This is a genomic window from Salinarimonas rosea DSM 21201, assembly GCF_000429045.1.
In the GTDB taxonomy this organism is placed as follows: domain Bacteria; phylum Pseudomonadota; class Alphaproteobacteria; order Rhizobiales; family Beijerinckiaceae; genus Salinarimonas; species Salinarimonas rosea.
The window spans coordinates 1-88105 of the sequence record NZ_AUBC01000024.1 but is presented as its reverse complement, the minus strand read 5'-3'; the positions used below and the strand labels follow the sequence as shown (position 1 = coordinate 88105).

71 protein-coding genes are annotated in these 88105 nt (G+C 72.6%); 34 read left to right on the top strand and 37 right to left on the bottom strand.

The features are described 5' to 3' along the window. Together G407_RS0117160 and G407_RS0117155 are read right to left on the bottom strand one after the other, a co-directional pair. A partial coding sequence (locus G407_RS0117160; protein ID WP_029031810.1) for a 1-deoxy-D-xylulose-5-phosphate synthase N-terminal domain-containing protein occupies positions 1-314 on the bottom strand: 314 nt, incomplete at its 3' end. 128 nt (positions 315-442) lie between these two features. Further along, positions 443-697 carry an exodeoxyribonuclease VII small subunit gene (locus G407_RS0117155; protein ID WP_029031809.1) on the bottom strand — a complete coding sequence of 85 codons (255 nt, stop codon included), beginning with the start codon at positions 695-697 and terminating at the stop codon, positions 443-445. Positions 698-900: 203 nt separating this feature from the next. Here G407_RS0117155 and G407_RS28345 point away from each other — a divergent pair, with 203 nt between their 5' ends. From G407_RS28345 to G407_RS0117130, 5 genes are all read left to right on the top strand, one after another. Further along, positions 901-3321 (top strand): xanthine dehydrogenase family protein molybdopterin-binding subunit, encoded by a 2421-nt coding sequence (locus G407_RS28345; protein WP_052341501.1) that lies wholly within the window; start codon positions 901-903, stop codon positions 3319-3321. Positions 3322-3391: 70 nt separating this feature from the next. Further along, the gene (locus G407_RS0117145; RefSeq protein ID WP_029031808.1) at positions 3392-6310 is read left to right on the top strand and encodes an AsmA family protein; all 2919 of its coding nucleotides are present in this window, start codon (positions 3392-3394) and stop codon (positions 6308-6310) included. A 146-nt stretch (positions 6311-6456) separates the two neighbouring features. Continuing rightward, positions 6457-7479: a TAXI family TRAP transporter solute-binding subunit gene (locus tag G407_RS0117140; protein ID WP_029031807.1), complete on the top strand. Its 1023-nt coding sequence runs from the start codon at positions 6457-6459 to the stop codon at positions 7477-7479. Positions 7480-7641: 162 nt separating this feature from the next. Beyond that, the gene (locus tag G407_RS0117135) at positions 7642-9843 is read left to right on the top strand and encodes a TRAP transporter permease (RefSeq protein ID WP_084327594.1); all 2202 of its coding nucleotides are present in this window, start codon (positions 7642-7644) and stop codon (positions 9841-9843) included. An 82-nt stretch (positions 9844-9925) separates the two neighbouring features. Beyond that, the gene (locus G407_RS0117130; protein ID WP_029031805.1) at positions 9926-11401 is read left to right on the top strand and encodes a pyruvate kinase; all 1476 of its coding nucleotides are present in this window, start codon (positions 9926-9928) and stop codon (positions 11399-11401) included. 39 nt (positions 11402-11440) lie between these two features. On the opposite strand, the gene G407_RS0117125 is transcribed toward G407_RS0117130, so the two are convergent. After that, a complete protein-coding gene (locus tag G407_RS0117125) occupies positions 11441-11893 on the bottom strand; it encodes a hypothetical protein (protein ID WP_029031804.1) in 453 nt (150 codons plus the stop codon). 158 nt (positions 11894-12051) lie between these two features. Between G407_RS0117125 and gatB the strand changes: the two genes are divergently transcribed. The 7 genes from gatB (at position 12052) to G407_RS32170 (ending at position 20102) form a co-directional block, all read left to right on the top strand. Then, on the top strand, positions 12052-13524 hold the full coding sequence (gatB, locus tag G407_RS0117120) for an Asp-tRNA(Asn)/Glu-tRNA(Gln) amidotransferase subunit GatB (protein ID WP_029031803.1): 1473 nt from the start codon (positions 12052-12054) through the stop codon (positions 13522-13524). Next, complete coding sequence (locus G407_RS30640; RefSeq protein WP_052341500.1) at positions 13521-14489, top strand: GNAT family N-acetyltransferase; 969 nt, start codon at positions 13521-13523, stop codon at positions 14487-14489. Before gatB ends, G407_RS30640 begins: the two co-directional genes overlap by 4 nt. 156 nt (positions 14490-14645) lie before the next feature. Continuing rightward, a complete protein-coding gene (locus tag G407_RS28330; protein WP_052341499.1) occupies positions 14646-15557 on the top strand; it encodes an alpha/beta fold hydrolase in 912 nt (303 codons plus the stop codon). A 34-nt stretch (positions 15558-15591) separates the two neighbouring features. After that, a complete protein-coding gene (locus tag G407_RS0117100; RefSeq protein WP_052341498.1) occupies positions 15592-17169 on the top strand; it encodes a phytoene desaturase in 1578 nt (525 codons plus the stop codon). After that, the gene (locus G407_RS0117095; RefSeq protein WP_052341497.1) at positions 17156-18208 is read left to right on the top strand and encodes a phytoene/squalene synthase family protein; all 1053 of its coding nucleotides are present in this window, start codon (positions 17156-17158) and stop codon (positions 18206-18208) included. The genes G407_RS0117100 and G407_RS0117095 overlap by 14 nt, the downstream gene beginning before the upstream one ends. A gap of 143 nt (positions 18209-18351) precedes the next feature. Then, a complete protein-coding gene (gene glpK / locus G407_RS0117090) occupies positions 18352-19845 on the top strand; it encodes a glycerol kinase GlpK (RefSeq protein WP_029031800.1) in 1494 nt (497 codons plus the stop codon). A gap of 92 nt (positions 19846-19937) precedes the next feature. Further along, positions 19938-20102: a hypothetical protein gene (locus G407_RS32170; RefSeq protein WP_169728801.1), complete on the top strand. Its 165-nt coding sequence runs from the start codon at positions 19938-19940 to the stop codon at positions 20100-20102. Between the two features lie 107 nt (positions 20103-20209). On the opposite strand, the gene G407_RS0117080 is transcribed toward G407_RS32170, so the two are convergent. Next, on the bottom strand, positions 20210-21235 hold the full coding sequence (locus tag G407_RS0117080; RefSeq protein ID WP_029031799.1) for an SDR family oxidoreductase: 1026 nt from the start codon (positions 21233-21235) through the stop codon (positions 20210-20212). A gap of 225 nt (positions 21236-21460) precedes the next feature. Here G407_RS0117080 and G407_RS28325 point away from each other — a divergent pair, with 225 nt between their 5' ends. The 4 genes from G407_RS28325 (at position 21461) to G407_RS0117060 (ending at position 23976) form a co-directional block, all read left to right on the top strand. Further along, positions 21461-21979, top strand: a complete 519-nt coding sequence (locus tag G407_RS28325) for an NUDIX hydrolase (RefSeq protein ID WP_245259117.1) — start codon at positions 21461-21463, stop codon at positions 21977-21979. Between the two features lie 83 nt (positions 21980-22062). Continuing rightward, positions 22063-22221: a hypothetical protein gene (locus tag G407_RS31835; RefSeq protein ID WP_156917619.1), complete on the top strand. Its 159-nt coding sequence runs from the start codon at positions 22063-22065 to the stop codon at positions 22219-22221. Between the two features lie 137 nt (positions 22222-22358). Further along, positions 22359-23333: an MBL fold metallo-hydrolase gene (locus G407_RS0117065; RefSeq protein WP_029031798.1), complete on the top strand. Its 975-nt coding sequence runs from the start codon at positions 22359-22361 to the stop codon at positions 23331-23333. 52 nt (positions 23334-23385) lie between these two features. Then, positions 23386-23976, top strand: a complete 591-nt coding sequence (locus G407_RS0117060) for an exopolysaccharide biosynthesis protein (RefSeq protein ID WP_029031797.1) — start codon at positions 23386-23388, stop codon at positions 23974-23976. 12 nt (positions 23977-23988) lie between these two features. On the opposite strand, the gene G407_RS28320 is transcribed toward G407_RS0117060, so the two are convergent. Continuing rightward, positions 23989-24879 (bottom strand): hydrogen peroxide-inducible genes activator, encoded by an 891-nt coding sequence (locus G407_RS28320; protein ID WP_043540059.1) that lies wholly within the window; start codon positions 24877-24879, stop codon positions 23989-23991. A 196-nt stretch (positions 24880-25075) separates the two neighbouring features. On the opposite strand from G407_RS28320, the gene katG reads away from it, so the two are divergent. After that, positions 25076-27268 (top strand): catalase/peroxidase HPI, encoded by a 2193-nt coding sequence (gene katG / locus G407_RS0117050; RefSeq protein ID WP_029031796.1) that lies wholly within the window; start codon positions 25076-25078, stop codon positions 27266-27268. Positions 27269-27337: 69 nt separating this feature from the next. Here katG and G407_RS28315 read toward each other — a convergent pair whose 3' ends face one another. Further along, complete coding sequence (locus G407_RS28315; protein WP_210163128.1) at positions 27338-27931, bottom strand: hypothetical protein; 594 nt, start codon at positions 27929-27931, stop codon at positions 27338-27340. Between the two features lie 63 nt (positions 27932-27994). Here G407_RS28315 and G407_RS28310 point away from each other — a divergent pair, with 63 nt between their 5' ends. After that, entirely contained in the window at positions 27995-28588 is a 594-nt protein-coding gene (locus G407_RS28310) for a Crp/Fnr family transcriptional regulator (protein WP_169728800.1), read from the top strand. On the opposite strand, the gene G407_RS0117035 is transcribed toward G407_RS28310, so the two are convergent. The 17 genes from G407_RS0117035 to G407_RS31830 form a co-directional block, all read right to left on the bottom strand. Then, complete coding sequence (locus G407_RS0117035) at positions 28540-29103, bottom strand: peroxiredoxin-like family protein (protein WP_029031795.1); 564 nt, start codon at positions 29101-29103, stop codon at positions 28540-28542. The genes G407_RS28310 and G407_RS0117035 overlap by 49 nt on opposite strands. A 118-nt stretch (positions 29104-29221) precedes the next feature. Next, the gene (locus G407_RS0117030) at positions 29222-30070 is read right to left on the bottom strand and encodes a universal stress protein (protein WP_029031794.1); all 849 of its coding nucleotides are present in this window, start codon (positions 30068-30070) and stop codon (positions 29222-29224) included. Between the two features lie 12 nt (positions 30071-30082). After that, positions 30083-31573: a SulP family inorganic anion transporter gene (locus G407_RS0117025; RefSeq protein WP_029031793.1), complete on the bottom strand. Its 1491-nt coding sequence runs from the start codon at positions 31571-31573 to the stop codon at positions 30083-30085. A 359-nt stretch (positions 31574-31932) separates the two neighbouring features. Next, positions 31933-34257: an MHYT domain-containing protein gene (locus G407_RS0117020; RefSeq protein WP_029031792.1), complete on the bottom strand. Its 2325-nt coding sequence runs from the start codon at positions 34255-34257 to the stop codon at positions 31933-31935. Positions 34258-34519: 262 nt separating this feature from the next. Beyond that, positions 34520-35410 (bottom strand): alpha/beta hydrolase family protein, encoded by an 891-nt coding sequence (locus G407_RS0117015; RefSeq protein WP_029031791.1) that lies wholly within the window; start codon positions 35408-35410, stop codon positions 34520-34522. Beyond that, entirely contained in the window at positions 35410-36534 is a 1125-nt protein-coding gene (locus G407_RS28305; RefSeq protein ID WP_084327593.1) for an ABC transporter ATP-binding protein, read from the bottom strand. The genes G407_RS0117015 and G407_RS28305 overlap by 1 nt, the downstream gene beginning before the upstream one ends. Beyond that, complete coding sequence (locus G407_RS0117005; RefSeq protein WP_029031790.1) at positions 36531-37535, bottom strand: ABC transporter ATP-binding protein; 1005 nt, start codon at positions 37533-37535, stop codon at positions 36531-36533. The genes G407_RS28305 and G407_RS0117005 overlap by 4 nt, the downstream gene beginning before the upstream one ends. After that, entirely contained in the window at positions 37535-38422 is an 888-nt protein-coding gene (locus G407_RS0117000; protein WP_425337507.1) for an ABC transporter permease, read from the bottom strand. The genes G407_RS0117005 and G407_RS0117000 overlap by 1 nt, the downstream gene beginning before the upstream one ends. 38 nt (positions 38423-38460) lie before the next feature. Continuing rightward, on the bottom strand, positions 38461-39438 hold the full coding sequence (locus tag G407_RS0116995; protein ID WP_029031788.1) for an ABC transporter permease: 978 nt from the start codon (positions 39436-39438) through the stop codon (positions 38461-38463). 63 nt (positions 39439-39501) lie between these two features. Continuing rightward, positions 39502-41118, bottom strand: coding sequence for an ABC transporter substrate-binding protein (locus tag G407_RS0116990; protein ID WP_245259116.1), 1617 nt, complete (start codon positions 41116-41118; stop codon positions 39502-39504). Positions 41119-41159: 41 nt separating this feature from the next. Then, positions 41160-42053 (bottom strand): MurR/RpiR family transcriptional regulator, encoded by an 894-nt coding sequence (locus G407_RS0116985; RefSeq protein WP_029031786.1) that lies wholly within the window; start codon positions 42051-42053, stop codon positions 41160-41162. A gap of 219 nt (positions 42054-42272) precedes the next feature. Continuing rightward, positions 42273-44213 carry an ABC transporter ATP-binding protein gene (locus G407_RS28300; protein ID WP_210163127.1) on the bottom strand — a complete coding sequence of 647 codons (1941 nt, stop codon included), beginning with the start codon at positions 44211-44213 and terminating at the stop codon, positions 42273-42275. Continuing rightward, entirely contained in the window at positions 44210-45148 is a 939-nt protein-coding gene (locus tag G407_RS0116975) for a hypothetical protein (protein WP_029031785.1), read from the bottom strand. The genes G407_RS28300 and G407_RS0116975 overlap by 4 nt, the downstream gene beginning before the upstream one ends. Continuing rightward, the gene (locus G407_RS28295; protein WP_052341494.1) at positions 45145-47067 is read right to left on the bottom strand and encodes an asparagine synthase-related protein; all 1923 of its coding nucleotides are present in this window, start codon (positions 47065-47067) and stop codon (positions 45145-45147) included. Before G407_RS28295 ends, G407_RS0116975 begins: the two co-directional genes overlap by 4 nt. After that, positions 47064-47516 (bottom strand): lasso peptide biosynthesis B2 protein, encoded by a 453-nt coding sequence (locus G407_RS0116965; RefSeq protein ID WP_029031784.1) that lies wholly within the window; start codon positions 47514-47516, stop codon positions 47064-47066. Before G407_RS0116965 ends, G407_RS28295 begins: the two co-directional genes overlap by 4 nt. Then, positions 47494-47808, bottom strand: coding sequence for a PqqD family protein (locus G407_RS28290; RefSeq protein WP_052341493.1), 315 nt, complete (start codon positions 47806-47808; stop codon positions 47494-47496). The genes G407_RS0116965 and G407_RS28290 overlap by 23 nt, the downstream gene beginning before the upstream one ends. A gap of 106 nt (positions 47809-47914) precedes the next feature. After that, positions 47915-48082: a putative RiPP precursor gene (locus G407_RS31830; protein ID WP_245259115.1), complete on the bottom strand. Its 168-nt coding sequence runs from the start codon at positions 48080-48082 to the stop codon at positions 47915-47917. Positions 48083-48414: 332 nt separating this feature from the next. On the opposite strand from G407_RS31830, the gene G407_RS28285 reads away from it, so the two are divergent. The 3 genes from G407_RS28285 to G407_RS28280 all read left to right on the top strand — a co-directional run bounded on the left by G407_RS28285 (position 48415) and on the right by G407_RS28280 (position 51859). Further along, complete coding sequence (locus G407_RS28285) at positions 48415-49386, top strand: nucleotidyltransferase family protein (protein WP_169728799.1); 972 nt, start codon at positions 48415-48417, stop codon at positions 49384-49386. 144 nt (positions 49387-49530) lie between these two features. Further along, positions 49531-50871 carry a polysaccharide biosynthesis/export family protein gene (locus G407_RS0116945; RefSeq protein WP_029031783.1) on the top strand — a complete coding sequence of 447 codons (1341 nt, stop codon included), beginning with the start codon at positions 49531-49533 and terminating at the stop codon, positions 50869-50871. A 13-nt stretch (positions 50872-50884) separates the two neighbouring features. Then, the gene (locus tag G407_RS28280; protein ID WP_052341491.1) at positions 50885-51859 is read left to right on the top strand and encodes a glycosyltransferase; all 975 of its coding nucleotides are present in this window, start codon (positions 50885-50887) and stop codon (positions 51857-51859) included. Here G407_RS28280 and G407_RS31825 read toward each other — a convergent pair. From G407_RS31825 to G407_RS0116920, 4 genes are all read right to left on the bottom strand, one after another. Beyond that, positions 51853-53292 (bottom strand): undecaprenyl-phosphate glucose phosphotransferase, encoded by a 1440-nt coding sequence (locus tag G407_RS31825; protein ID WP_052341490.1) that lies wholly within the window; start codon positions 53290-53292, stop codon positions 51853-51855. The genes G407_RS28280 and G407_RS31825 overlap by 7 nt on opposite strands. Positions 53293-53635: 343 nt before the next feature. Then, positions 53636-55003, bottom strand: a complete 1368-nt coding sequence (locus tag G407_RS0116930; RefSeq protein ID WP_029031782.1) for an O-antigen ligase family protein — start codon at positions 55001-55003, stop codon at positions 53636-53638. Further along, the gene (locus G407_RS28270; protein WP_052341489.1) at positions 55000-56001 is read right to left on the bottom strand and encodes a glycosyltransferase family 2 protein; all 1002 of its coding nucleotides are present in this window, start codon (positions 55999-56001) and stop codon (positions 55000-55002) included. The genes G407_RS0116930 and G407_RS28270 overlap by 4 nt, the downstream gene beginning before the upstream one ends. After that, the gene (locus G407_RS0116920; RefSeq protein WP_029031781.1) at positions 55998-57209 is read right to left on the bottom strand and encodes a glycosyltransferase; all 1212 of its coding nucleotides are present in this window, start codon (positions 57207-57209) and stop codon (positions 55998-56000) included. Before G407_RS0116920 ends, G407_RS28270 begins: the two co-directional genes overlap by 4 nt. A 237-nt stretch (positions 57210-57446) precedes the next feature. On the opposite strand from G407_RS0116920, the gene G407_RS0116915 reads away from it, so the two are divergent. Genes G407_RS0116915 through G407_RS28260 form a run of 3 tightly spaced genes read left to right on the top strand, consistent with a single transcriptional unit; the run spans position 57447 to position 60435 of the window. Next, positions 57447-58253: a family 16 glycosylhydrolase gene (locus tag G407_RS0116915; protein ID WP_029031780.1), complete on the top strand. Its 807-nt coding sequence runs from the start codon at positions 57447-57449 to the stop codon at positions 58251-58253. Further along, entirely contained in the window at positions 58250-59275 is a 1026-nt protein-coding gene (locus G407_RS28265) for a glycosyltransferase family 2 protein (protein WP_052341487.1), read from the top strand. Before G407_RS0116915 ends, G407_RS28265 begins: the two co-directional genes overlap by 4 nt. Further along, positions 59272-60435 (top strand): glycosyltransferase family protein, encoded by a 1164-nt coding sequence (locus G407_RS28260; RefSeq protein ID WP_052341486.1) that lies wholly within the window; start codon positions 59272-59274, stop codon positions 60433-60435. Before G407_RS28265 ends, G407_RS28260 begins: the two co-directional genes overlap by 4 nt. Before the next feature lie 39 nt (positions 60436-60474). Here the strand turns inward: G407_RS28260 and G407_RS0116900 are convergent, their stop codons facing one another. Continuing rightward, positions 60475-62706, bottom strand: coding sequence for a GumC family protein (locus G407_RS0116900; RefSeq protein ID WP_029031779.1), 2232 nt, complete (start codon positions 62704-62706; stop codon positions 60475-60477). Between the two features lie 41 nt (positions 62707-62747). Beyond that, a complete protein-coding gene (galE, locus tag G407_RS0116895; RefSeq protein ID WP_029031778.1) occupies positions 62748-63761 on the bottom strand; it encodes a UDP-glucose 4-epimerase GalE in 1014 nt (337 codons plus the stop codon). Between the two features lie 326 nt (positions 63762-64087). Here galE and G407_RS0116890 point away from each other — a divergent pair, with 326 nt between their 5' ends. From G407_RS0116890 to G407_RS28235, 7 genes are all read left to right on the top strand, one after another. Then, positions 64088-65884: an ABC transporter ATP-binding protein gene (locus G407_RS0116890; protein ID WP_029031777.1), complete on the top strand. Its 1797-nt coding sequence runs from the start codon at positions 64088-64090 to the stop codon at positions 65882-65884. Positions 65885-65892: 8 nt separating this feature from the next. Beyond that, positions 65893-67116: a glycosyltransferase family 61 protein gene (locus tag G407_RS0116885; RefSeq protein ID WP_029031776.1), complete on the top strand. Its 1224-nt coding sequence runs from the start codon at positions 65893-65895 to the stop codon at positions 67114-67116. 4 nt (positions 67117-67120) lie between these two features. Further along, complete coding sequence (locus G407_RS30635; protein WP_052341485.1) at positions 67121-69070, top strand: glycosyltransferase family 2 protein; 1950 nt, start codon at positions 67121-67123, stop codon at positions 69068-69070. A gap of 60 nt (positions 69071-69130) precedes the next feature. Further along, positions 69131-70102 (top strand): class I SAM-dependent methyltransferase, encoded by a 972-nt coding sequence (locus G407_RS30630; RefSeq protein ID WP_052341484.1) that lies wholly within the window; start codon positions 69131-69133, stop codon positions 70100-70102. Continuing rightward, positions 70099-71559 carry a DUF2264 domain-containing protein gene (locus G407_RS28245; RefSeq protein ID WP_156917618.1) on the top strand — a complete coding sequence of 487 codons (1461 nt, stop codon included), beginning with the start codon at positions 70099-70101 and terminating at the stop codon, positions 71557-71559. Before G407_RS30630 ends, G407_RS28245 begins: the two co-directional genes overlap by 4 nt. Positions 71560-71675: 116 nt before the next feature. Further along, positions 71676-72896, top strand: coding sequence for a glycosyltransferase (locus tag G407_RS28240; RefSeq protein ID WP_052341482.1), 1221 nt, complete (start codon positions 71676-71678; stop codon positions 72894-72896). 20 nt (positions 72897-72916) lie between these two features. Continuing rightward, the gene (locus tag G407_RS28235; RefSeq protein WP_052341481.1) at positions 72917-74089 is read left to right on the top strand and encodes a glycosyltransferase family 2 protein; all 1173 of its coding nucleotides are present in this window, start codon (positions 72917-72919) and stop codon (positions 74087-74089) included. A gap of 57 nt (positions 74090-74146) precedes the next feature. Here G407_RS28235 and G407_RS0116855 read toward each other — a convergent pair whose 3' ends face one another. Then, a complete protein-coding gene (locus G407_RS0116855) occupies positions 74147-75451 on the bottom strand; it encodes a UDP-glucose dehydrogenase family protein (RefSeq protein WP_029031775.1) in 1305 nt (434 codons plus the stop codon). A gap of 241 nt (positions 75452-75692) precedes the next feature. Between G407_RS0116855 and G407_RS30625 the strand changes: the two genes are divergently transcribed. Continuing rightward, positions 75693-76616: an ATP-grasp domain-containing protein gene (locus tag G407_RS30625; protein ID WP_052341480.1), complete on the top strand. Its 924-nt coding sequence runs from the start codon at positions 75693-75695 to the stop codon at positions 76614-76616. A 72-nt stretch (positions 76617-76688) separates the two neighbouring features. Here G407_RS30625 and G407_RS28225 read toward each other — a convergent pair whose 3' ends face one another. The 7 genes from G407_RS28225 to G407_RS0116815 all read right to left on the bottom strand — a co-directional run bounded on the left by G407_RS28225 (position 76689) and on the right by G407_RS0116815 (position 85801). Continuing rightward, positions 76689-79424 carry a hybrid sensor histidine kinase/response regulator gene (locus G407_RS28225; RefSeq protein WP_052341479.1) on the bottom strand — a complete coding sequence of 912 codons (2736 nt, stop codon included), beginning with the start codon at positions 79422-79424 and terminating at the stop codon, positions 76689-76691. Then, positions 79421-80911, bottom strand: coding sequence for an ATPase domain-containing protein (locus G407_RS0116840; protein ID WP_029031774.1), 1491 nt, complete (start codon positions 80909-80911; stop codon positions 79421-79423). Before G407_RS0116840 ends, G407_RS28225 begins: the two co-directional genes overlap by 4 nt. 339 nt (positions 80912-81250) lie before the next feature. Continuing rightward, positions 81251-81979 carry an ABC transporter ATP-binding protein gene (locus G407_RS0116835; RefSeq protein ID WP_245259114.1) on the bottom strand — a complete coding sequence of 243 codons (729 nt, stop codon included), beginning with the start codon at positions 81977-81979 and terminating at the stop codon, positions 81251-81253. Continuing rightward, on the bottom strand, positions 81979-82695 hold the full coding sequence (locus G407_RS0116830) for an ABC transporter ATP-binding protein (RefSeq protein ID WP_029031772.1): 717 nt from the start codon (positions 82693-82695) through the stop codon (positions 81979-81981). The genes G407_RS0116835 and G407_RS0116830 overlap by 1 nt, the downstream gene beginning before the upstream one ends. Beyond that, positions 82673-83626 (bottom strand): branched-chain amino acid ABC transporter permease, encoded by a 954-nt coding sequence (locus G407_RS0116825; RefSeq protein WP_029031771.1) that lies wholly within the window; start codon positions 83624-83626, stop codon positions 82673-82675. The genes G407_RS0116830 and G407_RS0116825 overlap by 23 nt, the downstream gene beginning before the upstream one ends. Beyond that, positions 83623-84507 (bottom strand): branched-chain amino acid ABC transporter permease, encoded by an 885-nt coding sequence (locus tag G407_RS0116820; RefSeq protein WP_029031770.1) that lies wholly within the window; start codon positions 84505-84507, stop codon positions 83623-83625. Before G407_RS0116820 ends, G407_RS0116825 begins: the two co-directional genes overlap by 4 nt. A gap of 106 nt (positions 84508-84613) precedes the next feature. Beyond that, positions 84614-85801, bottom strand: coding sequence for an ABC transporter substrate-binding protein (locus tag G407_RS0116815; protein ID WP_029031769.1), 1188 nt, complete (start codon positions 85799-85801; stop codon positions 84614-84616). A 314-nt stretch (positions 85802-86115) separates the two neighbouring features. Here G407_RS0116815 and G407_RS0116810 point away from each other — a divergent pair, with 314 nt between their 5' ends. Together G407_RS0116810 and G407_RS0116805 are read left to right on the top strand one after the other, a co-directional pair. After that, a complete protein-coding gene (locus tag G407_RS0116810; RefSeq protein ID WP_029031768.1) occupies positions 86116-87495 on the top strand; it encodes an amidase in 1380 nt (459 codons plus the stop codon). Positions 87496-87813: 318 nt separating this feature from the next. Further along, a partial coding sequence (locus tag G407_RS0116805) for an IS5 family transposase (protein WP_029031767.1) occupies positions 87814-88105 on the top strand: 292 nt, incomplete at its 3' end.

The window sequence follows — 88105 nt, the reverse complement described above, 5'->3', positions numbered from 1 at the left end:
GTGAAGCCCGACAGACCGCCGCCCTGGCGCAGGGTGCGGATGCGGTCGCGCCGGCCGGTGAGGATCTTGTGCGGGTAGGCCTGGTGCCCGACGTCCCAGATCAGCCGGTCGCGGGGCGTCTCGAACACCGAATGCAGCGCGACCGTCAGCTCCACCACCCCGAGCCCGGCCCCGAGATGCCCGCCCGTCACCGACACGGCGTCGATCGTCTCCGCCCGAAGCTCGTCCGCCACCCGGCGGAGATCGGCGTCGGACAGCCCGCGCAGGTCGGCGGGATCGCGGATCGTATCGAGGAGGGGGGTGTCTGCGGGCATGGAACGCTCTGAACCTTCCGGAGAGATAGGCTGATATGGGTCGCGGGGGCGAGCCCGTCGAGGCGCCCGCGCGGATGCATACGGGCCGGGAGCCGCGGCGGTTCCACGCGGGAACCGAAATCGCGGCGTCAGGGCTCGACGTCGAGGGGGGCCGCGCCGCGCGGGGTCCCGTCCGAGCCGAGGCCGATCTTCTCGATGCGCGCCTCCGCGCTCTTCAGGAGCGTCTCGCAATGCTTCTTGAGGGCCTCGCCGCGCTCGTAGACGCGGATCGACTCCTCGAGCGGCACGGAGCCCTGCTCGAGCTTGCGCACGATCTCCTCGAGCTCCGCGAGCGCGGCTTCGAAGGGCATCTGCGCGATGTCGGTGGGGCTCTGGTCTGCCATGAAGCTGCTCGGTTCCGTCCTGTCGTCGCCGGAACGGGAGGCATAGCCCGTGGATGCGGGGGCTGGCAAGGTTGCGGACCGCCCGCGCCGTCAGCGCATGGCCCCGCCGCGCGACATGCCGCCCGGCGGTCTTCCCCGCGCCGCACGCACGCCCTAGCCTGCCGTCCGGTGCAAATGTGCGAAGACGAGGGTGAAGGGCGGGCATGGACGAGAGCAATCCTCTTGGCAATCCTCTTGGCAGTTCTCTTGGCAGTTCTCTCGGGACGACGAAGTTCGGCGTGGGGCAGCCGGTGCCGCGCACCGAGGACCCGATGCTCCTCCGGGGCGAGGGGCGCTACACGGACGACATCGCGATGGACGGGGCGCTCCACGCGGTCGTCGTGCGCTCCAGCATCGCCCACGGGGTGCTGCGCGGGATCGACGCCGCGGGCGCCCTCGAGCTGCCCGGCGTCGTCGCCGTCTACACGGCCGAGGATCTCGCCTGGACCGGCACGCTCCCGGCCGGCATCGCCGCGACGCTGAAGAACGCCGACGGCACGGCGATGATCGTGCCCCCGCGCGCCGCCCTCGCCTCGGACAAGGTGCGGTGCGTGGGCGACCCGATCGCCCTCGTCGTGGCCGAGACCGCCGCCGCCGCGCGCGACGGCGCCGAGGCCGTGATGCCCGACATCGAGGCGCTTCCCGCCGTCGCCGACCCGCGCGACGCGCTCGGCCCCGGCGCGCCGGCGATCTGGGACGAGGTGCCGGGCAACCGCGCCGTCGACTGGGCCTTCGGCGACGCCGACGCCTGCGAGGCCGCCTTCGGCCGCGCCGCGCACGTCACGCGCCTGACCGTGGCCTCGAACCGCGTCGTGCCGAGCCCGCTCGAGCCCCGCGCAGCGATCGCTTCCTACGATCCCGCCGAGGACCGCTTCACCCTGCGGCTCGGCAGCCAGGGCGTCTTCCCGATGCGCGGACTGCTGGCCAAGGCGATGGGGCTCGCGCCCGAGCGCATCCGCGTGCTGACGGGCCAGGTCGGCGGCTCGTTCGGGATGAAATCCGCCGTCTACCCCGAATACGTGGCGCTCCTCCACGCAGCCAAGGCGCTCGGGCGTCCGGTGCGCTGGGTCGACACCCGCTCCGAGAGCTTCCTGTCCGACCACCACGGCCGCGCGCTGACCCTAGACGGGGCGCTGGCGCTCGACGCCGAGGGTCGTTTCCTCGCGCTGCGGATCGAGGGCGTCGCCGACCTCGGCGCCTGGCTGAACCCGGTGGCGCCGCTGTTCTCGACGATCAACATTCCCAAGAACGCGGTCTCGGTCTACCGCACGCCGGTGGTGCACGCCCGCATCGCCTGCGCCTACACCAACACGACCCCCGTCGGGCCCTATCGCGGCGCCGGCCGGCCGGACGGCAACTACCTGATGGAGCGCCTCGTCGAGGCGGCCGCTGCCGAGATGGGGATCGACCCGGTGGAGCTGCGCCGAAGGAACCACGTCACGCCCGGCATGATCCCCTTCGAGACCGCCGCCGGCACCCGCTACGACAGCGGCGACTTTCCCGCGATCCTCGACGCGGCGCTCGCGGCCGCCGACGTCGCGGGCTTCCCCGCGCGCCGGTCCGAGAGCGAGGCGCGGGGGCTCCTCCGGGGCCTCGGCATCGGGCAATATTGCGAGGTGACGGCGATGGTCACCGCCGAGATGGGCGGCCTGCGCTTCGAGACGGACGGCACGGTGACGCTCCTCACCGGCACGCTCGACTACGGCCAGGGCCACGCCACCGCCTTCGCGCAGGTGCTGTCCCAGCGCCTCGGCCTGCCTTTCGAGGCGATCCGCCTCGAGCAGGGCGACAGCGACCGGCTCGTCGCCGGCGGCGGCACCGGCGGCTCGAAGTCGATCATGGCGTCCGGCGCCGCCATCGTCGGCGCGGCCGAGCGGGTGATCGAGGCCGGCCGGCCGCTCGCGGCGCACGCGCTGGAGACGTCCCCCGTCGATGTCGTCTTCGAGGACGGCCGCTTCGCCATCGCCGGCACCGACCGGACGATCGGCGTCCTGGAGCTCGCCGCGCGGCTGCGCGACGAGGGCTTCGTCGCGGCGCTGCCCGACGACGTGCCCCGCACGCTCGACGTCACCCATGTCCACGAGGGCTCGCCCTCGGCCTTCCCCAACGGCTGCCACGTGGCCGAGGTCGAGATCGACCCGGAGACCGGCGTCACCCGCGTCGTGCGCTACACCGCCGCCAACGATTTCGGCGTGGTGGTCAACCCCCTCCTGGTCGAGGGCCAGCTGCACGGCGGCGTGGTGCAGGGGATCGGCCAGGCCTTGATGGAGCGCGTCGTCTTCGACGCGGACGGCCAGCCGCTCGCCGGATCCTTCATGGACTACGGCCTGCCGCGGGCGGACGACGCGCCCTTCCTCGCGGTCGAGAACCTCGAGCTTCCCGCCACGACCAACCCGCTCGGCGTCAAGGGCTGCGGCGAGGCGGGCTGCGCGGGGGCGCTGCCCGCCGTGATGAACGCGGTCGTCGACGCGCTGCGCGCCCGCGGCGTCGGGCACATCGACATGCCGGCGACGCCGCAGGCCGTTTGGCGGGCGCTCAGGGCCGCCGGCGAGGACGCCGGAGAGGACGCGGCCCGCGCGACCTGACGCGCCACCGCACCGCGAATCGGCTACAGTCGCGCACGAAGCGGGAACGATCGGCGAGGCGAAGGGCGCGATGCTGCGGCGGGTGGTGATCGGTGCGGCGGCGCTCCTGGCGCTCGCCGCGGGCGCGCTGGCGCTGGTGCCGCTGCTCGTGCCGGCGGAGACGGTGCGCGCGCGCATCGCCGCCGAGATCGAGGCCCGCACCGGCTGGCGCGTCGCCTTCGACGGGCCGGTGTCGCTCGGCGTCTTCCCCGAGATCGCGCTCACCGCCGAGCGCCTGCGCATCGAGAGCGCCGCGGACGCGCACGACGCCCTCGCCGCCGACGTCGAGCGCGCCGCCTTCGGGCTGGCGCTCGCGCCGCTCCTGTCGGGCTCCGTGCGCCTCACCGAGATCGCGCTCGAGCGCCCCGTCGTGCGGATCGTGCGCGGCATCGGCCCGGCGCCGGCCGGCGATGCGCCCGCGGGCGACGCGAGCGCGCTCGCGGCCGTGTCGATCGACCGGCTGGCCGTGACCGACGGCCTCCTCGTCCTGCGCGGCGCGGCCGGCGAGACCCGGCTCGACGACCTCTCGTTCGTCCTCGCCATGCCGGACCCCGGCCGGGAGACCACCCTCGAGGCGACGGGGCGGCTCGACGGGCGCGCCTTCGCGCTGGACGCCGGCGTCGACTCTCCCGCGGCCTTGCTGGCGGGCGAGGACGCCGGCGTCGCGCTCGGGCTCGAGGCGCCCGGCCTGCTGCCGGCGCGCCTCGAGGCGCAGGCGCGCGCGGCCTTCGCGAGCCCTCGGCTCGTCCTGCGCGACCTCGCGCTCCGGAGCGGCGAGAGCCGGCTCTCGGGCGCGGCGGACGTCGTGCTCGCCGGCGCGGCGCCGGCGATCGACCTGCGCCTCGCGGGCGCACTTCTCGATCTCGACGCGCTCCTCTCCGGGGGCGGTGGCGGCGCGGGGCCGCAGGCCATCGATCTCTCCGCGCTTGGCGTCGTCGTCGGCGACGTCGAGCTCGCGCTCGAGCGCCTGCGGGTCGCCGGCCGCGAGATCGCGCCCGCACGCCTCCAGGTCCAGCTCGAGGACGACGCCGCGAGCCTGGTCGTCGACGAGGCGGGCTTCGCCGCCGGCGTCGTGTCCGGCGAGGCACGCATCGGCCGCGACGGGGCGCAGGCGCGCGTCTCCGGCAGCCTCGCCGCGCGCGATCTCGACGCCTCCGTCCTCGCGGCGACGCTCGCCCCGGGCCTCGGCGCGGCGGACGCGCCCGCGCTCTCCGGCCTCGTCGCCGCCGACCTGCGCTTCGCGCTCGCCGGCGAGACGCCGCAGGCGCTGCGCGCGAGCCTGAACGCCGCGGGACGCGTCGCGCTCGTGCAGGGCGAGGCGCGCATCCCCGCCCTCGCCGCCGTGGCGCCGGGGGCGGACGCGACGCGGCTGTCGCAGACGACGCTCGCCGTCGACCTCGCCGACCTGACCCGGCCGGTCCGGATCTCGGGCGACACGGTGTGGCGCGGCGAACGGATCGGGCTCGACGGCTCGCTCGACCTGCGCGCCCTCGTCGAGGGCCGCGCCGCGCCCCTCGACCTCGCGCTGTCGGCGCCTCGGTTCGAGGCCGGCTATCGCGGCACGCTCGGGGCGCAGCCGGCGAGCGCCGGCGAGGCGTCGCTGCGCACCGGCTCGCTACGCGACCTCCTCGCCTGGCTCGGCCGCCCACCCGCGACGCCGGGCGGGCTCGGCCCCTTCGCCGTCTCGGGGCGCCTCGCGGTCGAGCCCGGCTCGGTCGCGGTCGCCGATGCGCGGCTGTCGCTCGACGGCGCGAGCGGCACCGGCACGGCGCGGCTGCTCGTCGGCGGCGCCCGCCCACGGCTCGAGGCGCGGCTCGCGCTCGACCGGCTGGACCTCAACCCGTATTTCGGCCTCTCCGCCGCCCCGGCCGCCGCCGGCGGCGGCTGGAGCGAGACTCCGGTCGACCTCTCGGCGCTGCGCGCGCTCGACGCGACGCTCGACCTCTCGCTCGGCGCCCTCGTCTTCCGCGGCATCGAGACCGGGCGCGTCTCGCTCTCCGCGCGGCTGGAGAACGGATCGCTCGCCGCCGACCTCCAGGAGATCGCGCTCTACGGCGGGGGCGGCAACGGTCGCGTCGAGGTCGACGCGACCCCCGCGGCGCCGCGGCTCTCGGCGCGCTTCGGCTTCGCCGACCTCGACGTGCGCCCGTTCCTGACGGACGCCGCCGGCTTCGAGCGGCTGGAGGGGCGCGGCGGCGTGCGGCTCGACGTCTCCGGGCGGCTCGTCACCCAGCGCACGCTGATGGAGAGCCTCTCGGGCAGCGCCGGCTTCGCCTTCCGCGACGGCGCGATCCGCGGCGTCGACGTCACCGCGCTGGGGCGGCTCCTCGCGACCGGCATCGTCGACGGCTGGCGCCTGGCGGAGGGCGCGCGCACGGAGCTCTTCGCCTTCGAGGCGGGCTTCGCCATCGCGGACGGCACGGCGCGCACCGACGACCTGCGGCTCGTGGGGCCGCTCGTCGACATGACCGGCACCGGCGCGATCGACCTGCCGGCGCAGCGCCTCGCCTTCACGGTGGAACCACGCGTCGCGCTGGAGCAGCGGCAGGGCGAGGGCGTCCGGCTGGTCGGCTTCGGCGCGCCTGTCCGGATCGAGGGACCGTGGGCGCGCCCGCGGATCTATCCCGACATCGCCGGCGTGCTGCAGGACCCGGTGGGCGCCTACGAGCGCCTGCGGGAGCTGGGCACCGGCGTCTTCGGCATCGACGCGCCCTCCGCCGGCGAGGCGCTGGAGCGTGCCGTGGGCGCGGAGGCCGCACGCGGGCTGGAGCGCCTCCTCGGCGTGCCGGCGGCGCCGGCCCGACCGGCGCCGGCCGCCTCCCCCTCCCCCTCCCCCGTCCCCGTTCCGGTCCCTGCGCCCGCCGTCGAGCCACCCGCGCCGCCCCTGCCCCGCGATCCTGCGGCGGAGGCGGCGCGCGGGCTCATGGAGCTCCTCCTGAACAACCGGTGACCTTTGCTGTAGCCGGATAGCAATCGCGACCCGGAGCGAAACGGCCGAGATCCGTCGCGTCCCGGAGGCGGCACGGTTGACCCCGGGGCGCGGGGCCATTCTAAATACGGCGAAACGCGGCACCGCCGCGCGACAGGGAGGATTTGATGGCCGACACGACCAAGCGTTCGCTCCTCGCCGCCGCCATGGCCGGCACCATGCTCGCACTGGCGCCCCACGCGGCGTCCGCGCAGGAGAGCCAGGACTACCTGCTCGCCACCGCCTCGACCGGCGGGACCTACTATCCCGTCGGCGTCGCCATTGCGACCCTCGTCAAGGTGCGCCTCCAGAACGCCGAGGGCATCAACATGTCGGCGATCAACTCCGCCGGCTCGGGCGAGAACATCCGCCTGCTGCGCGACGGCGAGGCCGACTTCGCGATTCTCCAGGGCCTCTTCGGCGCCTACGCCCGCCAGGGCACCGGGCCGATCGAGGAATCCGGCCCGCAGGATAACCTGCGCTCGATCACCGGCCTGTGGCCGAACGTCGAGCACTTCGTGATCCTCAGCGAGCACGCCGACACGGGCACGATCTCCGACATGGGGAACGTCACCGGCAAGGCGGTGTCGATGGGCCTGCAGAACTCGGGCACGATCGGCTCGAACGAGGTCATCATGGCGAACCTCGGCATGCCGCTCGAGGAGTTCGAGCTCGCCTACATGGGCTACAACCCCTCGGCCGACGCTCTGCAGAACGGCCAGATCGTCGCCATGTCGACGCCGGCCGGCGTGCCGGTCTCCGCGGTGACCCGCGCCTTCGCGGCGATGGGCGACAACGCCACGCTGCTCGGCTTCACCGACGAGCAGATCGCGCAGGCCAACGGCTCCTTCGAGGACCTGTGGACCGCCTACCCGATCCCGGCGGGGACCTATCCCTCGCAGGACGAGGACGTCACCACGATCGCGCAGCCGAACTTCCTCGCGGTCGACGCCGACGTCCCCGAGGAGACGGTCTACCTGATCACCAAGGCGATCTTCGAGAACCTGCCGTTCCTGCAGGCGATCCATCCCGCCACCAACGCCATGAACCTCGAGTCGGCACTCCCCGGCCTGCCGCTGCCGCTGCATCCGGGCGCGCTGCGCTACTACGAGGAGGCCGGGCTCACGATCCCGGATCGTCTGCGTCCCTGATCCCCGCCAACGTCGGAGGGCGGCCCGCGTCGCCCTCCGCGCCTTTCCGGCGCACCCACCGCCATTCTCGGGTGCGACCGACGATGAAATACCAGTTGCGCCGGCCCGGCTCGTGCGGCAGTGCGCAGCGCCCGACGCTGCGACAGTGAGAGACGCCTCCCCATGACCGACGACGCGCCCGCGCCACGCCTCGATCCGGCCGCAGACGACCGGACGCGCGACAAGCCGGTGGTGGCGGCCGGGGTCGGTGAGGTCAAGGACGTCGAGGGCGAGGTCGAGGCGCATGTGCGCTCGTTCGAGGGCACGACGATCGGCCGGGTCGCCTGGGCCGTCGGTATCGCCCTCGCGCTCTACCACATCTGGACCAACACGATCGGGACCTTCAACCAGGTCTGGCTCACCGCGATCCACTTCGCCGGCTTCGCCTTCCTGTGCGCCCTGCGCTATCCCTTCCTTCGCACGAGAACCCCCGCCGCGAGCCGTGCGATGCTCGCCTTCGACGTCGTCTTCGGGCTCGTCGTCGCCGTCTCGACGCTCTGGCTGATCTCCAACCAGAACGCGATCTACGACCGCGGCGTGCGGCTCTCGACGCTCGACACCATCCTCGCCTTCATCGTCATCGGCGGCGCCATCGACCTGACGCGGCGCGCCACCGGCTTCATCATTCCCGTTCTGATCCTCGTGGCGCTGACCTACGTCGTCTGGTGGGGTCCGTCGGCGCCCGGCGTCTTCCGCTTCGCGGGCCTCTCGACCGAGACGCTGCTGTTCCGCTCGATCTTCTCCGACGAGGGCATGTTCGGCTCGATCGCCCTGATCTCGGCGACCTTCGTCTTCCTGTTCATCCTGTTCGGCGCCTTTCTCGTGCGCTCGGGCGCGGGCGAGTTCATCATCGATCTCGCCCGCGCGGTGGCCGGGCGCTTCGTCGGCGGGCCGGGCTTCGTCGCGGTGATGTCGTCGGGGCTGACGGGCACGATCTCCGGCTCGGCGGTGGCGAACACGGTCTCGACGGGCGTCATCACCATCCCGCTGATGAAGCGCGCGGGCTTCCCGCCGAAGTTCGCGGCCGGCGTCGAGGCCGCGGCCTCCACCGGCGGCGGGCTGATGCCGCCGATCATGGGCGCGGGCGCCTTCGTGATGGCGACCTACACGCAGATCTCCTACCTCGAGATTGCGGCGGTGAGCCTCGCGCCGGCGATCGTCTACTTCCTCTCGGTCGCCTTCTTCGTGCGGATCGAGGCGAAGAAGCACAACCTCGTCGCCAACGACCCGGACGCACCCTCGGCCTGGACCGTGCTGAAGAAGGGCGGGCCGAGCTTCCTGATCCCGGTCGCGGTGCTGATCGGCCTGCTGATCGCCGGCTACACGCCGGTCTACGCAGCCGGCTTCGCGATCCTCGCCTGCATCGCGGCGTCGTGGCTGACGCCCAACCGCATGGGACCGAAGGCGATCCTCGACGCGCTCGCGCTCGGCGCGCAGAACATGATCATGACCGCCGTGCTGCTCGTCGCGGTCGGCCTCGTGATCAACGTCATCGCCATGACGGGCGTCGGCAACACCTTCTCGCTGATGATCAACGAGTGGGCCGGAAACAGCCTGATCATCGCGCTCGCGCTGATCGCGCTCGCCTCGCTCGTGCTCGGCATGGGCCTGCCGGTGACGGCGTCCTACATCGTGCTCGCGACGCTCTCGGCGCCGGCGCTGCACGCGCTCATCCAGAACAACGCGCTCATCGACGTCCTGGTCGCGGGCGGCGTGCCGGAGGCCGCGCGCATGACGCTCATGCTCGCCGATCCCAGCGCGATGACCACGCTCGCCGCGCCGATGACCCGCGAGGCGGCCGCCGCCTTCATCGCGGCGATGCCGCCGGAGGTGCTCAGCCTCGTCTATCCCCAGGTGCTCGACCCGGTCACGGTGAAGCTCGCGCTCTTGTCGGCGCACATGATCATCTTCTGGCTCAGCCAGGATTCGAACGTCACGCCGCCGGTCTGCCTCACCGCCTTCGCGGCGGCGGCGATCGCCAAGACGCCGCCGATGGCGACGGGCCTCGTGTCGTGGAAGGTGGCCAAGGGCCTCTACCTGATGCCCATCCTGTTCGCCTACACGCAGTTCCTCGGCGGCCCGCCGCTCGAGGTGCTGCACATCTTCGTCATCGCGACGGTGGGTGTCTACGCGCTCGGCGCGGCGATCGAGGGCCACATGGAGGCGCCGCTGAACTGGCCGGTGCGCATCCTCCTCTTCGCGGCGGGCGTGGCGCTGATCTGGCCCAACAACACGATCGTCGAGACGCTCGGCGCTGTGGGCGTGATCGCGATCTTCGCGTGGAACGTGCGGGTGGATCGCCGGCGGCGCGTGAAGGCCGCCTGAGACGACACCGCGGCTGCCGCAGCGACATGATCCTGTCGTTGTCGTCCGCTACCCGGCTCGCGACCGTGTGACGGAGCGAGCGATGCGTGGAGACCCGGAGACCGTGGCCCTTCTGGCCGAGCTGCAGGCCCTGCGCGACGAGGTCTCCCGCGAGAGCCGGCTTCGCTGGGAGGCGTGGCGCGCGGACGTCGACCGCACGCGCTTCGCCGCCGGTGCGCTGAACCTCGCGCATTACCTCGCCCTGCGCCGGCGCGATCACCGCGCCCTGCAGCGCGGCCTGATGCTGCGCGGGCTCTCCTCGCTCGGGCGGCTCGAGGGCCGGGTGCTCGCGACGCTCGACGCCGCGATCGTGGCGCTCGCGGCACTGGCCGGCGAGCCGACGCGTCGGCGTGCGCCGTCGCGGCGACAGTTCTTCCGCGGCGAGACGCGCCTGCGCGCCGCGACCGATCGCCTGTTCGGCCCTTCGCGCCCGGAGCGCCAGGGCCGCATCCTGGTGACGCTCCCGAGCGAGGCCGCGGACGATCCCGCGCTCGTCGCGGGCCTGGCGCGGGCGGGCGCCGACGCGCTGCGCATCAACTGCGCGCACGACGGCCCGGACGCCTGGCGCGCCATGATCGCGCACGCCCGCGCGGCGGAGGCCGGGACCGGCCGACGGCTGCGCATCCTCATGGACATCGCCGGCCCGAAGATCCGCACAGGCACGGTGCTCGTGCCCGACGAGCGCGCACGCATCTGCATCGGCGACCGGCTGCTCCTGGCCAAGACGCTCGCTCCGGGCTTCACGCAGACCTTTCCCTTCCAGGCGACCTGCACGGCGCCGGAGGTGCTCGATGCGGTGGGCGCGGATGCGCGGGTGGCCGTGGACGACGGGCGCTTCTCCGGGCGCGTCGTCGCCCGCGCGCACGACGGGCTCGTCGTCGCGATCGATCAGGCGAAGCTCGGGGGCGCGCGGCTCAAGCCCGAGAAGGGCCTGAACTTCCCCGAGACGGCGCTCGCCCTCGATCCGCTCACCGACAAGGACCGCGCCGACCTCGACGTCGTCGCGGAGCTCGCCGACCTCGTCGGCTATTCCTTCGTGCAGACGGCCGAGGACATCCGCCGCCTCCAGGCGGAGCTCGCCGCGCGCACGCCGCGCTGGCGCGAGATCGGCCTCGTCGCCAAGGTCGAGACGCCGGTCGCCGTGCGCAACCTGCCGGAGATCATGGTCGCCGCGGCGGGACATCAGCCGTTCGCGGTGATGATCGCGCGCGGCGACCTCGCCGTGGAGATCGGCTTCGCGCGGCTCGCGGAGATGCAGGAGGAGCTGCTCTGGCTCGCCGAGGCGGCGCACGTGCCGGTGATCTGGGCGACGCAGGTGCTGGAGCGCCTGGTGAAATCCGGCCTGCCCTCGCGGGGCGAGATGACGGACGCGGCCATGGCGGCGCGCGCCGAGTGCGTGATGCTCAACAAGGGCCCGAACGTCGAGGCCGCCGTCGAGGCGCTCGACGGCCTCTTCCGGCGCATGGGCGAGCACCAGTCGAAGAAGACCCCGACGCTGCGTGCCCTGCGCACCTGGTGAGGCGCGGTGCGCTGCGGGAGCGCGCCGCGCGTCGCGTCGTCACTGCGCCTCGATCGGCTCCGTCGGCGACACCGGCGTGTCCGCCTGCGGGTCGATCGGCACCGGCGCCGGAGCCGGCTCCTCGATGGCGCCGGTCACCGGCACGTCGGTGGCGGTGTAGCCGTCCATCAGGAAGAAGGCGAGAATCGCGCCGATCACCACGACGGCGCCGATCGCCCAGGCCCAGGCCGAGCCCGAGCGCCGCGCGGGCCGCGCCATGCGGTCGTCCCGCGCCGTGGAGCCGGCATAGGTGCTGTCTGTGCGCGCCGCGACCGGATCGACCGGGCGGGGGTCGGGCCCCGCGCCGCGGGTGGTCTCGCCGGGGCGAATCTCGCCGGGGCGGGTGCCGAACGGGTCAGTCGGCGCCGTCGTGGGCAACGGATCGACCGCGCGATCCTCCCCGGCATGGGGCGTGCGCGGATCGGCGGGGTCGCGTCCATCGTTGATCGCCATCTTGGCCTCCTTTCGGCTCGAGCGGCGGTGTGAGGCCACAACGCCGCACCCCCGGCCGGGTTTCGCCGCGCCGGCAAGCGCGAGACCGGCATCCGACTTGAAGCGCGCGCGAGAGAGCGGTAACCGTCGGGATCGTGCACACGAGGACGGACGAGCCGATGAACGCCCCTGTCGACCCGAAGAAGCTCATCAAAGGCGCCACCGGCGACTGGGAGGTCGTCGTGGGCATGGAGATCCATGCCCAGGTGACCTCGCAGGCGAAGCTGTTCTCCGGCGCCTCGACGGGCTTCGGCGCGGCGCCGAACTCGCACGTCTCCCTGGTCGACGCGGCCATGCCCGGCATGCTGCCGGTGATCAACCTCGAATGCGTCCGGCAGGCGGTGCGCACCGGGCTCGGGCTGAAGGCGCAGATCAACCTGCGCTCCATTTTCGACCGCAAGAACTACTTCTACCCGGACCTGCCGCAGGGCTACCAGATCTCCCAGTACAAGCACCCGATCGTCGGCGAGGGCGAGGTCGTCGTCGACATGCTCGACGGCCCGTCCTTCACGGTGGGCATCGAGCGCCTGCACCTCGAGCAGGACGCGGGCAAGTCGATCCACGACCTGCACCCGACCATGTCCTACGTCGACCTCAACCGGTCCGGCGTGGCGCTCATGGAGATCGTCTCGAAGCCCGACATGCGCTCGTCCGAGGAGGCCAAGGCCTACGTGACGAAGCTGCGCACGATCCTGCGCTATCTCGGCACCTGCGACGGGGACATGGAGAAGGGCAGCCTGCGCGCGGACGTGAACGTCTCCGTGCGCCGCCCGGGCGAGCCGCTCGGCACACGCTGCGAGATCAAGAACGTCAACTCGATCCGCTTCATCGGCCAGGCGATCGAGTACGAGGCGCGCCGGCAGATCGGCATCCTCGAGGACGGCGGCAGGATCGACCAGGAGACGCGCCTGTTCGACCCGGGCAAGGGCGAGACGCGCTCGATGCGCTCCAAGGAGGAGGCGCACGACTATCGCTACTTCCCCGACCCGGACCTGCTGCCGCTCGAGCTCGAGCAGGGCTTCGTCGACGATCTCGCGACCCGGCTGCCGGAGCTGCCGGACGAGAAGAAGGCGCGCTTCGTCGCCGACTACGGCCTCTCCCCCTACGACGCGGGCGTGCTCGTCGCCGATCGCGAGCAGGCCGACTATTTCGAGGCGGTGGCGAAGGGGCGCGACGGCAAGGCGGCGGCGAACTGGGTGATCAACGAGCTGTTCGGGCGCCTCAACAAGGAGGGGCTGGACATCGCGGCCTCGCCCGTCTCCGCCGAGCAGCTCGGCGAGATCGTCGACCTCATCGCCGACGGCACGATCTCGGGCAAGATCGCCAAGGACGTGTTCGAGATCGCCTGGTCCGAGGGCGGCTCGCCGCGGCGGATCGTCGAGGAGCGCGGCATGAAGCAGGTCACCGACACCGGCGCCATCGAGGCGGCGGTGGACGCGGTGATCGCGGCGAACCCCGACAAGGTCGAGCAGGCCAAGGCCAAGCCGTCGCTCGCCGGCTGGTTCGTCGGCCAGGTGATGAAGACGACCGGCGGCAAGGCCAACCCCCAGGCGGTGAACGCCCTCGTGAAGCAGAAGCTCGGGGTGGAATGACGCCGCGCATCCGCCCCGTCCGCGCCGACGACCTCGCGGCGGTGCGCGCGGCGCTGGTCGCGAGCTGGCACGCGACCTACGACGCGATCCACGGCGCCGCCAAGGTGACGGAGATCACCGACCGCTGGCACGCGCTCCCGGCGCTCTCCCGGCAGGTCGACCGCCCGGGCACGGTGTTCCTCATGGCCGAGGGCGCGGACGGCGGGGTGCTGGGATCCGCGCTCGCGCATGTCGACGACGGCGAGGAGGCCTGCCTGCGCCGGCTCTACGTCGCGCCGGGCGCCGAAGGGCGCGGGCTCGGCAAGCGCCTGCTCGACGAGACGCTGGCGCGGCTCGCCGAGCGCGGCGCCTGGCTCGAGGTCGAGCCGCGCAACACACGCGCGATCCGCTTCTACGAGCGCGAGGGCTTCGTGCTCGACCGGCCGGCACAGGGCTGCGGCGGGCGCGACGATCTCGAGGCGGTGATCATGCGCCGCCCGGACCGCCCGATCGCGCGCGCGGTCGTCGACGCCGACGCGCAGGACCTCTTCGGCCTCCTGACGCTCGCCTTCGCCGAGTATCCCGGCTGCTACGTCGATCCGCACGGGGACTACCCGGAGCTCGTGTGCCCCGCGACCAAGCTCGCGCAGGCGAAGACCACGTTCTGGGTGATCGAGGACCGGACCGGGCGCGTGCGCGCCTGCTGCGGCGTCAAGGTGCCCGACGCGGACGGCACGGCCGAGCTCACCAAGCTCTACGTGCGCCCCGACCAGCGCCGCCGCGGCCTCGCCGCCCGGCTCGTCGCCCTGGTGGAGGAGACCGCCCGCGCCCGCGGCGCCCGCCGGCTCGTCCTCTACACGGACACGCGCTTCACCAAGGCCCACCGCCTCTACGAGCGCATGGGCTTTGCCCGCTTCGGCGCGGAGCGGGCGCTCCACGACATCTCCGGGTCGGTGGAATACGCCTACGCGAAGGGGCTGGGCTAGGCGGCTGCGCCCTCCGCTGCGACATTCCGGACGCGTCTCGGCCCGGCGGCGCGCGGAACCGCGGCACGGCCTCTCCGCGTTGGCTCGCATCGCGGCATCGCCAAACGGCGCGGGTGCGCTATGGTCCGGGATGCCGAACGCGAGGAGGCCAGAGCCGTGACCCCGATCGACCTCGAGCCGGCCGTGTCCGGTGATCGCCGCGAGACGCAGCGGCGCTCAGGCCGGCTGTCCTACTACGTCGCCGGCGAGGGGCCGCCGCTCCTCCTGATCCACTCGATCAACGCCGCCGCCTCCGCCTACGAGATGCGCCCGCTCCACGAGCGCCTCTCCGAGACGCGGCGCGTCTACACCGTCGACCTGCCGGGCTACGGTTTCTCGGACCGGTCGGCGCGGAGCTACGACATCCGGCTCTTCACCAACGCGGTCCTCGACATGGCGGACGTGATCCGCGAGGCGCACGGGCCCCACGCTTTCGACGCGGTCGCGCTCTCGCTGTCGTGCGAGTTCCTCGCCCGGGCCGCCCGCGAGGCGCCGGACGCCTTCGCGAGCCTCGCCTTCGTCACGCCCACCGGCTTCGCGAAGGGCTCGCACCGCAAGCGCGCCGCGCCCGAGACGCCGATGCGCGTGCCGGGCATGCGCACCTTCCTGAACGCGCCCTGGGGCCGGCCGCTCTACCGGGCGCTCACCTCCGAGCGCTCGATTCGCTACTTCCTCCAGCGCACCTTCGGCCGCAAGGACGTGCCCGAGGCGATGGTCGCCTACGACTGGCGCACGGCGCACCAGCCCGGCGCCGAGCACGCGCCCTTCGCCTTCCTGTCGGGGAGGCTCTTCGCCCGCGACGTGCGCAATCTCTACGAGGACCTCCACCTGCCGATCTACGTGCTCCACGGCACGAAGGGCGATTTCAAGGACTTCTCGGAGGCGAACTGGGCGATCGCCCGCCGAAACTGGCTGTTCTCGGCCTTCGACACCGGCGCGCTCGTGCATTTCGAGAAGCCCGACGAGTTCCTCGGCGCCTACGAGCGCTTCCTCGGCGAGGCCGCCGGCATAAGGGCTGCTGCGAGCTGACGAACTGTCCAGTTCCTGTTACGCTCGGCGCAGGATGAACATCTTGACACCCCCTCCCCGCGCGGCGTCCGCCGCGCCCGTCGACGCCGAAGACGGCGGGCGCCCGCACGCCGTCGTCGTCGGCGCGGGCCTGGGCGGCCTCGCCGCCGCCGTGCGGCTCGGTGCGCGCGGCTACCGCGTCACGATCGTCGAGAAGCTCGACCAGCCCGGCGGCCGGGCGCGCGTCTTCCGCGAGGACGGCTTCACCTTCGACGCCGGCCCCACGCTGATCACGGCGCCGCACCTGTTCGCGGAGCTGTGGGAGCTGTGCGGCAAGCGGATGGAGGACGACGTCGCGGTGCTGCCGCTCGACCCGTTCTACACGATCCGCTTCGACGACGGCGAGACCTTCCGCTACAGCGGCGACACGGATGCCATGCGGGCCGAGATCGCCCGCCTCGCTCCGGGCGACCTGCCGGGCTACGAGCGCTTCATGAGGGTCTCCGAGGAGATCTGCCGGGTCGGGTTCGAGGAGCTCGGCCACGTGCCCTTCGCCTCCATCGGCGACATGCTGAAGGTCGCGCCCGATCTCGTGCGGCTCGGGGCGCAGCGCTCCGTCTACGGGCTCGTGGCGCGCCACTTCGCCGACGAGCGGCTGCGCACCGTGTTCAGCTTCCACCCGCTCCTGATCGGCGGAAACCCGTTCTCGGCCAGCGCGATATACGCGCTGATCCATCATCTGGAGAAGCGCTGGGGCGTGCACTACGCGGTGGGCGGCATCAACCGGCTGGTGTCGGGGATCGTCGGGCTGATCGAGGGTCAGGGCGGGCGCGTGCGGCTGTCGGCGCCGGTCGAGCGCATCCTGCTCGATCGCCGGCGCGCCTGCGGCGTGCGGCTCGAGAGCGGGGAGACCATCGCCGCCGACATCGTCGTCTCGAACGCCGATGCGACCGCGACCTACGCGAGGCTCCTGCCGGACGCCCCCCGGACCCGCTGGGGTCCCGCCCGCCAGCGCCTGGCGCAATGGTCGATGGGGCTGTTCGTCTGGTACTTCGGCACGAAGCGGCGCTACGAGGACGTGGGGCACCACACGATCCTGCTCGGGCCGCGCTACCGCGCGCTCCTCGACGACATCTTCCGGAAGAAGCATCTCGCGGAGGACTTCTCGCTCTACCTCCACCGCCCGAGCGCCAGCGACCCGAGCGTCGCGCCCGAAGGCCACGACGCGTTCTACGTCCTCTCGCCGGTGCCGAACCTGCTCGGCACGACGGATTGGGAAGCGACGGCCGAGGCTTACAGGCGAAAGATCATGCGCCGCCTCGAGGAGACGGTGCTCCCGGGCCTCTCGGAGGAGATCGTCGTCTCGCGGCTCCTCACCCCGGCGGACTTCGCGCGGGACTACGCCTCGCTGCACGGGGCGGGCTTCGGGCTCGAGCCGGTGATGTGGCAGTCGGCCTGGTTCCGGCCGCACAACCGCTCGGAGGGCATCGAGAACCTCTACCTCGTGGGCGCCGGCACGCATCCCGGCGCGGGCATGCCCGGCGTGCTCTCCACCGCGCGCGTGCTCGACCGCGTCGTGCCCGATCCCGCGCAGCTCCAGACGCCGAGAGCGAGGTCCCATGCCGACGCCTGACCGCCGCGAGCCCCCCTCGTACGAGCACCCGTCTGCGCAGGGCGACATCGCCGCCTGCGCCAACCTCCTGCGCGGCGGCTCGCGCTCCTTCCATGCCGCCTCGCGGGTACTGCCGAAGCGTGTCGGCGAGCCGGCGGCGGCGCTCTACGCCTTCTGCCGCGTCGCCGACGACGCGGTCGACCACGGCCACGACCGGCACGCGGCCCTCGCGCTCCTGCGCGAGCGCCTCGACCGGGTCTATGCCGGCCACCCCGCCCCGCAGGCGATCGACCGCGCCTTCGCCGCGACGGTGACGCGCTACCGCATCCCCCGTGCTCTTCCCGAGGCGCTGCTCGAGGGCTTCGCCTGGGACGCGGAGGAGCGCGCGTACGAGACGCTGTCGGACGTCGCCGCCTATGCCGCGCGGGTCGCCGGCACGGTCGGCGCGATGATGACGCTGATCATGGGCCGCCGCGAGCCGGCGGTGCTGGCGCGCGCCTGCGACCTGGGCGTCGCCATGCAGTTCACCAACATCGCCCGGGACGTCGGCGAGGACGCCGCGAACGGGAGGCTCTACCTGCCGCGGCAATGGCTGCGCGAGGCGGGTGTGGACGTCGAGGCCTTCCTCGCCGATCCGCGGCCGTGCGCGGGCGTGCACGCCGCGACGCGACGCCTGCTCGTCGCGGCGGACGGCCTCTACGCCCGGGCGATCGCCGGGATCGCGGCGCTGCCGCGGGACTGCCGGCCAGGGATCCTGGCCGCGCGGACGCTCTACGCCGAGATCGGGCGCGTGGTGGAGCGCGGCGGGCCGACGAAGGCGCTCGAGCGCGCGGTGGTCCCGCGCACGCGCCAGCTCGCCCTCGTCGCCGGCGCGCTCGCCCGCGCCCCGTTCCTCGCCGCCCGCCCCGACGAGACGCCGCCGCTCCCGGAGGTCGCCTTCCTGGTCGAGGCCGCCGTCGGTGCCGGCCGGCACGAGCTGCCGCCCCACGGCATCGAGGAGCGCATCGCCTGGCTCGTCGACCTGTTCGAGCGGCTGGAGCGGCGCGACCCGGCGCGCTGAGCGTCGAGCAGACGCCCCGCACGAAGGGGCTGGAAACGCGCGGCGAGCCCGCGTAAGTTCGCGGCGAACGACAGCGAAAAAATACGAACGGGCGCATAAGAACGACGGCAACGTCGTCGCCCCGCGAACCCGGAGGACGCCTCGTGAGCCGCTACACCCTCGCCATCGACCAGGGCACCACCTCGACCCGCGCCATCCTGTTCGACGACCACATGCGTGTCGCCGGCATCGCCCAGCGCGAGTTCGCGCAGCACTACCCGGCCTCCGGCTGGGTCGAGCACGAGCCGGACGATCTCTGGGAGACGAGCGTCGCCACCGTGCGCGAGGCGATGACCGGCAAGGGCGTCGGCCCCGGCGATATCGCCGCCATCGGCATCACCAACCAGCGCGAGACGGCGCTGGTCTGGGACCGCCGCACCGGCGAGCCGATCCACCGCGCCATCGTCTGGCAGGACCGGCGTACCGCCGCGTTCTGCTCGCGGCTGAAGGCGGAGGGGCGCGAGCCGCTGATCACGGCGAAGACCGGGCTCCTCGTCGACCCCTACTTCTCCGCCTCCAAGGTCGGCTGGATGCTCGACCAGGTGAAGGGCGCGCGCGCCCGCGCCGAGCGCGGGGAGCTCGCCTTCGGCACGGTGGACACGTATCTCCTGTGGCGCCTCACCGGTGGCCTGCACGTCACCGACGCGACCAACGCCGCGCGCACGCTGCTCTACGACATTCACGAGAACCGCTGGGACGACGAGCTGTGCGCCATCTTCGGCGTGCCCCGCGCGATGCTCCCGGAGGTGCGCGATTCGGCCGGCGACTTCGGCGAGACGCTGCCGGACCTGTTCGGCGCACCCATTCGCATCCGTGGCGTCGCCGGCGACCAGCAGGGTGCCACCATCGGCCAAGCCTGCTTCACCCCGGGCATGGTGAAGTCGACCTACGGCACCGGCTGCTTCGCCGTGCTCAACACCGGCGACACGCCGATCGCGTCGAGGTCGAAGCTGCTCACCACCATCGCCTACCGGCTCGACGGCAAGACCACCTACGCCCTCGAAGGCTCGATCTTCGTCGCGGGCGCCGCGGTGCAGTGGCTGCGCGACGGGCTCGGCATCATCGACGAGGCCGCGCAGAGCGGCCCGATGGCGGAAGGCGCCGACCCGACGCAGGACGTCTACCTCGTCCCCGCCTTCGTCGGGCTCGGCGCACCGCACTGGAACCCGGACGTGCGCGGCGCTCTCTTCGGGCTGACCCGCAACACCGGCCCGCGCGAGATCGCCCGCGCCGCGCTCGAGAGCGTCTGCTACCAGACCGCCGACCTGCTCGAGGCGATGCAGGCGGACTGGGCCGAGCACGCGCCCGCCGGCGGCGAGACCGTGCTGCGCGTCGACGGCGGCATGGTCGCCTCCGACTGGACGATGCAGCGCCTGGCCGACCTCCTCGCCGCCCCGGTTGACCGCCCGGAGGTGAAGGAGACGACCGCGCTCGGCTCGGCCTACCTCGCCGGCATGGATGTCGGCTTCTACCCGCCGCCCGAGCAGTTCGCGGACCGCTGGCGGCTCGAGCGCCGCTTCGAGCCCTCGATGTCGCCGGACGAGCGGGAGAAGAAGCTCTCCGGCTGGAAGGACGCCGTGCGCAAGCTCCTCGCCTGACGGGGGCAAGCGGGCGCGTTGACGCGCGCGCCCGCTTGCCCTAACCGCCGGGAGGTCGCGCGAGGCGGATCGCGCAGGCGCGGAGGAGCTCGATGACGAAAGCCCAGATCGCAGCGGTCCTCGAGACGATCGTCAAGCAGCAGCTCGACGATTGCGAGCGCGCGATCAAGGCCGGCCAGCGCACGATCGCGCTCAACGAGCTCGCCGACGCCGTCACCCAGCTCAAGCAGCTCGCCAAGATCGTCAAGAAGTCCTGACCGGCGGCGCCATGCGGGCACCGTGCTCGGGGGGACCGCCGGAGGCCGCGACCGCCGTCGCCGAGATCGTCCGGCCGACGGGGCGGATGCCGGCGCCACCCGACCTCTCACCTGCGCGCGACGCGGCCGATCGCGAGGCCGATCCCCGCCGCGAGCGCGGCCGTCGCGACGGCCGCGCCGATCCGCGCCTGCGGACCGGGCAGGCGGATCGCCGACGCCTTGGCCTCGCGCCCGAAGGGACCGCGCGTGCGGTGGAGATCGCGATCCGCCGGGCGCCAGAGGTTGCCCTCGGGCGAGACGGCCCGCCGGGTGCGACCCTCCCGCATCTGGCCCTCGACGGCGTTGGCGGCGAGGTAGCGATCGGCGAGCCCGGGCGCGAGGGCATTGCCGATGATCGCCGCCGCCGTGACGCCACCGAGCCACCAGGCGCGCTCGGGCGAGCGGATCGCGTGCACGATCGCGTCCGCCGCGGCCTCCGGCTCGTAGACCGGCCCCGACGGCCGCGGCGCCCGCGGCATGCGCGAGCGCGCCCATTCGAACTGAGGCGTGTTCACGCCCGGCAGGTGAACCTCCGTCACGGCGATGCCGACGCCGTCGTGGCGCAGCTCCGCGCGCAGCGAATCGGAGAAGCCGACGATGGCGTGCTTGGCGGCGCAATAGGCGCTCTGCAGCGGGATGCCGCGGTAGGCGAGCGCGGAGCCGACCTGCACGACGATACCGCGCCCGCGCGGGCGCATCGAGCGGAGCGCCGCGAGCGTGCCGTGGACGGCGCCGAGGTAGGTCACCTCCGTCACCCGGCGGTACTCGTCGGCCGTCATCTCGTGCACCGGCGAGAAGACCGTCACCATCGCGTCGTTGATCCAGACGTCGATCGGCCCGAAGGCCCGCTCCAGCGCGTCCGCCGCGCGGAAGACGCCGTCGGCGTCGGCGACGTCGCAGGGCAGCGCCAACGCCTCGCCGCCGCGGGCGCGGACCTCGCGGGCGACGTCGTCCAGCGCCTCGGCGCTTCGGGCGAGGAGCCCGATCCGCGCGCCCTCGTGCGCGAGCCGCAGCGCGGTGGCCCGCCCGATGCCGGCCGACGCGCCGGTCAGCATCACGACCCGTCCGCGCATGTCCTCGAGCCCGCCGCGCATGATGATCTCCCGTGTCCGCTCGCGGCAGCGCCCCGCGCGCCGCCTCGGTCCGGACAATGAGCGCGCCGCCACGGTCGTTCCGCGTCCCGCGCCTTCGAATCGCCGCCACTCCGTGGGAGGCAGCGTCGTGCACGAACGGGACACCCGTCGTTTCATCTTTTTAAATGACGGTGTGACACGCTGTGTTACAGTTCTGATTCTCGCAACGAGGTCCGAAGCGTTGCGATGCACGAAGCCCGTGCCTACGTGAGTGCGATGAAGAAGAACGACAAGACGTCCACCGCGCCGCGCAAGCAATGTGGCGCCCTGCCCTTCCGCCGCGACGATTCCGGGCGCATCGAGGTCTTGCTCGTCACATCGCGGGAGACGCGGCGCTGGGTGATTCCCAAGGGTTGGCCGATCCGCAAGCTACGGCCCAACGAAACCGCGGCGCGCGAGGCCTACGAGGAAGCCGGTCTCGCCGGCGATGTCTGGTCCGAACCTTACGGCGTCTTCACCTACGACAAGCGCCTCAAGTCGCGCAGCTTCGTGCCCTGCACGGTCGACGTCTTCCTGATGCGTGTCGACAAGGAGCAGAAGCGCTGGCCGGAGCGCGACGAGCGCGAGCGGCGCTGGTTCGACGCGCAGACCGCCGCCGAGCTGGTCGACGAGCCGGAGCTCTCCGACCTCATCGCCGCGCTGCCCGAGCGGCTCGATCTCTCGAAGGCGGAGCGCCCCCGCAAGGCCGCCGGCGGACGCCGCTGACGGCCCGCGCCCGATCCGCGCACCCGCGGAAACAGCCGGCGCGCCACCGGTTCCCACCCCGAACTCAAAACGGGAGAACCGACATGAGAACAACGGCCGCACGGCTCCTCGCCGCTCTCGCCCTCGCCACCTCGCTCGGCCTCGCCGGCGGCGCGCAGGCGATCACGAACACCCAGGACACGAACTACGATCGCGTCCAGCAGGACCAGGAGTTCTACTCCGTGTTCCGCTCCGGCGCCTGAACCGCGATCGGCGGGCGCCCGCGCCTCGGCGGGGCCCCGCGTTCACGAGCGCGTGATCGGGCGGGACGTGCGCGTGCCGGGACCCATAATGACGCCGGGCGTCGCTCGAACGCCGGCCATCTGGGAGTGCCCACGCCATGTCCGATCTCACCCGACGCGCGATGCTGGCCGCGCCGGCCTTCGCCGGCGCCGCCGTGGCCCTGACGACCGCGCGCGGAGCACGTGCACAGGGGACGGACGCCCCCGATGCGTCGATCCCCGTCTTCCGCTACCGCGTCGGCGACATCGAGGTCTTCCCCGTCTACGACGGCCTGCGGTCCTTCCCGCTCCAGGACGGCTTCGTCACGAACGCGTCGCTCGCCGATGTCCAGGCCGCCTTCGAGGCCGACATGCGGGCGGCGGACGCGATCGAGAACCCGTTCACCGCGACGCTCCTGCGCGTCGGCGGGCGCAACCTCCTCGTCGACACCGGCAACGGCCCGCAGGAAGGCGAGAGCCCGGTGGGGCGGCTCGTCGCCGGCCTGGCGGCGATCGGCGTCGCGCCGTCCGATATCGACGCGGTGGTGATCTCCCACTTCCACGGCGACCACATTTCCGGCCTGCGCGGCGCGGACGGCACGCCGATCTTTCCCAATGCCGAGACGCTGGTTCCGGAAGGCGAGGCGGCATACTGGCTCGACGAGGGGGAGATGTCCCGCGCGCCGGAGGGCCGCCGCGGCGGCTTCGAGCGGGCGCAGGCCATTTTCGCCGGCGAGGATCTCGGCATGCGCACCTACGCCGGCGGGGACGAGCTCGCCCCCGGCGTGGTCGCGGTCGACGCGCACGGCCACTCGCCCGGCCACATGGCCTTCCGCGTCCAGTCGGGCGGCCAGGGCCTGCTGCTGATCTCGGACGCCGCCCACCTGCCCTTCCTCTTCGTCGCGAACCCGGACTGGTCCGTGCGCTTCGACATGGACCCGCAGATGGCCCGCGAGACCCGTCGCCGCCTCCTCGACGAAGCCGCCGCCGACCGGCTGATGATCGCCGGCTACCATTGGGGCTTCCCGAACGTCGGCCACGTCCGGCAGGCGGGCACCGGCTTCGAGCTCGTGCGCCTCCCCTGGCCGGGCTGAGCCGGAACTCGGCCGTTGTGCCCGCGTTCGCTTTCCTTTGGCGGGGTTTCGGATGCCGAGGGAACGCACGCGGGCGCTCAGCGACGTGCTCGACCAGCTCGAGCGGACGGCTCACGACGACAGCATCACGATCGAGGAGGTGGTGGCGCACCTGGGCACGAAGTCCTTCGCGGCGCTGATGCTGGTCTTCTCGCTGATCTCGACCTCGCCTGCGAGCGCGATCCCGGGCATCACCGCGACCGTCGCGGTGATCGTCTTCATCCTCGCCGCCCAGATGATGCTCGGGCGAGATTGCGTCTGGCTGCCGGATTTCGTCACCCGGCGGCGGATGTCGACGCGCAAGCTCTGCAAGGGCGTCGCCTGGATGCGCCCGCCGGTGCGGTTCGTCGAGCGCTTCCTGGGCGCGCGTCTGACCTTCCTGCTCCACCGCCCCTGGCTCTACCTGCCGCTCACGCTGATCCTGGCGCTGACCCTGTTCATGCCCTTCATGGAGGTGGTCCCCACATCCGGGTCGATCGCGTCCGCCGTGATCGCGCTCTTCGCCGCGGGGCTCCTCGTGCGCGACGGCGCCCTCGTGGTCGTCTCGCTGGTGGCCCTCCTCGCCGTGCCGATCGCGGTGTGGCAGTTCGGCTTCGCCGGCTGAGCGCGCCCCCCGTCAACCCCGCGGCAGCCCTTCGATGGCCTCGGCGATGCGCCGCAGCTGGGGCGCGAGGGGGCTCGTGCGGCGCCAGACCATGCCGATCGTGCGCGTCGGCTTCGGGTCGTCGAAGGCGGTGACGCTGACGGGTGCCGAGCGCGTCTCGACCGGCACCGCCATCTCCGGGATGAGCGTGACGCCGATCCCCGCGCCGACCATCTGCACGAGCGTCGAGAGCGAGCTTCCATCCATCAGCTCGCGCGGGCGCGGTGCCTCGCGCCCGCAGAAGGAGAGCGCCTGCTCGCGGAAGCAATGGCCCTCCTCGAGCAGCAGGAGCCGCATGCGCGCGAGCGTGTCCGGCTCCGGGACCGGCTTGCCGGCGTCCTCGAGCGGGCGCACCAGGACGAAGCTCTCCGAGAACAGCGCCGTTTCCTCCAGGCTCGGCTCGGACACCGGCAGCGCCACGAGCGCGGCGTCCAGCCGCCGCTCGGAGAGCTCGCGGATCAGCGTCGGCGTGATCGATTCGCGGATGCGCACGTCGATGTCCTGGTAGAGCGCCGCGAGCCGCGAGACGATCCGCGGCAGCAGGTAGGGCGCCACGGTGGGGATGACGCCGAGCCGCAGCGGGCCGGCGAGGCCGTCGCGCTCGGTGCGTGCCAGCGCCTCGACCTCGTCGACGGCGCGCAGGATCTCCCGCACCCGCTCGCCGACGAGCTCGCCGAGGCCCGTCGGCGCGACCTTGCGCCCGCTGCGCTCGAGCAGCGAGGCGCCGAGCGTCTGCTCGAGCTCCTTGATCTGCATGGAGAGCGCCGGCTGCGAGATCGCGCAGGCCTCGGCGGCACGGCCGAAATGGCCGTGGCGGAGCACCGCATCGAAGTAGGCGAGCTGCCGCAGGGTGAGTGATGGCATCAGCCGGCCTTATCGTCGCGATCAGAAAATCCGACTTTACCTGATCGAGCGATTGGAACTATGTCAAGCCAGAGTGTTCCGCACGCAGACGTCGCACCTCGCGCCACCGGATTCCCCCGGCTGGATCGGCACGAGGGAGGGCCGTGCGATGCGTGCCGGCACGAACACAGGGTTGGACGACGGACCGGAGGACGAGATGGACGAGATCGGCAGCCTGACGAAGGGCGGATGCCCCGTCGCGCACGGCGTGCGCAAGGTCGGCAACCGCGACTGGTGGCCCAACCAGCTGAACCTGAAGATCCTGCATCAGCACACGGCCCTCTCCAACCCGATGGGGTCGGGCTTCGACTATGCCGCCGAGTTCGGCAAGCTCGACCTGCAGGCGGTGAAGAACGACATCTACGCCCTGATGAAGACCTCGCAGGACTGGTGGCCGGCGGATTACGGCCATTACGGACCGCTCTTCATCCGCATGGCCTGGCACTCGGCGGGCACCTACCGCACGGCGGACGGCCGCGGCGGCGGCGCGTCGGGCACCCAGCGCTTCGCCCCGCTCAACTCCTGGCCGGACAACACCAACCTCGACAAGGCCCGCTTCCTGCTGTGGCCGGTCAAGCGCAAGTACGGCCGCCGCCTGTCGTGGGCGGACCTGATGATCCTCGCGGGCAATTGCGCGCTCGAGGACATGGGCCTGAAGACGTTCGGCTTCGGCGGTGGACGCGTCGACGTGTGGGAGCCCGAGGAGGACATCTACTGGGGCTCGGAGTCCGAGTGGCTCGGGGACATGCGCTACACGGGCGAGCGTGAGCTCGAGCGCCCGCTCGCCGCGGTGCAGATGGGCCTCATCTACGTCAACCCGGAGGGCCCCAACGGCAACCCGGACCCGGTGGCGTCCGGCCGCGACATCCGCGAGACCTTCGGGCGCATGGCGATGAACGACGAGGAGACCGTCGCCCTCGTCGCCGGCGGCCACACCTTCGGCAAGTCTCACGGCGCGGCGCCCGCGACGCACCTCGCCCGCGAGCCTGAGGCCGCGGACGTCGAGCTGATGGGGCTCGGCTGGAAGAACTCCTACGAGAGCGGCCGCGGCGTCCACACCATCACGAGCGGCATCGAGGGTCCCTGGACCCCGAACCCGATCAAGTGGGACATGGGCTATTTCGACGTCCTGTTCGGCTACGAGTGGGAGCTCGTGAAGAGCCCCGCCGGCGCCTGGCAGTGGGCGGCGAAGGACCTCGCCGAGAAGGACCACGCCCCGCAGGTCGACGGCTCGGGCGCGCGCGTGCCGCTGATGATGACCACGGCCGACATGGCCATGCGCATGGACCCGATCTACGAGAAGATCTCCCGGCACTTCCACCAGAACCCGGAGGCGTTCGCCGACGCCTTCGCCCGCGCCTGGTTCAAGCTGACCCACCGCGACATGGGCCCGCGCGAGCTCTACCTCGGCCCGGAGGTCCCCGCCGAGGTGCTGGTCTGGCAGGACCCGCTGCCGGCGCGCGACTACGCCCTCGTCGGTGAGGACGACGTCGCCGCGCTCAAGCGGACGATCCTGGCGTCGGGGCTCTCGACGGCGGATCTGGTCTTCGTGGCCTGGGCCTCGGCCTTCTCCTACCGCGGCTCGGACAAGCGCGGCGGCGCCAACGGCGCGCGCATCCGCCTCGCCCCGCAGAAGGACTGGGAGGCCAACGAGCCGGCTCGCCTGCAGACGGTGCTCTCCGTGCTCGAGCGCATCAAGGCGGAGTTCGACGCCTCGCGCACCGACGGCAAGAAGGTCTCGCTCGCCGACCTGATCGTGCTCGCCGGCACGGCCGCCGTCGAGAAGGCGGCGCGCGACGCCGGCCACCTCGTCGAGGTGCCCTTCGCCCCCGGCCGCGTGGACGCGACGCAGGAGCAGACCGACGTCGACTCCTTCGCCGTGATGGAGCCCGAGGCCGACGGCTTCCGCAACTTCACCAAGGGCGCCTACACGCTCTCGCCGGAGGAGATGCTCGTCGACCGCGCGCAGCTTCTCGGCCTGAGCGCGCCGGAGATGACCGTCCTCGTCGGCGGCCTGCGCGTGCTCGGCGCCAACCACGGCGGCGCGGCGCACGGCGTCCTCACGGAGCGTCCCGGCACGCTGACGAACGACTTCTTCGTCAACCTGCTCGACCTCGGCACCGAGTGGGCGCCGGCGAACGAGGCGAAGACGCTCTACCAGGGCCGCGACCGCACCACCGGCGCGCCGAAGTGGACCGGTACCCGCGTCGACCTCGTCTTCGGCTCGAACTCGCAGCTGCGCGCGCTGTGCGAGGTCTATGCCTGCGACGACGCGACCGACGTGTTCGTGCACGACTTCGTCGAGGCGTGGACGAAGGTGATGAACGCCGATCGCGTCGATCTGGCGTGAGGCACGAGACGGCGGACGGGTGCGCTGCGGCGCACCCGTCCGCCCCTGTCGACGTCTCCGCGACGTCGCTCAATCGCAGCCGTTGTGCCGACGCCACATCGCGGCGTCATGCCCCTCCGGAACCGCGGCGCAGGGGTCGCTCCCATAGCCCCGCGCGGCCGCGTAGGCGGCGATCTGGTCCGCCGTGAGCAGCGGCGGCGTCGAGAGGTGCCGCGACAGGTGGACGAAGCGCAGGTCCGCGCGCGCGGCCTCGGCATCCGCGACGAGCCCGCGCAGGGTCCCCACGTCGAGACCGCCCGCGCGGAACGCGGCCTCGATCGCCGCCTCGGCCGCGATCAGGCGCTCGCCCGCCGCGCGCGCCTCGCTGCGCATCTGCGCATGAATCGCCTCGATCGCCGCGACCTGCTCCGCCGTGAGGCCGATCGCGTCCTTCAGCTCGAGCAGATGGGCGGGGCCCGGGACGCCGTTGAGCTCCGCTGCGAGCGCGAGGCCCCAGCCGCCCCCGCGGCGCAGCTCGTCGAGGTCCTCCTGCGACAGGCTCTTGATCGCCCGGCGCTCCGCCCCGGCATAGGGCGAGGGGCTCGCGTGCTGCGCCATCGCCGAGGCGGACAGCGTGAGGAGGATGGCGGCGGCGAGGCCGGGCAGGACGGCATGGCGGATCATGAGGTGCTCCCTGTCGATGCCACCCCGTAGCGCGCTGCGCGCGGGCGCCATATGATCGCGATCATGCCAGATCCGATCGCGCGCCTCTTCGCGACCGCACCCGTCCGCACCCTCGAGCCGGGCGCCAGCCTGTTTCGCGCCGACGATCCCGTCACGCACGTGTTCCAGGTGCGGAGCGGCGAGGTGATGCTCGTCCGCCATGCCGGATCGGGGACCCGCATGATCCTGCACCGCGTGTCCGCCGGCGGGATCGTCGCCGAGGCGTCCGCCTGGTCGGCACGCTATCACTGCGACGCGGTCGCGGGCGGGGGCGCGCGCGTCGCGACGCTCCCGAGGCCGGCGTTCCGCGCGGCGCTCGCGCACGACCCTGGGCTCGCGGAGCACTGGGCCGGCGAGCTCGCCCGCGCGGTACAGGCGGCGCGGTTGCGCGCGGAGATCCGCTCGCTGCGCACCGTGGCGGAGCGCCTGGACGCCTGGCTGGCCGACGGACGCACCTTGCCGCCGCGCGGCGCCTGGCAGGATCTCGCCGCCGAGATCGGCGTGACGCGCGAGGCGCTCTACCGCGCGCTGGCGGGGCGCAGAAGCGAGCGGCGCTCGGCGTCCCCGGCTCAGCGCGACGGGTCGGACAGCGACTCCACCTCGCCGCGCGCCGGGTAGTCCTTGGCGAGGACGAAGTCGATCGCCCCGATCACGTCGGACAGGTGCGGGCGGGCGAAGGGCATCGTCTGCACAGCACCGAAATAGAGCGTCCCGTCGGCCCGCACGAGGTAGAGCGCGGGCTCGCTGAAGAGCGCCGGCTCCTCGATTCCCGCAGACGTCGTGCCCCGCCCGGTCGAGACGTAGAGGCCCCAGCGCCGGGCCGTCTCGAGATCGAGGCCGTAGGCGACCCGGAGCGCGGACAGGCCCCATTCGGGCTTGGTCCGCTCCCCGCGCTCCTCGTCGTCCGACGAGACGGCGACCACGCCGACCCCGCGCTCGGCGAAGGCGCCGAGCTGACGTTCCAGCTCGCGCAGCTGCACCTTGCAGATCGGGCAGTGCAGCCCGCGATAGAACACGAGCAGCGTGAAGTGCCGGGGCGCCTCCTCGGCGATGTCGAAGCGCCCGCCGCCGGCGAGCGGCAGCTGCAAGGGGGGAACCGGTCTACGCGGGGTCAAGGGACGGATGTCGGGCATGGGATCGCCTCTCGCTCGGGACGAGCCGGTTATGGCGCGCGCCCGGCGACGGCGCACCCCATCGCGCGATCACATGGCCGTGCGGCGGGCGTGAACGTCGCACGGCCCGCGGGTTCCCTCACCGGAACAGCAGCACCGGCACGAGGTTCGTGCGCATCATCTCCGTCGTGGTCGAGCCGATGAAGAGGTTGCGCAGGCGGGTGTGGCCGTAGGCGCCCATGACGAGGAGGTCGATCCCCAGGCGCTCCACGTGCGCCGCGATCACCTCGTGCGGCGTGCCCGCCTCGAGATGCGTCTCGACCGCGGCCCCGCCCGCCCCGATCTGAGCGGCCGCCGCGTCGAGCCGCCGGCGCGCCTCGGCGTCCACTGCGCCGGCCGTCACGATGTGGATCGCGAGCCCGGCGAAGAGCGGCGAGCGGGAAACGTGGTCCACGGCCTTCAGGGCGCTCGGCCCGCCGTCGAAGGCGACGAGCACGCGGTCGATCTGCCGGAAGCCGCGCGAGGCGACGAGGACGGGCTTGTGTGCCGCGCGCACCAGGCGCTCGAGGTTCGAGCCCAGATGCAGGCGCGCGAAATCCGCCGCCTCTCCGCGCTTGCCCACGACGATCATGTCCGCGCCCGCCTCGCGGGCGGCGACCTCGTCGAGGAGGTCGCCGTGGCGAAGCGTCGTCTCGACCGCGCCGACGCCGGCGTCGCGCACACGCGCGCGCGCCTCGTCCATGACGATGCGCGCCTTGTCGAGCAGCAGCCGCGCGCGCTGGGCGTCCACCTCCGCGAGCTGCTCCAGCACGTGGACGCGCGCGTCCGCCGGCAGGCTGCCGCTGAGGTCCGTGCTCGACACGTCGCGGCGGCCGAGGACCTGGAGGAGCTCGACCGAGGCCCCGAGCCGCGCGGCCGCCCAGGCGGCGTGATCCGCGACGGAATGGGAGTAGATCGAGCCGTCGATGCAGGCGACGAGATGAGGCATGGTCCCTTCCCCTCAGTGCTCCAGGAGCTTGTCGAGCGCCCCCGGCTTGTCGTGGATCGCGAGCCTGTCGACGATCGTCTCGCTCGCCTCGTTGAGGCCCACGATCTCGACCGCGGCTCCCTCGCGACGGAACTTGAGTACCACCGTATCGAGCGCCGATACGCTGGAAATATCCCAGATGTGCGCCCGCGAGACGTCGATCACGACCCGGTCGAGCGCCTCCTTGAAGTCGAAGGAGGCCGCGAACGCGTCGGCGGAGGCGAAGAAGAGCTGGCCCTCCACGACGTAGGTCCGTGCGGTGCGGGCGTCGTCGAGCGAGGAGGTCACGCGGAAGAGCTGCGCGATCTTCCAGGCGAAGAAGATGCCCGACAGGAGGACGCCGAGCAGCACGCCGATCGCGAGGTTGTGGGTGAGCACGACGCCGGCGACGGTGGCGAGCATCACCACGCTCGACGAGCGGGGATGCGTGCGCAGGTTGGCGAGCGAGGACCACGAGAAGGTCCCGACCGAGACCATGATCATGATGGCGACGAGGGCCGGCATCGGGATGTCGGCGACGAGGCCGCCGAGCGCGACGATCATGATCAGCAGGAACACGCCCGCCGAGAACGACGACAGCCGCCCGCGCCCGCCGGATTTCACGTTGATCACCGACTGCCCGATCATGGCGCAGCCCGCCATGCCGCCGATGAAGCCGGTGGCGGTGTTGGCGATGCCCTGAGCGACGCATTCCTGGCGCTTGTCGCTGGGCGTATCCGTCAGCTCGTCGACGATCTGCGCCGTCATCAGCGATTCGAGCAGGCCCACCGCCGCCACCGCAGCGGAGTACGGCAGGACGATCATCAGCGTCTCGAAGGTGAACGGGATGTCCGGGATCAGGAATACCGGAAGCGCGGAGGGCAGCTCGCCCATGTCGCCGACGGTGCGCACGTCGAGGCCGAGCGCCCAGACGGCGAGCGTCACGACCACGATGCACACGAGCGGCGCGGGCACGACGGTCGTGATCCGAGGCAGGCCGTAGAGCACGACGAGGCCCGCCGCGACGAGCGCGTAGGTGATCCAGGTCACGCCGATCAGCTCGGGCAGCTGCGCCATGAAGATGAGGATCGCCAGCGCGTTGACGAAGCCCGTCATCACCGACCGCGAGACGAAGCGCATCAGCTGCGCGATCCCCGCCCAGCCCGCGACGATCTGGATGAGCCCCGCGAGCACGGTCGCCGCGAGGAGGTACTCGAGCCCGTGGTCGCGCACGAGCCCGACCATGAGGACTGCGGTGGCCGCCGTCGCCGCCGAGATCATCCCCGGCCGCCCGCCGACGATCGCCGTGATGACGGCGATCGAGAACGAGGCGTAGAGGCCGACCTTCGGGTCGACGCCGGCGATGATGGAGAAGGCGATCGCCTCGGGGATCAGGGCCAGCGCCACGACGAGCCCGGCGAGGAGATCGGCGCGGACGTTGCCGAGCCAGTCGGCGCGCAGGCGCCCGGGGGAGAAGGTCTTCATCGGAAAATCGCTTTCGTCGCCGCGCGGACGGGCGGGGCACGGCTGATCGAGGGATTGACGCGGGGGTGGGCGAAGAGGCGTGGCCGCGAACGCCGGCGCCGCGAGGCGGAGCCTCGAGCGGTGCGGGTGGCGTCGAAAGGATGCGGCGTCCTACATCGGCCTCGGGGTACTGCGTCGGAGGGGGATGCTGCTGTGCAGCGACCCGTTCCGGTTACGCCGGCGGGCGACCGGATGCAAGGGCGGCGCCGCGATTTCCGCAGCCGGGGCGTCGGGCGTGCCGTCTCCAGGCGGCGTCGCGGCGCCGCTCGCCGTCGGCGCAGCCTTCGAGATGCGTGGCCTGCCCGCACCGGCCGAGCCGGTCAACTCGTCCGCGACGACGACTTGGACCGGAGCGGGACGACGGTCCCCGACGCCTCCGGCTCGAGCATCGCGGCGCGGAGCGCCGCGGCGATATCGGCTTGGCCGAACGGCTTGCGCAGCTGGACGATCGCCGGCTCGATGCCCTCCGCCAGCTCGGCGTAGCCCGTCGCGAGGACCACCGGGAGGCCGGGGTGCGCCTCCGCGATCCGCCGGAGCAGCTCCAGCCCGGTCATTACCGGCATGGCGTGATCGGTCACGACGACATCGATGCCGTGCCCGACCTCGAGGATGCCCAGCGCCTCGGCGCCCGAGGACGCCGCGACGGCACGGTGGCCCAGGTCGTCGAGCATGGCGACGGCGCTCTCGCGGACGAGAGGGTCGTCGTCGACGACGAGAATCTGGAGCGGCCGGCCCTCGGAGCCGGTCTCGGGCACGGCGGGCACACGCTCGTGGCAAGCACGGTCGACAGGCGAGACGGCAACGGGGAGCCAGACCTCGGCCGTCGTGCCCTCGCCAGGGCGGCTGCGCAGCACGAGCCGCCCTCTGGACTGCGCGGCGAGCCCCTGAACCATGGGCAGGCCGAGCCCGGTCCCCTTCCCCACACCCTTCGTCGTGAAGAACGGCTCGAGCGCGCGCGCCAGGGTCGCGTCGTCCATGCCGATCCCAGTATCGCCGACGGAGAGGCACACCATCCCGGCCTCCGCCCCCTCGCGGGTGTCGTTCGTGAACGCCCCGGTGACGGTGATCGTGCCGCCGTCCGGCATGGCGTCGCGCGCGTTGACGCACAGGTTCAGCAGGGCGAGCTCCAGCTGATGCGCGTCGACGAGCGCCGGCGGGAGCCCCAGCGGAAAGCGGGTCTCGATGCGCACCCCCGGCCCGATCGAGCGCTGCAGCAGCTCCGACATGCCCTGCACCAGGCTCGGGATGTCCACCGCCGACGGGCGCAGCTCCTGGCGTCGCGCGAAGGCCAGCATGCGGCGCGTCAGCGTGGCGCCGCGCTGCGCGCCGGCGATGGCGTTGTCGATGAGACGGGTCGTCCGCGGGTCTGTCGGGGCACGCTTGCGAAGGAGCTCGAGGCTGCTGAGGATCGCCATCAGCAGGTTGTTGAAGTCGTGCGCCACGCCGCCGGTCAGCTGGCCGAGCGCCTCCATCTTCTGCGCCTGGGCGAGCGCCTCCCGCGCTTCGTCGAGGGCGTCCTGAGCCCGTCGTCTCTCCGTGACGTCGCGGGTCACCTTGGCGAAGCCGATGATCTCGCCGGCATCGTCGCGTATCGGCTCGATCACGACGCTCGCGAGGAAGCGCGAGCCGTCCTTGCGCACCCGATCACCCTCGGCCTCGAACCGGCCGTCGCGCTCCGCGATGCGAAGAGCCTGCTCCGGGACGCCTCGCGCCCGATCCTCTTGCGTGTAGAAGCACGAGAAGTGCTGGCCGACGATCTCGTGCGCCTCGTAGCCCTTGATGCGTCGCGCCCCCGAGTTCCAGTTGGCGACATGGCCGCTGCGGTCGAGCATGAAGATCGCGTAGTCCGTCACGCTCTGGACCATGAGGCGGAAGCGCTCCTCGCTCTCGCGCAGGGCATCCGCCTCGCGAGCCGCGAGTCCCGCCAGATGCCGGTCGAGCGCGGCCGCGACGAGGGCGATCGCCAGGATGACGACCGTCGTCCCCGTCACCCACAGCGCGAGGGGCATCTGGCCGATATCGTTCCCGAGCCCGGCGGGCGGCGGGGAACCCGGCTGCACGAACACCGCGCCGTGCATCCCGATGTAGTGCATCCCGGCGATCGCGAGGCCCATGGCCATGGCGGCGCCGATGCGCCCCGGCGGCCCGGAATGCCGGAAGGCGAGCCGCAACGCCACGAAGGCGGCTCCGATCGCGACCACGACGGCCACCGCGACCCAGACGGGTTCGTGCTGCAACTCCGCCGGGAGGCGCATGGCAGCCATGCCGGCATAGTGCATGCCGACGATCCCGAGCCCCATCACGAGGCCGCTCGCCGCCAGGACGCCCCGCCGCGATCCCCACCGGTCGACGACGAAGAACCCGAGAGCGGTGACGCCGATGGGCAGCACGAGCGAGGCCAGCGTCAGCGGGACGTCGTATCCGATCGTGATGCCGGGCAAGCGAAAGGCCAGCATCGCGACGAAGTGCATCGACCAGATCCCGCCGCCCAGCGCCAGGGCGGCCGTCCCGAGCCAGGCCCACCGGGACCGGCCGCTCGCGACAATCATCCGGGTGGCGAGGTCGAGCGCGGTGTAGGACGCGAAGATCGCGATCAGGATCGAGAGCGCAACGGGGATCCCGTCATGGCTGCCGTCGTAGGTCATCGCTTCGGTGCACCGGCTGCTGGACGAACACGCGACAAATCCGCGTCCGTGCATGTAGTTTCCGCGAGGCGGCGGTGCAAATCGAATCGAGGGCCGGAGGCGGTCACTGGCCGGGGAGAGCAGGTCCTCCGCTGAGGGACGCGCTCCGGACCGGCAGGCGTGGGTCGGCCGGGCCGTGACGGGCTCCCGGCGGCGCCCGTCGTGAACGCCGACCTCGGCGAGGCGGAAGAGCCCGATCCCCCTCCCCTCGCCGCCCGGCCGCTCAGGCCGCCCGCTGCCCGGCGAGCGCCGCGAGCTCGGCCTCCCCGGGGATCGCGCCGGCGTACCAGAGGCGCGCCGCCACCGCGGACATCGCCCGACCGTCGTGGCCGATATGCGCGACCTCCACGAGGCGCCATGCGAGGGGCACGCCGAGCCGCTCCGCCTCGCGCCGCGCGACGGCGATGTAGTTGCCGGCGCGGGCGAATCGGTGCGGGCCCTGCGCGAGCGCCTCCGGATTCGACGGCAGATGCGGGTCGTCCGTGGCGATGTCGCCGGCGCCGGCGAGGATCACGATGGGCAGCGCGAAGAGGCGCCGCAGGTCGCCCTCGTCGAGCCCGATGCCGCCGAGCCCCTCGGGAAAGGGCTTGTCGAGGAGCGGCAGCGTGTACCAGCCCGCGTTCGAGGCGATCATCTCGCTGAACGGCACCCCCGGCTCCAGCGCGGCGAGGCGATGCACGAACTGCCCGCCGGCGGAATGGCCGAACAGCCGCGCCGTCGCCGCCCGCGTCACGCCCGCCTCGCGCAGCGCCTCGAAGATGCGCGCGAGGCTGTCGTAGGCCCATTCGCTCCGCGGCCGCACCGCGCCCTCGGCGTCGAGCACGCGGCCGTTGTTGTAGCTCTCGGGCTCCGGATAGTGCTCGTTCGAGAAGGTGGGCGCCACGACGAGCAGGCCGTGGCGGTCTGCCGCCTCGATCCAGAAGTCGCGATAATCGTCGCCGTTGCGCAGCATGCCGTGCTGAACGAAGACCGGCTCGCGCGCGGGATCGTAGCCCGCGGCGCGGTAGCAGTTCAGCGTGATCGGCCCCTCGCGATGGCCCGCTTCGTCGACGAAGGGGACGGCGTGACGGCCGGGGCGCGCGAGGGCGTCCGCGAGAGCGGCGAGATCGGTCATCAGGAAGGTACTCCGACTGTGGTCGCGATCGCCGCCGGCGAGGCGCCGGGGGCGGTGTGCAGGTGACAGGCTGCGCGCCGGCCCACCGCGACGGGGGCGAGCGCGGGGCGCGTCTCCCGGCAGACCGGCATGGCGTGGGGGCAGCGCGGGTGGAACGCGCAGCCCGGCGGCGGCGCGAGCGGCGAGGGTATCTCCCCCGCGATCGGCGTGAAGCGCCGCTTGCGACGGCGCACGTCCGGGATCTCGGCGACGAGCGCCGCCGTGTAGGGGTGCTGCGGATCCGAGAACAGCGCCTGCGCCGGCCCCTCCTCGACGATCCGGCCGAGATACATGATCGCCACGCGGTCGCAGATGTGGCGCACGAGGCCGAGATCGTGGCTGATGAACAGGTAGGTGAGCCCGCGCTTCTCGCGCAGGTCCATGAACAGGTTCACGACCTGCGCCTGGACCGAGACGTCGAGGGCCGCGACGGGCTCGTCGCAGACGAGGAAGCGAGGATCGACGGCGAGCGCCCGGGCGATGCCGATGCGCTGGCGCTGCCCGCCGGAGAACTCGTGCGGATAGCGGCTCGCATAGGAGGCGTCGAGCCCGACCTCGGCGAGCGCCGCCTCGACCCGGTCGGCGATCTCGCCGCGCGGCGCGAGGCCATGCACGGCGAGCGCCTCGCCCACCGTCTGGCGCACCGTGCGGCGCGGGTTGAGCGATGCGTAGGGATCCTGGAAGACGAGCTGCACCTCGAGCGTATAGGCGAGGCGCTCGGCCCGCGTCAGCTCTCGCACCGGCTTGCCGCGATAGAGCACGTCTCCGTCGGTGGGCGGGTGCAGCCCCGCGAGCGCCCGGCCGAGCGTCGACTTCCCGCATCCGCTCTCGCCGACGAGCCCGACGACCTCGCCCGGCGCCACGGCGAGGTCGACGTCCTCCACCGCGTGGACCGTGCGCCGGTCGATCGGCCTGCCGGCGAGCGCGAGGAGGCGCATGGCGATGTCGGGCTTGCGCGAGAAGCGCTTCACGAGGCCCCTCGCCTCCAGGATCGGCGCTTCCAAGATCGGCGCCTCGCGGTTCGGCGCTTCCAAGATCGGCGCGTCAAGGTTCGGCGCCTCGCGATGCGTCGTGTCGAGCGTCATGCGGCGTCTCGCTCGGGCATGGGGTTGTGGCAGCGCCAGCCTCGGCCGGGCACGGGGCCGGCGAGCGGCGGGTCGATCTCGGCGCAGACGGGCAGCACGTTGCCGCAGCGGGTGCGGAAGGGGCATCCCGTCGGACGGGCGGAGAGCGGCGGCGCGGTCCCGTCGATCTGGTGCAGCCGCGACCCGGGCGCGTTCACCGACGGCACGGACCCGAGCAGGCCGGCGGTGTAGGGATGACGCGGCGCGTCGAGCACGTCGTCCGCGGTGCCGGTCTCGACGATGCGCCCGGAATACATCACGCAGATGCGATCCGCGAGCTCGGCGACGACGCCGAGATCGTGGGTGATCCACAGGAGCGCCGTGCCGCTCGCCTCGCACAGCTTCTGCATCTCGTGGAGGATCTGGCCCTGGATCGTGACGTCGAGCGCCGTCGTCGGCTCGTCGGCGATGATCAGGTCGGGCTGGTTCAGCATGGCGGTGGCGATGGCGACCCGCTGGCGCATGCCACCCGAGAACTCGTGCGGGTACTGCCGCAGGCGCTGCGCCGCGGACGCGATGCCAACCTGGCCCAGAGCCTCGATGGCGCGGGTCCGCGCGGCGCGCTCGCCCACGCCGTGGTGCTCCGTCACGGCCTCGATCATCTGCTCGCCGATGGTCAGGACCGGGTTGAGCGTCATCAGCGGGTCCTGGAAGATCATCGCGATCCTGTCGCCGCGGATCGCGCGCATTGCGCTCTCGGGCAGCGAGAGGAGGTCGCGGCCCTCGAACAGGACCTCGCCCGCCACGATCTCGCCCGGCGGATCGACGAGGCGCATCAGCGAGAAGCCGGTCACGGACTTGCCCGAGCCGGATTCGCCGACGAGGCCGACGACCTCTCCCGGCGCGATCGACAGGTCGACGCCGTCCACGGCGGCATACGCCCCCGCGAGCGAATGGAACACGGTGCGCAGCCCTCGGACCTCGAGCAGCGGCCGGGCAGCGTTGGGGGACGGAGCGTTCATCAGCGGCGCCTCGGGTCGATGCTCTCGCGCAGGCGATCGCCGACGAGGTTGATCGAGAAGACGAGCACCACGAGCGCGAGGCCCGGGAAGAAGCTGATCCAGTACTCGCCGCTGAGCAGGTACTCGAACCCGCTCGCGATCAGGAGGCCCAGCGAGGGCTCGGTGATCGGCACGCCGACGCCCAGGAAGGACAAGGTCGATTCGAGCATGATGGCGGAGGCGACCTGCACGGTGGCGACGACGAGGATCGGCGCGAGCGCGTTGGGCAGCAGGTGGACGAGCATGATGCGCCAGCCAGGAATGGCGAAGTTGCGCGCCGCCTCGACATATTCCTTGCGCGCCTCGACCAGCACGGTGCCGCGCATGATCCGCGCGTATTGCGCCCATTGCACGATGACGATGGCGAGGATCACCTTGTCGACGCCCCGCCCCGTGGCCGAGAGCAGGATGAGCGCGACGAGGATCGTGGGAAAGCCGAGGATGAAGTCCACGAGGCGCATGATCGCGGTCTCGACGGCGCCGCCGACATAGGCCGCGAGAAGCCCCATCAGCGTGCCGATCGTCGCGGCCGCCGCCGTCGCCGACAGGCCGACGACGAGGCTGATGCGCAGGCCGTAGAGGATGGCGCTGAGCATGTCGCGCCCCTGCGAGTCGGTGCCGAGCCAGTAGACGGGGCCGTCCATGCTCTGCGTGCCGGGCGCCAGCCTGTTGTCGAAGATGCTGAGCGCGGCGAGGTCGTAGGGGTCGTGCGGCGCCAGGAACGGCGCGAACAGGGCGGCGGCGATCAGGATCACGAGCGCGATCGCCGCGCCGCGGGCCGTCGGCCGGCTGCGCAGGCGCGCCAGGATGCGGGCCCGGTTCGGCGTCTCGAGGATCGCGGGCGCCAGGCCGACGGGCTCGGAGCGCACGGGTTCTGGGCTCTGGCTCACGACGCCCCCTTCTCGAGCTCGACCCGCGGATCGAGCATCGCATAGGCGAGATCGACGAGGAGGTTGACCGTGACGAAGATGAAGGTGGCGATCATGACGTAGGCGACCACGACCGGCCGATCGAGCTGGTAGACGCTGTCGATCAGGAGCTTGCCCATGCCGGGCCAGGCGAACACGGTCTCGGTGATGGTGGAATAGGCGATCAGGCTGCCGAACTCGACGCCGATCACGGTGACGACGGGGACGAGGATGTTGCGCAGGATGTGCCGGCGCACGATGCGCCCGCGCCGCACGCCCTTGGCGCGGGCGTACTTGACGTAGTCCTGCAGCCGCGCCTCCGCCGTGCCCGAGGCGGCGAGCCGGAGCACGAGCGCGAGGTTCGGGAGAGCGAGGTTGATCGCCGGCAGGATCAGGTGGGACCAGCCGTCCGCGGTGAGAAAGCTCACCTCCACGCCGAGCAGGCTCACCGTGTCCCCGCGCCCCGCCGCCGGCGCCCAGTTCAGGAACACCGCGAAGACGAAGATCAGCATCATCCCCTGCCAGAAGGCCGGGAGCGAGTAGCCGAAGATCGAGCCCGTCATGATCGTGCGCGCGGTGCGCGTCTCGGGAGCGAGCCCGGCGATCATGCCGAGCGGCAGCCCGATCGAGACGGCGATCACGAGGGAGAGGACGACGAGCTCCAGGGTCGCGGGCAGCCGCTGGAGGATCAGCTCCACCGCGGGGACGCCGTGGACGAAGGAGGTGCCGAGGTCGCCCTGGGCGAGGTTGCCCAGGAACACGAGGTATTGCCGCCAGATCGGCAGGTCGAGACCGAGCCGACGGATCATCACCTCGCGCTCGGCCGCGCTCGTGTCCGGGCTGACGAGCAGCTCGACGGGATCGCCGATCGCGTAGACGGCGAAGAAGACGACCAGCGAGACCGCGAGGAGCACGAAGACGCTCTGGATCACGCGGCGGAGGATGAACAGCGTCACGGGCTCGTGTCCTCGGACGGATGGGGGAGCCGGGCCCGCTCGCGTGCGGGCCCGGCCGGACGATCACTCGTCGGAGGTGATGGCGGTCGCCAGCGTGTACTGGTCGGCGCGGCCCTGGTAGTCGAGGTCGGAGCGGAAGGCCCAGATCGTGCTCTCGTAGTGGAGCGGGATGTAGGGCATCTGCTCGAGCACCCGGGCGCCGGCCTGCTGCAGCAGCGCCTCGCGCTCCGCGTCGTCCATGGTGGCGATCGCCTCGCGCAGCACGACGTCGAACTCCGGATCGGACCAGCCGCCGTAATTGCTGCCGCCGAGCCCGGCCACGTCGTCGGTGGTCGGCACCCACTGACGCAGGAACGAGCTCGCCTCGCCGGTATCGGAGCCCCAGCCGCCCATGGAGAGGCTGAACTCGCGACCCGAGCGGCGCGAGAAGAAGATCGAGCGCGTCATCGCGTCGAGCTCGGTGTCGATGCCGATGCGGGTGAGGAACTGCGCCACCGCCTGCGCCACCTGAGCGTCGTTGATGTAGCGATCGTTGGTGGCGTGGAACGTCACGCTGAAGCCGTCGGGATAGCCCGCCTCGGCGAGGAGCTCGCGGGCGCGGTCGGGATCGTATTCCAGCGCGGGCGCATCAGCGATCGTGCCGAACATGCCCGCCGGCAGGAACTGGTTCGCCGGCGCCGCCGCGTCGTCCATGATGCGCTCGACGATCGCCTCGCGGTCGATCGCCATCGACATGGCGCGACGCACGCGCACGTCCTGGAACGGGTTCGAGCCGTCGGGCGCCTCGACGAAGGGGCTATCGTCGCGCATGTCGAGCTGCAGGTAGATCACCCGCGAGGACGGCGTGATCACGTACTCGTAGTCGTCCGAGCTCTCGATCCGCGAGAGGTCGCGCGCCGCAGGGTTCTCGATGACGTCGTAGTCGCCCGAGAGCAGACCGGCGAGCCGCGGGCCCGCGTTCGGGACCGGCTTGAAGCTCACGCGCTCCCATTCCGGCGCCTCGCCGAAATAGCGCTCGTTGCGCACGAGGTCGATGCCACTGCCCTTGACGTAGCTCTCGATCGCGTACGGTCCGGTGCCGATGGCGACGGTGCCATCGTTGAAGTCGTTCACCGTCGGCCAGGCGCCGGTGACACCGCAATCGCTCTGCGGGTCGAAGCTGATCTCGCCGTGCTCGGCGATCTCGTCGGAGATGATCGCGATCTGGGCGAGGCGGATCGGCAGCAGCGGATCGGGCTCGTTCGTCTCGAAGACGAGCGTATGATCGTCCGGCGCCTCGATCGAGGCCATGTTCTTGATGGCCTCGTCGAACGAGCCGGAGACCGCCGTCTCGTTGTTGAGCACGCGGCAATAGGAGAAGATCACGTCCTCGGCCGTGAACGGCGTGCCATCGCTGAAGACGACGTCGTCGCGCAGCTCGAAGCGCCAGGTGGTCGGCCCCTCGTTCGTCCAGGCCGTGGCGAGGTTCGGCTGGACCTTCTGCTGGGCGTCCGTCGTCAGCAGCGCGTCGAAGACGTGCATCGTCAGCGCGTTGTTCGACGACAGGTCGTGATAGTGCGGATCGACCGCCGTCGGTTCCGACGACAGGGCGATGGTGAGCTCCTCGGCCGAGGCGGTCCCGGCGAGGAGCGTGAACGCGAGCGCGCCGAAAAGGCCGCTGCGGCGCATGAATGGGGTCATCGAGTTTCTTCCCTCCGTTTTCGTCGTTGCCCGTTTTCGGGTCACCACTCGTCCTCCGGACGCGAGCCGTCGGACTCGCCGTCCTCGAAGAGGAACGGGTAGATCTGCTCCGTCAGCTTCGCCGCGTCGGCGGCGGTCTGGGTGCGCAGCATCAGCACCGCCGCGAGCGCCTCGATCGCCGCGACGATCCCGACGCTCGAGGCGAACAGCACGGGATGGCTCGCCCCGCCGAAGAGCACCGCCCGGCAGAACGGGACGATGGGCGAGCTCGGCGCATCGGTGATCCCGACCACCGGCACGCCCCGCTCGTGCAGCGAGCGCGTCAGGCGCACGGTCGTCGCGGAATAGCGCGGGAGCGTGATGACCAGCGCCGCGTCCTGCGGCTCCAGCCGCATCATGCGGGGGACCATGCGCGCCGGCCCGCCGAAGCCGGTCAGCACGACCTGAGCCGGCGCGAACTGCGCGAGGTGCTCGGCGGCGAACTGCGCCAGGGCCGACGAGATGCCGAGCCCGACGATGGCGACCGTCCGCGCACGCGCCAGCACGTCGGCGGCGACCGCGCAGGCCTCGGCGTTGAGGAGATCGCGCGCGAAGGCGAGGTTCGCCTCGGCCGAGGCGTACCCGTCCGCGAAGACGCCCGCCGGATCGGCGCCCGCGCCCTTGCGCTCACGCAGCTTCTCGACCGGCGCGATGGTGCGCCGGAACGCGTCCAGCGAGCGGGTGCGGAACTCGGCGTAGCCGTTGAGCCCCAGCGTCTTCACGAACCGGTTCACGGTGGCGATCGAGACCCCCGACGCCTCGGCCAGCTCCTCGATTCCCATGGTCGCCGCCAGCATCGGGTTGGCGAGGATCCAATCCGCGAGCCGCCCCTGCGACGCGGTGAACGCCGCGCGCTGGTTCAGGATCAGGGACAGGATGGGGGAGAGGGTCGACATCGGGGCCACGGTCCAATCTGAAAAACATTGTTTCCAGTATCGACCATCTTGCAAGATAATTTTTCACCAAGCCTCTTCCGACCGAATGGGCGACTGGCCACGCTGGCCTGCTCGCTCCTTTCGGGCTGCATCGCTCCGGTCCGCCGTTCCCCCAGGTCCTTGCGGCACGCGAGACGGCTGCCCGAGACCGGCAGCGCTCGCCGCACGCCCGACACGAGCCTAGCCGCGCCCGGCCGCGACCTGCGGGCCCCGATGGTGCCCAGGCGCTTCGCGCCGGGCGATCTCGTGGGCGAGCATCTGGGAGAGGTAGCTGCCCGGGTCGTGCATCAGGGCATCGGTCTCCCCGTCCTCGACCACCCGCCCGCCGTCCAGCGCGTAGACCCGGTGCGCGAAGCTCACCATCGAGGGGCGATGCGCGATGGTGAGGATCGTCGTCTCGCCGGCGAGCCGCACGAGGGCGTCGGCGATCCGCGCCTGGCTCTCCCAGTCGAGCGCGCTCGTGGCCTCGTCGAGGACGAGGAGCGCCGGGCGGCGCAGGAGGGCGCGGGCGAGCGCGATCCGCTGGCGCTCGCCGCCGGACAGGAGCCCGCCGCGCTCACCGACCGGCGTGCCGAGCCCCTGCGGCAGGCGGTCGACCGGCAGTGCCGCCTTCGCGAGGACGTCGGCGAGGCGCGCGTCGTCGGCGTCCGGAGCCGCGACCAGGAGATTGTCCCGCACCGTCCCGCCGGAGAGGAACGTCTCCTGCGGCAGGTAGGCGACGTGATCGCGCCAGGCGCGGGCCTGGTCCGGCGCGAGCGGCTCGCCGTCCAGGCGCATCGCTCCCTCTCGGGGCCGCACGAGCCCGGTGACGATATCGGCGAGCGTGCTCTTGCCGGAGCCGGAGGCGCCGATCACCGCCGTGATCTCGCCGACGCGAAGACGCACCGTGCAGTCCGTCAGTCCGGCCCGCGGGGCATCGTCGTCGCCGCCCGGTGCCGGGTGGTGGTACGTCACCCGGTCGAGGAGGATCTCGTGCCGGGGCCGGCGCACGGGCCGGGCCGGCACCGCCTCGATCTCGCGCGCGGCCCCGAGCACCGCGACGTGGCCGACGAGACGCCTGTAGGCGGTCTCGTTCTTGAGAAACTCGCCGGACTGGGCCTGCAGCGCCATGAAGCGCGGTGCGATCCGCATCAGCACGAGCAGCATGACGGCGAGCTCGGCGATGCCGAGCGCGACGACACGCAGCCCGACGTAGGCGAAGGCCACGCCCGCCACCGCCAGGCCGACGCGGAACAGGCCGTTGCCGGTCGCCTGCCTCCACGCGTAGACCCGCGCCTCGTCGCGGGCGCGGGCGAGGTTGTCCTCGAACAGCGCGACGTGGCGCGCCTCCTCGTTCATGCTGCGGGCGGTCTTCAGCCCGTGCAGGAACTCCGTGACGATGCCGAACTGGTCCGTGCGCCTGCGCATCAGCCGCTCGCCGAACTGCGCCGAGGCGCTTCGGAACGGGTGCAGGGCGACGAAGCCGAGGACGCCGAAGGCGAGCGCGAACAGCGTCATCGGAACCGAGATGGCGAACGTCAGCCCCACCAGGACGACGAGGCCGATCGCGCTCTGGAGCATGCCGAGGACGGCGAAGATGCTCAGGTTCAGCCGCTCGATCTCTCCGGTGAGCGCGTATTCCACATCCGCCCGGCGCATGCCCGAGAGCGCATCCCAGCGCGCGCCGGCGACGGCGCGAAACAGGTCCGTGCGGATCCCGTTCGAGAACGCCTGGAGCAGATCCGAGAAGTAGGCGGCCTTGCGCCGGTTGAACCAGACCTGCAGCGCGACCAGCACCACGAGGGCCGCGAGCATCGCCTCGAGCCCCACCGCGACCGCCGGCAGGTCGATGCCGTCGGGCGCCAGCTCGGAGAGGTAGACCCCGCCCTGCGCCCGCGAGCTCTCGACGAGATGCAGGATCGGCAGGAGCAGGAGGATGGAGGCGCCCTCGCTCAGCGTGCCGAGGACGAGGAAGACCAGCGCGACCCAGATCTTCGCGCCGCAGGAGCGGCGCAGCGCAGAGAGCAGGCCGCCCAGCGCGCCGAGATGCGAGCCGAGCCCCGACGCCCTGTCGACGACCGCGCCCTCCGGCGCCTCCGCCGCGCGACCGGCTCCGGAGGCTCGGGCGTGGGGGGCGCTCACGCGGCCTCTCGGGCGCGGCGGGCGACGTCGCGCTCGATCGCGCCCACGCCCTCGGCGATGCGATCGAGACCCTCGGGCACGACGAGCCGCGCGACGAGCCCGGCATCGGCCATCGTCGCCGCGCCGCGCACGTGCGCGCCGGCGCGCAGCGGGGCGAAGGCCTGTGCCCCGTACCGCGCCGCGTAGGCGAAGCGCAGGACGGCGCGCAGCGCATCGAGGCCCGCGACAGGCGCGATCCGCGCGCCCTCCCCGCGCTCCACGAGATAGAGCCGGCGCACCGGCAGCGGCTCGACAGTGTAGCGCCGGACGAGAACCCGATGCTTGCGGATCTGCGGATGCACGGCGGGCCGGACCTCGGCGATCGGGTCGCCGAGGCGCGCGAGCGCGGCGTCGTCGAGCTTCAGCTGGGGAAAACCGGGCAGCGCCCGCGTGGTGGCGCCGACGTCGAGCACGACCAGGTCGTCCGCCACGAGGGCGTGGCCGGCGGACAGGAGAGCGCTCGCGGTCGTCGACTTGCCGGCGCCCTTGTCGCCCATGACGACGACGACCTCGCCGTCCACCGCGATCGCGCTCGCGTGCATGACGAAACGGCCCCCCAGGTGCAGCGCGGCGGCGAGGACGGGGCCGAGCAGCGGGAAGGCGAGGAGCTCGTCGCCGACGCCCTCCAGCGGCGCGGCGACGATCCGGCCGTCGCGAACGCGGAAGCTCCCGACCTCCGGCCAGGCGAGGGACGCCTCCCCCTCCCGGAAGGACACGCCCGGCTCGACGGCGAGGCTGCCCGGCCCGGCGCGGACGATCGTCAGGTCGGGCGGCGCGCCCGGCGACGCCGTGCCGGGCCGCAGCTCCGGCAGCACGACGTCGGAGCGGATGCGCAGGCCGTAGGCGTCGTAGGCGTGCGGCGCGCGCCCGGGGGGCGCGACGGCGGGGCTCGTCATCGCAGGGTCTCCATGGCAGGCCGAGCCGGGGCGGGCCGACCCGAGGCAGGCCGGGCTGGGACGGCGGCGGGCGTCTCGAGCCACAGGGCGAGCTGGATCACCCGCCACAGCGCGAAGGCGGTGCCCGAGTCCGCCCGGCCGCGCTCGAGCGCGTGCACGTGCTCGCGCAGGACGTCCATCGCGACGTGGGCCGCGATGTCGCCGGGCCGCTCGAGCAGCGCCGCGAGGAAGGCGCGGGTCTGCGGACGGCGCAGGGCCGCCAGGGCCATCGGGAGGAAGTCCGCCTTGGTGCGGCGCAGCCGCACCGAGTCGGGGAGGATGCCCCGCATCGCGTCGCGCAGGAGCGCGCGGGTGCGTCCGCCGGCGAGCTTCGCCGCCGCCGGACGGCTGGTGCAGAACGCGATCACGCGTCGGTCGAAGAACGGATAGCGCGGCTCGATCCCCGCCCGCGCCGCGGCCTCGTCGAGCACCTCGAAGGCCTCGGGGATGCGGGGCGCCGTGAGGGAGCCCACGTGCAGCCGGGTCGCCTCGTCGTGGCCGGCGACGGGGCGGGCCACGCCCTCGCGGATCCGCTCGACGATGTTCGTGCGCCGCGCCGCCTCGGGCGAGAGCAGCCGACGCCAGGCAAAGGCGTCGTGTCGGGCCCGCCCGCCGCGCAGGCGGCGCGCCAGCGCCCGCACGAAGGGGGCCGGGGCGGAACGGGCGATGCGGGCGAGGAACAGGTCGGTGCGGGGGTCGCCATAGAGCGGCGCCGCCTCCCCGCAGGCGCGCCAGAGCGCGCGCCAGCGCCCCGCGCGGGCGAGCTCGTCGAGGCGGGCGAAGCCGTCGGAGATCACCTCGTCCCCGCCGTGCCCGTTGACGAGCGCGCCGAGGCCCGCCTCGGCGGCCGCCCCGTAGAGCGCACGCGTGAAGACGAGCCCGGGAGCCGGCGCCGGGGCGCGCCGCGTTGAGACGATCTCTCGCCCCGCCTCCACCGCATCCGGCGCCGACAGGTGGAGAGCGTGCGGCTCGAACCGGTGGGCGGCGAGCACCGCCTCGATATGGGCGCCCTCGTCGAGCTCCGGATGATCCGCGAAGCGCATCGAGAAGACCGGCAGAGGCTGCGGACGCAATGTCGCGCCGATGCAGGCGAGCGCGCTCGAATCGAGCCCGCCGCTCAGCATGACGCCCGTCGGCGTCCCGCGCAGGCGCACCGCGACCGCCTCCTCCAGGAGCGCGCGCAGCCGCTCCCCGTCGTCGCGGGCATCCGCAGGCTCCTCCTGCGTCGGGACGAGCGACCAGTATCGCCGCGTCGCCGCCGCGCCGTCCGGTCCCACGCGCAGGAGGTGGCCGGGCTCGAGCCGCGAGAGCCCGCGATGCGCCGTGCGCGCCGCGTCCGCGGACCAGCCCGTGAGATACTGCGCCACGAAGACGTCGTCGATCTCGGGCTCGGCGTCGAGCCCCGCGAGGATCGCGGCGCCCTCGCTGGCGACGAGCACGGCGTCCGCGTCGACGTGGTAGAAGAACGGCTTCACGCCGAAGCGGTCGCGCGCGCCGATCAGCTCGCGGCGGGCGGGGTCCCAGACGACGATGGCGAAGTCTCCCTCGAGATGCTCGGCGAAGGCGCAGCCCCAGCGCTCGTAGGCGGCGAGCGCGAGGACGGCGTCGGGCGAGCCCGGCGGGCGGCCGAGGTCGCGCGCGAGCCCGGCGGCGTCGTCGAGGCGCATGTCGGCGCACAGGATCGGCCCGTCCGGCCGCAGGCGCACCGCACCGGGACGGCCCGTGGGCGTCCCGCGCCAGCGCGCGCCGAGGCAGGCATCGCCGCTCTCGAAGGCGTGCGCATTCGCGCCGCGATGCGCCATCGCGCCGAGCATCGCCTCGACGGACCCGGCGCCGGCTCCCGGATTGCGCGCCCGCAGCGCGACGGCGATCGCGCTCATGCCGAGCGCTCCCGCGCCTGCGGCGCGCGCTCGACGCCGCCGTCCGTCCGAAAGGCGACAAGGCCGCGATGGTTCTGGAAGTCGGCGCTCCGGCCGCCGAGCAGAATCGTGTCGTTGCACAGGAGCCAGGCATGCGGGCTCGGCCGCGACCCGTCCCCGGGCGAGAGCGAGACGAGGACCGTCGAGGCCGCGCCGCGTCGCGCGAGCAGCGCCTGCCCCGACAGCGCCCGCGTCAGGCAGGTCGCGCCCGGAACGAAGCGCGAGGCCACGTCGACCGACCAGGCGATCTCGCGCATGTCGCCGAGCCCCGCCGACCCGGCGACCCGGCGCGCGGCGATCCGCCGCCTGACGGCGCCGGCGCCGCGCGCCCACAGGGCGACGCGCACGGCCGCGACGGTCAGCAGCGCGCGGGCGACGAGGGAGAGCTCACGCGGTGAGGGGCGCCGCATCGTCACCTCCCGCGGACAGGCGCACGAGGCGACGCTCCGCCATGCGTTCGAGCAGGCCGGAAAGGTCGGAGCGGCAGCGCGCCTCGTCGACGTCGTAGGTCGACGTCACACGCGCGACGAGATCGCCGAGCGTGCGCGTCTCGCCGGGTTCCGAGAGGGCGCGCCAGACGACCGTGCCCACGGCGTCGAGGCGGAAATAGGTGTTGCTCTCGAGATCGAGCACGACGAGGCCATCGCCGAAGTCGCATTCGACACAGCTCGGCGAGGCCGTCACGGCGAGTTCGCGGTCCATTGGGCCGACTTCCTCCGGCGCGGTGATCTGCGGCGCGGCCGGCGAGCGCCGCGCTGGCTTGGGTCGAGCGGTGGATCGGCGCTCCGCGGAGCGCCGATCCGTCCCCTCACGAGAAGGTGAGATCGGGGATCGGCGTCCCCGCGGAGAAGTCGGCGTCGGTGACCGTGCCCGACGTGGTACCGTGGGTCAGATCCTCGAGCGTGCCGAGAACCTCGAGCTCCGGAGCCACGTACGCGAGCTTCTCGTCGTGCTGGTTCATGGTGTTGTCGTTCATGCCCTATCCTTTCTGTTGGACGAAGGGTGATGCGGTCGGGCGCAAGCCACCCCCTGCGACGCGCCGCAGAGCGAGCGCGCACACGCTGTCGGGAACTGGACTGCCTGCTAATTGTTCCTAACCCCGTCGGTTGATCTGTGGGCGGCGCTCGGGCCGTGTTCAGCTAACGTTGCGGGAGCGCGAGCGGCATGGCGGCACGAGCAGAGCTGGTGGGAAAAGCAAATACCGATTGCCGCGCAGAGGCTGCAGTCTTGGTCGGGCTTCTGTCTCGGCGCGCAACGCCGCCCGAGAGGGAGCTCGACGGCCTCGGCCAGGACGGTCTCGCCCGGCTCGTGGACGTCGCACGTCTCAACAAGGTGCTGCACGCGCTCGATGGCGTGCGCGCGACGCTGCGCACCCGCGCGCCGTCCGTCGCCCTGAGCCTCGACCGGTTTCGCCTGCGCACGATGGCCATGAATCGCGTCTGCCTCGCCACCGGCGCGCGGCTGAGCCTGGCGCTGCGACGCGACGGAATCGCGCACGTGCACATGAAGGGGCCGCTCCAGCAGGCGGCGCTCTACGGCTCGCCCTTCGTCAAGCCGAGCGGCGACGTCGACGTCCTCGTCGCGGAGGAAGACCGCGCCCGCGCCGCGCGGGCCGTCGAGCAGCTCGGCTATCGCAGCGAGCAGCCCCACCTCGCCGCCTGGTGGATCCGGCATCTCGGCGAGCAGCATTTCACCGCCGGCGGCGGCGCGCCGAAGATCGACCTGCACCACCGCCTCGGCCAGCCCGGAACGCCGCCGGTGCGCGTTCCCGGATCCTGGATCGCCGACGCCGTTCCCGGCCGGGCGGACGGGACGGAGGTCCCCGTCCTGCATCCCCTCGACCGCTGCCTCCTCGCCGCGACGAGCGTCGCCAAGGCGCTGATCGCACGCGAGCCCTGCCTCGACCACGTCGTCGACCTCGCTCGCGCGCTCGAGGCGCTTTCGCCCGCGCAGCGCGCGGCGCTCGAAGGCCGTGCGCTGCGTCACGGGCTCGGCGAGACGCTCGCCGCCGCCACCGCCGTCGCGGACCGTGTGCTTCGGGCCGGCGTCGCCGGACGCGAGGATCCGCTCTCGTTCGTCGCGGACGACGTCCTGCTCGCTATGGTCGTCACCCCGTGGCTCGCGATGGTGGATCGGCCCAAGCGCCGGCAGCTGATGTGGGCGCTGTGCGGGCGCGCGCCGATCCGGTTCGTCCGCGAGGCCGGCCGGGTCCTCGCCGCCGACGTGGCCAGGCTGCGCGAAGCCGCCGGGCGCTCCCACGAGGTACGCCCCGAAACCTGACGTCGAACCAGGGAAACCTGGGCCGGCCGGCGCGTTGTCGCGCGTGCCTCGCGGGCTCGCCCGCAGACCGCTACGTCGATCGCCATCTCCCGTCAGCGTTCGAGCCGCACCGCACTCGCGCTCGAGACATCGAAGGTTTCCCGCATGACGCGCTTCTCGCGCCTTCGCCCGCTCGTCGCCCTGCCGACCCTCGTCCTCGCCACGCTCGTCGCAGGCGTCGCCGGCGCGGCGCCCGCCGGCATGCCGGCGATCGGCCCGGGCGATACGCTGAGCGTGCGGGTGCTCGAATGGCGACCGGCCTCGGGCGACGCCTATGCCTGGGAGGCGCTCGAGGGCGAGTACGTCGTCGGGCCGGACGGCATGGTCTCGCTGCCCCTCGTCGGGGACGTCGAGGCGCAGGCCCGGGCGCGCGACGAGATCGCCGACGCCATCGCCGTGCGCCTCCAGGAGCGCGCCGGCCTCATCGAGGCGCCGAGCGCCGTCGTCGACGTCGCCGAGTGGCGGCCGATCTACGTGGCGGGCGCGGTCGACGCGCCGGGCGCCTATCCCTACCGGCCGCCGCTCACGGTGCTGCAGGCGGTGAGCCTCGCGGGCGGCATGCGCCGCACGGCCGACGCGCTCGACCGGTTCGAGCGCGACGCGATCTCGGGGCGCGGGCAGCTGCGCATCATCGCGCTCGAGCTCGACCAGATGGCCGCCCGCCGCGCGCGGCTCGACGCCGAGCTCGAGGGCGCTCCGGAGATCACCTTCCCCGAGCGCCTGGCCGAGCGCCGCGACGAGCCGGCGATCGCGCGCCTGCTGCGGGAGGAGGAGCTGATCTTCGTCTCGCGCCGCGAGGCGCTCGAGCAGGAGGTTGCGGCGAACGAGCGGCTGCAGACGCTCCTGGCCGACCAGATCGAGCAGCTCGAGGGCCAGATCGGGCTCAAGGACACGCAGCTCGAGTCGCTGCGCGACGAGACGGAACGGGTCCGCAGCCTCGTCGAGCGGGGCCTCGCGACGGCGACGCGCCTGTCGGACCTCGAGCGCCGGCTCGCCGGCTACGAGTCCGAGCGCGGCGGCATCACCCGTTCGATCATCCAGGCGCAGGTCGACCTGAACCAGGCCGAGCGCAACATCATCGCCCTGCGTGCCACGCAACGCCGCGAGATCGCGCGAGAGCTGCGCCAGGCGCAAGGGAGCATGGAGGAGCTGCGCGAGCGCTTCGCCACGGCGAGCGCGCTGCTGCGCGAGGCGGAGGTGATCGCACCCGCCAAGAGCCTGGAACGCGAGCGTCGCGCCGCATTCGAGCCCTCCTTCAGCATCGTGCGCGTCGTCGACGGCGCGCCGACGGAGATGCCGGCGGAGGAGACGACGCCGGTCCTGCCGGGAGACACCGTGCGCGCGACCGTCCCGCTGCCGGATATCGGGCCGGCGCTCGGCGACGCCTATTCCGAAGCCGTGCCCGTGCCCGCGCCCGCGGCGAGCCTCGCCTCCAGCGGGCGCTGAGGGAGCCCGCGCGATGCCGGCCGTCGACGTCACCTACCTGATCCCCGCCTTCCGCGCGCAAGCGACCATCGAGGCGGCGCTCCGCTCCGCCGTGGCGCAGGAGGGGGTGCGCGTCGAGGCGATCGTCGTCGACGACGCCTCCGACGACGACACCGCCGCTGTGGTGGCGCGCCTCGCCGCGCGAGAGCCCCGCATCCGGCTCGTCCGCCTGCCCGAGAACCGCGGCCCCTCCGCCGCCCGCAACGCGGCCATCGCCGAGGCGAGCGGGCGCTTCCTCGGCGTGCTCGATGCCGACGACACCCTCGCTCCGGGGCGCACCCGCGCCCTCCTCGACCTCGCCACCATGACCGGGGCGGAGATCGCCGCGGACGATCTCGTGCGGCTCGACGCCTCCGGCGCCGCGGCCGGTCGCGCGCTGCCCGCCGGCGCGACGCCCTACGCCTTCATGCTGGATCCGGCTTCGTACTGCGCCGACAACGTCCCGATGGCCGGGCGCTTCGGCACCGGCTACCTGAAGCCGATCATCGCCTCCGCCTTCGTCGCCGAGCGGCAGCTGGCCTACGATCCCTCGGTGCGGCTCGGGGAGGACTTCCTGTTCTGCCTCGAAGCCATGCTGGCCGGCGCGCGCTACGTCGTCTCCTCGACGCCGGGCTACCTCTACGCCGCGCGGCCGGGCTCGCTCTCGCACCGGATCGCGGCGACGCGGCTCGCCGAGCTCGAGGCCGGGCTCGACCGCGTCGCGTCACGTCGGATGGCCGCCGCGGCCGAGCCGGCGACGGCGCAGGCGATCGCGCGCTATCGCGCCGGCCTGGGCCGGGCGCACGGTTTCCTGGAGGCGGTGGAGACGGCCAAGGAGGGCCGGCACGGCGTTGCGGCGGCGCGGCTCGGCCGCGATCCGGCGCTCTGGCCGCTCGCCCTGCGCTACGGCGGCGAGGCCGCGGCGAACCGGCTGCCCGGCCGCCGGCGCGCCCGGGGCGCCGCTCAGTAGGCGTTGCGGTCGTGCAGCACGAGGAGCGCTGTGCGAACGATGATGCGCACGTCCAGCCACAGCGACCAATTGTCGATGTACCACAGATCGTGGGTTACACGGGCCTGCATGTGCCCGACCTCCGGCGTCGCCCCGCGATGGCCGTTCACCTGGGCCCAGCCGGTCAGGCCGGGCTTGACATGGTGGCGGTCGGCATAGGCCTCGATCAGGCCGGTGTAGTACTCGTCGTGGGCGATCGCGTGCGGTCGCGGCCCGACGAGGGACATCTCGCCGCGCAGTACATTGATGAGCTGCGGCAGCTCGTCGATGCTCGAGGCCCGCAGGAAGCTCCCGACCGCGGTCAGGCGGTCGTCGCCGCGGCAGGCCTGGCGCACGACCGCGCCGTTCTCCGCGCAGCGCATCGAGCGGAACTTGAGGATCTCGAAGGGTCGCCCGGAATAGCCGCGCCGCGTCTGCCGGAAGAACACCGGCCCCGGCGAATCGAGCTTCACCACGACGGCGACCGCCACGAGGAGCGGAGCCAGCAGGAGCAGCATCGTGGCGGAGACCGCGATGTCGAGAGTGCGCTTCGCCACCCGGTCGAGCGGATCGAGGGGCGCGCGCTGGATCTCGAAGCCGCAGGCGAAGCCCGCGTCGACGCTGGGGCCGCGCAGCACCTCGGAGGCGTGGTCGTCCGGGAACAGGTAGACGGGAACCGGCACCTTGCGCAGCTCGGAGCGGAGGCTGCGGAAGCGCTGCGCGTCGCTCCAGGGCGTGAACAGGTAGACGGCGTCGAGATCACGGGCGGTGAGCGCCGCGCGGCAGGCCTCGACGAGCCGGTGGTCGGGTCCCGAGCGATAGGCGAGTGCCGTGACCGTCTCGACGCCGTTGCGGCGCAGGTTGCGCCGGAACCGCTGCGCGGCGCGCTCGTCGCCGTCGTGGATCACGACGACGCGGCGCGTCGCCAGTCGCATCGAGCGGACCTGGCGCTGGTACGTGCCGAGGGCCGCATGCCGAAGCGGCAGCATCGCCACCACGCCGATCACGAACGCGAGCGTGACCGTCCCGCGCGAGGCGTTGCTCGCCGCCTCCGTGAGGAAGGCGATCCAGCCGATCACGAAGAAGGCCGCCAGCCAGGCCCACAGGAAGCTCGCCGCGCTCTCGGCGCTGCGCTGGAGCGTCGCCGCCCCGTAGCCGCGCGAGACCGCGATCACCGCCACCGTGAGCAGGCCGAACTGGGATCCCAGCAGGATGGCGTCGCCCGGATGCGGCTGCCCCGCGCGGGCGGCGGCGTGGAAGATCACGTCGGCGCTCGTGAACGCCAGCACCGCGAGGCAAAGGTCGAGCGAGGCGAACAGCAAGCCGGCCAGGTAATGCGGCACGAAGGCGGGCGGCTCGTGACGGTCTGCGGAGGCGGCGAGCGCGACGGTTCGCCGGGTGTCCGGTATCGGCATCGGTGTCCTCGTGGGCTGGGCAGACCTCGGGCGAGCGGCCCAGGTTCGGTTGACGGCAGTCTCCGACCGTGGCGCGGAGGATCGCATCGCGGCTCTCCGCGTCAGCGCATCCGGCCGACCGAACGCGAGATGCGAGCACGTGTTCCGTCGCGAATCCCACGAATTTGCTGCATTGCAACGCGCTTGATCGAAACGATTTAAAAACGTTAACATGTCTATGCACATGGGTTGGACGCGAACGGGGAGAGACGGCGTGTTCGTTATCTTGATCGCAGCGGCGATCACCGGTGCGGCGACCTTCGTGGCGGCTCTGGTCGGCTGGTCGACGACGGCAGCGCTCGTGTCAGCCCCGCTCGCGGCGAGCCTCGCGGCGCTGGCCGCGGGCGGCATCCTCGCCTGGCGGCGGCGGCGCGAGCGGCGCCCCGACGGCGCGGCGTCGCGCGGCATCTCGGAGCCGTGACCCGCGCGCGGGCGCCGCGGCGCGCTGCACCAGCGCGGCCAGCACGAGTGCGTACAGGAAGAGGCCGAGCCCGTATTCCTGGGTGAAGTCGACCTCGAGAACGGAGCGGAGCGCGAGGTAGCTGAAGGCGGCCACGATCCCGGCATCGGCGGCGCGCAGCCGGTTCCGGGCGATGCCGGCGACGAACAGCCCCAGGATCCGGGCGAGGAGCAGCGCGTGCGCGGCGACGCCGAGAACGCCGGTTCCCGCGAGAACCTGGAAGAAGGCGTTGTGGTAGTTCCAGGCGGCGTCCGGAGGCAGCCGGAAGAGCTCCAGCACCTCCGTCGCCGGCGGGTAGTAGGGCACGAAGAAGCCGCGATAGCCCGTGCCGAGCAGCGGCGACGCCTGGAAATTCTCCCAGGCGAGCTCCCACAGGATGGTGCGGCCGGTGAGCGTCGGATCGCGCCCCACCGCGGCCATCTGGCGGGCGACGAGGTCGAACTCCGCGACGAGCCAGACGCCCGCGGCCGCGGCCAGCGCGACGCAGAGGACCAGCGTCGGCGCGAGCACGCTGCGGTCGAGGACGCGGGTGGCGACGAAGGCGCCGGCGACGGCGAGCGTCGCCGTGGTGCCCACGATCGCCCCCAGCGAGCGCCCGAGCAGGAGGAAGGCGAAGCCGATCACCACGCAGGCGAAGCCGAAGCTCCTGCCGAGCTTCCCGCCGGCGGCGCATTGGCCCGCCCCCAGGATCACCAGCGTGCCGACCACGAAGGAATAGTAGTTCTTGCTCGAGAAGATGCCGACGAAGGCGATCTCCCCCGTGTGCCCGACGTAGTGATAGGTCGGGAACGCGAGGCTGAGCCCGAGACCCAGCGCGATCGCGAGGCTCGCCAGGCGCATCGCGACGAGCGGCGCGATCGACAGCGCGAGGGCGATCAGGACGATGGCGCTCACCGTGTACTGGCCGCCGTACCAGAGCGTCTGCTGAGGGTGCAGGGAGCCGACCGCCGAGACGAGCGCCACGACGCAGGGCAGCAGGAACAAGCCGACATCGGTGGCGTGCGCCCGCAGGCGATCCAGGGCGAGCAGCACCAGGCCCGCGCCGGCCGCGAGAAAGGCGAGCACCGCGATGCGCCCGACGAACGGGAGCAGCACGACCGACGTCAGCACGACCGTGGCGAGCAGGACGCGCGCCTGCGGCAGCGACACGGCGAGCGTCGTGCCGTCGCGGCGCGGAGGGGCGGTCATGGCGGCCTGCTGCCCGATCGTCACGGCAGGTCTCCCGGCAGATCTCGCGGCAGATCCCGCCCCTGGTCGCGCCCCGGGCGGCCCGGCAGGCCGCGCTCGCGCAGGTGGGCGAGGCAGCGGCCGGCGACGTGGCGGAGCGTGTCCGGATCGGCGGCCGCGGCGCGCAGGGCGGCGCCGATCGCGCCGGCCTTGTAGTCCTCGACGAAGCGTGCCCACGCGGCGCGGCGGCGCACGCTGGCCAGATGCAGAGCGAGCGCCCGGCGGGTGCCGGCGTCGGCGTCGGCGGGAAGCCCGGCGAGAGCGGCGGTGTCCGCGTCGCGCAGCGCCTCCAGGTCGGCGGCGCGGTGGCGCGCGGTGAGCGAGCGCCCGTGCACCGCATAGCGGTAGAGTGGCCGGCCGAGCGTGCGCCAGCGGGCGCCGGCGAGGAGGCAGGCGAGCGCGAAGGCGTAGTCCTCGGCGAAGCGCATCCGCTCGGGATAGACGAGCCCGTGCCGGCGCAGGAAGTCGCGGCGAACGAGAGGCTTGAGAAACCCCGAGCCGCGGCGCGGCGCACGCGGATCGGGCAGGTCCGCCAGCGCGAAGGCCGCGGCATCGAGGACCGGCGGCAGGCCGGAGGGGCCGAACATCGGCCCGAGGCTCGCGCCGCTGTCGCCGTCGACGAGGAGGAGGTCGTCACAGGCCATCTCCGCCCCGTCGTGCTCGGCCAGCCCGACGAGGGCCTCGAGCCGGGTCGGCGCGAAGGCGTCGTCCGCATCGAGGATCGCGACGTAGCGGCCGCGCGCGGCGGCGATGCCGGCGTTGCGAGCACCGGCGGGCCCGCTGTTCTCGCCCATGGTCACCAGCCGCAGCCGCGGGTCGCCTCCGGCGGCCGCGCGAGCCGCCTCGGCGGTGGCGTCGCGCGAGGCGTCGTCGACGACGACGACCTCGATCTCGCGCAGGCTCTGCGCGAGGGCCGACGCCACCGCGGAGCCGATCGTTCCGGCGGCGTCGTGGGCGGCGAGGATGACGCTGGCGGCGATCATGCCGCGCGCTCGCCGCGTCGGGAGACCCCGGCCGGCGCGCCGGCGCGCACCTCGGCCGGCGTCGCGGCCCGCATCTCGGCCTCCGTGCGCGACCCCTGCCAGGAGACGAAGCGCCGCCCCGCCATCGCCCGCATCACGCCCCACCCGGAGGCGGCGAGGAAGGCGACGAGCACCAGCACGCGGCGCGCCCGCTGGCTCGCGACGGCCGCGAGAGCGGTGACGAGAAGGCCGCCGGCGGCGATCGCCAGCAGGCCCTGCAGGCCGACGGCACGCCAGAGGATCACGCCGAGGAGGAGACCGATGAGGGCGAGCTGGAAGGGCAGCAGCCAGCGCAGGAACTTGTGGAAGACGTAGAACGCCTTCACCCGGCCCGGCAGCTCGTGCAGACGCTCGCGGAAGTGCAGGTGGGTGCAGAAGGAGTTGCAGGCGACCCGGACCTTGCGCCCGAGCTCGGAGCGCAGGCTCGTGCGCCCGATCTCGTAGGCCGCCCGCTCGGGATGGAGCGCGATGCGCCGCCCGGCGAGCAGAACGTCGAAGGCCATCGCCTGATCGTCCGCCATGCCGGGCACCAGCGTGCCCAGGCAGGAGGGGCGCACGGCGCAGGCGCTGCCGTCGAGATGCACCATGGAGGCGAGGCGCGTCTCCAGGGCGCAGACCTCGAGGTCGGAGCGGGCATAGCCCCCGAGCGCGCCCGCGAGCTCGGCGTCGTCCTGCCGGTTCTCGACGACGAGCTGGACCGCGCCGAGCCCCTCGTCCGCGAAGCGCTGCAACGCGCGGCGCACCGCGTCGGGCTCGAGGAAGACGTTGACGTCGCTCATCACGGCGACGTCTGCGCCGGCCCGCGCGAGCAGGCGCTCCAGTCCCGCGATCTTGCCGACGCGACGAGGCGAGGCCTCGATCTCCACGCCGACGTTCCGCGCCGCGTCGACCGACAGCACCTCGCCGCCGTCGATGAACAGCAGCGCCCGGCTGCCGGGGACCGCCGCCTTGCAGGCCGCGAGATTGGCGATCTTGTCCACGATCAGCGCCTCGTCGGCGCGTGTGCAGGTGAGGAAGGCGACGCGGGGCGCCGGTGCCGAGCCCGGCGAGGCCGCCTCGGCGAGAGGAGCCTCGGGCACGCCGCGCACGATCCGGCGCAGCGCCAGCCGATAGAGCGACACGGTCGTGGCCGCGACGAGGACGAGCAGAAGGACGGCGAGTTCGAGCATGGGGGCTCCCGAGGGCGGGCGACGGAGGGTGGCGGCGGGAGGGCGACGGTCGGCGCGCGACGGTCGACGGTGCGACGGTCGGCGCGGATAGCAGGCCGACGATCCGCACCGCGAACGCGACGGCCCGCCGTTGGTTTCGTGGACGACGCGAGGATCGAAACGCGGCCTGTCGCGTTCGAGGGCAGTCCCGGGCGAGCGCGCGGGGCGCCCCCCTGAAGCGTCAAGGAGACCGTCTCGATGAGGAAACCGCTTTCGCGCGCCATGCCGCTCGCCGCGCCGCTCCTGCTGGCCTTCGCCTTGCCCGTGCCGGCACAGGCGCAGGATGCGCGCACCGGCACGTCGTTCGTCGAGACCTTCGAGGACGAGCAGCTCGATCGCGACCGCTGGTACGTGTCCCAAGGCTGGGTGAACACGCCCGATTACGATTGCACCTGGAGCGTCGACGCGTTGAGCAAGCCCGGGGATAGCCTCGTGTTCACCGTCGAGCGGGCGCCGACGGCCGAGCGCGACTTCATCTGCGCCGAGGTCCAGTCGACGGACGTCTTCTCCTACGGGACCTACGAGGTGCGGATGCGCGCCGCGCGCGGACAGGGCGTCATGAGCGCCTTCTTCACCTACACCGGACCCTATTTCGGCGACCCCCACGACGAGGTCGACATCGAGCTGCCCGGCGCACGGCCCCGCAGCGTCGAGGTCAACGCCTACGTGGACGGCTCGCACGGCGACATCGGGCAGGCCGTCGAGCTCGGGTTCGACGCCTCGCAGGGCTTCCACGACTACGCTTTCGAGTGGACGCCCGAGGTGATCCGCTTCTACGTCGACGGGGAGCAGGTGGGAGAGATCACCGATCCGGACCGCATCCCGGACACGCCGGGGAAGATCTACCTCGCCGTCTACAGCGGCCGCGGGCAGTACGAGCCTTGGCTCGGGCGTTTCGTCGAGACGAGCGAGACGCCGACGATGACCGTCGAGCGGGTCGCCTACACCGCCCCGGGAGAGCCGTGCCAGTTCCCCGAGTCGATCGTGTGCGGGCGCGAGCCATGAGCTCGCCCGCTCCCGTCGTCGTGTCCGACGCCCCGCGGAGCGTTGCGGTCTGCATCTGCACCTACGAGCGGCCGCTCGGCCTCGCGCGCTGCCTCGCCTCGCTCGAGCGGCTCGAGACCCCCGGCATCGCGGACGACGCGATCCGCATCGTCGTCGTCGACAACGCAGCGGGCGGCTCTGCCGAGGGGCTCGTCGCCGCGCATGCCACGCGCAGCCGCTACAGGGTCACCTACGTTCACGAGCGGGCGAAGGGCCTCACCCGCGCCCGCAACGCCGCGCTCGCGGCCGTACGGGCGGGCGGCGAGGACGCGCTCGCCTTCATCGACGACGACGAGGCGGCGGTCCCCGGCTGGCTCGCGGCGCTGCGCGACGCCATGGTGCGCACCGGCGCGCCGGCGGCGGTCGGGCCCGTCTATCCGGTCTTCGAGGAACGGCCGCCGGAATGGGCGGTGCGCGGCGGCTTTTTCGCCCTGGTGGACCCGCCTGGCGCCCGCTTCGCGGAGGAGGGCCGCAGCGGGAACGTGATGATGTCCTGCGCGGAGCTCGCCCGGGCCGGGGTCGCCTTCGACACGGCCTTCAACGAGCTCGGCGGCGAGGACACCGCCTTCTTCCGCGCCCTTCGCGCGCGGGGCTGGCGCCTCGCCGTGGCGCACGAGGCGATCATCCACGAGTGGGTGCCTCCGCGGCGCGTGGCCGTCGCCTGGCTGGCACAGCGCTGGTACCGCACCGGCGCCGTCGAGGCGCGCACGCAGCGGCGCGCCTACAATACCGGATCGGGCCGCGCGACGGCGCTCGCCCGCGGCCTCGTGCGGCTCGGCGCGGGCGGGGTCCTGGCCGCCGGCTCCGCGCTCGCCTTCGGCTGGCGCGACGCCAGCCGGCCGCTGCGGCGGCTCTCCACCCTCGCCAGGGGCGGCGGGCTGGTCGCCAGCGCCTTCGGCTACGAGCGCCGCGAATATGCGAGGCCGCAGGTCGAGGCGCGACAGGAGACACGACCCGAGACGCGCCCGGAGCTGCGCCCATGAGCGGCGCGGCCCCGATCGTCGCCGTCTTCGGCCACGACGCCTACGACAGCACGGTGCGCAAGCGCATCTCCGGGTTCCAGGACGCCGGCCGGCGCGTCCTCGGCTTCACCTTCGCCCGCCCGCGCCCGGAGGACGCGCGTCCCCCCGAGATCTCCTGGGAGAACGTCCCCCTCGGCACGACGCGCGACCGCAACTACGCGCGGCGCCTGCCGATCCTGGCCTCCGCCCTGCCACGGGTGCTCCGGCATGCCGACGCCCTGCGGGAGGCGCGGGTGATCTACGCGCGCAACATCGACATGATGGCGCTCGCGCTCGCCGCGAAGCGGCTGAGCCGCTCGAGGGCGACGCTGGTCTACGAGGTGCTCGACGTGCAGCGCGTATTCCTGCGCGAGGACGGCCTCGGCCGCGCCTTCCGCGCCGCCGAGCGGCGGGCGCTGCGCCGGACCGATTGCCTCGTGGTCAGCGCGCCCGCCTTCGTCTCGCGCTATTTCGAGCCGGTGCAGGCCTATGCGGGCCCCTGGCGCCTGCTCGAGAACAAGATCCCGGCCGGCCGGATCGCCGCGGCGCCGGATCGGTTCGCACGGCGGCTGCGGCATCCGCCTCTCGACGGGCCGGTCGTCATCGGCTGGTTCGGCGTGCTGCGCTGCGCGCGCAGCCTCGATCTGCTCGAGGAGATCGCCGCACGGCTCGGCCCGCGCGTGCGGATCGTGCTGCGCGGCAAGCTCGCGCCCGAGGACATTCCCCGCGAGCGCCTCGAGGCGGCGCAGGCGCGCTGCCCCAACCTCGCCTTCGAGGGGCCGTACGCGAGCCCCGACGACCTCGCCGACCTGTATGGCGGCGTGCACTACACCTGGGCGCTCGACTACACCGACGCCGGCGCGAACTCGGATTGGCTGCTGCCGAACCGTCTCTACGAGGGCGGCTACTTCGGGGCGCCGACCCTGGCGCGGACGGGGACGGAGGTCGGGCGACGGGTCGCGGCCGACGATCTCGGCCTCGCCCTCCCCGAGCCCCCCGTCGAGGCCGTCCGCACCCTGGTGGAGAGCTTCGACCCGCAGGCCTACGTGGCGCAGCGCGAGCGTCTCCTCGCGCGCGATCCCGCGGTCTTCGTCGACGCCGACGACACGCGCCTGCTCCTCGACGCCGTCGAGCGCCGCTGAGGACGCCGCGCCGCGGGCCGGCGCGGCGTCCCGCACCGCTCACGCGGCGGTGCGGCCCCGGCGGAGCGGATAGCCCTCGTCGGTCGGGCGATGCCCGTGCGCCCGCATGGCTCGCAGCCGCGCCTTGTTGATAACGCCGCCGGCGATGGTCGCGCCGTGCGCCCGCAGGCTCTCCGCCATCTCCTTCAAGGCCGGGCGGTCGGTGCGCCCCCATTGCGTCACCACCACCATGGAATCGACGAACGGGGCGATGGCGTTGGCGTCCGGCACGGTTTCGAGCGCGGGCAGGTCGAGGATCGTCACCTCGTTGCGCTCGCGCGCCTCGTCGAGGAAGGCCTTCATGCGCTTGGACGCGAACAGGTCGGCGCCGCTCTGGGTCGCGGTCGGATCGTTCTCCCCGGGGTCGCGCAGGCGCTCGATCAGGTCCTCGCTGCCCAGCGCGGAGAGGCGCCGCACCGGATCGTCGCCGGGCTCGGCATGGCCGAGGTTGGTCGTGTGCAGGTTCGCGTCGACGAGAAGCGTCGTCGTGCCGCCAAGGGCGAACAGGCGGCCGAGGTTGCCGGCGACCGTCGAGGCCCCCTCCCCCGGAGAGATCGAGGCGACGCCGATGACGGCGCCCTTCCCTTCCGTCAAACCCTGCGCGAGCTGCGCCTTCACCCGGCGCAGGCCATTGGCGAACGGCGTCCCCGGCGCGGCGGCCGCGTAGCCGAGCCCATCGCTCGAGTCGCTCCGGAAGGCCTTGTCGCGTGCGACGAGGGGAACGACGCCGAGCGCCGGGATTCCCGCCTCGACCAGATGCCGCGGGAGCCGGACCGCCCGGTCGAAGCTCTCGAGCAGCATCGCGAGCGCGAGGCCCAGGCCGCCGCCCAGGATCGCCGAGACAACCAGGATGAGCGCCTTGCGCGGGCCGGTCGGCGCCAGCGGCACCAGGGCCGGGGAAATCATGCGGGCGGTGAGGAAGGGCGCGCTCTGCTGCTGGATCACGTCGGTGTAGCGGCGCAGGTAGCTCTCGAAGGCGGCCTGGAGCACCTCGGCCTCGCTCTCCAGCTGCTGGACGCGCACGCCCGCTTCCGCGGTCTCGTTGGAGCGCGCGATCAGGCGCGCCATCTCGTCCTGGAGATCCTCCTCGCGGGCCCGCGCCACCTCGGCCTCGGTCCGCAGCCGCCCCGCGAGCCGTTCCAGCTCGGCACGGATCGCGTCCTCGGTGCGGGCGGCCTCGCGCCGCACCGCCTCGAGGGCCGGGCTCCCCTCCGCCAGACGGGAGGCGCGCTCGGCCTCGCGCTCGGCGAGCTCCAACCAGCGCGCACGCAGCTCGGAGATCACGGAGCTCTCGCCCGCATCGATGGACTCGACGGCGTAGTCCTCTTCCGCCAGCGCACGCTCGATGCGGGCGACGCGCGCCTGCGCCTCCGCCGTCTCGCTGGCGGCCGTGACGAGGCGCTCGTTCACCGCCGAGAGCGCCTGCTGGTTGATCAGGCCGCGCCCGCCGCCGGTCTCGACGATCTCGTTCTCGGCGCGGAAGGCCTGGACCTGGCGCGCCGTCTCGCTGAAGCGACCCTGCAGCTCGGAGATGCGGGCCCGCAACCAGGATGCGGCGTTCTCGGCCGCGTCGAAGCGCGCCTCGAGCCGGTTGCGGACGTAGGCCTCCGCGACGGCGTTGGCGATCTCGGCCGCCATCTCGGGATGATTGCCTTCGTAGCGCACCTCGACGGCCTGGGACGAGCCGAGGCGGTAGACGCTGAGGTTGGCGCGCAGCGTCACCGCCGCGCGCTCGCGGGGGGATAGCGGCGGATCCGCATCAGCCGCCTGCCCGCCCGTGCGACCGGCGACCGGGGCCTCCGCCTGGAAAGCGGCGTCGAGACGCTCGCGCAGGCTCGTGCGCAGCCACCCGACGGCACCGGTGAGGACATCGGGCCGGTTCGGGATGAAGCGCGGCTCTTCCACCAGGTCGAGGGCGTCGACCACGCTGAGCGCCACTTCCTGCGAGCGGATGATCTGCATCTGCGTCTCGATCGCGGTCCGGCTCTCGGCGCTCTCCACCAGCCCCGTCCCGAGCCGGCCGGCGTCGGTCTGCGGATCGTCGATGATGAGCCCCGCCACGGCCGCGAACTTCGGCTGCGCCGTGAAGGCGTAGGCGCCGCCGAGCGCGATGCAGGCGAGCATGACGAGAGCGATGAGCCAGAAGCGCCGCCGCAGGAATGCGGCGACCGCGGGCAGGTCGATGCGTAGGCGGGGCTCTTCGTCCGGACGGCCTTCTTCGAGGAACGGCATGGGACTCCCTGGAAATCCTGATCGGGTTCGATGCGGTCGTGTCAGCGGGCGCGGGCGACGGTGCGAGGGACCCCCTCGGCGGCCGCCAGACGGGCCTCCCAGGCGAGCGCCTGCCCGACGATGGTGTCGAGGTCGTCGAAGCGCGGCGTCCAGTCGAGCGTCTCGCGCAGGCGCGTCGGGTCCGCGACGAGCGTTGCCGGATCGCCCGGCCGCCGCGGCGCGCTCGTCACCGGGAAGTCGACCGCGCCCACGCGCTTGACGGTCTCGACAACCTCACGGACTGAAGCGCCGCGGCCGTAGCCGCAGTTCAGGACGAGGCTCGCGCCTCCGGCCCGCAGATGCGTCAGCGCGGCAACGTGCGCCTCGGCGAGATCGCTGACGTGGATGTAGTCGCGCACGCAGGTACCGTCCGGCGTGGCGTAGTCCTCGCCGTAGATCGCAAGTCCCGGCCGCCGGCCGAGCGCGGCCTCGCAGGCGACCTTCACGAGATGCGTCGCATCCCGCGAGCACTGGCCGGCGCGGCCGTGCGGATCGGCGCCGGCCACGTTGAAATAGCGCAGGACGACGGTCGCGAGGCCGTGGGCCCGCCCGGCGTCGGCGATCATCCATTCGCTCATGAGCTTCGAGCGGCCGTAGGGATTGATCGGCGCGAGCGGCGCGTCCTCGGAGAGCGCCCGCTCGGCGGGCTCGCCGTAGACGGCGGCGGTGGACGAGAACACGAGCCGACGCACGCCGCCCTCCACCGCCGCGGCGAGGAGCGCACGGGTCTTGACCGTGTTCGCCTCGTAGAAGAGCAGCGGATCCGCGACGGACGCGGCGACCTCGATCCTGGCGGCGAAGTGGAGCGCCTCCTCGATGCCGTGCGCGGCGACGAGCCGGGAGACCAGCGCTCGGTCCGCGACGTCGCCGACAACGAGCTCGGCCTGCGGCGGCACGTTCTCGCGCACGCCGGTCGAGAGGTCGTCGAGCACGACCACGCGCTCGCCACGCTCGACGAGCGCGAGCGCCGCGTGCGCGCCGATATAGCCGGCGCCGCCGGTGACGAGGACGGGCATCGTCGCGGGTTCTCCTCGGAGGGCGGGCCTAGGTGGACCCGCGTCCCGCCCTCAACGTGCTCTGGCGAGCGACGTTCCGCGGGCCGCGCGTCCCGGGGCGATCCGGCCCGCGGCGCTCGGCCGGCCTCGACGCGCGCCTGCTGCGCTGCGTCGGGACAGAGCCGAAGCCCGCATCGGGCCCGCTCGATCCGCGTGCGCTGCAAGGAACCAAACACCCGCCCCGTCGGTTCGCCGCGCGATCCTCTGAACATGCGCCCATCCCGCGGAGCGCCGACCCGATCGCGACGCTCGGGTGGACCGCATTCCCATCAACTCATCGGCGGACAATGATACGGCAATACAAGAAGCTGCTCTGGCTCCTCGACGCCCGCGAGAAGCGGCGCGGCGCGGCTCTCCTCGTCCTGATGCTGGTCGCCGCGGCGGCGGAGGTGATCGGCGTCGCCGCCGTGCCGGCCTTCGTCGGCCTCGTCGTCGATCCGGAGCGCATGCAACGCATCCCTGTCGTCGCCGATGCGGCCGCCATGCTCGGCATCGAGACCACGACCGACCTCGTGATCTGGGGCGGGCTGGCGCTCGCCGCCGTGTTCGCGCTGAAGACCGCCCTGCTCATCGGCAACTTCTATCTCCAGATGCGCTATGTCGCCGGCCGCCAGGTCTCGCTCGCCCGGCGGCTGACGGACGCCTACCTGGGCGCGCCCTACACCTTCCATCTCCACCGCAATTCGTCGGAGATCGTGCGCAACGTCAACCGCGAGGTCTCCGTGGTCTCGGGCCAGATCATCGCGGCGACGCTCGAATTGTGCACGCGTGTCGTCATCCTGATCGCGGTGCTCGGCTTCCTCTTCGTCGTCGAGCCGTGGATCACGCTCTACTGGATCTTGTTCTTCGGCGTGATCGGGGGAGCCGGCGTCGCCTTCGGCAGCGAGCGGCTGCGGCGCTACGGCGAGCGCGAGCAGACCGAGGGACGGCGCGTGCTCAAGGCGATCACCCAGTCCTTCGGCGGCATCAAGGAAGTCCGGGTGCTGGGCCGCGAAGGGTACTTCTCCCGGCAGGTCGCCAGTGCGGTCACCACCATCGCGCAGGTCCTGCGCTACCGCCAGCTCGCCATGAAGGTCATCGGTCCCGTGATCGAGCTCGGCGCCATCGTCGGCCTGCTCGCGCTCGTCGCCTGGCTGGTTCTCGCCGGCACGCCGACTGACGAGGTCCTCGTGACGCTGTCGCTCTTCGTGGTCGGGCTCGTGCGCCTGCGCGAGGCGCTCACCGCCGCCATGAGCCACCTGGCGGGGCTGCGCTACAACCTCGTTTCCGTCGACCCGATCTACCGAGACCTGCGCGAGCTCGAGCACGATCGGTACGCGACGGTCGGCAAGGCCGGAGCGAAGCCGACGCCGCTGCGCGACGCGATCGAGCTGCGCGGCGTGTCCTACCGCTACCAGGACACCGACAGCTGGGCTCTCAAGGACGTCGACGTCTCCATCCCGCGCGGCAGCGCGGTCGGCTTCGTCGGGTCCACCGGCGCCGGCAAGTCGACGCTGGTCGACACGCTCCTCGCCCTCGTCGAGCCCGAGGAGGGGGGCGTCTACGTGGACGGCGTCGACATCCGCGAGAGCGGCGTGCGCGCATGGCAGCGCGCCGTCGGCTACGTGCCGCAATCGATCTACCTGCTCGACGACACGATCCGCGCCAACATCGCCTTCGGCATACCCGAGGACGAGGTCGACGAGGTGGCGGTGCAGCGCGCGGTCCGCATCGCGCAGCTCGAGCGCTTCGTGGAACGCCAGCCGCAGGGCCTGGAGACGCGGGTCGGCGAGCGCGGCGTGCGGCTGTCGGGTGGCGAGCGCCAGCGCATCGGGATCGCCCGCGCGCTCTACCAGGACCCCCAGGTGCTGGTCTTCGACGAGGCGACGTCCGCGCTCGACAACAGCACGGAGCGGGCGATCATCGGATCGGTGGAGGCCCTGCGGGGCGAGCGCACCGTCATCATGATCGCCCACCGCCTGAGCACGCTGCGCAATTGCGACACCCTGTACTTCCTCAAGGCCGGGCGCATCGAGGCGAGCGGCGGCTACGACGAGCTGCAGGACCGCCATTCCGACTTCCGCGTCATGGCCGCGACCGGCTGAGAGGGCACATGCGAACCGATACTGCGACCGCCACCCGCGCCACGGCTCCGGACCGTCTCCCCTGGCTGCGCGGCCCCTTGCGCGCCCGCGTCGCGCGCGTTCCCGAACGTGCGGTCCGCGCGGGCCTCGTCCCGCCCTCCTGGTTCGGCTGGCGCTGGGTGCGCGAGGAGCCGCTCGATTCCGTCGTGGCGCGCGGGGACGCGCTCTCCCACGAACGGATCCACCAGCCCGCCGTCGCGGACAACCCGCTGCCGCGCAACGTTGCGCGCCGCGAGGATCTTCCCGACGAGGCCGGCTGGTGGGGCTACTCCATGCGCGACGTGCCGACCCGCGCGAGCGGGCGCACGCTGCTCGCGACCCTGCCGGAGCGCCGCATCGTCGCTTTCACCGAGCCGAGCAAGCGCAACTACTACCCCGTCGTCCTCGACCGGCGCGGACGCTCGGCCTTCCTGCGCGAGATGCCCTTCCGGCCGGGCCATCGCGAGGCGCTGGCGCGCGGCGCGCCGGTGCAGCGCCGCGAGAGGGTCACCTGGATCGCGGAGCGCGTCTACCACAATCACTCGCATTGGCTCACCGCCCACGTGCCCAAGCTGTGCCTGCTCGAGGAGCGCGGCCTCCTGGGGGACCTCGCGCTGCCGGCGCGGTCGAACCCGGCGATCGACGCGACGCTGCGCATGTTCGGCCTCGACCCCGCGGCCGTCTGCTCGATCGATCCGGACCTCCCGCTGGAGGTCGGCGAGCTCACCCTCGTCGACACCGACCGGTTCCGTCCCGAGCTGCTGCGGCTCGTGCGCGACCGGCTCGGTCCCGTTCCCGAGCGTGCGCCGTGGAGGCGCGTGCTGATCTCGCGGGCCAAGGCGAGGGGGCGTCGGCTCGAGAACGAGGCCGCGCTCGAGCCGCTCCTCGCGAAGGCCGGGTTCGAGTCGGTCGTGATGGAGGAGCTGAGCTTCGTCGAGCAGGCCCGGCTGATGTCGGAGACCGCGGTGCTGCTCGCTCCGCACGGGGCGGGACTGACGAACATGATCTTCTGCCGCCCGGGAACGCAGCTCGTCGAGATCGCCGATCTGTCCTTCCCCAACCCGAATTTCTATGCCCTCGCGAGCGCGATGGGCCTCGGCTACTGGCTGGTCGAGGGTCGCTTCTGCGGCGATCCGGCGCTCGCGCCGCTCGATCGCGACCTCGCCGTCGAGCCCGCCCGGGTCGAGGCGGTGCTGCGGGCGCTCGGGGGCTGAGCCGATGCGGATCTCGATCGTCGTCCCCGTCCTCGATGGCGAGGCCTTCCTCGCCCAGACCCTGCGCAGCGTCGCGGGGCAGACGTTGCGTCCCGCCGAGGTGATCGTCGTCGACAACGGCTCGACGGATCGCAGCGTCCCGATCGCGGAAAGCTTCGCGCCGCTCGCGCGGGTGATCCGGGTGCCCGCCGAAGGCGCCTCCGCGGCACGCGTCGCCGGCGCGGCGGAAGCGGTCGGCGAGGCGATCATGTTCCTCGACGCGGACGACCTGCTCGGGCCGACCGTGCTCGAGGAGCTCGCCGCCGTGCTGCGCGAGGAGCCGGGCGCCATCGCCGCCTGCGCCTGGATGCGCTACGAGCTCACCGGCGGCGCCTGGCACGCCGCGCCGCAATCCTGCGCGCCCCGACGGCGCTCGGACGACGATCTCTCCGCCTGGCTGCGGGGCTGGTACCATCCGCCCTGCGCCCTCCTGTGGTCGCGGGAGGCCTACGAGAAGAGCGGCGGCTGGGACCCGCAGGTGAAGGTCAATACCGACGGGGACGTGGCGATGCGCGCCTTCGTCGCCGGCGTCCCGCTGATCCGCACCGCAGGCGGGGTCTCCTACTATCGCCGTCTTCCCGGCGAGGCGGTCTCGCTCAGCGGCCGGCGCGCGACGCGCAAGGGGCTCACGTCGCGGCTCTTCGTGGTGGATCGGATCGCGCAGCTGCTCGCCGACGGGGGGCGCCTCGCGCCCTACCGGCACGCCCTGGCCGACGCCTACGACGGGCTCGCGCGCGACGCCGGCACGGCACAGCCCGATCTCGCCGAGCGGGCGCTCACCTCGGCGCGCGAGCACGGCGGCGGGGACGGAACGCGCGCGCTCCGACGGCGCCTGCGCGAACGCGTTCCGGTGATCCCGGACGCGCGCCTGCCGGTGAGGCCGTCCGTCGCCGCGCGCACGCCGGCGCCCGATCGCGCGCTCGCGGAACCGGACGAGCCGCTCGTCAGCGTCGTCGTCCCCACCTTCGAACGCGGGGCCCTCCTCGCCCGCGCTCTGCGCGGCGTCGTGGCCCAAACCTACGCGAACCTCGAGGCGATCGTCGTCGACGACGCGTCGCAGCGGGAGGACATCGCCGCCGTGGTCGCCCGGTTCGGCGATCCGCGGCTGCGCTACGTGCGCCAGCCGGAGAACGGCGGCGTCGCCGCGGCCCGCAACCGCGGCATGGACGAGGCCCGCGGCTCGCTGATCGCCTTCCTCGATTCCGACGACGAATGGCTCCCCGAGAAGCTCGCGCGCCAGGTCGCGCTGATGCACCACCGGCCCGACGGCGTCGGCTTGTGCTACACGGGCGTGCTCGAGCACGGCGCGGACGGGGACCGCATCGAGAAGCCGGCGACCCTGCGCGGGGACCTCTGGCCCGAGTTCCTGCGGCGCAACCCGATCACCAGCGCCAGCGGGGTGATGATCCGCCGGTCCGTCGTCGACGCGGTCGGCGGCTTCGACACGACGCTCCCGGCGATCGAGGACTACGAGTACTGGGCGCGCATCGCCCGCTTCTACGAGGTCGACTGCGTGCCCGACCTGCTGACGGTCTACCACGACGAGGGCGGCGAAGCCGGAGACGGCACGCTGCCCGCCGAATCGGGACGCCGCTCCCGACGCTTCGACGCCAACATGGCCGCCCGTGCCGCCTTCGCCGCGCGGTTCGCCCACGACGCCAAGCGCGCGGGTGTCCGCCACCTCTTCCTGCTCGAAAGCGCGCGCCGCGAGATACGCTCGGAGTTCGGCTCCGCCCGCCGTGCCGCGGGCGCTCTCGCCCGCGCGATCAAGAACCGCCCGATGGAGCCGCGCCTGTGGGCGTGGCTCGCCTATTGCGCGCTCCCGCGGCGCCAGCGCCGGGTGCTGGGCCCGCGGCTCGCCGCCCTGCGGGGCCGCATGCCGGAGCGGATCTGGGCCGGCGGCGGGCGGCTCTAGACGCCTGGCGGAACCGCGCCCCCGGCACGTGAGTTGCTCGCGCTCCAGGGGAGCTGAACCATGACCGCTGTCACCACCATCCGGGAGACCCGGGCTCGGAGCGGGGCCCACGACTCGCTCGTGCCGATCGAGCGAAGCCTGCGCGCCGCCGTGGCGCTGCCGCTCGGGGTCGCGGTGCGCCGTCGGCGCGCCCTTTGGGAAGGCCGCAGCACGCGCCGACGGCTGCGCGGGGCGGTGAGGAACGACGCGCGCCCGCTCGGCCGCGACGATCTGCACGAGCTCCTGCGCCGGTACGAGCGACCGCGCTTGTTCTCCTACTCCGCCGAGGACTTCGTCGCGCGCGGCGAGGAGCGCGCCGCCTTCCTCGACGCGCTGCCGGCGCCGTCCGGCGGCTGGGGCGCGCGGCGCAGCCTCGAGATCGGCTGCATGGACGGCATGGTATCCGCCGGGCTCGCCCGCCGTGGCTGGGACGCGATCGCCATCGACCCCGCATCCGACGCCTTCGACCAGCGGGCGAGAGACGCCGGCGCCTCTCTGCGGTGCATGCACGCCGAGGCGCTGGATCTGCCCGACGACAGCATCGACCTCGCGTTCTCCTACGACGCCTTCGAGCACGTCGCCGACCCGGCCGTCGCATTCCGCGAGGTCCTGCGGGTCGTGCGCCCGGGCGGGCTCGTCTACCTGAACTTCGGGCCGCTCTACAATTCGCGCCTGGGCCTGCACGCCTACCGCCAGATCCCGATTCCGTTCTGCCAGTTTCTCTTCGATCGCGAGACGCTCGACGCCTACTGCCGCGAGAACGAGCTGCGGCCGATCAAGTACGAGCAGCTCAACGGCTGGTCTCTCGCGCGCTTTCGTGCCCTGTGGCGCGAGGAGCGCGCGCACATGCGGCCGCTTCGCTATGTCGAGACCTTCTCCAGCGAGGGAATGGACCTCGTCGAACGCTATCCGGAGCTGTTCCGCCGAGACGGCCTCGACTACGAGGAGCTCGCCTGCGAGAATATCGAGGCCCTCTTCGAGGTCCGGTCGTGACGGTTGTCGACGGGCGGATGCGCGGGCTCGCCGGCGTCGCCCGCGGCGCCGCGCGCCTCGCCCGCGGGGTCGGGCGGCGCGGGAAGATGGGCTGGCGCGCGCGGCGCTTCCCGCGCCGCGGCGAGCGCCTGCTCGCCGGCATCGCGCGCGACCCCGCGCCGCGCGAGGCCTTCGACGATCTCGTCCGCTATTTCGCGCTCGGCTTCCAGCGCCACCGCACCAGCGGCGGCGCGGGCGCCGACTATCCCGGCTTCCCGAACGCCTACGAGCCGCGCAACGATCGCCTGGAGGGCTTCGCCCGCATCGCGCCTTTGCTCGCGGCCTGGTGCGCCTCGGGCCGCCCGCACGTCATTCCCCTCCTCGGCGGAGAGACCCTCGACGCCCGCGAGACCGTGGCGCGCGGGATCGTCACCGGGACCGACCCGACGCACCCGGAATACTGGGGCGCCTTTTCCCGAGACAAGGACCAGCGGATGGTCGAGGCGGCCGACGTTGCGCTCGCGCTGTGGCTCCTGCGCGCGGAGGTCTGGGACACGCTCGACCGGGCGCGGCAGGACACGATCTTGGATTGGTTCTCCGGCTTCGCGCGCTATGCGACGCCCGAGAGCAACTGGCACCTCTTCGCCGTGCTGGTGGACCGCGTGTTCGCCGCCCTCGGCCGGCCGGGCCTGGTGCCGGACGCGCGCGAGCGCTTCGCCCGGATCGAGGGCTTCCATCTGGGCGACGGCTGGTTCGAGGACGGTCCCGGCGGCGCCGTCGACTACTACAGCGCCTGGGGCTTCCACTACGCGCTCTCCTGGATCGACCGCATCGACCCGGGCTTCGCCCCCCACTTCATCCGCCCCTGCCAGCGCGCCTTCCTCGAGAGCTACAGGTACCTCGTCGGGCCCCACGGCATCCCGGTGATGGGGCGCTCGATCCCGTACCGCATCGCCGCGGCGGCGCCGCTCGTCTTCGGCCAGAGCACCGACCCCGATCTCGTCGGCCCGGGGGAAGCACGCCGGGCGCTCGCGACGACGTGGCGCTACTTCGCGGCGCGCGGAGCCCTGCGCCACGGCGTCCCGACGCAGGGCTACTTCGCACGCGACCTGCGTCTCCTCGAGCGCTATTCCGGGCCCGCGAGCCCGCTCTGGTCGCTGCGCTCGCTGATCGCGGCGTATGCGCTGCCGGAGACGGACGCCTTCTGGACGGAGCCGGAGGCGCCGCTTCCGGCCGAGCGAGGGGCCTTCGACATCATGGCCGCCGCGGGCCGCTGGAGGATACGGGGCGAGCCGGACGAGAGGCGCGTCACGATCGAGATCCTGGACAATCCGCCGGGCGCCGCGCCGCCGCTCGAGCCCTTCGGCCCTGTCGACCAGATCCGCTCGCTCGCCTTCGGGCATCCCGCCAGGCCCTGGAACGCCGCGGCCAAATACGGTGGGCGCCGCTACCCGTCGCACCCGCCATTCTTCGCGTAGGTCCGCTTCCGCCCCGCCCCACCTCCCCTCGCCCGAGGCGCAGGCATCGCTGAACCCGGCCGCGCCCACGGCGTTCGCTGTCGAGCCCCGTCCCGCATCAGGAACCCCGAGACCGCATGCTCGATCGCACCGCCATCCGCTCGCCCGCGCCCCGCGGATCATCGGCCCGTGCGCTGAAGATCGCCTTCCGCGTCGGCCGCTTCCCGACCCTGAGCGAAACCTTCGTCGCGCGCCAGGTGGCGGGGATGGTGGCGCGCGGCCACGACGTCTCGGTTCTCGCCGACGAGCGGGCCGGCGATCCCGCGACCTCCCCGATCGCCTTCGACCCGGACCTGCGGATCGCGACGACGCGCCCGCGCCGGCCCGCCCTGGCCCGCCTGCAGGGACGCCTGCCCTGGCGCGTGCGGCGCGGCCTCGAGGCGGCGATCGAGCGGCGAGCCTGCGCCGCCCAGGACGTCGTCGTGTGCAACTTCGGCTGGTTCGGCGCCGCGCTCGCCCAGGCGACCCGCCGGCGCCGTCGACAGGCGAAGCTCGTCACGATCTTCCATGGCGACGACGTCTCGCGCGCGCTCACCTCGCCGCGCATCTACGACGACCTGTTCGCCCGTGGCGATCTCTTCCTCGCCGTCAGCGAGATGTGGCGCGCGCGCCTGACCGCGCTCGGCGCGCCCCCGCAGCGGACCTTCGTGCACCGCATGGGCGTCGACCTCGCGAGCCTGCGCTACGCGCCCCGTCCGGCGAGCCGCCCGGTGCGCCGGATCGTGACCGTGGGCCGGCTCGTCGAGAAGAAGGGCACCGAGTTCCTGCTGCGCGCCCTCGCCCGCGCGCGGCGCGAGGAGCCCGATCTCGAGCTGACGATCGTCGGCACCGGCCCGCTCGAGGCGGACCTGAAGGCGCTCGCCTCGACGCTCGGGCTCGACGACGCCGTGCGCTTCCGCGGCGCGCTCCCGCACGATGCGGTGCGCGCCGAGCTCGCCGAGGCCGACGTGTTCGCGCTGCCGAGCGTCACCGCGCGGGACGGCGACATGGAAGGCATACCGGTCTCGCTGATGGAGGCCATGGCGGCGGGCCTGCCCGTCGTCTCCACGCGGCACAGCGGCATTCCCGAGCTGATCGGGGACGGCGAGGAGGGCCTCCTCGCGCCCGAGCGGGATCCCGACACGCTGGCAGACCATCTCGTCCGCCTCGTGCGCGACGCGGACGCCCGCGCCGGCTTCACCGAGAAGGCGCGCCGGCGCATCGAGGCGCAATTCGACAACGAGGCCCTCAACGACCGCCTGGAAGCCATGCTGCTCGCGCTCGCGGACGGCAGGCGGCCCGCCGGAGCGGAGCGATGAGCGGCGGGAGCATGGGAAGCATGGACAGGACGACCGTCGTCATCCCCACCTACGAGCGTGCGGCCTACCTCCGCGCCGCCATCGACTCGGTGCTCGCGCAGACGCGGCCCGTCGACGAGATCCTCGTCGTCGACGACGCCTCGACCGACGGGACGGACGCGGTCGTCGCGACCTACGGTGACCGTGTCACCTACCTGCGCAAGGACGCCAACACGGGCAAGTCGGCCTCGCTCAACCTCGCCATCGCACGTGCGGCGCATCCGCTGATCTGGATCGTCGACGACGACGACCTGGCGCGGCCCGACGCCCACGAGCGGCTCGCCGGGCTGCTCGCCGCCGATCCCGACGCCGGTTTCGCCTACGGGCGCCACGAACGCTTCGTCGAGGAGCCCGGCACCGGTGCCCGCCGCATGCTCGGCACGGGCTATTGGCGCGCCGCGGCGCCCGACGATTTCCTCGTCGCGACGCTCGAGGACTTCTTCGCCCACCAGCCCGGCATGCTGGTGCGCAAGAGCCTCTACGAGACGGTCGGGCCGTTCGACACGCGTCTCACCCGCAGCCAGGACTACGAGATGGCGATCCGCCTCGCGCGTGCGGCGCGCCCCGCCGTGACCGAGGCGGTGGTCTTCGACCAGCGCGTCCACGACGGCGCCCGCGGCTCGCAGACGGACAGGTTCGAGGCCGGATCGGCGCAGCGGCGCTGGCTCGAGGCCGATCAGCGGATCTTCCGGGAGGTCTACCGCTCCTTCCCGTTGAGCGCCTATCTCCCCGGCGCGCCGGCCGACCTCGACGCCGCGCAGACGCGCCGGGCGCTGATCCAGCGCGGCGTGATCATGGCGCGCAAGCGCCTCTGGCGCGAGGCGACCCGCGACTTCCGCGCGGCGCTGCGGCTGGGCCGCAGCCCGCTCTCGTCCGAGGAGCGTGCGATCCTGGCGCGCGCCTTCGGCTCGAAATACGGCGTGGCGGACGTGCTCGAGGACGCCGGCGCCCGCCGCTCGCTCGCGGCGCTCGCGCGCTCGCGAGGCGGCGCTGGGCTGGGCGCCGGTCTCGCGCGCGGGCTGCGCTGGCGGGTCCGCGAGGCGGCGACGGGCGGCCGGCTGCGCGAGGCGGCGCTGACGCTCTCGCTGATGCTCGCGCTCGCGTCCGGTGCGGCGGTCGCGTTCGGCCCGGCCCTCCTGCGCCGCGCGCGTTGAGGCGCCGGGCCCAGGAGGGCCACGCGCAGGAGGAGGACCGCACGCGATGGCGGCCGGTCAGTGCCGGCCGACGCTGGCGTAGGAAATGCCCATCGCGCGCATCTCCTCGGGACGGTAGACGTTGCGCAGGTCGACGACGACCGGCGCCGCCATGATGCGCGCCAGACGCGCGAAGTCGAGCGCGCGATAGGCGTTCCATTCGGTGACGATCACCGCCGCGTCGGCGCCCTCGGCGCAGGCATAGGCGTCCGGCGCATAGGTGACGCCGTCGAGCACCTTCCTCGCCTGCTCGACGCCCTCCGGATCGGTCGCGACCACCGTGGCCCCGCCGTCCTGCAGCGCCTGGACCACGGCGATGGAGGGCGCGTCGCGCATGTCGTCGGTGTTGGGCTTGAAGGTCAGCCCCAGCACCGCGATCCGCTTGCCGCGCACGGAGCCGCCGCAGGCGGCGATCACCTTGCGGCCCATGGCGCGCTTGCGCTGGTCGTTGACCGCCGCCACCGTCTCGACGATGCGCACCGGGCATTCCGCGTCCTGCGCGGTCTTGATCAGGGCGAGCGTGTCCTTGGGGAAGCACGAGCCGCCGTAGCCCGGGCCGGCGTGGAGGAACTTCGGACCGATGCGGTTGTCGAGCCCGATGCCGCGGGCGACGTCCTGCACGTCGGCGCCGACCTTCTCGCACAGGTCCGCGATCTCGTTGATGAAGCTGATCTTGGTGGCGAGGAAGGCGTTGGCCGCGTACTTGGTCAGCTCGGCCGTGCGCCGCGAGGTGACGATCACGGGCGCCTGGTTGAGGTACAGCGGCCGGTAGAGTGCGCGCATCACGTCCGCGGCGCGCTCGTCCTCGGCGCCGACCACGATCCGGTCCGGTCGCTTGAAGTCGTCGATCGCCGCGCCTTCGCGCAGGAACTCCGGGTTGGAGACGACGGCGAACTCGGCGTCCGGCCGCTCCTCGCGGATGATCCGCTCGACCTCGTCGCCGGTCCCGACCGGCACCGTCGACTTCGTCACCACAACGGTGTAGCCGCGCATGGCGTGCGCGATCTCGCGGGCGGCGGCGGTGACGAAGGACAGGTCCGCGTGCCCGTCGCCGCGCCGCGACGGCGTGCCGACCGCGATGAAGGCGACCTCGGCGTCCGCGACGGCCTCCGTCAGGTCCGTCGCGAAGGCGAGCCGCCGCTGCTGGACATTGCGGCGCACGAGGTCCTCGAGCCCCGGCTCGTAGATCGGCATCCGGCCCGCCTCGAGCGCGGCGATCTTCTCCGGGTCCTTGTCCACGCAGCAGACCTCGTGGCCGAACTCGGCGAAGCAGGCCCCAGACACCAGGCCTACGTAGCCCGAACCGATCATCGCGACGCGCATGTCGCACTCCCTTCCCTTGAAAACGTATCCGACCATGACGTCGCAGGACGTGAAAAGTTTCCGAGCCCGCGCGCCACGCTGGGGAGCGTTCGCCGCATGCGACGTCGCCCGCACGCCAATTGCGGCGCGGACCGGAGACGGGGCGGCCGAGCCGGGAACTCTCCGTCCGTCGAGCAATTGACCACTCGCCCGCACGCGCGCCGCAGCGCTCGGTCGCATGTCCTATCGATCCGGAGGCACGATGATCCCGACGCTCGCCGTCATGAAACGCGTCGCGGCGGTGCTGCCCGGCGCTCGGGGCGCCAGGCTGCGCGACGGCGTCGGCGTCGGCTACGAGATGGCGCCGTTCGTCCCGCCGACGCGCATTGCGCTGCGAACCGGGTTGTGGCCGCGGCTGACGATCCTGGCCTGGCCGGACCGGCCCTCGCGCTACCAGGCCCTGTTCAAGCTGTGCGCCGTGAACGGCTATCGGATCACGACACGGCCCGAGGAGCCCCACGACCTGTTCTGGTACAGCTGCTACCACCTGGACCAGCACCCTTCCCCCCCGCCGGAGCCGGGCGTGAACGTGCGCTGCCGCGACGTCTCCAAGCGGCGGGTGGGACAGGTCTTCGAAGAGGTGTTCGGCTATTCGCTGACGGTCGACCCCACCCGGCACGAAGGGCTCCTCGTGGAGAAGGCCGACACGAACCATTCCTTCGAGGGACGGATCGTGGAGGGCCCGATGCGGCCCGAGGACGTCCGGCGGGACCGGGTGTATCAGCGCTTCATCGATACCACGGAGGGGGGGCAGGCGCTCGATCTGCGCGTCCCGATCTACGGCGGGACCATTCCCGTCGTCTACGAGAAGCGCCGCCCCATCGACGCCGATCTCAAGGACGTGCGCACCGCGCGCATGGCGGCGCCCGAGGCGGTCTTCACGGACCGTGAGCGCGCGAACATTCTCCGCTTCGCGGAGGCCATGGAGCTCGACTACGCCGAGATCGACGTGCTGCGCGACAAGGGCGACGGCCGCATCTACGTGGTCGACGCCAACAACACGCCCGCAGGCCCGCCCAAGCAGATGTCCCGCGCCGAGATCGCGCAGGCGCTGCACCTGCTCTCGCCGGCCTTCACGGCGCTCGTCGAGGCCGCGCGCGAGGCTCGCGGACGATCTCCCGCGTGACGGCGCGCCGAGCGGTGCGGACGGGCTTCGAGGTTCGACGACGGCCGTGAGGCGCGTCCCCGACGTCCGGGCTCAGGCCTGTCCTCTGCGGACGCGCGTCACGTTCCTCAGCATGCGCGAGAGGTCTTCGGCCGAATAGGGCTTCTTGAGCAGCTCGAAGCCGTGCCGCCCCTCCTCGGCCAGCACGTGACTGTAGCCGGACGTCAGCACGACGGGCAGCCCGGGATGCCGGCGCCGAATCTCCTCGCCGAGCTCGATCCCGCTCATGCCCGGCATGACGACGTCCGAGAACACCACGTCGAAGCCGTTCGTCTCGGCGAGGAGACCGAGCGCCTCGCTTCCGTTGCAGGCGAGGGTCGGCTCGTATCCCAGGTCCTGGAGGATCTGGGTCGAGAAGCGTCCGACCTCGCCGTTGTCCTCGACCACCAGAACCCGCCTTCCGCGCCCATGCGCCTCGACGGGGGCTGCGGCCGCATCGCCCACCGCCAGGTCGCGCTCCGGCTCGCCGTCGACACGCGGCAGGAAGAGCGTGAAGGTCGTGCCTCGACCGACTTCGCTCTCCACCAGGACGTCGCCGCCCGACTGCTTGACGAATCCGAACACCTGGCTCAGGCCCAGGCCCGTGCCCTTGCCGACTTCCTTCGTCGTGTAGAACGGCTCGAAGATCCGCTCCAGCTTCTCGGCCGGAATGCCCGAACCGGTATCGGACAGCCCGACGCACACGAAGTCACCGGCTTTCGCCGCGTGGCCCCGGATCGCCGGCACCTGCCCGGCGCGGTGGACCGTCACCGTGAGCGCGCCCTCGCCGTCCATGGCATCACGCGCGTTCACGGCCATGTTGACGAGCGCCGTCTCGAACTGGCTGACGTCCGCCATGACCCAGCACGGCTCGGCCGACACGTCCGAGACGATCGGCACCCGCGCGCCGACGATGGTGGCGAGCATCTCGGTGATCGCCTGGATGCGCGCCGCGACGTCGAATGCCTCCGGCTTGAGCGACTGACGGCGCGCGAAGGCGAGGAGCTGCGCCGTCAGCTTGGCGCCGCGATCGACGGTCTCGGAGATCGCGTCCACGTAGCGCCGACGGCGCTCGTCGGGAAGATTGGGGCGGCGCAGCAAGTCGCTGGAGGTCTTGATGATGGTGAGGAGGTTGTTGAAGTCGTGCGCCACGCCGCCGGTGAGCTGGCCCACGGCTTCCATCTTCTGCGCTTGCCGCAATTGCTCCTGAGCCGCTTCCAGCTCCGCCTGCCGCGCTTTTTCCGCCGTGATGTGACGGCCCGTCGCGTAGATCAACCCGTCCTCGGGCGGCGCCGTGATCCAGGAAATCCAGCGATAGCCGCCGTCCTTGTGCCGGTAGCGGTTCTCGAGCGGGGGCACCGGGCCCCTCGCCGCGTGGACTAGCGCCTTCTCGGTGTGCTCGACATCGTCGGGATGGACGAAGTCGTCGAGGCGGACGCCGACGAGCTCGTGCTCCTCGTAGCCCAGCACGGACGTCCAGGCGGGGTTCGTCCGGCGCAAGACGCCATCGAAGCCGACCACCAGCAGCAGGTCCGGGGAGATCCGCCAGATCCTGTCCCGCTCGGCCGTCCGCGCCTTCAATTCCTCGGCCCGTTGCTTCTCGGCCGTCACGTCGCGGGTGGTCGAGTAGAGCTTGCCGCCCTCCGGAACCGCCATCCACGAGAGCCAACGCCAGTCTCCCGCGCGCGTCCGGTAGCGCGTCTCGAACCGAAGCACGGGGTCGCCCGCCTGCGCCGATGCGAACGCCTCGAGGCTCGCGCCCAGATCGTCCGGGTGGATGTGGTCGGCGAAGGCCCGGCCCTCGAGCTCGTCGACCGCCCATCCGAGCGCCGCCGTCCACGCCGGGTTGACCTTGTCGAACCTCGCGGTCGCGAGATCGATGGCGGAGAGGAGATCGTGGCTCACCTGCCAGAGCTTGCCGCGCTCGTGCGCGCGTTCGACCACCTGTCGTTCGAGGTCGGCGTTGAGGTCGCGCAGGCGAACCTCCATCTCCCGCCGCTCGTCGATGTCGATCACCGAACCGATGTAGCCGAGGAACTCCCCGTGGGCGGAAAAGCGGGGCGCCGCCGTGTCGATCGCCCAGCGGTAAGCACCGTCCCTGCGCCGCAGGCGATACTCGATCTGGAACGGTGTCTTCGACGCATTGGCCTCGCGGAGCACGCGCTCCGCTCCGTGCCGGTCCTCGGCATGGATCGCGCCGGTCCACCCGTGGCCCAGGGCCTCCTGCTCGCTCCCGCCAGTGAACTCGTACCAGAGGCGGCTCAGGTAGGTGTAGGAGCCGCTCTGGTCCGTCACCCACAGCATGACCGGGGCGTTGTCGGCCATGTTCCGGAAGCGCGCCTCGCTCTCGCGCAGCTCGTTCAATCGGGCTCGCGCCTCGTACTGGCGACGCCGCGCGCGCAGGGCGGAGCGGGCCAGGCTGACGAGGGTGGTGGGGTGGAACGGCCGCTCCAGGAAGGTGACGTTGCCGAGGATGTCCAGGTAGCGCTTCGCGGCCGGGTTGCGCTCCAGGCCCGTCTGGCCGCTGGTCAGCAGCACGAAGGGAAGGTCCGACCATTCCTCCTGGTCGGCCAGCCACGCGGCGAGCGGGCACAGGTCGGCGGTGGCGAGGGCTTCCTCCGTCACCACTACGAACGCCGCGCCGGCGTCCAGCTCGCCGACCAGCTGCGGCAGCGACGAGCAGGCATGGCCGGCCAGCCCGGCTTCGGCCAGGACAACCGTGGCGATCGCAGCGTCCCGGCCTCGCGGAGCGAGGACCAGCGCCCGCTCGGAGACGGTGCTGCGCTTCACGTGCCCTCCGAGCGCGGTAGCGCGGATCTCTCGTCGACCAGCCTGGGGACTCCCCGCAGAACGCCGTGCAGATCGTTCAGGGGCTCGCCGAGGACGAGGCCCCGGCTGCCGATACGGAACTCGCGGATGGTGTCCTCGTGCGCGCCCGTCCGCTTCTTCACGATCGAGATCGCTCGACGAATGCGGCCCGCGATCTCGAAGTAGCGCAGCAGCACCACCGTGTCGGCGAGGTAGGTCACGTCGACCGGTGTCTTCATGTCGCCGACGAGCCCGTGCTGCGCGACGGTGAGAAAGGTCGTGGCGCCCTGACGGTTCAAGTACTGCAGCAGCTCGTGGATGTGCAGGATCAGCTGATGCTCGCCGGGCATCGCGGCCTGGTATCCGTTCAGGCTGTCGATCACGACGGTCTCGGCCCTGCCGGTCTCCACGGAGCGCCGCACACGCTCCGAGAACTCGCCCGGGGTCAGCTCGGCCGCGTCGACCTGCTCGATCTGGAGCAGCCCGGCGTCGACCATCGCCTGCAGGTCGATGCCGAGGTTCTTCGCCCGGTCGAACAGCAGACCGAGCTCCTCGTCGAACACGAACATGGCCGCGCGCTCGCCACGCTCGACGGCGGCCTGCACGAAGGTCAGCGTCGCCAGCGACTTGCCCGTCCCGGCCGGACCCAGGATCAAGATGCTGGAACCCCGCTCCAGGCCGCCGCCGAGGAGCGCGTCGAGCTCGGGCGAGCCGCTCTTGAGCACGTCCCGCGCGAAGCCCCTCTTGTGCTCGGCCGAAACGAGGCGCGGAAACAGGCGAACGCCGCCCGTCGCGATGGTGAAGTCGTGAAAACCGCCCCGGAAGCGCCGCCCACGATATTTCAGAACCCGCATCCGACGCCGCTCCGCACCGTACTCGGGCGCCATCTCCTCCAGGCGGATCACGCCGTGCGCGACGCTGTGCACGGTCTTGTCGTTGATCTCGGTGGTGAGGTCGTCGAGCAGCAGCACGGTCGCGCCGGCCCGTGCGAAGTAGTGCTTCAGGCTCAGGATCTGCCGGCGGTAGCGCAGCGAGCTCTGCGCGAGCAGCCTGATCTCGGAGAGGCTGTCGAGCACGACCCTGTGCGGCTTCACGCGCTCGAACGCCTCGAAGATCCGCTTCGTCGTCTCGCCCAGCTCGAGGTCCGACGAGTACAGCAGGCTCTGCTGTTGATCCTCGTCGAGCAGGTTCTCGGGCGGGAGGAGCTCGAACACCTCGATGCCGGAGAGATCCCAGCCGTGCGAACCCGCGCCGGAGCGCAGCTCGTCCTCGTTCTCCGAGAGGGTGATGTAGAGCGAGCGCTCGCCGGCTTCGGCTCCCGCGAGCAGGAACTGCGTCGCGACCGTCGTCTTGCCTGTACCCGGCGCGCCTTCCAAGAGGAACACCCGTCGACGTTCGAGCCCGCCGCCGAGCACGTCGTCGAGGCCGCCGATACCTGTCCTCGCTTGCTCTTCGATCTTCTCCGACACCTGAAGTCCTCTCCCCACGCGTCCGCCGAGCAATAGCACATCGGTCCCGGAGCCACAGCTTCGCCCGAGGGTGATGTGGCAGGCGCGCGGCGGCTGCCTCCCTCGGGTCCTCGGCGCCGCGGCGAGCGGAGCTATGCACATGATGCCGATCGTCCGCTCGAGGTTCCCGACGAGGACCGAGAGGCTCATTCCGGCGCCGACGCTCCCGAGCCGTCGGCGAGGAGCGGCGCCGTTCGCATCCGCCGCTTCGGGCCGCCGGATTGGGCACGACGGTCTTCACGTGGATCGCTGGCGGAGGCTCGGCCCCCCGGCCGAACGAGCTCCGCAGCGCGATCCGCCCTACAGCCCGAGATAGGCCTTCCTCACGAGCGGGTGCCCCTGGAGCTCGGCGGCAGATCCCTCGAGCGCCAGACGCCCGTTCTCGAGCACGTAGGCACGGTCGCAGACCGCGAGCACCTGCTTGACGTTCTGCTCCACGAGAAGGATCGGCAGGCCGGTATGCGCCACGCGCCGGATCGCGGCCATCACGTCCTTCACGAGCCGCGGCGCGAGGCCGATGCTCGGCTCGTCCATGATCATCATCTTCGGGCGCAGCATCAGCGCGCGGGCGATCGCGACCATCTGCTGCTGGCCGCCCGAGAGCTGGCCGGCGGGGGCGTCCATGTGCGCGTCGAGCTCGGGAAACAGCGCCCGCACCTCCTCGAGGCTCCGCGCCCGCGCGGCCCGGGCGGCCGGCAGGGTCGCGCCGACGAGCAGGTTCTCGCGCACGCTCATGTTCGGGAAGAGCTGGCGGCCCATCGGCACGTGCGCGAGGCCCCTCGCGGCCATCTGATGCGGCGCGGCCGCGCGGATCGCCTCGCCGTCGAAGACGATGCGCCCGCCAAAGGGGGTGATCATGCCCGAGATGGCGCGCAGGATCGTGGACTTGCCGCTGCCGTTGCCGCCGACGAGCCCGACGAGCTCGCCCGCGCCGACGTGCAGCGAGACGTCGGTGACGACCTGCAGCGCGCCGTAGCCGAGATCGACGTTCTCGACGGAGAGGATGGGAGACGTGAACTCCTGCGGCATCAATCGGTCCCCAGATAGGCCTCGATCACGCGCTCGTCGCGCATGACGGCCTCGGGCGCCCCCTCGGCGATCTTGGCGCCGCTCGCCATGACGATGACGTGATCGGACAGCTCGACGATGGCCTCCATGATGTGCTCGACCATCAGCACGGCGAGGCCCTTTCGGCTCAGCTCCGACACGAAGGCGATCATCTCGCGCAGGGCGGGCGGGTTGAGGCCCGCCATCACCTCGTCGAGGAAGATCACCCGCGGGCGCGTCGCGAGCGCCTTGGCGAGCTCGAGCCGTCGCCGCCGGGCGAGGTTGAGGTCGCCCGCCGGCTGATCGGCGCGGTCGCCGAGGCCGACCTGCTCGAGCGTCTCCCGGGCGAGGCGCTCGGCGCCGGACCGTCGCGGCTCGTGCAGGAACGCCGCCACCAGCACGTTCTCGAGCACGGTCAGCTCCTCGAACGGCCGTTCCGTCTGGAAGGTGCGGCCGCATCCGGCGCGGGCGCGCTCGTGCGGGGCGAGCCGGGTGATGTCGCGGTCGAACAGGCTCACGCGCCCGCTCTCGGGCGTCACGTAGCCGGTCAGCGCGTTGAACAGGGTGGTCTTGCCGGCGCCGTTCGGGCCGATAAGCCCCAGGATCTCGCCCGGGGCGAGGGCGAGCGAGACGTCGCTCACGGCGACGTTGCCGCCGAAGCGGACGGTGAGGCCCTCAGCTCTGAGCGCGCTTGGCATAACGCCTCCGGATGGCTCTGCGCGTCGCCTCGCCGACGAGGCCGCGGGGCGCGAACAGGACGATGACGAGGATGAGCACGCCGTAGATGAGGAGATTCGCCTCGGCGAAGGTGGTGCGGAAGACCTCGCCCGAGCCGATCAGCACCATCGCGCCGGCGGCGGGTCCCCAGATCGTGCCGCGCCCGCCGATGATCGCGGTGAGCGCGATCTGCACCGAGAGGAGCAGATAGAACATCACGTGCGGCTCGAGGAACGACAGCACGATGCCGTAGAGGCCGCCGCCGAGCGCGGTGAGCGCGCCCGACAGCATGAAGGCCTTCAGCTTGGTGCGCTTCGGGTCGATACCCGCCGCCATGGCGGCGTCCTCGTCCTCGCGCACGGCGCGCAGCGCGTAGCCGAAGCGGCCGCGCGAGAGGGCGACGACGATGCCGATCACCAGCACCGCGAAGCCGAGCGCCAGCCAGTACTGCGTCTGCCGGTCGAAAAGGTCGAGGCCGAACGGCTCGGGCAGGGTCATGATGAAGACGCCCGTCGCCCCGCCGGTCAGCCAGCCCTCGTTGATGGCGACGAGACGCAGGATCTCGGCGAAGGCGATCGTCGAGAGCGTGAAGTACGGACCGCGCAGGCCGAAGGTCAGCCAGCCCCAGGCGAAGGCGAGCGCGGCCGCGACCGCCATCCCGAGAAGCGCCGACCACCAGGGCGCGAGACCGTATTCCGTCACGCCGATCGCGACGAAATAGGCGCCGAGGCCCACGAAGGCGGCGTGCCCGAGGCTGACCTGGCCGGCCCAGCCGCCGAGCACGTCCCAGGCGGTCGCCCAGCCGACGAAGAGCAGGATCGTGATCGCGATCGTGAGAGCGGACGGGAACAGGACGGGATAGGCGAGGCCGAGCGCGACGAAGGCGGCGAGGCCGAGGAGATGGGTTCTCATACCCGCTTCACCGTCTTGCCGAAGAGCCCCTCGGGGCGCAGCAGGAGCACGAGGAGAAAGGCGAGGAGGCCATAGGCGTCGCGGTATTCCGAGAGGAAGTAGGAGGCGCCGAGCACCTCGACGACGCCGAGCAGCAGCCCCCCGCCGATCGCCGCCCCCACCCGGCCGAGGCCGCCGAGGACGGTGACCACGAAGGCCTTGAGCGTGAAGATCGCGCCGGTGAAGGTCGGCGTGGCGAAGAGGAGCGGGATCAGCGTCACGCCGGCGGTGACGGCCAGCGCCGTGCCCATGCCGAAGACGAAGCTCTGGACCCGGCGCGTGTCGATGCCGACGAGCTCGGCGCCGAGCCGGTTCTCGGCGGTGGCGCGCACGGCCCGTCCCCGCTCGGTGCGCTCCAGGAACCAGTAGAGCGCGCCGATCATGGCGGTGGTCGCGGCGCCGGCGGCGAGGAGCACGACCGACAGGTTGACCTCGCCGATCCGCACGGTGTCCGAGGCGTAGGGCACCTGCACCGAGCGCGGCTCCCCGCCGAAGGTGAGGAGAAGCAGGTTGCCGATGATGAGCGACAGGCCGAGCGTCGCCAGCAGCGAGGATTCGGCCGGCGCATCGGCGATCGGGGCGAGGATCGCGCGCTCCACCACCATGCCGACGACGAACGCCACCGGCAGCGCGATGAGCAGCGACAGATACGGATCGAAGCCGAAGACGAGGTCGAACAGGACCGCGCCGTACATGCCGAGCACGACGAAGTCGCCATGGGCGAAGTTGATCGTGCGCATCACCCCGAAGACGAGGGTGAGGCCGACCCCGATCAGCGCATAGACGCCGCCGATCAGGAGGCCGTTGGCGAGGTTCTGGATGAAGATGGCGAGGTCGAGCACCGGATCGCGCGCTCCGAGACGGCGCGCCGGCGCGATGCGCGCCGGCGCGGGGACGATCGTTGGGGCGGCCGGACCCGCCTGGGGCCCGGCCGGGACGAAGGACCGATCAGCGCTCCGACCAGGGCGGCGTCGGATGGCGCGCCTCGGCGGCCGCGAGATCGTCGGGGAACACGGTCACGTGATCGCCGTCCTGGATCTGGAGGACGAGGCTGCGGATCGGGTTCTGGTTCTGGAAGCCGTCGTAGTCCTCGAAGGTCACGGTGGTCACCGGGGTCTCCAGATCGGTCGCCGCGAGCGCCTCGCGCACCGCCGCACGGTCCGTCGAGCCCGCGCGCTGCAGCGCGTCGGCGGCGACCTTGAGGGCGAGGTAGCCCTCCGCCTCGTAGAAGGACGGCTCGGAGCCGGCCTTCGCCTTCAGGTCCTCGTAGAGCTGCTGGGCGCCGGGATACTGAACGTCCTTGCTCCAGCTCACCACGGTCGCGACGTTCTCGGCGAGATCCCCGACCTGGTCGACGAAGCTCGGCAGGGCCGCGGCGGTGTCGATGGCGATCACCTCGGCGTCGAGGCCGACCTCCTTCATCTGGCGCGTGATGGCGACGCCGTCCTCGGCATAGGAGACGATGTAGAGGACGTCCGGATCCTCGGCGCGGAAGCGGTTGAGGATCGGGCGGAAGTCGGTCACGCCCTGGTCGTAGGACTGGTCCGCGACGATCTCGTAGCCGCGCTCCTCGGCCAGCTCGCGCCCCGTCTCGGCCAGCGAGGTCGGCCAGGCGCCATTGCCGTAGAGGAACCCGACGGTCTCGAGCGGGACGTCCGGATGCGTCTCGCGCAGGAAATCGAAGTAGTCGAAGTAGGCCTTCGCGACGATGGAAGAGTTGTGCTTGGCGCGGAAGACCCACTCCGAGCCCGGCTTGGTGATCGAGTTGTCGGCGCTGCCGAGCACCAGGAGCGGCACCTCGCGCCGGGTCAGGAACTGCGCCATCGGCCCGGTGATCGAGGAGGCGTAGGAGCCGATGATCAGCGGCACGCCGCGGGCGTCGAGCTGCTCGGCGGCGGCGAGCGCGCTCTGCGCCTCGGAGCGGTCGTCCTGCCAGACGAGTTCGAGCGGCTCGCCGTCGACGCCGCCGGCGGCGTTGATCTCCTCGAGTGCCAGCTCCATGCCGGTGCGATAGCGCTCGCCGAAGGTGGCGAAGTTGCCCGACAGGCTGTTGACGACGCCGATCTCGACCGCCTGCGCCGGTACGGCGAAGGCGAGGGTGGTGGCCGCGAGAGCCGCTGCGATGCCGTATCTCATGCTTCCTCACCTCTGTCTTTTTCGGGTTGCGGACCGCGGTGCGCACGTCGCGGCGTCCGATCCGTGGGCCGAGCCTCGACCATCGGCGGTGGGGTAGGCCACTGCGAAAATGCGCCGAACGGATATGCGCCGGGCGCACGACCGCCGCGCCAGCGGCCTCCGGGCGGGCGCTCGGGCGGGCGCTCGGGCCGTGCGCGCATGCTTTGCAGCCGGCAGCCTGGGAAAAGCGTCACGCCCGTCTCGCGGCCGCTCCCCCTTGCGGGATCGCGGCGGGCGTCCGACGTTCCGCGGCCCATGCGCGAGAGGAGACCACGATGCCGAACGTCCCGGCGGACCCGTTGAACGGCATGAGCCTCGCGGATTTCGGCGCGGCGCTGCGCGCGGGCCGGACGACCAGCGAGGCCGTGACGCAGGCCTATCTCGCGCGGATCAACGCCCTCGACCCGCGGCTCGGCGCCTATCAGCACGTCGCCGCCGCGAGCACGCTGGCGAGCGCACGGGCAATCGACGCGCTCCTCGCCGCCGGTCACGATCTCGGGCCGCTCATGGGTGTGCCCGTCGCGATCAAGGACCTGTTCGCGGTCTCCGGCATGCCCACGACGGCGGGCTCGCGGCTCGACGTCGCCGATCTCGTCGGCGCGGAGGGCTCGCTCGTGCACCGGCTGAAGGAGGCGGGCTGCATCGTCCTCGGCAAGGTGAAGACGGTGGAGTTCGCGCTGGGCATCACCGGCGTCTCCGCACCGCACGGCACGCCGGTCAACCCGTGGGACCTGGACACGCCGCGGGTGCCGGGCGGCTCGAGCTCGGGCTCCGCGGTGGCGGTCGCCGCAGGCCTGTGCGCCTTCGCGCTGGGTTCGGACACCGGCGGATCGGTCCGCGTCCCGGCGGCGTTGTGCGGCGTCTTCGGCCTGAAGACGTCGCCGGGCGTGCTCGCGACCGACGGCGCCTTCCCGCTCGCGCCGCATCTCGACACGCCGGGATGGCTGACCCGGTCGGCCGCGGACGCCGCGCTCGTCCATGCGGCGGTGCTCGGCATCGCCCCGCCCCGCCCCGTCGACCTCGCCGGGCTGCGGATCGCGACGCCGGCGGACTATTTCTTCGACGATCTCGACCCGGCCGTCTCGGCGGCGGTGGCGGGCGCGATGGAGCGCTTGCGCGCGGCGGGGGCGCACCTACAGCCGGTTCCTTTCCCCGAGGCGGCGGAGCGGGAGCGCTATTTCCCGGTCGCGCTGCCGGCCTGCCTCGCCGCGAGCCTCGGGCGCGCGCGGATCGAGGCCGATGCGGGGCTGATGGACCCGGTGATCGCACGGCGCGCACTCTCGGGACTGGAGGTGCGGGCCGCCGACTACCTCGCCGCCGAGGCGCGACGCGCCGCCCATCGCCGGGAGGCGCTCGCGCGCTTCGCGCCGTTCGACGTCGTTCTCGCGCCCACGACAGCCACCGTCGCGCCGACGATCGCCGCCCTCGAGGACGTCGACGTCGGCCTCGCCTACGCGATGCAGATGACGCGCAACACCCAGCCGGGAAACTACCTCGACCTGTGCGCATCGAGTCTGCCGCTGCCGGTCGCGCCTGGGTCGCTCCCGGTCGGCCTGCAGCTGATGGCGCCTCCCCTCGCCGAGTCGAGGCTTCTCGGCGCGAGCCTCGCCGTGGAGACGCTTCTCGGCTCTCCCGCGCTTCCCCGGCTCGGCTGACGAGGACCGATCGGGAGCCCGGCCCCGGGCCGGTCGCCCGCCCGCCCGGTCTGCGCGCAAGCGCCGTGGCCCCTGCGCGGGGTGCGGCGGAGCCTGCGCGCGAGCCGTCCCGATCCGTCGCGGTCCCGATCCCGTCCCGGCCTGCGGACGGGAGCCCGACGCGCATGGCGCAAAGAAGAAGGCCGCCGAACCCTCTCGGGCGGCGGCCTTCTAAAAACCGGTGGTGGGCGCACTAGGGCTCTGGCCCCATAAACGGCAAAGCGGATTTGATCGGTCGAGCGTAGGATGATTCAACCTCCCTGATGGAGGGAGGATTCGATGCGCCGCCACGAGCTGACCGATGAGGAATGGGCGATCATCCAGCCGCTTCTGCCGAACAAGGTGCGCGGCGTGCCCCGGGTGGACGACAGGCGGGTTCTGAACGGCATCCTCTGGCGCTTCCGCACGGGTGCGCCCTGGCGGGACGTGCCCGAGCGCTACGGCCCGCGCACGACGCTCTACAACCGCTTCGTCCGATGGCGGAAAGCCGGCGTCTGGGACCGAATCCTCGACGCCGTCTCGGAGGCTTACGACGGCGACATCGTGATGATCGACAGTTCCTGCGTCCGCG

Coding starts and splice junctions, on each gene's coding strand:
- G407_RS0117155 (WP_029031809.1), bottom strand. CDS start 697: ATGGCAGACCAGAGCCCCACCGACATCGCGCAGATGCCCTTCGAAGCC.
- G407_RS28345 (WP_052341501.1), top strand. CDS start 901: ATGGACGAGAGCAATCCTCTTGGCAATCCTCTTGGCAGTTCTCTTGGC.
- G407_RS0117145 (WP_029031808.1), top strand. CDS start 3,392: ATGCTGCGGCGGGTGGTGATCGGTGCGGCGGCGCTCCTGGCGCTCGCC.
- G407_RS0117140 (WP_029031807.1), top strand. CDS start 6,457: ATGGCCGACACGACCAAGCGTTCGCTCCTCGCCGCCGCCATGGCCGGC.
- G407_RS0117135 (WP_084327594.1), top strand. CDS start 7,642: ATGACCGACGACGCGCCCGCGCCACGCCTCGATCCGGCCGCAGACGAC.
- G407_RS0117130 (WP_029031805.1), top strand. CDS start 9,926: ATGCGTGGAGACCCGGAGACCGTGGCCCTTCTGGCCGAGCTGCAGGCC.
- G407_RS0117125 (WP_029031804.1), bottom strand. CDS start 11,893: ATGGCGATCAACGATGGACGCGACCCCGCCGATCCGCGCACGCCCCAT.
- gatB (WP_029031803.1), top strand. CDS start 12,052: ATGAACGCCCCTGTCGACCCGAAGAAGCTCATCAAAGGCGCCACCGGC.
- G407_RS30640 (WP_052341500.1), top strand. CDS start 13,521: ATGACGCCGCGCATCCGCCCCGTCCGCGCCGACGACCTCGCGGCGGTG.
- G407_RS0117100 (WP_052341498.1), top strand. CDS start 15,592: ATGAACATCTTGACACCCCCTCCCCGCGCGGCGTCCGCCGCGCCCGTC.
- G407_RS0117095 (WP_052341497.1), top strand. CDS start 17,156: ATGCCGACGCCTGACCGCCGCGAGCCCCCCTCGTACGAGCACCCGTCT.
- G407_RS32170 (WP_169728801.1), top strand. CDS start 19,938: ATGACGAAAGCCCAGATCGCAGCGGTCCTCGAGACGATCGTCAAGCAG.
- G407_RS0117080 (WP_029031799.1), bottom strand. CDS start 21,235: ATGCGCGGCGGGCTCGAGGACATGCGCGGACGGGTCGTGATGCTGACC.
- G407_RS28325 (WP_245259117.1), top strand. CDS start 21,461: ATGCACGAAGCCCGTGCCTACGTGAGTGCGATGAAGAAGAACGACAAG.
- G407_RS31835 (WP_156917619.1), top strand. CDS start 22,063: ATGAGAACAACGGCCGCACGGCTCCTCGCCGCTCTCGCCCTCGCCACC.
- G407_RS0117065 (WP_029031798.1), top strand. CDS start 22,359: ATGTCCGATCTCACCCGACGCGCGATGCTGGCCGCGCCGGCCTTCGCC.
- G407_RS0117060 (WP_029031797.1), top strand. CDS start 23,386: ATGCCGAGGGAACGCACGCGGGCGCTCAGCGACGTGCTCGACCAGCTC.
- G407_RS28320 (WP_043540059.1), bottom strand. CDS start 24,879: ATGCCATCACTCACCCTGCGGCAGCTCGCCTACTTCGATGCGGTGCTC.
- katG (WP_029031796.1), top strand. CDS start 25,076: ATGGACGAGATCGGCAGCCTGACGAAGGGCGGATGCCCCGTCGCGCAC.
- G407_RS28315 (WP_210163128.1), bottom strand. CDS start 27,931: ATGATCCGCCATGCCGTCCTGCCCGGCCTCGCCGCCGCCATCCTCCTC.
- G407_RS28310 (WP_169728800.1), top strand. CDS start 27,995: ATGCCAGATCCGATCGCGCGCCTCTTCGCGACCGCACCCGTCCGCACC.
- G407_RS0117035 (WP_029031795.1), bottom strand. CDS start 29,103: ATGCCCGACATCCGTCCCTTGACCCCGCGTAGACCGGTTCCCCCCTTG.
- G407_RS0117030 (WP_029031794.1), bottom strand. CDS start 30,070: ATGCCTCATCTCGTCGCCTGCATCGACGGCTCGATCTACTCCCATTCC.
- G407_RS0117025 (WP_029031793.1), bottom strand. CDS start 31,573: ATGAAGACCTTCTCCCCCGGGCGCCTGCGCGCCGACTGGCTCGGCAAC.
- G407_RS0117020 (WP_029031792.1), bottom strand. CDS start 34,257: ATGACCTACGACGGCAGCCATGACGGGATCCCCGTTGCGCTCTCGATC.
- G407_RS0117015 (WP_029031791.1), bottom strand. CDS start 35,410: ATGACCGATCTCGCCGCTCTCGCGGACGCCCTCGCGCGCCCCGGCCGT.
- G407_RS28305 (WP_084327593.1), bottom strand. CDS start 36,534: ATGACGCTCGACACGACGCATCGCGAGGCGCCGAACCTTGACGCGCCG.
- G407_RS0117005 (WP_029031790.1), bottom strand. CDS start 37,535: ATGAACGCTCCGTCCCCCAACGCTGCCCGGCCGCTGCTCGAGGTCCGA.
- G407_RS0116990 (WP_245259116.1), bottom strand. CDS start 41,118: ATGACCCCATTCATGCGCCGCAGCGGCCTTTTCGGCGCGCTCGCGTTC.
- G407_RS0116985 (WP_029031786.1), bottom strand. CDS start 42,053: ATGTCGACCCTCTCCCCCATCCTGTCCCTGATCCTGAACCAGCGCGCG.
- G407_RS0116975 (WP_029031785.1), bottom strand. CDS start 45,148: ATGACGAGCCCCGCCGTCGCGCCCCCCGGGCGCGCGCCGCACGCCTAC.
- G407_RS28295 (WP_052341494.1), bottom strand. CDS start 47,067: ATGAGCGCGATCGCCGTCGCGCTGCGGGCGCGCAATCCGGGAGCCGGC.
- G407_RS0116965 (WP_029031784.1), bottom strand. CDS start 47,516: ATGCGGCGCCCCTCACCGCGTGAGCTCTCCCTCGTCGCCCGCGCGCTG.
- G407_RS28290 (WP_052341493.1), bottom strand. CDS start 47,808: ATGGACCGCGAACTCGCCGTGACGGCCTCGCCGAGCTGTGTCGAATGC.
- G407_RS31830 (WP_245259115.1), bottom strand. CDS start 48,082: ATGAACGACAACACCATGAACCAGCACGACGAGAAGCTCGCGTACGTG.
- G407_RS0116945 (WP_029031783.1), top strand. CDS start 49,531: ATGACGCGCTTCTCGCGCCTTCGCCCGCTCGTCGCCCTGCCGACCCTC.
- G407_RS28280 (WP_052341491.1), top strand. CDS start 50,885: ATGCCGGCCGTCGACGTCACCTACCTGATCCCCGCCTTCCGCGCGCAA.
- G407_RS31825 (WP_052341490.1), bottom strand. CDS start 53,292: ATGCCGATACCGGACACCCGGCGAACCGTCGCGCTCGCCGCCTCCGCA.
- G407_RS28270 (WP_052341489.1), bottom strand. CDS start 56,001: ATGATCGCCGCCAGCGTCATCCTCGCCGCCCACGACGCCGCCGGAACG.
- G407_RS0116920 (WP_029031781.1), bottom strand. CDS start 57,209: ATGCTCGAACTCGCCGTCCTTCTGCTCGTCCTCGTCGCGGCCACGACC.
- G407_RS0116915 (WP_029031780.1), top strand. CDS start 57,447: ATGAGGAAACCGCTTTCGCGCGCCATGCCGCTCGCCGCGCCGCTCCTG.
- G407_RS28265 (WP_052341487.1), top strand. CDS start 58,250: ATGAGCTCGCCCGCTCCCGTCGTCGTGTCCGACGCCCCGCGGAGCGTT.
- G407_RS28260 (WP_052341486.1), top strand. CDS start 59,272: ATGAGCGGCGCGGCCCCGATCGTCGCCGTCTTCGGCCACGACGCCTAC.
- G407_RS0116900 (WP_029031779.1), bottom strand. CDS start 62,706: ATGCCGTTCCTCGAAGAAGGCCGTCCGGACGAAGAGCCCCGCCTACGC.
- galE (WP_029031778.1), bottom strand. CDS start 63,761: ATGCCCGTCCTCGTCACCGGCGGCGCCGGCTATATCGGCGCGCACGCG.
- G407_RS0116890 (WP_029031777.1), top strand. CDS start 64,088: ATGATACGGCAATACAAGAAGCTGCTCTGGCTCCTCGACGCCCGCGAG.
- G407_RS0116885 (WP_029031776.1), top strand. CDS start 65,893: ATGCGAACCGATACTGCGACCGCCACCCGCGCCACGGCTCCGGACCGT.
- G407_RS30635 (WP_052341485.1), top strand. CDS start 67,121: ATGCGGATCTCGATCGTCGTCCCCGTCCTCGATGGCGAGGCCTTCCTC.
- G407_RS30630 (WP_052341484.1), top strand. CDS start 69,131: ATGACCGCTGTCACCACCATCCGGGAGACCCGGGCTCGGAGCGGGGCC.
- G407_RS28240 (WP_052341482.1), top strand. CDS start 71,676: ATGCTCGATCGCACCGCCATCCGCTCGCCCGCGCCCCGCGGATCATCG.
- G407_RS28235 (WP_052341481.1), top strand. CDS start 72,917: ATGGACAGGACGACCGTCGTCATCCCCACCTACGAGCGTGCGGCCTAC.
- G407_RS0116855 (WP_029031775.1), bottom strand. CDS start 75,451: ATGCGCGTCGCGATGATCGGTTCGGGCTACGTAGGCCTGGTGTCTGGG.
- G407_RS30625 (WP_052341480.1), top strand. CDS start 75,693: ATGATCCCGACGCTCGCCGTCATGAAACGCGTCGCGGCGGTGCTGCCC.
- G407_RS0116835 (WP_245259114.1), bottom strand. CDS start 81,979: ATGCCGCAGGAGTTCACGTCTCCCATCCTCTCCGTCGAGAACGTCGAT.
- G407_RS0116830 (WP_029031772.1), bottom strand. CDS start 82,695: ATGCCAAGCGCGCTCAGAGCTGAGGGCCTCACCGTCCGCTTCGGCGGC.
- G407_RS0116825 (WP_029031771.1), bottom strand. CDS start 83,626: ATGAGAACCCATCTCCTCGGCCTCGCCGCCTTCGTCGCGCTCGGCCTC.
- G407_RS0116815 (WP_029031769.1), bottom strand. CDS start 85,801: ATGAGATACGGCATCGCAGCGGCTCTCGCGGCCACCACCCTCGCCTTC.
- G407_RS0116810 (WP_029031768.1), top strand. CDS start 86,116: ATGCCGAACGTCCCGGCGGACCCGTTGAACGGCATGAGCCTCGCGGAT.